Origin of the sequence: Mangrovibrevibacter kandeliae, from assembly GCF_024519155.1 — a bacterium.
In the GTDB taxonomy this organism is placed as follows: Bacteria; Pseudomonadota; Alphaproteobacteria; order Rhizobiales; family Rhizobiaceae; genus Mangrovibrevibacter; species Mangrovibrevibacter kandeliae.
In genome coordinates this window covers 167,381-279,617 of sequence record NZ_JANIFJ010000005.1, presented here as the reverse complement: position 1 = coordinate 279,617, position 112,237 = coordinate 167,381, and the positions used below count along the sequence as shown (strand labels likewise).

Below are 112,237 nucleotides of genomic sequence, written 5' to 3'. Positions count from 1 at the left end.
CGAGGTCACCTCGGTCGACTTCCACTGGTATCTCGACAACCGGCACGGCGCCGACTACTTCCGCCGCTGGCACGCCTTCACCGCCCATTCCGGCAGCCTCTTCGTGCACAAGGCGACGCACCATTTCGACCTCTTGAACTGGTACCTCGAGTCCGACCCGCGCGAGGTGAAGGCCTTCGGCGAGCTCGTCCACTACGGCCGCAACGGTCCTTTCCGGGGCGAGCGCTGCCGCACCTGCCCGCATGCCGAGGTGTGCGACTACCACCTCGACCTCGCCACCGATCCGTTCCTCGACACGCTCTACGAGGAGCCGTCCCGCGTCGACGGTTATGTCCGTGACGCCTGCGTGTTCCGCGAGACGATCGACATCCCGGACACGATGACCGCCGCGATCCGCTATGCGAGCGGCGTCCAGGTTTCCTATTCGCTCAACACCTACATGCCGATCGAGGGGCACCACATCGCCTTCAACGGCCATCGCGGCCGCATCGAGCTGCGCCAGTACGAGAAGCAGGACTGGACGGTGCCGCCCGCCGACGAGATCATCGTCATGAAGAGCTTCGGCGGCGGCGTCGAGCGCATCTGGGTGCCGCACGAGCCGGGCGGCCACTATGGCGGCGACAACCGGATGCGCGACATGATCTTCAAGCCTGGATCGAACGACCGGCTGCGCCAGCGGGCTGGCTCACGGGCGGGCGCCATGTCGGTGCTCGTCGGCGTCGCGGCGTTGAAAAGCGCGCGCGAGGGCCTGCCGGTGCTGATCGATCCGGTCTGAGCGGCAGGCAGCAGGCGTCAGGTCGCCTCGTCCGCGAAGGCCTTCACCAGATGGTGCGCGATGGCGAAGGGTTTCGGCAGCATAAGGCCGTCCGGATGCTCGCCCGCGAGCATCGCGCGCACCTCATCCCGGGCGAACCAGCGGCAGGACTCGAGCTCGGTGCCGTCGAAGGCGACGTCGAGGCTCGTCGCCTCGGCCGTGCAGCCGAGCATCAGCGATCCGGGGAAGGGCCAGGGCTGCGAGGCGAGATAGTCGACCCGCCCGACCGTGATCCCCGCCTCCTCCAGCGTCTCGCGCCGCACCGCGTCCTCCAGCGTCTCGCCGGGCTCCACGAAGCCGGCGAGGCAGGACCAGAAGTTCTCGGCAAAGCGCGGCTGACGGCCGAGGATGCAGTGGCCGGCGCCGTCGTGGACGAGCATGATGGCGACGGGGTCGGTGCGCGGGAAGTAGAGCTCGCCGCAGCGGGTGCAGCGGCGGCGATAGCCCGCCGCCTCGCTCGCCGTCGGAGCGCCGCAGCGGCCGCAGAAGCGGGAGCGGGCGTGCCAGTTGAGGAGGTGGGCGGCCTGCGCCAGCTGGCCCTCGACATTGCCGTCGAAGAGGCCCTGCATCGCCGCCGCCCGGAGGTCGAAGGCCTCGATCGCGCCGTCGAGCGACAGGGGCGCCGCCTCGAGCTGCAGCGCGAGGCGGGGCACGCCATCGGTGTCGTGGCCGAGCAGCACGGCGTCGGCGAGGCTGTCACGCAGTCCCGGAAGGTCGGCGACGCGCAGCTGCGGCTGGAGGCGTTCCGCGCCGTCGCCGTGGGCGAACCACTGCCGCTCGTGCAGGAGGTAGACGGTCGCCCGCGGATCGGCGAGCGCGGTGGCGAGCGTCTCTTCGGTGCGGTGTTCGCCGTCGCGCAGCAGTCGATTTCCGGCAAAGCCGGTGCCGGCGCTGATCTCCGGGCGGTCCTGGCGAAGTTCGGTCATGCGGGCAGCACCGCCCGGGCGATGTCTGACACGAGGGCCTGCGCGCGCGCCGCCTCGTAGGGCTCGGCCATGCCGAAGCCCCAGACCGGCCCCGGCCAGTTCGCATCGCTGGCGAATCGCGCCACGATGTGCAGATGGAACATCGACACGACATTGCCGATCGTGGCGATGTTCAGCTTGTCGGCCCCGGTCAAGGCCTTGAAGGCGCGGGCGACGAGGTCGGTCTCGAAGGTCAGCATCGTCTGGTCCAGGGGGCTGAGTTCATAAAATTCGGTGATGGCCTCGCGCTGCGGCACGAGCACCACCCAGGGCCAGCGGCTGTCGTTCATGAGCCTCAGCTCGCAGAGGCCGAGTCGCGCGACGCCGAGCGTGTCCCTGGCGAGGCGCGGGTCCAGTCGAAATGTCCGCATCGAAGTCCGTCTTTCCCGTGGCCTTGCATTTAAGGCGCCGCTCGACGATATGTAGCCGCGGGAGGTTGGTGGTGGACGAGCCACTCGCCAACCGGGTCAGGTCCGGAAGGAAGCAGCCCCAACGAGCTCCGGCACGGGTCGCCGTGCCAGCCTCCCACCTTCACCAGTCTTCGCCACGGCAGGCAAGCGCGGTCTTCGGTCCGCGGCCCGGCCGTCGCGTGGTCCGGCTTGGGCTTGCCTCGGGGCGTGGTCCCTGCGGGATTGCCTCGGGGCGGAATCCGTCTAGGGTCGCGCCATGTCCGCGCCGCTTTGGAAACTGCTGGTGACCCGCCACATGAGGGAGAGGAGATCGCGACGGCCATGAGCAGCGATGTGCCTCAGACGCCTCCCGCCGCGCCGCAGGACGCGGGCTACCGTGTCCTCGCCCGCAAGTATCGCCCCCGGAGCTTCGACGACCTGATCGGTCAGGCGCCGATGGTTCGCACCCTGACGAACGCCTTCGAGACCGGGCGCATCGCACAGGCCTGGATGCTGACCGGCGTGCGCGGTGTCGGCAAGACCACCACCGCCCGCATCCTCGCCCGCGCCCTGAACTACCAGACCGACACGATCGACCAGCCGACGGTGCATCTCGCCGAGCCGGGCATCCACTGCCAGGCGATCATGGAGGGTCGCCATGTCGATGTCGTCGAGATGGATGCGGCCTCGCACACGGGCATCGACGACATCCGCGAGATCACCGCACAGGTGCGCTATCGGCCGGTGTCGGCGCGCTACAAGGTCTACATCATCGACGAGGTGCACATGCTCTCGACGCAGGCCTTCAATGGCCTGCTGAAGACGCTGGAAGAGCCGCCCGAGCACGCCAAGTTCATCTTCGCCACCACCGAGATCCGCAAGGTCCCGATCACCGTCCTGTCGCGCTGCCAGCGCTTCGACCTCCGGCGCATCGAGACCGCGACGCTGGTCGAGCACCTGCGCAAGATCGCCGCGGCCGAGGCCGTCGCGGTGGACGACGAGTCGCTGCGGCTCGTCGCACGCGCCGCCGAGGGCTCGGTGCGCGACGCGCTGTCGCTGATGGATCAGGCGATCGCGCACGGCGCCGGACAGGTGGAGAGCGAAACGGTGCGCGCCATGCTCGGCCTCGCCGACCGCAGCCGCATCATCGACCTCTTCGAGATGCTGATGCGCGGCGATGGGCCCGCGGCGCTCGGCGAGTTTCGCGAGCAATACCGGGTCGGGGCCGACCCGGTCGTCGTCCTCAGCGATCTCGCCGACTTCACCCATGTCGTGACCACCCTGCGCTTCGTGCCGGACGCGGCCGACGAGGCGGCCCTGGCGCCAGCCGAGATCGAGCGCGGCCGCGCCTTCGCCACGTCGCTGTCGGTGCGCAGCCTCAGCCAGGTCTGGCAGATGCTGCTGAAGGCGATCGAGGAGGTGCGCAATGCCAGTGCGCCCCGCCAGGCCGCCGAGATGGCGCTGATCCGCATCGCCCATGCCGCCGACCTGCCGGCGCCGGAGGATCTCCTGCGCGCCCTGCGCGACGGCGAGGTCCCGCGGCTGCCGGCGTCCCGCGCTCCGGATCCCGCGCCGAGGAGCAATGGCGGCTCGAACGGCGCCCATGCCGACGCATCGGCCGGATCGGGTGAGCCGATGCCGGCGCCTTCGCCACCGTCGCCGGTCACCCCTCCTGCGGCGCGGATGGCCGCCATCGGTGGAGGTGGAGACGCACGCCCGCGCGCGGCGCAGCCGAGCCCGGCACCGATGGCGCACCCGGACACGGCCGAGCCGCGGCTGACGAGCCTCGACGACATCGCCGCGCTCGCCGAAGCGAAGCGCGACTCGCTGATGCAGGTGTCGGTGCGGCGCTACCTGAGGCCGGTGAAGATCGAGACGGGGCGGATCGAGATCGCTCTGACCGATCATGCGCCCCGAGCGCTGGTCGGCGATCTCGCCCGCAAGCTGCACGACTGGACCGGCCGGCGCTGGGTGGTGTCGATCGCCAGCGGGCAGGGCGGCCAGACCATCGAGGAGCGCGAGGCGGCGCACAAGACTGCGCTCGTCACCGACGCCGGCGCCGATCCGGAGGTCGCGGCCATCCTGCAGATCTTCCCCGGCGCCAGGGTCGTCGACGTGCGCCTGCGGGCCGATGGGGTCGCCGAGGAGGCGCTCGCGCCGGTGGCCGCACCTCTGGAGGACGACGCGCCTCTGGCCGATCCCGACTTGGAAGACGATATGGGCTTCCAGGACGACGGCCTTGATCCGGACGACGACGTCTGACCGCGGGGTCCTCGCGAAAGCAGAACTGAGGGAGTGATGCGATGAAAGACATGATGGGCATGATGAAGCAGGCGAAAGCCATGCAGGAGCGCATGCAGAGCCTGCAGCAGGAGATCGCCGAGGTTTCGGCGACCGGCCAGTCGGGGGGCGGGATGGTCACCATGACCCTGAACGGCAAGGGCGATATGACGACCCTTGCCATCGATCCGTCGCTGGTGAAGCCGGACGAGGCCGACATTCTGGAGGACCTGGTGATCGCCGCGCATGCCGACGCCAAGACCAAGCTCGAGGTGATCGTGCAGGAAAAGACGCAGGAGCTGACAGCCGGCCTGCAGCTGCCCGGCGGCATGAAGCTGCCCTTCTGAGGGCTTCCCGGTAGAGACATCGCTTGCGGCGGCGGCTCTGTCCGCCGCGCCGCCCGTGCCCGCAGAAGAGTCCCGTACACCTCCATGTCGAAGTCGATCGCCGGCCCCGAGATCGAGCGGCTGATCCAGCTCCTCGCCAAGCTGCCGGGCCTCGGCCCACGCTCGGCCCGCCGCGCCACCCTGCATCTCGTCAAGCGCAAGGAGCAGCTGCTCGCGCCGCTCGCGGCCGCGATGGCGACCGCGCTCGACGAGGTGAAGGTGTGCTCGACCTGCGGCAACATCGACACGCGCGACCCCTGCACGATCTGCTGCGACCACAGCCGGGATGCGAGCGTCATCGTCGTGGTCGAGGACGTCGCCGATCTCTGGGCGCTGGAGCGGGCCAAGGCGCTGAACGCCGCCTATCACGTGCTCGGCGGCGTTCTCTCGCCGCTCGAGGGGATCGGTCCCGACGACCTCACGATCCGCCAGCTGGTGGCGCGCGTGGCAGAAGGTGGCGTCGTCGAGGTGATCGTCGCGGTCAATGCGACGGTCGAGGGGCAGACGACCGCGCACTACCTCATCGACCAGCTCGCCGGCTTCGACGTGAAGATCACCCGCCTGGCGCATGGCGTGCCGGTCGGCGGCGAGCTCGATTACCTCGACGAGGGCACGCTCTCGGCGGCGATGCGCTCGCGCACCGCGCTCTGATCTCGGGGCTCGTACGCCGGGGCTTGACGCGGTGCCCCCGGCCCGTGCTCCCTGACCGCCATCATCGCAGCTTGAATCGGGGGAAGCGGCCCATGCGCATCGTCACTTCGCTCTTCGTCCTCCTCGCCCTGCTGGCGGCGCTGCCCCGCCCGGCCGGCGCCGCGCCGGACAAGGCGGCCATCGCCGCGGGCTTTCGCCCCTTCCTGGAACGGGAGATCTGGCCGGAGGCTCAGAGGGCCGGTGTGCCGCGCACCGTCTTCGACGCCGCCTTCGCCGGCGTGACGCCGGATCTCGACCTGCCCGATCTCGTGCTGCCGGGCGAGCCGGCCAAGGTGGAGGAGAACAACTTCCAGGCCGAGTTCAAGAGCCCGGCGGCCTATTTCGACGAGCGGCGGATCGAGGCGCTGGCGGTGAAAGGCCGAGCGCTCCTGTCACGCTACCGCGGCGATCTCGACCGCATCGAACGCCAGACCGGCGTGCCGCCGACGATCATCCTCGCCATCTGGGCTCGCGAGTCGGGCTACGGTGCGGCGAAAATCCCCTACAACGCCTTCCGCGTCCTCGGCACCAAGGCCTACCTGTCGCGTCGCAAGGCGATATTCCAGGACGAACTGATCGCGGCGCTGCGCATCGTGGCGAATGGTCATCTCAAAGTCGACGAGATGCGTTCCTCGTGGGCCGGCGCGCTCGGTCAGCCGCAGTTCATGCCGAGCAAGTTCGAGGCGCTCGCCGTCGACTTCGACGGCGACGGGCGCAAGGACATCTGGAACACGGTGCCGGACATCCTCGCCTCGATCGGGCACTACCTGCAGCAATCCGGCTGGGTGCGAGGGCGCGACTGGGGCTTCGAGGTCAATGCGCCGGAGAGCGTCGACTGCAGCACCGAGGGGCCGGACCGGCGCCGCCCGATCAGCGCCTTCGTCTCCGACGGCGTGGCGCGGGTGTCCGGAAAACCGTTTCCGCCCGCCGAACTGAAGGCCGACGGCAACCTCCTGATGCCGGCGGGCCGCTACGGACCGGCCTTCGTTGCGACACCGAACTTCTACGTCATCAAGGCCTACAACAACTCCGATCTCTACGCGCTCTTCATCGGACACCTGGCGGACCGGATGCTCGGCGGCGGCGCGTTCCAGGGGGGATGGGTGGAGGCCGGCGCGATGACCCGCGGCGACGTCGCCCGGCTGCAGGAGAAGCTGCAGGCGAAGGGCTACGACGTCGGCGGCGCCGACGGGCTGCCCGGGTTCAAGACGCGACGCTCCATCGGCGGCTGGCAGACCAGGGCGGGCCTGACGCGCACGTGCTGGCCGTCGCCCGATCTGGCGCATCGGCTCGGCGGCTGAAGAGGCCACTGAGCGAAATACTCCGCCGCCGAAGATTTAAGCAGGGCGTTTTACAAGGCAATCAACCCGTATGATCCGTTAAGGGCTTTGCGCTACTTCTGGTCGGACCTTGGGAGTATCGTATGCGTCCGCACACCACTACGAACGCGTTCAGTGTCCGTATCGAAGATCGTTCCGGCAGGATGCCAAGTTGCACCGTCGCGGCTGCACTGCGGCCGGAGGCAGCGGATGGCATCCATGCCTGAGCGGGTCGACGACGACATCCGGGCGCTTCTGGAGCGTGAGCGTCTGGCCCGCAGCGAGGCGGAGCGCCAGCTGGAGTCGAAGAGCCGCGAGCTCTTTGCACTGAACCAGTCGCTGGTGGAAGCCAATCTCGCGTTGGAGAAGCGTGTGCAGGAGCGCACCGGTGCCCTGGTGCGCGAGCGCGAGAGTGCGATGCAGCTTGCCCGCACCGACCAGCTCGCGGGGCTTTCCAACCGGCTCGCGTTCAAGGAGCGTCTTTACGCGCAGGTCCAGAACGCGCAGCGGTCGGGAGGGGAGGTCGGCCTGCTCCTCATCGATCTCGACCACTTCAAGGAAATCAACGATGCCCTCGGCCACCAGGCCGGCGACGACGTGATCGTCGAGGCCGCGCGGCGCCTGAGCCTTGCGGCCGGGCGTGGCGAGTTCGTCGCGCGCATCGGCGGCGACGAGTTCGCCGTCGTCGTCAGCGGCTCGGACGTGTCGGCGCGGCTGGAGGCGGTCGCCTTCGGGCTCAAGGCCCTCCTGATCCAGCGGGTGATCGCCGGCCAGAGCGCCCTGTCGATCCGCTTCTCGGGCGGCTCTGCCATTTATCCGCAGGACTGCACGACCCCTGGCGATCTCGAGCGCTTCGCCGATATCGCGCTGTACGAGGCCAAGCGGGCTGGCCGCAATGCCAGCCTCGCCTTCGCGGGCTCGATGCTCGAGTCGTTCCATACGCGCCACCAGCTCGACGCCGACCTCGGCCAGGCGATCGCCTCGGGCCAGATCGAGGTCTGGTACCAGCCAATCCTCGGCCGGCCGGGCTCCGGGCGACGTCCCTCGGTGGAGGCGCTGGCGCGCTGGCGCCATCCGACGCTGGGCATGATCCCACCCTGCCGCTTCATCGAGGTGGCCGAGACCTCGGGCCTGATCGGCCGGCTTGGCCGTCACGTCCTTCTCGAAGCCTGCGTGCAGGCGAAGGGGTGGGTCGACGCCGGTCTCATCGAGACCGTTTCGGTCAACATGTCGCCGCGCCAGATGGCGTCGCCCGACGTTCTGGCAGATGTCCGCTGGGCGCTCGAGAAATCCGGGCTGGCGCCCAACCACCTGATCCTCGAGATCACCGAGAGCATGCTGTTCGAGGACATGGATCTCGGCCAGAAGATCATGGAGGACATGGCCGCGGACGGAATCCGGTTCGCGCTCGACGATTTCGGCGCGGGCTATTCCAACTTCTTCTATCTCGCCAAGCTGCCGCTGCACCGGTTGAAGATCGACCGGAAGTACACGGCCGACATTTGCAGCGATTCGACGCGCAACATCCTTCAGGGCCTCATCACCTTCGCTCAGCGCCTCGACCTCGAGGTCGTCAGCGAGGGGGTCGAGACCGAGGAGCAGCACCAGTTCCTGCTGTCGGCCGGCATCGATCTCCTGCAAGGCTTCCTCTTCGGACGGCCGCAGCCGCCGGGCGAGTTGGCACTCGCCACCCTTGCCGGTGACGGGGCAGTGCTCTGTCCGTCCCTCGTTCCAGAGCGGCGCGCCCGGGCCATCGCCTGAGCGCGCACCGTCTGTCCGGTCCTAATGTCGACTGAATTACTTTAACGCTCAGAGGGCAGCGTTAAGTAAAAATTAGTCTTTAATTCAATCAAGTGCCGCCTTAGAGCTGTATAGACTTTTCGTCGCAGGTGTCTCGGCGTATAAAGAACGTGGCCCGGGCGCCATCTTGCGACCATGATCGTCGCACCATGGAACGACCGCCGGGACCGGCGTAGCGGCGTTTTTCGTCATGAGGATGTAAGAACGCCGCCCCACGCGCCGCCGGCATATGGCGGCCGCGCCTTGCGGCGCGATGCCACGGCCGCCTCACGCACTCGACCCGCCTTTCCGAACGAGCCCCAACCGCTCAGTTGCGCAGCCGATAGCCGGTCCGAAAGATCCAGGCGACGAGCGCGATGCACAGCGCGAAGAAGACCAGCGTCATCGTCAGGCTGACGCCGACGTCGACGTCGGCCTTGCCGTAGAAGCTCCAGCGGAAGCCGCTGACGAGGTAGACGACCGGATTGAACAGCGTCACGGCGCGCCAGAAGGGCGGCAACATGTCGATCGAGTAGAAGCTCCCGCCAAGAAAGGTGAGGGGCGTGACGATCAGCAGCGGCACGAGCTGCAGCTTCTCGAAGCCGTCCGCCCAGATTCCAATGATGAAGCCGAAGAGGCTGAAGCTCACGGCCGTCAGCACGAGGAAGCACAGCATCCAGACCGGATGCTCGACGCGCAGGGGCACGAAGAAGCCCGCGGTGAGAAGGATGATCAGGCCGAGCACGATCGACTTCGTCGCGGCCGCACCGACGTAGCCCAGCACGACCTCCACGAACGAGACCGGCGCCGACAGCACCTCGTAGATCGTGCCGGCGAAGCGGGGAAAGTAGATGCCGAAGGAGGCGTTCGAGATGCTCTGCGTGAGGAGCGACAGCATCACCAGCCCGGGCACGATGAAGGCGCCATAGCTGACGCCGTCGATCTCGCTGATGCGCGAACCGATCGCAGCCCCGAAGACGACGAAGTAGAGGGACGTCGAGATCACCGGCGAGACGATGCTCTGCAGCAGCGTGCGAATGGTGCGCGCCATCTCGAAACGATAGATGGCGCGGATGGCGTGGATGTTCATTGCTTCTGCGTGATCAGCTCGACGAAGATCTCCTCGAGCGAGCTCTGCCGGGTGCGCAGGTCGCGCAGGTCGAGGCCTGCCGCATCCACGTCGCGCAGGAGCGCCGCGATGCCGGTCGTGCCGTTCTGGGTGCTGTAGGTGTAGGTGAGGGCATCGCCGTCCGGCGACAGCTCCAGGTCGTAGTCGGCGAGGGCGGGCGGGATTGACGGGAGCCGGCTCCCGAGCTCCAGCACGAGCTGCTTGCGGCCGAGCTGGCGCATCAGCTCGGCTTTTTCCTCCACGAGGATCAGCTCGCCGCCGTTGATGACGCCGATGCGGTCCGCCATCTCCTCGGCCTCTTCGATGTAGTGGGTCGTGAGGATGATGGTGACGCCGCGCTCGCGCAGCCGGCGAACCATCGCCCACATGTCGCGGCGGAGCGCAACGTCGACCCCGGCGGACGGTTCGTCCAGGAAGAGGATCTCGGGCTCGTGCGACAGCGCCTTGGCGATCAGCACGCGCCGCTTCATGCCGCCGGACAGCGCCATCATTTTGGTGTCGCGCTTGTCCCAGAGCGACAGCTCCTTCAGGATCTCCTCGACATAGGCGTCGTTGCGCGGCTTGCCGAAGAGGCCACGGCTGAAGCTCACTGTGGCGAAGACCGTCTCGAAGGCGTCGGTGGTCAACTCCTGCGGGACGAGACCGATCCGGTCGCGCGCCTTGCGGAAGTCGGCGACGGTATCGTGTCCATCCACGAGGACACGGCCGGAGCTGGGATTCACGATGCCGCAGACAGTGCTGATCAGCGTCGTCTTTCCCGCTCCGTTGGGACCGAGAAGCGCGAAGATCTCGCCGCGACGGATATCGAGCGAAACGTTGTTCAGCGCCTTGAAGCCGGTCGCATAGACCTTCGACAGCGCCTGCACGGAGACCACTGAATTCATGGAGCGCTTATAGCCAGCGCTCGGACCGTGTCCATGACGATTCGGAGAACACGCTGTTCCTCAGGCGCAGGTCGATCAGCGTAGTCGATCAACCCCCGAGGCAAAGGATCGGAAGGACGCCGTTCTGCACCTTGGCGGTCGCGTCGGGAACGCTCTCGAACGCCGCCGAAGCATCGGCCTTGGCGTAGTCGATCGCGTTGGCGTCGAGGAACTGCGTGACGGTGTCCGGCCGGATGGCGAAGTTGATCGCCTGCGGAATGTCACCAGTGACGTCGGCGACGGCGACGGCGTTCAGCTTCGCGGTCACGACGCCGACGACACGACCGGCGAGGTCAACCAGCGGGCCGCCGGAATTGCCGGGCTGAACCGGCGCCGAGATCTGAAGGTAGCGGGGATCATTCATCAGGCCGAGGAGCGACGAGACGTTGCCACGCGTCACGTTCAGGCTGTCGGCCAGGATCGTGCGCAGCGGAAAGCCAAGTGCCAGGATGTCCTCGCCGAGGCGCGGAGCGGCAGTCGAAATCTTCAGCGGTTCGCCGAGATCGGAACCGGAGGCGACATGCAGCAAGGCGAGATCGTTGGCGCTGTCGATGATCCGGTTGTCTGCCGCGCCATGATCGCCGACGAGGATCGTATGACAGGCCTTCGCGACATGGGCGTTCGTGAGCACCCAGCCGTCCTTTGACACCAGGAAGCCGGTGCCGGAGGAGTCGAGGTTCTGGCTGGCGGCAGCCGGTGCGCCGCCCTGGGCCGAGGCCGGCTCGGCCCGCGTCGGTGATCCGCGGTCGGCATAGGCAAGCGCATAGCGATCGGCGTCGCCGCCGCGCGTCAGGCCAGCAACGAGAGCCGAACCGGCGCCGGTGGCCGGCTCGCCCGCAAAGCCGTCGAACATGTTGGACGCGACGATGACGAAAGGCTGCATCTTGGCGGCCATGTCCGGCGTGTAGGACACGGAGAAACCGCGCAACTCCGGACCGCGCGAAGCCACGCGGATGTAGTAGGTGCGACCGCCGGCTTCTGTTCCGGACACGACAAACCAAGTGCCTGCGAACTTCTTGTAGTCGACGGTGCGGTCGGCCTGCGGGGTCTGCACCAGATCATACATGTCGGCCAGCGAACGCTGACCATCGGCGAAACGGACCGTCTCCACCTCGACATTGTCCTGCGGCGAACGCCACAGGCGTCCGATCTCGGTCGGCCCGAGATCACGGACCAGCGCGCTCGGCAGGCCGATCTCCGCACCGGTCAGCTCGTCTTCAACGAAAGAAAAGCCGAGCGCCTGCTGGGCGCGGTCGCTCTCGACGACCAGGAGGCGCAGGAAAGGCTCGTCGATCACACCATTGGCCTGAAGACCATGACGCGCCTGAAAATCACGGATCGCCCGAAGCGTTCCCGGACCGATGTCGGCGTCGAACAGCCCGGCATAGTCCCCGGTCCAGGCGAGGCGCATCTGCAGGCCTTGACGGAAGTCCTTGTCGGTCTGGCTGTTATAGGCGACGGTCAGGTCATTGGCGGCAGCCGCGGGGCCGACGACGGCGAGCGGTGCGAGGGTGACGAGGAGGCTCGCCAAGAGGGCTCTGACACTGCCGCGCATGAAGGTGTCCAAAAGACCGTATGAGTTGATGATCTACTGGCCAAAGAACGTGCGGCCGACCGAAACGATCCATTCGAATTTTACCTTTTGGTCATAAACAGCATAGCCGTCGATGCGATGGGGCTGCGGAGCGCTGTCTTGCTCCGCGCTGTCCGCCCAGCCTTTCAGCTTCGGCCCCCGCTCGCCGGCTGCATGTCAAGCTGAAAAGGCTGCTTGTCCTTCGGCTTGCGGTACTTCCTCCCCCGCCGCGTCGCCCAGTTCGACCGCTTCGATCCGTTCGCTCCGCCGCAGGAGCTTGCCGGTCGAGACGAGGATCTGATCGACGTCGCGTCCGGTCTGGACGAAGTGCGACTTCAACGCGCCGACCCGTGCATCGAGCCGCGCCAGATCCTCCATCAGCAGCCGCACCTCCTGCTGGATACGGCCGGCCTCCCGCCGCATGCGGGCGTTGCGCGTCAGAGCCTGAACCACCTGGACGCAGACCATCATGAGCGTCGGCGAGACGATGACGACGCGCGCCCGGTAGGCGCGCTGCACGATGTCGGGGAAGCTGTCGTGCAGGTCCGCGACGATCGCTTCGGACGGCACGAAGAGGAAGGCGGTCTCCTGCGTCTCTCCGGCGATCAGGTACTTTTCCGAGATGGCGCGCACATGCACGTCCATGTCGCGGCGCAGGCGTTGCGCGGCGGCGGATCGCGTGGCGTCGTCCTCCGCCTGCCGGAAGCCGCTCCAGGACTCGAGCGGAAACTTGGCGTCGATGGCAAGACCCGGCGCGCCGTTCGGCATGAGGATCAGGCAATCCGGCCGCTTGCCGTTCGACAGCGTCGCCTGGAAGCTGTAGCCCCCGGGTGGCAGCCCGTCGCGGATGATCGCCTCCATGCGCGCCTGACCGAAGGCGCCGCGCGCCTGTTTGTCGGACAGGATGTCCTGCAACTGGACCATCTCGCCGGCGAGCGCCGCGATCTCGGCCTGCGCCTTGTCGATCGCCGCCAGCCGCTCCGCCAGATTGCCGAGGCTGGTGCGAGTCTCGCGCGTCGTCTCCTGGATCGAGTGCCCGACGCGGTGCGTCAGCCCGTCCAGCCGGTCCGACAGGACGCGGGTCAGATCCGCCTGCCGGGACCCGAAGATCTCGGCCATCGTCTGCATCCGGCCCGTCATCTCGGTCTGCGCCCTGAGGATCGCCTCGAGCCGGTCGGTGGCGTCTCCTGCGCCGCGTTCGGCCTCGCGGACACGGCGGCGCAGCCGGCCCTGCGCGAGGAGGCTCCAGCCGATGAGCACCAGACCGACCAGAACGAAGGCGATCGCGACGTCGACGACCCCGGCGGGCGTGACGAGAAGCGGTCGATGAAGGAAAGCGAGCACGGACGACATGGACACAGCCTACTGCAACGGCTCGATGATGACTAGATCAAACCATGAACATCGAGACGGCGCAGCAGGTCCGAGGTCCACCTTGTTTTGATTGACCGGCGCTGGCGCAGACATTACCTCACGGCCATGACCATCAAGCCGCTCATCATCCTGCCCGATCCCCTGCTGCGCCAAGTCTCGAGCCCGGTCGAGCGGGTCGACGAGACGATCCGGCGCTTCGCCGACGACATGCTGGAGACGATGTACGACGCGCCAGGCATCGGCCTCGCCGCGATCCAGGTCGGCGAGCCGCTGCGCATGCTGGTGATCGACCTCAGCAAGGAGGAGGAGCCGAAGGCGCCGCAGATCTTCCTCAATCCCGAGATCGTCGCGACCTCCGACAGCGTATCGGTCTACGAAGAGGGCTGCCTGTCGATCCCCGACTACTATGCGGAGGTCGAGCGGCCGGCGAGCGTCACGGTGCGCCATCTCGGTCTCGACGGGGCGATGCACGAGCTCGAGGCCGAGGGGCTGCTCGCCACCTGCCTGCAGCACGAGATCGACCACCTCAACGGCGTCCTCTTCATCGACCACATCTCCAAGCTGAAGCGCGACATGGTGGTGAAGAAGTTCACCAAGGCGGCGCGCCGCAGCGCATGAGGTCGGCGATGCGCCGGGCGAGGAGCGGGGAGGGCAGGCGATGACGCTGCGCGTGATCTTCATGGGCACGCCGGCCTTCTCGGTGCCGACGCTCACGGCGCTGCATCAGGCGGGACACGCGATCGCCGCGGTCTACACGCAGCCGCCGCGCGCCAGCGGCCGGCGCGGGCTGGCCCTGACGCCCTCGCCGGTTCAGGTGGAAGCGGAGCGGCTCGGTCTTCCCGTCCGCCACCCGCAGCGGCTGCGCGATCCTGTGGACCAGGCCGAGTTCGCGGGGCTCGATGCGGACGTCGCGGTGGTCGTCGCGTACGGTCTCCTCCTGCCCCGGCCGGTGCTCGACGCGCCGCGCTTCGGCTGCCTCAACGGGCATGCCTCGCTGCTGCCGCGCTGGCGCGGCGCGGCGCCGATCCAGCGGGCGGTCGAGGCAGGCGACGCGGAGACCGGCATGATGGTGATGCGGATGGAAGCCGGCCTCGACACCGGGCCGGTGGCGCTGACCGAACGGGTTTCGATCGGCGCGACCGAGACGGCCGGCGAGCTGCACGACCGTCTCGCGCCGCTCTCCGCCCGGCTGATGGCGGAGGCGCTGGCGCGGCTGGAAGCCGGCGCGCTCGCCTTCGAGGAGCAGGACGCGATCGCTGCCCACACCGGCCGCGAGGCGGTCTACGCCCGCAAGATCGACAAGAGCGAGGCGGAGATCGACTGGACGCAGTCCGCCGCTGCGGTGCGCGGCCGGATCAACGGCTTCTCACCCTTTCCCGGCGCCTGGACCACCCTCGACGGCGGCAACGGCCCGGAGCGGGTGAAGCTTCTGCGGGCCGTCGAGGATGCCGGCGGCGGTGCGCCGGGCGAGGTTCTGGACGACGGTTTGCGGATCGCCTGCGGTTCGGGCGCGGTCCGGCTCCTCGACCTGCAGCGGGCCGGCGGCAAGCCGGTGACAGCCGACGCCTTCCTGCGCGGCGCGACCGTTCCCGGGGGCGCGCGCCTCGGCCGCACGGACTGATCCGATGCCGCGTTACAAGCTGACGATCGAGTATGACGGCCGGCCCTATTGCGGCTGGCAGCGCCAGGCGAACGGCTGGTCGGTGCAGGCGGCGATCGAGGCGGCGGTGCTCGCCTTCGCCGGCGAGGAGCGCACGCTGTTCGGTGCCGGGCGGACCGACGCCGGTGTCCACGCCAGCGGCCAGGTCGCGCATCTCGACCTGACGCGCGACTGGGCGGCCGACACGGTGCGCGACGCGCTCAACGCGCATCTGCGGGAGGAGGCGACCTCGATCCTGTCGGTCGAGGCGGTGCCCGAAAGCTTCGACGCCCGCTTCACGGCCTTCCAGCGGCACTATCTCTACCGCATCCTCAACCGGCGCCCGCCCGCCGCGCTGCTGCGCGGCCAGGTCTGGTGGGTGTGGAAGCCGCTCGACGTCGCGGCGATGGACCGGGCCGCCAAGCGGCTCCTCGGCACCCACGACTTCACCACCTTCCGCTCGACCCACTGCCAGGCGAAGAACCCGGTGCGCACGCTGGAGCGCCTCGACGTCTTGGCCGCCGGCGACGAGGTGCACATCCGCGCCTCCGCGCAGTCCTTCCTGCACAACCAGATTCGCTCCTTCGCTGGCTCGCTGAAGCTGATCGGCGAGGGGCGCTGGACGGACGAGGATCTCGTGGCGGCGCTCGGTGCGCGGGATCGCAAACGCTGCGGTCCGGTGGCGCCGCCGGACGGGCTCTATCTGACGGAAGTCGAGTATCGACCGGGCGCGAAGCTCCGGCGCTTCACATCCGATGCGGGGAACGTCTCAGATGAGGGGGACGCCGGTGACGTCCATGACGAGGCCGTAGCTGACGAGTGAGGCGATCACCATCAGCGCGACGACGGCGACGGCGATGGGAAGGTCGCGGCCGATCGACAGCGAGACGAGCCGCACCGTGAGGATGATCGAGGCGATGGTGGCGAGGAGGCCGAGCAGGCTGGTCGCCGGACCGCGCCCGGCGAGGATCAGCAGCACCCAGTAGGGCGAGAAGATCCAGGCGAGCAGCGCGCCGCCCCAGTTGGAGGCGACCACAAGCGGCCCGATCTTGCGCGACATGCCCATGCGCCGGGCGAGCAGCATCAGGATGGCGACCGGCAGGATCCAGGCGATCAGGTCGGCGATGGCGTGGGCGGCATAGGCGTCCACCGGATCGGGCGAGAGGTCGGGTGAGCCCGGCGCCTCGATCCACTGGAACTCGATCCAGGACAGGATCATCGGCGGCAGCGCCACGACGATCGCGAAGAACGACGTCCAGAAGCCGTCGGCCGACAGGTCGAGGAGCTTCAGCCCCTCTTCCTTGCCGCGCATCAGGAGCGCCGCACCCTGGAACTGGCGGAGGATCTCGGCAAGGCCCGGCATCGGCTTACGCTCGCGCGCGGAACCAGCCGCGGATGAAGGTCTCGTAGATGCGGGTGAGGCTTTCGAGGTCGGCGAGGGCGACGCATTCGTCGACCATGTGCATGGTCTGGCCAACGAGGCCGAACTCCACCACCGGGCAGTGGTCCTTGATGAAGCGCGCGTCGGAGGTGCCGCCGGAGGTCGACAGCGCCGGGCGTCGGCCGGTCACGGCCTCAATGGCGTCCGAGAGGGTCTGCGTCAGCGGCGCGTCGCTGGTGAAGAAGGCGTCGGAGGCCGGCGAGCGCCAGACGAGGTCGTAGCGGACCGGCGCGTCCTTGCCCGGCCGCAGCCGCAGGTCGCGCGCGGCCTCGGCCAGCCGCCGCTCGATCTCGGCCTTCAGGCTCGCCACCGACCAGCGGTCGTTGAAGCGGATGTTGAAGCCGGCCTTCGCCTCCGCCGGGATGACGTTGGTCGACGGGTTGCCGACGTCGATGGTGGTCACTTCGAGGTTGGACGGCTGGAACCGCTCGCTGCCGGCATCCAGCGGCTCGGCCATGAGGGCGTCGAGCAAGGTCACGAGGCCGCGCACCGGGTTGTCGGCAAGATGGGGATAGGCGACGTGACCCTGCCGTCCGGCGACCGTCAGCGTGGCGGAGAGCGAACCGCGCCGGCCGACCTTGATCATGTCGCCCATCGCGTCGGGATTGGTCGGCTCTCCCACCACGCAGGCGTCGAAGCGCTCGCCGCGGGCGCGGGCCCAGTCGAGCAGCTTCACCGTGCCGTTGACCGCCGGTCCCTCCTCGTCCCCGGTGATCAGCAGGGACACCTGGCCGGGCAGGTCGCCGTCCGCGTCGACGATCCGGGCGACGGCAGCGACGAAGCAGGCGATGCCGCCCTTCATGTCCACCGCGCCGCGGCCGTAGAGCGCGCCGTCGGCAATTTCCCCGGCGAAGGGCGGGAAGCGCCAGGCGCCGGCCTCGCCGGGCGGCACGACGTCCGTATGGCCGGCAAAGACGAGGTGCGGGCCGCTCGAGCCGCGCCTTGCGAACAGGTTCTCCACGTCGGCGGCGCCGGCTTCGTGGAAGGTCGGCCGCTCGACCGTGAAGCCGAGGGGAGCCAGCGCGGCGTCGAGCGCGTCGAGCGCGCCGGCCTCGCGTGGAGTGACCGAGGGGCAGCGGATCAGGTCGATCAGGATCGACGTCGGATCGATGGGAAACCGGCTCATGAACCGTGATTAGCGAAAGGCGCGAGGGCGGCCAAGCGCAAAGCCTTGCCGGACAGTATGGCGCATGCAAGCTTAACGAATGGTGCCCGACGCAAGCTCCGCCGCAATTCGGCCGGGATCGCAGTCGAGACCGGTGGGCGGGGATCACGGGGACGTGTGCATGCGAACGGGTCTGGGAACCGCGCATCGAATGGGCGCGAAGGCGAGACGCGTGTCCAGACCTGCGATCGCGGCGGCGATCCTGCCGTTGATGCTCGGCGCCTGCGTCGCCAACGGCCCGACGGCGCTCGCCGAAAACGCCGTTCCTGTGCCGCAGACCAAGCCGCTCGACAGCACCCAGGCGCTCGCGACGACCGACGTCGCGATGGAGGCGCAGGCCGCGACGCCGACCACCATCAGCGGCGACGCCAAGATCGACCGGCTGATCGAGACCTACGCCGAAGAGAACCATCTGCCGACCGACTTCGCCTATGCGGTGGTCCGGGTCGAGAGCCACTACAATCCGAAGGCCAAGGGCGTCGGCGTCTACGGCCTGTCGCAGATCCAGCCGCGCACCGCCCGCAGCCTCGGCTTCAGCGGCCCGGTGGAGGCGCTCTATGATCCCGACACCAACCTGCGCTACGGCATGAAGTACCTCGCCGGTGCGTGGGAACGAGGCGATGGCGACGTCTGCCAGGCGGCGATGAAGTACAAGGCCGGCCACCGTTCGACCGTCATGTCGCCGGCTTCCATGGCCTATTGCGGCGCGGTCAAGCAGCACATGGCGGCGATCGAGCGGCGGCGCGTGCACATGCACGAGGAGGTGCCGCGAGGCTTCCCGCAGCCGGGCGAGACGCTGGTGGCTTCGGCCGACGGTGCGCCGCTCAGCGTCACCGTGGCCAGCGCCGCCGCGACGCCGGCCGGCAGCGCGGTTGCCGCCGTCCTGCCGCAGGCGAAGGCTCCGGCCCCCGCCAACCCCGCCCTCGTGGCGCTGACGTCGGGACCCGGCGCCGCCGGGGTGCCGGGCGCAGCGCTCGCGATCTCCCAGATGATCCTGCCGGCGAGCGGGCCGATGGTCGCCGATCGGCCGGCGTCGGTCAGCGCCGGCGCCGGTACGCCGATCGCCGACATCGTCTTCCGCCAGGCGGCGCCCGGCGAAGCGCCGGTCGGCAAGACCGCGCGCCTCTCGACGAAGTCCGGCCGGGTCGTCCCGTCGCTGGCGCTCAGCTACGCAGCAGCTCGTTGATCGAGGTCTTCGAGCGGGTGCGCTCGTCGACGCGCTTGACGATCACCGCGCAGTAGAGGCTGGGGCCGGGCTCACCCGACGGCAGCGGCTTGCCGGGCAGGGTGCCCGCCACCACCACCGAATAGGGCGGCACCTCGCCATACATCACCTCGCCGGTGGCGCGGTCGACGATCTTGGTCGACTGGCCGATGAAGACGCCCATGCCGAGCACCGAGCCTTCGCGCACGATGCAGCCCTCGACCACCTCGGAGCGGGCGCCGACGAAGCAGTTGTCCTCGATGATGACCGGGCCGGCCTGCAGCGGCTCGAGCACGCCGCCGATGCCGACGCCGCCGGAGAGGTGGACGTTTTTGCCGATCTGTGCGCAGGAGCCGACCGTCGCCCAGGTGTCGACCATCGTGTTCTCGCCGACCGAGGCGCCGAGATTGACGAAGGACGGCATCAGCACGACGCCCCGCCCGATATGGGCCGAGCGCCGCACGATCGCGCCGGGCACCGCACGGAAGCCCGCCTCGCGGAAGCGGTTCTCGCCCCAGCCCTCGAACTTCGAGGGGACCTTGTCCCACCAGTGCGCGCCGCCGGGTCCGCCGGGGATCGGCGTCATGTCGTTGAGGCGGAAGGACAGGAGCACGGCCTTCTTCAGCCATTGATTGACGGTCCAGGCCCCGTGCGCACCCTTCTCGGCGACACGCGCCTCGCCTGAATCGAGGAGCTCGAGTGCGGCCTCGACCGCTTCGCGGACGTCGCCGCCGGTCGACGTGCCGACCGTGTCGCGCGCCTCGAAGGCCTCGTCGATGATGCGTTCAAGCGCGGCGCGGTCGGTCATCTCTGGCTCCTGTTCAAACCTCTCCTCGGCTCTAGTAAAAGGCCCTTCGGGGGTCAACCGAACCGGCACCGTGCCGGATCTCAGAAGACGTGAAAGTCGACGATGACCGACAAGAAGCCGCAGCAGCCGTCCTGGGATCCGTTTCCGAGCTCGCGCACCGACCGCGACCGGGACCGACGCGACGCGAAGGTCGACACGCCGCAGAGCCGTTCGCCGACCTACCGCCTCGCCTACGACGATGCCGACTTCCTGACGGGGGACGAGACGCGCGGCGTGCGCCTGCAGCTCGAATGGATGAAGCCGGAGATGGCGCTGCTCGAGGCGGGCATCGAGTCCACGGTCGTCCTGTTCGGTGGCGCGCGCATTCCCGAGCCGGGCACGGCGGCCTGGGCGGCGCGCAACGAGGCACAGAAGCGCAGCCTTGAGGCCAATTCGCACTATTACGAGGAGGCGCGGCGCTTCGCCCGGCTGTGCTCGCAGCACTCCGCGACGACCCACGGCGGCAAGGAGTTCGTGATCGTCACCGGCGGTGGGCCAGGCGTTATGGAGGCGGGCAATCGCGGCGCCTCGGACGTCGGCGCACCGTCCATCGCGCTCAACATCACGCTCCCGCACGAGCAGGCGCCGAACCGCTACGCGACGCCCGAGCTCTGCTTCAAGTTCCACTACTTCGCCATCCGCAAGATGCACTTCCTGCTGCGGGCGAAGGCGATGGCGATCTTCCCGGGCGGCTTCGGCACGCTCGACGAGCTGTTCGAGGCACTGACCCTGATCCAGACCAAGCGCATGGCCCGCATCCCGGTGATCCTGTTCGGCGAGAGCTTTTGGCGGCGGGTCATCAACGTCGAGGCCCTGGCCGAGGAGGGGACCATCGCGCCCGACGATGTCGGTCTCATCCAGTATGCGGATACGGCCGAAGACGGCTGGGCGATGATCCGCGACTTCTACAAGTTCTGAGCCGGAACCGCGGCCACAGGCGACCGTTGCCGCAGAAGCGCGGATGCGCGCGATGCGACGCAATGGGAGCCGAACCGATGTCCGATCCGAACGCCGACATGATCCGTGCGCAGCAGGACAAGGACGTTCCGGAGACGATCACGCCGAAAACCGCGGATGCGACGGACAGCGATCCGGCGAGCGAAGCCGACCGTCGGGCGGCGGGCCGCGACGAAGCCGGCGATCCTGGAGAGCAGATGGACGAGGTGCTGAAGGCCAACCGCCGGAGCGGCACTGGGCTGACCTCCGGTGCACCGATGCCGGGCGACACCGATCCGGGTGCGTCTCTCGCTCGGCCGGATCGTTCGCGCCTCGGCGACTGAGCGTCAGGCCGGTCGCACCCGCCGCAGAAACGTGGCGAGGTCGTCGGTGATGTAGTCGATGTGCTCGCCGTCGCGACCCTCGTGTTCCCACGCATCGCCGAAGGTCGTCTCCAGATTGCGCGGGACGACAAGGACGGTGCGCATGCCGAGGCGCTTCGGCACCTCGAGGTTGCGGGCGAGGTCCTCGAACATCGCTGCCCGCGACGCGTCGATCCGGTGCAGCCCCATGAACTTGTCATAGGTTTCGGCTGCCGGCTTCGGCAGGAGGTCGGCGGCGACGATGTCGAAGATGTCCTCGAAATGGTTGAGGATGCCGAGCTGACGCGCCGCACGCTCGGCATGCCGCCGGTCGCCGTTGGTGAAGATGAACTTGCGGCCCGGCAAGGCCCGCACCTCTTCGCCCAGCGCCAGATCGGGCGCGATCCAGGTGTAGTCGATGTCGTGCACGAACTGCAGGAACGTGTCGGGGTCGACGGCGTGCTCGCGCATCAGGCCCCGCAGCGTCGTGCCGTGCTCGCGGTAGAGGCGCTTTTGCAGCGCGCGCGCCTCCTCCGCGTCGAGCTGCAGGAATTGGCTGACGAACAGCGTCATCCGCTCGTCGATCTGGGAGAACAGGTTGGAGTGGCGTGGGTAGAGCGTGTTGTCGAGATCGAAGACCCAGTCGCGCACGTGTGCGAAACCCTCGGCCGTCGCGTCGGCGGTCTGTAGGATGGAGGCGGACACGGTCATGACGGGCTGGCTCTCGCGCTGGCGCAGGAAGAAGGAAACGTTCCGCGAGGCTAGCGTGGTTCCCTTGTGAGAAGGTGACACGGCCTCCGGTCGAGGTCCACCGGCGAACGCCGCGCAAGCTGCCGCCGGCCCCGGCGCCGTCAGCCTTCGCTCCAGCCCGGGCCGGCGAGCCGCATCGCGTGATCGCGCACGTCCGCCGGCCAGCCGGCGACCCGCGCTTCGAAGCCCGGCCGATCCCCGGCATAGAGCGCCCGCGACGCCTCCTCGAATCCTGGCTCGTCGCCGGCGATCGCCGCCATGAACCAGTAAGCCGCGTCCTGCGCCGCCCGCGTTCGACCGGTGAGGGCCTCGCGATGGCGGGCTTCGTCGATCAGCCGGCGCAGAACAGCCGAGGCGCCGCCGCGCTGCTCTGCCAGCCAGTCCCAGTGGCGGGGAAGCAGCGTCACTTCGCGGGCGATCACGCCGAGCTTCGGCCGACCGCGGCCGCGGCCCTGCGCGTCGTCCCCCTCATCCGGCTCTGCCGGCGTTTCCCGAAGATCGACGTCGACCGCCCGGCCCGTACCGTCGAAAACGAGAACGCGGCCGTGATCGACCGCGACCTCGCGCAGCGCCGTCACGATCGCGCCCGCCGGACCTCGGGCGACCACGTGGCCGTCGAGGAAGGCGGTAAGGTCGCTGTCCGCCGGATTTCGCCCTTTGCCCATGTCAGCCCTCGCACCGTTCGATGCTTTTTACCCGGATGGAATTGCGTAGGCAATATCACCCGGGTATAAATGGGCGCGATCCATTGGAGCGACCTGCGGTGACCCCTGAAGAGAAACGGCTGGCCGTTGCGGCCTACAAGAGGCGCGAGGCGCCTGCTGGCGTTTACGTCGTTCGTCACACCGGATCGGACCGGTGCTGGGTGGGCGCGAGCCCCGATCTCGATGCCGTGTGGAACCGCATCGCCTTCATGCTCCGTCTGAACGGACATCCGTGCGCGTCGCTGCAGGCGGCATGGCACGCCAGCGACGGCGAGGCCACGTTCGGGCTCGAAATTCTTGAGATCTTTGCGGACGAGGATCCGGCCTACGTGCGCCGCCGCCGCCTGAAGGAGCGGCGCGCCGCCTGGCGCGACGCACTGGGCGCCGAAGAGCTCGTTTGACGGCCCTGAGGGGGCGTCAGACGCGAGGCGATCGCTTCGCGCCGCGGAGGGACGCAGCCCGCGAGCGGGCGGCCGACCGGTGCGTCCTCAGCGCACGATCAGCGTGCCGGCGCCGTGCTCGGTCAGGAGTTCGAGCAGCACCGCGTGCTCCGTCTTGCCGTTGAGGATCACGACGCCCTCGACGCCGCGCTCCAGTGCCTCGATGCAGGTTTCGACCTTCGGGATCATGCCGCCGGATATGGTGCCATCCTTGATCAGGGCGCGGGCTTCGGCGACGGACAGCTCCTTGATCAGCTGACCGGACTTGTCGAGCACGCCCGGCACGTCGGTCAGGAACAGGAGGCGCGAGGCACTGAGCGCGCCGGCGATCGCACCGGCGAAGGTGTCGGCGTTGATGTTGTAGGTGTGGCCGTCACGGCCGGGCGCCACAGGCGCGATCACCGGGATCATCTCGGAGCGGGCGAGGAGATCGAGCAGCGTGCGATCGACCTCCACCGGCTCCCCGACGAAGCCGAGATCCAGCACCTTCTCGATGTTGGAGTCCGGGTCGATCACCGTCTTCTTCGCCTTCTCGGCGAAGACCATGTTGCCGTCCTTGCCGCACAGTCCGATCGCCCACTCTCCCTCGGCATTGATCAGCGCCACGATCTCCTTGTTGATCGAGCCGGCGAGGACCATTTCGACGATCTCGACGGTGCGCTGGTCGGTGACCCTGAGGCCGCCCTCGAAGCGCGATTCGATGCCCATGCTGCTCAGCATCCGCCCGATCTGCGGGCCGCCGCCATGCACGACGATCGGGTTGATCCCGGACTGCTTGAGCAGCGCGATGTCGCGGGCGAAGGCGCGGCCGAGTTCGGGATTGCCCATGGCGTGGCCGCCATATTTGACCACCACTGTCTTGTTCTCGTAGGCCTGCATGAAGGGCAGGGCCTCGGCCAGAAGGCTCGCCTGTTGTTCGGCGGTGTTATGCTGGTCGGCCATAAGGTCCTCGATCGAACTGTCGCGCTGGGCGCTTTTAGACCAAGCCGCGGCGATGGGGAACACGAGGCGCCGAGGCACCGCCCGAGACTGAAACGGGTCCGTGCGAGGGAGGGACGACCATGCGAGGCCTGCTGATCCTGCTGCTGATCGCAGTCGCCGCCGCAGTGCTGCCAGATGCCGCCCGGGCCGACCAGGCGGGCTGGGATGCGTTGCGCGAACCGGACACGGCAGTCCTGATCCGGCACGCCGAAGCCCCCGGCACCGGCGATCCGGCTGGCTTCCGGCTCGACGACTGCGGAACGCAGCGCAACCTCAGCCGCCGGGGCCGACGGCAGGCCGAGGCGATGGGCCAGGCCCTGAGGACGAACGCGGTGACGATCGATCGGGTGCTGACCAGCCAGTGGTGCCGGACGCGTGAGACCGCCGAGCTGATGGCGGTGGCCCCCGTCGAGGAGGAGCCGGCGCTCAATTCGTTCTTCTCCGATCGCCGTGCGCGGCAGGCGCAGAGCGAGCGTCTGATCGAGCGTCTGCGTGCGCTTCCGAAGGGTGCGAAGGTGGCCCTGGTGACGCATCAGGTGAACATCACCGCGCTGACGGGGGTCTATCCGCGCTCCGGGGAGATGATCGTGGTGCGGCTGGAGCCGGACGGCCGTCTTGCCGTGCTTGGACGGATTCGCGTCTGAGATCAGAGGCAGGATGCAACCCTCAGGACGGATCGTGACGATTCCGGTTGCATCTTCCCATGCCGCGGTGTTGCATCCGGGGGCCCGTCGCAAGTGAGGTTGCGCGCGTGTCCGGCCTGTTCTGCGTCCCGTCCGCCGCGCGGCGGATATCGCCGCTTTCCGACGTCGTGCCGCCATGCGGGCGGCGAACCCTGCGGAACTGTCTCGCGGCCCTCCTGCTGACGGCGGCGGCTGCCGAGGCCGGGCCTGCGGTCGCCGGAGCATGGACCCTGCCGGTCGGCCGGGGTCAGGTCATCGTCGGCCTGCTGGCGAGCCAGGCGACGAGCGGGTTCGACGCCGCAGGCGTGGCCGAGAAGCGCGCACGCTATCGCAAGCGTGAACTTTCTGCCTATGCCGAATACGGCGTGTTCGACGGCTTCACCGCGATCGGCCGGGGCGAGTATCGCCAGGTCGACGAGGGCGATCCGGTCGCGCAGACGGCTTCAGGCCTTGGCTATACCGACTTCGGTGCCCGTGTCCGCGTCTGGCACGACGGGGCGACCGTCCTGTCGGCAGAGGTCACGGCCAGAATGACTGCGGACGATGCCGGCGGCAGCCCGGCTCTCTCCGGCAGCGCCGACGGCGAACTCGATCTGCGGGGGCTCTACGGACGCGCGTTCGCCGTCGGCGGATGGCCGGGCTTCGTCGATCTGCAACTCGCCTATCGCCTGCGCGGTGGCGCGCAGCCGGACGAGCTCCGCAGCGATCTCACCTTCGGCGTCCGTCCGCGGCCGGACCTCCTTCTCCTCGCGCAAGGCTTCGGCACCTTCGCCGTGACCGACGCGTCCGAGTCGGCCTATAGCTACGAGAAGCTGCAGGTGAGCGCCGTCTACGACCTCGACAGCCGGATCTCCCTGCAACTCGGCGGGGTCGCGACGGTCGCGGGCACCGATGCCTTGCGCGAGCGCGGCCTCGTCGCCGCGGTCTGGTACCGCTTCTGACGGTTGATCAGAGAACGAGGATGGCGCGTACGTCGTTGACGTTGGTGAGCGTCGGGCCGGTGACGACGAGGTCGCCGAGGGCCGCGAAGACGCTGTAGGCGTCGTTGGCCGCCAGCCGAGCCGCAGGATCGAGGCCGGCGGCACGGGCGCGGACGAGCGTGTCCGGGTCGATCACCGCCCCTGCATTGTCCTCCATGCCGTCGATGCCGTCGGTGTCGAGCGCGAAGGCGTGCGCACCCTCGGGGCCGAGCGCGAGCGCGAGCGCGAGGAGGAACTCGGCGTTGCGTCCGCCGCGCCCGTCGCCGCGGACCGTGACGCTGGTCTCGCCACCGGAGAGGATCAGCGCCGGCGGCGCGAGCGGGCGGGCGGCGGCACGAATGGAGCGGGCGACGCCGGCCATCACCTTGGCGACCTCGCGGGCCTCGCCCTCGATGTGGTCGCCGAGATCGAGCACCTGCAGGCCCTGTTCCCGCGCGGCCGAACCCACGGCATCGAGGACCGTGCGACCGGACGCCAGCATGTGCAGCGGCCCGGCTTTGAAACGCGGCGGCGGATTGGCCCGTATCGCCGCTTTCATCGCGTCGGTGATCGCGATGCCATAGGCGTCGAGGACGGCGAGCGCCTCGTCCGGTCCGTCGGGCGCCGGCACCGTCGGCCCCGAGCCGATGGCGACGGGATCGTCGCCGGGCACGTCCGAGATGAGAAAGGTGACGACCGGGGCCCGCGACAGGGCCGCGAGACGCCCGCCCTTGATCCCCGAGAGTGCGCGGCGAACGCAGTTCATCGCCCGGATGTCGGCACCCGAGCGCAGCAGCGCGCCGGTGAGCGCCTGCTTTTCGGCAAAGTCGATGCCGGCCGCCGGCGCTGTGAGGAGGGCCGAGGCGCCGCCGGAGATAAGGGCGACGACGAGATCCTCCGGTCCGGCCGAGCCGACGAGGTCCATGATCCGCGCTGCAGCCTGCCGCCCCGCTGCGTCCGGCACGGGATGCGCCGCCTCCACCACCTCGATCGCTCGCGTGGGACAGGCATGGCCATAGCGGGTGACGACCAGGCCTTCGACGGGCGCCTGCCATGCATCCTCGAAGGCCGCCGCCATCGAGGCCGCCGCCTTGCCCGCGCCGACGACGATGGTGCGCCCGCGTGGCGGCTTCGGGAGTCGGCCCGCGAAGCGTCCCGCAGGATGGGCGGCAGCGAGCGCGACGCGGCCGAAGTCCAGCATCAGAGCACGCGCTTCGGCGGCGGAAAGCATGGGCAAGGCGACCTCCCGTTCGACATGGTGCCGACACTGCGCACGCCCGGCGCATCGGAGCAAGTCGCGTCGTGTGGATGGGGATCGACTGAACTCATGAAGCCGGTTGCCCGACCGCGCCCGAGCCGCCATAGCTATACCGGCGAGGGGTGTGGCATGACGAGCATCGAGGACCGGCTTCAGGAGGTGCTGGCGGAGAACGCGCGTCTGCGCGATTGCCTTGAGCTGGCCGAAGCACGATTGCGCGCTCCAGCCTTGGATTCGCCTGAGCAGAGCCAGGCGCCCGCTGCGGCGGACGATTACCGCAGCGTCCTGGACAGCGCCACCGACTACGCGATCATCGCCACGGATCTCGCGGGCGACATCACGCTGTGGAGCGAAGGCGCGCGCCTGATCTTTGGGTGGGACGCAACCGAGATGCTCGGTCGCTCCGCCGACACTCTTTCGGCGCCGGAGGATCGGGCGACTGGCCAGTGCGAGCACGAGCGCCAGCGGGCGATCGTGAGTGGGCGCGCCGCGATGGACCGCTGGTTCGTGCGGCGCAACGGCACGCGCTTCTGGGCCAGCGGGTCGCAGGTCATGCAGCAGGATCGGGCGTCGAGCCGAACCGGGCTGATCATCGTCCTGCGCGACCTGACGCTGCAGCACTTCGTGGAGCAGAGCCTCGAAACGTCTTCGCAGGTGCTGGAGGAAAATGAGCAGCGCCTGCGCGCGTCGCTGCGCGCCGGGCGCATGGTCGTGTGGGAATACGACATCTTGGCCCGGCAGTTGTCGCCGTCACCCGAGCTCGCACTCCTGCTCGGCTTCCCGGCCGACCATCGTCCGGACCTGGACGAGATCCGGGCCGGCTATCTGCCGGGGGAGAGCGAGCGCCTCAGCGAGACCGTGCGGGCGGCGCTGCGACGGGGCGAGCGGTTCTTCGAGCACGAGCTGCGTTATGTCAGGCCGGACGGCGCGATCAGCGGGCTGCAGGCGCGGGGGGAGGTGTTCCTCGATGCGGACGGCCGTCCGGTGCGCGTCGTCGGCGTGCTGCAGGACGTCACCGACCGGCTGCTGACGCAGGATCGGCTGCGCCGCAACGAGGAGGAGATGCGGGCGATCACCAACGCGCTGCCGGTGTTCATCGCGCGGGTCGACGCCAATGGCATCTATGAATACGTCAACGAGAACTACGAGGTCTGGTACGGCCTCAAGGCCGAGGCCATGGTGGGACGCCACATGCGCGAGGTGATCGGCGAGGCGCTGTACGAGGCGCGGCTGGAGCATTTCGCCAAGGCCTTCGCCGGCGAGGCCGTCGTCTTCGATGCCGCCCAGACCGACCCGTGGCGCGGCCGCAAACAGGTGCTGGAGACGCATTACATCCCGCGGCGGCGTCCCGACGGGCGGGCCGAAGGCTTCTTCATCCTCGCCATCGACGTCACCGGCCGCAAGCGCGCCGAAGACGATCTGCGCCTCGTCACGCACGAGCTGCAGCACCGGGTGAAGAACACGCTCGCGATGGTGCAGGCGATCGCCTCGCAGACCTTCCGGCAGGCAAGCGACGTCGCCTCGGCGCGCACGGCCTTCGAGGCGCGCCTCGCCGCCTTGGCCGATGTCTACGACAGTCTGGTGCATCACAACTGGCGCGGTGCGCCGATCCACACCGTCGTCGAGGGCGCACTCGCGCCGCACGGTCTCGGATCCGGCCGGTTCCGGATCGACGGTCCGGAGCTGGCGCTGGGTGCCCGGCACACGCTGGCGCTGTCGCTCGCCCTGCACGAACTGGCGACCAACGCGGCCAAGTACGGCGCCCTGCGGGAGGAGAGCGGCCGCGTCGACGTGATCTGGCGGGTCGACGGCCGAAGCGAGGAGGCGCGCTTTCATTTCAAGTGGCAGGAAAGCGGCGGGCCGCCTGTCACCGCCCCATCGACGTTCGGATTCGGAACGCGGATGATCGAGCGCACGCTCGGCGGCTACTTCGATGGGCAGGCCGTCTTCAGCTACGACACGGGCGGAGTTTGCCTGAAGCTGGAGGCACCTTGGCCGGACGCTGCACGCAACGCTTGAAACCAAATGCCGGCGGTTTAGTTTCGCCATCCTAGAGCAGGAAAATGCAAAGGGTGATGATGTCGGCCTCAATCGCATGCACAGCCGTGCTGATCGTCGAGGCTGATATTCTTGTCCGCATGGAAGCGGCCGACACCGTGCGCGACGTCGGCCTGACTGCCCATGAGGCTGCCGATGCCGACGAGGCGCTCGCGACGCTGACGGCGCACCCGGAAATCGGCATCGTCCTGCTGGACAGCGAGGCGTCTGGCACGATGGATGGGCTGGCTCTCGCACGATTCGTGCGCGACCGCTGGCCCCCGGTGCGGCTGATCCTCGTCTGCGGCGGCCTGACCCGGCCGGACCAGCTGCCGGCCGACGTGATGCTGGCGCGCAAGCCTTATCAGACCCAGCAGATCAGCGCCTTGTTGCGCGACGCTTCGCTCGCACCCGCGTGAGTGGGCCGTTGCTGCCGTCGCTTTTGCAATACGGCTAACGAACGGCTACTCCTCCCAAGCGCGAGCGAACCGGCGCCATCGTCCGCCGCGCCCGCCGGAAGGAGCGCTCCGCCATGCAGACAATCCCGTTCGAGGCCGCCCTGGCAGGGGCGGGCGTCGGCCGATTCCAGCGGCGCCTGCTCGGCATTTTCGGCCTCGTCTGGGCGGCGGATGCCATGCAGGTGCTGGCGATCGGCCTCACCGCGCCCTCGATCGCCGGCAGCTTCGGGCTCACAGTGCCGCAGGCGCTGCAGACGGGCACCGCCTTCTTCCTCGGAATGTTGGTCGGCGCCGCGCTGTTCGGCCGGCTGGCGGATCGTCTCGGGCGGCGCAGGGTCCTCATCGTCACCGTCCTCATCGATGCGGTCTTCGGAGTCCTGTCGGCTTTCGCGCCGGGCTTCGAGTGGCTGCTGGCGCTGCGCCTGCTGACCGGCATCGGCGTCGGCGGCACGCTGCCGGTCGACTACGCGATGATGGCGGAGTTCCTGACGCCGGAGAAGCGCGGGCGGTGGCTGGTGATCCTCGAGGGCTTCTGGGCGGTCGGGACCGTCGCGGTGGCGCTGATCGCCTGGGCGGTGCAGTCGAACGGGGTGCCGGAGGCCTGGCGCGTCATCTTCTTTCTGACCGGCCTGCCCGCGGCGATCGGCATCGTTCTGCGGTTCTGGGTGCCCGAGTCGCCGCTCTACCTTCTGCGCAGCGGCCGCGAGCCGGAGGCGCGGGCGACGCTGGAGCGCGTTGCGGCGATGAACGGAGGGGTCAATCCGGTGGCGCCGCTGACCGCCGCCCCGGCGACGCGCACCCGGCTGTCCGAGCTCTTCGCCGGCAGCCTCATGCGGCGCAGCCTGGCGATGTTCACCGCCTGGCTGCTCGTGTCGATCTCCTATTACGGGGTCTTCGCCTGGCTGCCGGCACAGCTCGCCGGCCAGGGCTTCGGCTTCGTGCGGGGCCACCTCTTCCTCGTGGTGATCGCGCTCGCGCAGCTCCCGGGCTACGCGCTGGCTGCCTATGGCGTTGAGCGCTGGGGCCGCAAGCCGACGCTGATCGGCTTCCTTCTCGTCAGCGCGGCCAGCTGCTCGCTCTATGCGCTCGCCACGTCGGCCGTTCTGGTCGCGGGCGCGATGATCCTGATGAGCTTCGCGCTGCTCGGGACCTGGGGCGCCCTCTATGCCTTCACGCCGGAGCTGTTCCCGACCCGGCTGCGCGCCAGCGGCATGGGGTTTGCAGGCGCGATGGCGCGCCTCGGCGGCCTTGCAGCGCCGACGGTGATGGCGCCGGTGGTCGCGGCCGGCTTCGGCACGGCGCTCACCGTTTTCGCGGTGCTCCTCCTGATCGGCGCGGGCGCCGTCGCGCTGGTCGATACCGAGACGCGCGGGACTGCCCTCGCCTGACGCATCGGCGGGACTGGCGCGGCGGCCGATCGCGGCGAGGGTCGATCCCGCTGGCGGTCAGGCCCGCGCAAGCCTAAGCTCCTAAGGCTGGCGATTGGGCAGGGATCCTGCACGATCCCCTTCAGACGCATGAGCGGGAGGATGACCCATGTGCAGACATCCCGACGCCGAGGTCCCGGCCGGTGACGGTGGCGAGGCCGGCGTGCAGCAGCCGAAGACGACCATCGACCGCACGTTCGTCGAGATCGCCCGCGAAGGCGGCTTCAGCACGGACGAAATCCGGTTCATGCTCGACATGGAAGACGACGCCGCCGTCGCTTGAGGCGCTGCCCTTCGAGCCGCGCGGATCGTTCGAAGTTTAGCGACCGAATGTGGGGCGCATTGACCCTGCCACGCAATTGCTGACGGCGTTGACGCTCCGGCAAGCCCCGGCTGCGATGCTGAAGGCCTGACTGTAAGACAGGATGTTCACATGGCGAGTTTCGGCACCACGGTCGCGATCGACTGCGTCACCGCAGAGACCCTCGGCGACAATCGGCATCCCCTGAGCATCGCGCAGCAGCTCGGCATCGAATACGCCTGGGCCGAGCCGCGGCCGGTGGACGAGGCCTGCCTGCTGCACGGCTGCACGCGCGTGCCGTCACGCCTGCCGATCTACGTGCGCCCGCTCGACTGATCGAATGAGCGCCGCGGAACGGCTGACACCCCTCGGCGTTGAGGCTGCACCGGCCGGCACGGATCCGGCGGCAGTTTCAGACAGGGGTAGCGACGTGGTTGATGTCCACTATCACATCGTCCAGCACGACGGCGGCTGGGCCTACAAGGTCAACGACGTGTATTCGGAGACCTTCACCAGCCACGAGGCGGCCCTGCGGGCGGCAAAGGACGCCTCGGAGCGTCAGGCGGTTGCCGGCGAAACGGCAGCAATCCGCTACCAGGATTCGACCGGCTTCTGGCATGAGGAACTCGCCGGTGGCACCGATCGGCCACACGCGGACGTCGTCGACGACGATGAGGACGATGCCGGCCGCGCGGCCTCGGCGTAAGCCTGCTCGGAAGATCAGATGACGACGTTGAGAACGTCGATGCTCGTCCACGGCTTCGGCAGATAGCGCACGCAATGCGGCAGCGCATCTGCCGCTCTCGTGGCCGGATGACCGGAGGTGATGACCACCTGGATGTCCGGCCACCGATCCTGCACCGTGCGGGCGAGAGAAAGGCCGTCCATCGTTCCAGGCAACGACACGTCCGTGAAGACATGCGTAAAGACGTTCGGCTGCCGTTCCAGGGCGGTGAGCGCATCCTCCGCATCGCCCACCTCGTCGACCGCGTAGCCTGCCTCCTCCAGAAGCATCGCTGCGGTCATGCGCGTCAGCGCATCATCCTCCACGATCAGGATCCGCATCAGTCACCTGGTCCAGTGAGTCGAGTCTGATCAACGGCGGGTTCACAGGAAGGTTCCCCGGTGACGCGGAACCTTTCGCACAATCGCGACACGAGTACGGAGCTTCGCCCTGCGGAGGGTCGGTCCCGCTGGTTCTGCGGGATCGCACACAGAGGTCATCGGTCGTCGCAGCCCACACTCCAGCTTCAAGAACGGGTCGGGACCGCCGTCATCCGAGTGACATGCAGAGCCGGTAACGGAGGGCCGCCATCAGTCTTGGAGACCTTTCAATGCGCGGCCTTCTCGCCCTTCTCACCGCCACGACCTGTTGCGTCTCGGCGGCCTCAGCGACGACCGTCTATCCGCTCGATCGCGCCACCATCCTCGCCCGGTCTCCATTCGACATGAAGGTCGAGTTCGACGCGGTCGTGAAGCCGGACGAGGTCACCGTGACCGTCAATGGCAAGCCGGCCGAGGACGTGCTCGGCCAAGACGTCGAGTTCGTCGAGAAGGAAGAGGGCCTGAAGGACGGCGTCGAAGCCTCTGCGGTGCTGATCCGCGGCGCGAGCATCGCCACCCCGGGCTCCTACACCGTGCAGGCCAAGGCCGGCGGCGAGACCAAGAGCGTCACCTGGAACGTCTACGGCACCCCGGCGGCTCCTAAGGCGAAGAACATCATCTTCTTCCTCGGTGACGGCCTCTCCGTCGCGCACCGCACCGCCGCCCGCATCATGTCGAAGGGCATGACCGAGGGCAAGGCGAACGGCCGTCTGAACATGGACGACCTCGACCACATGGCCTTCATCGGCACCTCGTCGACGGGCGCCATCGCCACCGACAGCGCCAACACGATGTCGGCCTACATGACCGGCCACAAGTCGGCGGTGAACGCTCTCGGCGTCTATGCCGACCGCACCAAGCCGAGCCAGGACGATCCGAAGGTCGAGACCATCGGCGAGGCCCTGCGCCGCACCGGCGGCAAGTCGGTCGGTGTCGTCTCCACCGCCGAGCTCGAGGACGCAACCCCGGCGGCCGTCGTGTCCCACACCCGCCTGCGCGGCGACAAGGCCGACATCGTCGGCATGTTCTACGACGTCAAGCCGGAGATCCTGCTCGGCGGCGGCTCGGCCTACTTCCTGCCGCAGGCGACCAACGGCTCCAAGCGCAAGGACGACAAGGACTACATCCAGATGTTCAGGGACGCCGGCTACACGCTGGCGACCGACAAGAGCGAACTGGAGCAGGCCAACGGCACCAACAGCGGCAAGATCCTCGGCCTGTTCCACACTGGCAACATGGACGTGACGCTCGACCGGGACTTCCTGCACAAGGGCACGGTCGACAAGTTCCCGAACCAGCCGGGTCTGGTGCAGATGACCCAGGTCGCGCTCGACCAGCTGTCCAAGGACGAGGATGGCTTCTTCCTCATGGTCGAGGGCGCGTCGATCGACAAGATGTCCCATCCGATGGACTGGGATCGCGCGGAGTTCGAGACCATCGAGTTCGACAAGGCGGTCGGCCTCGGCATGGACTTCGCCAAGACCCATCCGGACACCTTGATCGTCGTCACCGGCGATCACACCCACGGCGTCTCGCTGATCGGCACCGTCGACGACGAGAAGCCGGGCGAGGAGATGCGCGAGAAGGTCGGCACCTATGCGGAGGCCGGCTTCCCGAACTACGAGGACAAGGACGGCGACGGCTATCCGGACCGCGTCGACGTGACCCGCCGGCTGGCGATGTTCGCCAACAACTACCCGGACTACTACGAGACCTTCCGTCCGAAGATGGATGGCCCGTTCGAGCCGGCGGTGAAGGGCGCCGACGGCACCTACGTCGCCAACGAGCAGTACAAGGACGTTCCCGGCGCGGTGCTTCGCACCGGCAACCTGCCGAAGTCGGCCGACAGCGCCGTCCACGCAGTCGACGACGTGGTGCTGCAGGCGACCGGTCCGGGCTCGGAAGAGTTCAAGGGCTACATGGAGCAGAGCGATGTCTACAAGGTGCTCGCGGATGTCTTCGCCCTGGCTCCGGCGACGAACTGATTTGAGGCTCTTTGCCTGAAATCGCGGCTCCGGGTGCTCTCTGCATCCGGGGCCGAACCGCTTGAAGAGGTCGATGACATGCTGACCAACGCCGTCTCGCGCCGCCGTCTCCTGCAAGGTGGTCTTGCTGGGCTCGTCGGCCTGACGCTGATGCCGGTGCGCCGCGCCCACGCCGAAACCTCGCTCACGTTCGACGAGCTCTACGGCAAGATCAGCGTCCTCGGCCTCACCTTCTCCGACAAGGTCAAGGGCCTCGACGGCCAGCCGGTGGCGATGAAGGGGTTCATGGCCCCGCCGCTGAAGGCCGAGTCGAACTTCTTCGTCCTCACCGAGATCCCGATGGCGCTCTGCCCGTTCTGCTCGACCGACGCAGACTGGCCGGACAACATCGTGGTCATCTATCTCGACGACGCCAGGACCTTCGAGCAGGCAAACGCCCTGATCGAGGTCGAGGGACGACTTGAGGTCGGATCCTGGCGCGATCCTGAAACCGGCTTCCTCAGCCGGTTGCGCATCGTCGACGCGTCCTTCGGCGCGGCCTGAGCATGCTCGACCTTGCGATCCGCGATCTCGAGGTCCGCTTCCCCGGCCTCGATCAGCCGGTGCTCGCCATTTCCGAGCTGGCTCTGCCGGCCGGCAGCCAGGTCGCCCTGACCGGCCCGTCAGGCTCAGGCAAGACGACCTTCATCAACGTCGTCACCGGCCTCGAACCCGCAAGCTCGGGCCATGTCGCCTGGCGGGGCACCGACCTCGAGGCCTTGTCCGAAAGCCGGCGCGACCGTTGGCGGGCGGCCAATGTCGGCCTCGTGATGCAGGACTTTCATCTGTTCCCGGGGCTGTCGGCGATCGACAACGTGCTGCTGCCGCAGCGTCTCGCCCGGCTTCGGCGGTTGCCGGCCCTGACCGAAGAGGCGCGACGGCTTCTCACCCGCGTCGGCATCCTGCGACACGGGCAGCCGGTGGAGACGATGTCGCGCGGCCAGATGCAACGGGTCGCGGTCGCTCGTGCCCTGGTCGCCCGGCCTGGCGTCATCGTTGCGGACGAACCGACGGCGAGCCTCGACGCCGAGGCCGGAACGGCGGTCGCCGACCTCCTGATCGAGCTCGTGTCGGAGGCCGGTGCGACGCTGATCGTCGCGAGCCACGACCCGCGCTTCGTCGGGCGGCTCGGGCGCGTGCTGCGGCTCGACGGCGGTCGGCTGCTGCACTGAAAGGCCCGCCATGTTCCAGTTCATCGCCGCGGATCTGAAGCGCCACTGGATCGGGGTCGCCGTGATCGTCCTCATCGTGGCGCTGGCGACGGCGCTGGGCGTCGCGGTGACGCTGCAGGAGCGCGCGCTCCGGCTCGGCAGCGCGCGGGCCGCCGAGGCCTTCGATCTCGTGGTCGGCGCGCCGGGCAGCGACACGCAGCTCGTCCTGTCCTCGGTGTTCCTGCAGGCCGCGCCGCTGCCGCTGATGCCGGGCGCGGTCTTCGCCGACCTGTCGCAGGACCCGCGCGTCGCCTGGGCGGCGCCGATTGGTTTCGGCGACTTCGTCGACGGCGACCCGATCGTAGGCACGACCGAAGCCCTCCTGAAGGGGCTCGGCGGTGTCACCGAGGGTCGCGGCTTCGCGAGCCTCGGCGAGGCGGTCGTCGGCGCGCTCGACGCGCGGCAGATCGGTGACAGCTTTCATCCCATGCACGGCACCGTGGGTAGCCAGGGCGAGGTCCACACCGGCATCACCTACAGGGTCGTCGGGCGCATGGCGCCGACCGGCACGCCTTGGGATCGCGCGGTGCTGGTGCCGATCCAGGCGGTCTGGATGGCACACCACCATCATCACGACGACGACGAGCACGAGAACGAAGCGGATGCCTCTGCGGGAGCGGACACCGGCGCGCCGGCTCTCAATGCCGCGGCAGCCGACCAGCCTGCGGAACGCGGTTTCGGCGAGGGCTCGGCTCCTCACGCGCAGGACGACGATGATCACGACGACGCGCCCGCCGACCTGCGGGCGCCGATCGACGAAGCCGCCGTGACCGATCCGCACGCGCCGGGCCTGCCGGCGATCCTGGTCAAGCCGCAGAGCTTTGCCGATGCCTACAAGCTGCGGCAGGCCTACCGTGGCGACCGCACGCTCGCCGTCTTTCCCGGCGAGGTCCTGACGCGGCTTTACGGCACGCTCGGCGACGTGCGCCGCATCCTGTCCTGGGTCGCCGCCGGGGCGCAGGGCCTTGTGGCGGCGGCAATCCTCCTGGTGGTGATGGTGCATGTGATGCAGCGGCGCCGGCAAATCGGTGCGCTGCGAGCGTTCGGAGCCCCGCGCCGGGCGGTGTTCGGCATCGTCTGGGTGGAGGCCTTCGCCATCATCGGGCTCGGCGTCGTCGTCGGCTTCGGCCTCGGCTATGCCGGCGCACGCGTCGCCTCCGGGGTCTTCACCGCCTCCAGCGGCATCAGCCTGCCCGTCACCTTCTTGGCGTCCGACGCCTCGTCGCTCGTCGTGCTCTTCGTGCTGACCGGACTCATCGCCGTGATCCCGGCAGCGCTCGCCTATCGCCAGTCGCCGGCGAGCGCCCTGCGAGGCGGGTGAAGGCCGGCTGCATCGTATGGACTGCGTACCCAGCGCCGGACCATCCGCAGGACCGCCACGGGCTCTATTGCTTCAAGGGCCCTCCGGCACGAGGTCGAGCGTGGACGTCAACGAGCCACAGACTCGATCTCATGCAGCCAGCAGTCCCGGCGTCGACGCCCGGCGCGGCTGGACGGCTGCGAGCGCGAATACGGCGTCGCGCAGCCGCTCGGTGAGGAGCTTGCGGTCGCCGATCGCCGACAGTTCCTCGAACGGGATCACGGAGCCGACGGTGAGGCGGATCGCCCGGCCGTAGAGCCTGCGGAAGGCGCCGATCAGGAGGCCGTAGCGCAGGGTCTGCGACCATTTGGAGACGAGGTGGAACAGCGGGCCGTTCTGGCCGGAGAAGTGGATCGGCAGCACCGAAGCCCTGCCGGTCTGCACCAGACGCGCGGTGAACTGCTTCCAGGGCAGGTCGTCGGCCTTCTCGAAGACCCTGGCGGCCGTGGCGACGCCGCCCGCCGGGAAGACGATGATCGTGGTGCCCTCGGCGAGCAGACGGATCGCCTCGCGCCGGGTCTCCATGTTCATCGCCAGCGCGTCCTTGGTCTCCTCGAAGGACACCGGAAGACCGTAGGCCTGCATTTCCGGGATCTTCATCAGGTCGTTGGCGATCAGGATGCGGAACGGTCGGCCCAACCGCTCGGCGAGCGCCAGGACGGCGACGCCATCGCCGATGCCGAAGGGATGGTTGGCGACCATCACCAGCCTGTCCGGCGTGTCGTCCGTCAGCGGCCAGCGACCGGTGATGTCCAGCCGGATCCGCATCAGTGTCAGCATGGCGTTGAAGACGAACCGGTCGCCGCGCGCGACGCCGGCCTTCCAGATCGCGTAGAGTGCGGCAAGCTTGCGGCGGCCGGAGAGTTGCTCCATCGAGCGGATGACCAGGCGTCGGGCCAGTCGGTCGTTCGGGCGGGCATAGGAGAGTTCGGCGTAACGCATGGCGATTCTGCTTGCGCTCGGTCAATCGTGCGCGGCGCTATAGCGGATGTCCTGTGACACCGATGTGACGCGGTGCGGCCGGCGAAGAAGGTCCGTGTACGGCCAGGGCGCTCCGAAGCAGGGTTCGATGGCCGTTCTGCCGGAGACATGGCGGTTCGAGGCGGCGATGGCAGCGGATCGCGCAGCGCAGGGATCGAAGCGGGCCGCTGCTGCGTATAGGCCGCAGAGCGGTGGACGAGGGAGGGACTGCCGGATGACAGCGCTTCTGGTGCGTGTGGTGGCGGCTCTCCTGGCCGGCACGCTGTTCAGCCAGACGGCCGAGTTCACGCAGCAGTATCTGCAGCGCCTGGGGGGCTGGACGGACGCGCTGCGGGTCGAGGTCGCACGCTTCGACGCAACTGCCGGCGCCTCGGGCCTTTCCCGCGTCGCCGCCATCGACCGGCTGCGCCGCAACCCGGATCGTTTCGTCGCGCGGCAGGGCGAGGACGCCGCCGTCACCGTCGCAGACTATGCGCACGCCGAGCGGCGCTATGAGGCGCTGATCGACAATCCGCCGCTCCTGCGGCCCTTCGTGGCTCTCGGCGATCCCGACTGGACGCTTGCCGGGCGCACGTTCGACGACTTTCGCCCGGCGTTTCCGATCGGTCTCGACGGCCTCGTGCTCACCGGCGCCGGCTTCTGCGCGGGCTGGGCGGGCGGTGCGGGCGTGCACGGTGCGGTGCGGATGCGCCGCCGCCGACGGCAGCGGGCCGCCGCAGAGCGGGCGACGCTCGACGCCTGACCGACGCCGTCGGCTCGGCCTATGCGTTTGCCGAGGCGGAGAAGTTGCCGGTCGGCGGTCCCATGGCGAGCACCTCCTCGGCGAACAAGCAGGCGGAACGGTGTGCCACGCCCACCTCGATCAGCGGTGGCGCTGTCTCGGCGCAGACCGGCTTGGCGATCGGGCAGCGGGTGCGGAAGGCGCAGCCGGAGGGCGGGTTGATCGGCGACGGGGGATCGCCGCGCAGGACCACGTGCTCGCGCCCGCGCGCTACCACCGGATCCGGGATCGGCGCCGCCGACAGGAGCGCACGGGTGTAGGGATGGGCGGGATGTGCGAACACCTCCGAACGCGGCCCGAGCTCGACGACGCGGCCGAGATAGAGGACGAGGATGCGATCCGACACCAGCCGCACCACCGACAGGTCGTGGCTGATGAAGATCAGCGTCAGCCCCATCCGCTCCTTCAGGCTCTTCAGAAGGTTGACGATCTGCGCCTGGATCGAGACGTCGAGCGCCGAGACCGGCTCGTCGCAGACGATCAGCTTCGGCTCGGTGATGATCGCCCTGGCGATGCCGATGCGCTGCGCCTGGCCGCCGGAGAACTCGTGCGGGTAGCGGCTCGCCATCTCGGGTGCGAGGCCGACCTCGTCCATCGCCTTGAGGACGCGGGCGCGCCGTGCCTTGCGGTCGAGCGACGGGTCGGCGACGCGCAGCGGCTCGGCGATGATGTCGGCGACCGTCATGCGCGGGTCGAGCGAGGCGATCGGATCCTGGAAGATGATCGACAGGTCGCGCCGCGCCTTGCGCATCTCGCTGGCGGAGAGGGCGGTGAGATCGCGGCCCTGCCACACGACGCGCCCGCCGGTCGGCTCGATCAGGCGCAGGATGGAGCGGCCGAGGGTCGACTTGCCGCAGCCGGACTCGCCGACGATGCCGAGCGTCTCGCCGGCCCTGAGGTCGAAGGACACGTCGTTCACCGCCTTCAGCGCGACCGGAGGCGCGAAGAGGCCCTTGCCGCGCAGCGCGAAGGTGGTCGACAGGTGGTCGACGGTCAGAAGCGTCTCAGACATGGGGCGCCTCCGCGGGCGTCTCGCCGGCGGTGCCCGCGGCGGCATCGATGAAGGGGAACCAGCAGGCGGCACGCCGGCCCGGCTCGACCTCGGCGAGCGGCGGGCGCTCGCGCCGGCACTTGTCCTCGGCAAAGCGGCAGCGCGGGTTGAACGGGCAGCCGGCGGGCGGGTGGATGAGGTTCGGTGGGCGGCCGGCGATTGGCTCGACGGCCTCGACCTCCCGGTCGACGCGGGGAATCGAGCGCATCAGTGCAGCCGTGTAAGGCATCGCCGGGCGCGCGAAGAGCGCGTCGACGGCGGCCTCCTCGACGATGCGGCCGGCATACATCACCGCCACGCGGTCCGCGATGCCGGCGACGACGCCGAGATCGTGGGTGATCAGCACCAGCGCGGTGCCGAAGTCGGCGGTGAGGTCGCGGAAGAGATCGAGGATCTGCGCCTGGATGGTCACGTCGAGCGCGGTGGTCGGCTCGTCGGCGACGATCAGCTTCGGCCGGCACAGGAGGGCCATCGCGATGACGACGCGCTGGCGCATGCCGCCCGAGAGCTCGTGCGGATACTGCTCGATGCGGCGCTCGGCCTCGGGGATGCCGACCTTCTTCAGCATCTCCAGCGCCTTCGCCTCGGCCTCGCGGCGCTTGACGCCATGGTGCACCTCCAGCGTCTCGGCGAGCTGGCGCTTGATCTTCATCGCCGGGTTGAGGGCGGTCATGGGGTCCTGGAAGACCATCGCCATGTCCTCGCCGCGCACCCTGTCGAGATCCTTCGGGCGCATCGACAGGAGGTCGCGCCCGTTCAGCTTGGCCGTGCCGCCGGTGGTGGCGTTGCGCGCCAGGAGCCCGAAGACGCCATTGAAGGTCTGGCTCTTGCCCGAACCGGATTCGCCGACGATCGCCACCGTCTCGCCGGCTGCGACCGTCAGGTCGAGGCCGTTGACCGCCTGCACTGTGCCGTCCGGCGTGGCGAAGGCGATGGTGTAGTTCTCGAGGGCGAGGAGGGGGCTGCCCTTCTGCATGACGTGCGTTTCATTTCGTGCGACGCTTTCGGATGCAATGCTCATGCTGCAGTCCTTGCGCAGTCGCGGGAGTTACCAGCCCATGCCTCTGTAGAGTTCATTCCAGCCCGGATTGATGCTTTCGATGAGGTCGAATTTCCATCGGCGGGGCCAGCGTTTGATGCTTTTCTCGCGGCTGATGGCGTCGCGGATGTCGAAGTGCTCCTCGTACCAGACGAGGCGGTGACAGCCGTAGCGGGACGTGAAGCCGCCAGTGAGGCCCTCCTTGTGCTCCCAGACGCGACGCGAAAGGTCGCTGGTGACGCCGACATAGAGCGTGCCGTTCTTCTGACTGGCCATGATGTAGACGTGTCCAGCCAAGGAGAGCTCCACCCGGCGCTTTTGGACCGAACGAAAGAATAGAGTTCTTCTTCTGCTGCGTCAGTCGTTTCCCGAGAGCACGCTCCCGCTTCGTCATCCCGGCCTTGAGCCGGGATCCATGCCAAATCCTCGCCCCCGCCGTACCCGTGGCGGGCCACCGCCTCGCTTGCATCGAAGCGCGCGTCATCTCGCGCTGTGGCCTCGCCGCGAGCTATCATCGGAATGCCGCCGGACTCGCCGAGGCATGGATCCCGGCTCAAGGCCGGGATGACGAGTGCAGGGGGCAAACCCCGTCCTGATGCGCTACGCGCCGCGCCGGTTCCCAGCATCACCGGTCCTTCGGGTCGAAGGCATCGCGCAGGCCGTCGCCGACGAAGGCGAAGGCGAGGAGCAGCGAGACGAGGACCGCGCCGGGAAAGAGCAGCAGCCAGGGCAGCACCTCGAGCACGTCGGTGCCCTCCGAGATCAGGGTGCCGAGCGAGGTGAGGGGCTCCTGCACGCCGAAGCCGAGATAGGACAGGAAGCTCTCGGTGATGACGATCTCCGGGATCGTCAGCGTCGCGTAGATCACCACGGGCCCGACGAGGTTCGGCACGATGTGCCGCAGGATGATCGGGAAGGTCGATACGCCCGCCGCCCGCGCGGCCTCGACGAACTCGCGCTCCTTCAGGGACAGGGTCTGGCCGCGCACGATGCGCGCCATGGTCAGCCATTCGAGGAGGCCGATCGCCGCGAAGAGGAGGAAGACGTCGCGCCCGAACATCACCATCAGCAGGATGACGAACAGGATGTAGGGAAGCGCGTACATCACGTCGACGAAGCGCATCATCGCCTGGTCGACCCGGCCGCCGACGAAGCCCGAGACCGCGCCGTAGAGGACCCCGACCACCACCGAGACGAAGGTCGCGATGGTCGCGACGGCGAGCGAGACGCGGGTGCCGTAGAGGACGCGGGCGAGAAGGTCGCGCCCGTTCTGGTCGGTGCCGAAATAGTGGCCGCTCTCGATCGAGGGCGGGGCGCGGAAGGCCGACCAGTCCGGCGTCTCGTAGTCGAAGGGGACGAGCCAGGGCCCGACCAGCGCGGCGAGCAGGATGAAGCCGAGCACGAAGAGCGAGACGACGGCCGCCTTGTTGCCGCGCAGCCGGCGCATCGCGTCGCGGGTCAGCGAGCGCGGCTTGCCGTGCGGCAGCTCGGCGTCGGCGGACAGGAACGTTTCCTCGAGCGCCTGGCGCTTGTCGACGTAGAGCGTCATCGGGCGCGCACCTTCGGATCGAGCCAGGCATAGGTGAGGTCGACGAGGAGGTTCAGCACCACGATCAGCACCATGTAGAAGATCACCGTCCCGAGCACCATGCCGTAGTCGCGGTTGAGCGCGGCGCCGACGAAGTAGCGTCCGATGCCGGGAATCCCGAAGATCTGCTCGACGACGATCGAACCGGTGAGGAGATAGCTCGCCGCCGGGCCGAGATAGGAGACGACCGGCGTCAGCGCCGGGCGCAGCGCGTGGCGCAGCACCGTGCGCCAGCGGCCGATGCCCTTGGCCTTGGCGGTCTTGATGAAGTTGGCGTTCAGCGTCTCGACCATCGAGCCGCGCATCAGGCGCGAGATGCGGGCGATGTGCGGCAGCGAGAGCACGATCACCGGCAGCGTCAGGAAGTAGGGTGAGCCGTCGCCCCAGCCGCCGACCGGCAGCCAGGCGAGCTTGACGCCGAAGACCAGCTGCAGGATCGGCGCGACCAGGAAGTTCGGTACGACGAGGCCGGTCATCGCGACGGCGGCGACGAAATAGTCGACCGAGCGGTTCTGGTAGATCGCGCCGACGATGCCGGCGACGAGCCCGCCGACGATCGCGACGAGAAACGCCGTGCCGCCGAGGACCAGCGTGTAGGGCAGGCCGATGCCGATCTGACGGGCGACCGAGAAGTCCTTGGTGACGAAGGACGGGCCGAGGTCGAACTGGGCCAGCCGGCCGAGATAGCGCAGGTACTGGACGATCAGCGGATCGTCGAGATGGTAGTAGGCTCGCAGGTTGGCGAGAACCTCAGGCGGCAGCGCACGCTCGGCGTCGAACGGGCCGCCGGGCGCGAGGCGGAGGATGAAGAAGCACGCGGTGATCGCGATCAGCAGGACCGGGATCGTCGAGAGCAGTCGTCGGAGGGCGAAACCGAACATCGGGCCTCGGGGGATGTGGCAAGGCTTCACGCATCGACGGACGCGCGGGCTTGCACTGTTGTTGGAAGCGGGTGCTTCGAGCTTTGGGCGAGGGAAGATGCATCAGGGAGGGCGGCCGGAACGCCGCCCTCGAACGGATCGAGGGCGGCCTGACGACCGCCCCTGATCCTTACTCCTCGATCGACATCCAGCGGGTGCGGTGCTTGTCGAAGACGTTGTCCTCGAAGCCCTTCACCTTCGGCGATACGATGTTCTCCGAAAGATAGTAGTAGATCGGCATCGCGGCATTGGCGTCGAGCGCCAGCTTCTCGGCCTGCTTCAGCAGGTCGCCGCGCTTTTCCATGTCGCGCGTGACGGCTGCCTCCTCGAGGATCTTGTCGTAGTCCGTGTTCGACCACTGGCCGTAATTCATCTCGACACCCGTCTTGAGGAGGTCGAGGAAGTTGGTCGGGTCGTTGTAGTCCGCGAGCCAGCCGGCGCGCGCGACCTGGAAGTCACCCTCGCGCAGATCCGCGTAGTGCACCTTCACCTCGGCGTTCGACAGCTCGACGTTCACGCCGAGCGGCTTCCACATCGCGGCAATCGCGACCGCGATGCGCTTGTGGTTGTCGTTGGTGTTGTAGCGCAGGGTGATGTTGAGCGGCTTATCCGGGCCATAGCCGGCTTCCGAGAGAAGCTTCTTGGCCTCTTCGAGACGGGTCTTGTAGTCCTCGTCGGCCCAGTCGACCTTGGCGCCCTCGTCCGGATAGTTGGCCATGCCGGGCGGCACCCAGCCATAGGCGGCCGGCTCGCCCGAGCCGAGGATCTGCGGGCCGATCACCTCGCGGTTGACCGCCATCGACAACGCCTTGCGCACGCGCATGTCGTCGAAGGGCGGCTTCTTGTTGTTCATGACGTAGTAGTAGAGGCCGGCATAGGGCACGAAATGGCCTTCGCCCGGCATGTTCTTCTGGATGTAGTCGAACTGGTCCTTCGGATAGTCCGTCATGTAGTCGATCTCGCCGGCGCGGTAGCGCTTGAAGCCGGCATTGACGTCTTCGAGCGAGAGGAAGCGCACGCCGTCGATCTTCAGCGATGCGGCATCGTGCCACTGGTCGTTCTTGGCGGTGAGGACGTGGCTGCCCGGCACCCACTCCACCGGCTTGTACGGGCCGTTGGTGACGATGTTGCCGATCTGCACCCACTGGTCGCCGACCTTGTCGATCAGGTGCTTGGGCAGCGGATAGGCGGTGTAGTGGGTGAGAGCGCCGAGGAAGAAGGGCGTCGGCCGCTCGAGCGTGATCTCCAGCGTCTTGTCGTCGATCGCCTTGACGCCGAGCTGGTCGAGATCCTCGATCTTGCCGGTGTTGATCGCCTCGGCATTCTTGATCGGATACTGCAGGTAGGCGTACTGCGCGGCCGTCTTCGGGTCCATGAGACGCTTGAAGGCGAAGACGAAGTCTTCGGCCGTCACCGGCTCGCCGTCAGACCACTTGGCGTCGTCGCGCAGATGGAAGGTGTAGGTCAGGCCGTCGTCGGACAGCTCGTAGCTCTCGGCCTCGCCCGGGATCGGCTTGGCCTTGGCGTCTTCCGTCATCAGGCCTTCGTAGATGTCGCCGGCGACGCGGTCCTCCCAGTCACCGGACATCTTCTGCGGGTCGAGCGAGGTCACGTCGCCGCCATTGTACATGATGAGGTCGCGGGCCTGAGCGCCGCTCACCGCGAGAATGGTCGAGAGCGCGAGCGCTCCCGTCAGAGTGCGAAGAGAAATCGTCATTGAACACCTCGTGTCATTGGTGGATCCGGAGGCCATCCGTTCTTTCGACGGGGTCGCCTTACATTTCACCACGGCGGTGCTCTTGTCTATAATCGATGCAAATACAAGCGCTTTGTCACATATGCACAGATGGGCACAGGGTTCGCAGTTAACGGGAACCCGACGATCGGCCTGCCGCTTCACGCGCTGTCCCGCCGCCTCCGCGATCTTCTCGAGCTCCCCGCGCCAGCGCTTGCCTTCGCCCATGGGCTGTGAAGACTAGCGCTCGAACAGCGCCAGGGAGGGCGAGCGGCATGAACGAGATCGGTCACTTCATCGACGGGGCCCGGGTCGGCGGGAGCGGCCGGACGGCGGATGTCTTCAATCCGGCAACGGGGCAAATCGCGGCGCGTCTGGCACTCGGCGGCGCTTCGGACCTCGAGCGGGCCGTCGAGGCGGCCAGGGCCGCACAGCCGGCCTGGGCTGCGACCAACCCGCAGCGCCGCGCCCGCGTCTTCATGACGTTCGTGGCGCTGCTCAACGAGAACATGCAGGCGCTCGCCGAGCTTCTCTCGTGCGAGCACGGCAAGACGGTCGAGGACTCCAAGGGCGACATCATCCGCGGGCTCGAGGTCTGCGAGTTCGTCTGCGGCATTCCCCATCTGATGAAGGGCGAGTTCAACGAGGGCGCCGGCCCGGGCATCGACATGTACTCGATCCGCCAACCGGTCGGCATCGGTGCCGGCATCACCCCGTTCAACTTTCCGGCAATGATACCGATGTGGATGTTCGCGCCGGCGATCGCCTGCGGCAACGCCTTCATCCTCAAGCCGTCGGAGCGTGACCCGTCGGTGCCGATGCGCCTCGCCGAACTCATGATCGAGGCCGGCCTGCCCAAGGGCATCCTGCAGGTCGTGAACGGCGACAAGGAGATGGTGGACGCGATCCTGGCGCACCCGGAGATCGGCGCGGTGTCCTTCGTCGGCTCGACGCCGATCGCCGCGCACGTCTATGCCGAGGCCGCGCGGCACGGCAAGCGCGCCCAGTGCTTCGGCGGCGCCAAGAACCACATGATCGTGATGCCCGACGCCGACCTCGACCAGGCGGCGGATGCCCTGATCGGCGCCGGCTACGGCTCGGCCGGCGAGCGCTGCATGGCGGTCTCGGTCGCCGTGCCGGTCGGCGAGGCGACCGCAAACGCGCTGATGGACAAGCTGATCCCGAAGGTCGAGAGCCTGAAGATCGGCCCCTACACCGATGCCGGCGCCGACTACGGCCCGGTGGTGACGAAGGCGGCGCAGGAGAAGATCCTCGGCTTGATCGACCGGGGCATCGAGGAGGGCGCGGACCTTGCGGTCGACGGTCGCGCCTTCCGGATGCAGGGCTACGAGGACGGCTTCTATGTCGGCGCCTGCCTCTTCGACCGGGTGACGCCCGAGATGGAGATCTACCGCCAGGAGATCTTCGGACCGGTGCTGTCGGTTGTGCGCGCCCGTGACTACGAGGAGGCGCTGTCCCTGCCGATGCGCCACGAGTACGGCAACGGCGTTGCGATCTTCACCCGCGACGGCGATGCGGCCCGCGACTTCGCGAGCCGCATCAACATCGGGATGGTCGGCGTCAACGTGCCGATCCCGACGCCGCTCGCCTACCACTCCTTCGGCGGCTGGAAGCGCTCGTCCTTCGGCGATCTGAACCAGCACGGCCCGGATTCGATCAAGTTCTGGACCCGGACGAAGACGATCACCGCCCGCTGGCCGTCCGGCATCAAGTCCGGGGCCGAGTTCTCGATGCCGGTGATGCGCTGAGGCGGAGCGCCGCGCCGTAGGATCGGCGCGGCACCGCAGACGCGGACGCGGTCAGCCTTCGGACCTGAAGTAATGGCCCTCCTCGAGGTCGGCGATCAGCCCCGGCTGCTCGGCCTTCCAGCCGAGCCGCTGGCGGGTCAGGTCGGCCGAGACGTCGATGTCGAAGCCGAGGAAGCCACCCATCCAGCCGAAATGCTCGCCCGCCCGGTCCGCCGGCACCGAAGCCACAGGCAGATCGAGGCCGCGCCCGATCGCAGCCGCGATTTCGCGCGTCGGAATTCCGGCGTCGCCGATCGCGTGGAAGCGCTGTCCAGGCTCGCCCTTCTCCAGCGCCAGTCGGTAAAGCCTCGCCGCGTCGAGCCGGTGGACCGCCGGCCAGCGGTTGTCGCCGTTGCCGACATAGGCTGAGACGCCCTCGTCGCGCGCAAGCTTGATGACGATCGGAACGAAGCCGTAGTCGCCCTCACCATGCGTCGAGGGCGGCAGGCGCACGACCATCGCCCGCACGCCGTCCGCGACGAGCGCCAGCGCCTGGTGTTCGCCACGCACACGGAACGCATGCGAACCCGACGGATCCCCCGCGTCCTCCTCCGTCACCGCGCGACCCGGCACGTGCAGCGCCATACCTGAGGTGACGATGAAGGGCTTGCCGCTGCCCTTCAGCGCGTCGCCCATCGCCGCGAGATTGGCCTCCTCGGTCTCGGCGGAGGACGCGAAGTTCGGGAAGTCATGGACATAGGCGGTGTGGATCACGGCATCGGCCTGCTCCGCGCCGCTTGCCAGACTGTCGGGCGCGTCGAGCGAGCCGCGATGAACGCGTGCGCCGAGTGCGGCAACCTTGGCTGCGGACGCGTCGGAGCGGGCGAGGCCGAGGACCTCGTGACCTGCCGCGATGAGATCAGCGGTGACGGCCGAGCCGACCCACCCGCTGGCGCCGGTGACGAATACACGCATGGGAGTTCTCCGTGATTGAACGGAGGGCTATGTCTGGCGGATCGACCGGTGGTAAAAGCCGTGACGGTTTACCGGTATGGAGACTGACAGGCTCGTGAGCGTCGTCGCTGCAGACAACCATCTCGGCCTCTGGCTGAAGGATCGCCGCGCGCGGCTCGATCCGTCGAGCTTCGGCTTCGCCGCAGGACGCCGGCGTACGCCCGGGCTCCGCCGCGAGGAGGTCGCCCAGCGCGCCAATGTCAGCGCCACCTGGTACACCTGGCTGGAGCAGGGACGCGGTGGCAAGCCCTCGGTGGACGTCCTCGACCGCCTGTCGCGCGCGCTCGCCCTGAACCCGGTCGAGCGTGAACACCTGTTTCTTCTCGCGCAGCACCGGCCGCCGGAGGTGCGCTATCGCGCCGCCGACGCCGTCTCGCCGCGGCTCCAGCGGGTGATCGACGGCTTCGTCGCCAGCCCGGCGCTGATCCGCACGGTGCGCTGGGACATCATCGGCTGGAACCGTGCGGCGACTCTCTGTCTCGCCGACTACTCGCGGATGCCGCCCGAGGAGCGCAACATCCTGAGGATCATCTTCCTGCGCCCGGAGGTGAAGCATCGCATGGTGCACTGGGAACAGGACGCTCGGCGGGCGGTCGCCGCCTTCCGCCATGCCGTCGCCAAGGTGGGAGCCGGCGAGGAGACGCGCGGCTTCGTCGACGAACTCTGCGCGGCGAGCCCCGACTTCGCCCGGATGTGGCGGGACAACGACGTCGAAGGCTATGGCGAGGGCACCAAGCACATCGCCCATCCGGACTTCGGCGCGATCGCGCTCGACTATTCGAGCTTTGCCGTCGATGGCGAGCCGGATCTCGGCATGGTCGTCTACACGCCCGCGAGCGGGGGCGACGCCGACCGCCTGCGCGCCTACATGGCGATGCGGGCGGAGCGGCAGGAGGTCTGAGAAGTCCGCCGCGGCGACCGCCGTCCAGCGGATGGCTCGGCGACCGGCAGGTTAATCGCGGTCGGCGTGCCGTGAACACGGTCAGCCTCCCGCGCTTGTGAAGGCTACGGCCGTCGCAACGGCTGAACCTTAATGCGTGCGGGCAACTTACGGGGCGACAAACCCCGGAGGTGTATCATGACCCAGGAAACCAGCCGCCGCACCCTCCTCAAGATGGCCGCCGCGACCGGCGCTGCCGGAGCCGCGGCTGCGGCTTCGCCGGCGCGTGCACAGGCATCCAGTGCGGCCGCCGCGCCTGTCGACCCGCAGACCAAGTACACCAGCGAGCCGTTCAAGGAGCAGCACCAGCCCTGGCCGGCCCTGCAGAAGAACATGGATCCGGTGCCCGACTGCGGCGAGAAGACCTATCGTGGCTCGGGCCGGCTCGCCGGGCGCAAGGCGCTCGTCACCGGCGGCGATTCCGGCATCGGGCGCGCCGCCGTCATCGCCTTCGCGCGCGAGGGCGCCGACGTCGCGATCAACTACCACCCCGACGAGGAGCCGGACGCGCAGGACGTGCGCCAGCTGATCGAGGCGGAGGGCCGCAAGGCGGTGCTCATCCCCGGAGACCTGACGGACCAGGCCTTCTGCGTCGATCTCGTGAAGCGCGCGGAACAGGACCTCGGCGGTCTCGACATCCTCGTCAACAACGCCGCCTACCAGCAGTCGAAGGAGTCGATCGACGAGATCAGCTTCGAGCAGTTCGACCGGACGCTGAAGACCAACCTCTACGCGATGTTCTGGATCACCAAGACGGCGATCCCGCTGATGAAACCCGGTGCGGCGATCATCAACACCGCGTCGGTCAACTCCTTCAGCCCGGAGAAGGAGCTTCTCGACTATGCCACCACCAAGGGCGGCATCGCGATCTTCACCAAGGGTCTGGCCAAACAGCTCGCCAAGAAGGGCATCCGCGTCAACGCCGTGGCGCCGGGGCCGGTCTGGACGCCGCTGCAGGTGGCCGGCGGCCAACTGCCGGGCAAGATGGGCGAGTTCGGCCAGGATACGCCCCTCGGGCGGGCCGGTCAGCCGGCCGAGCTCGGCCCGATCTACGTGGCGCTCGCCTCGGGCGAGCTGAGCTATACGGACGGCAGCGTGTTTGGCGCCAATGGCGGCACCGGCACGATCTGAGGCGCATCGCGGAACGCAGGCATTTGTCAGGAACTGGGAAAGGCCGACCGTGAGCCCGCGGCCGAACGGCTGATGACGCTGAAGCTGCCGTCGGTCTCCAGAACCACGGCCGCGACGTCTGCAAGGTCGCCGATCCCGCTCTTGCGGACGGCGGCCTTGACCTCCTCGATCGTCACCCGCTCCGCGGCGAGGGCGTGGCTGTCGACGCTGCCGTCCCGCAGGAGGAGGCGGGGCGATGACTTCACCACCTGCTCGACCCGCTCGGAGCGCTGCGACAGCCACGCGATGAGCGCCTGCAGCGCGGCGAGAAGGGCAAAGGCCAGGGCGCCTTCCAGGAGCGCGACGCTCTTCGACAGCAGCACCGTCGCCAGCGTGGATCCAAGTGCGACGGTGACCACGAAGTCGAAGGCGTTCATCTTGGCAAGTGTGCGCTTGCCGCTGACGCGCAGCACCGCAACCAGCGTCAGATAAGCCAGAACACCGACGACGAGGACGCGCACGAGGCCGAGAGTGCCATCGTAGATCATGGGTCGCCGATCGGTTGGAGTGGTCGGCGCGCTCGGCCTAGAGGGCGGCCATGTAGGTCGGCAGGTCGTCGAGGCTCTTGACCACGATCAGCTTGTTCACCCGCCCCTTGCGGAAGGCCTGCAGGAACTGCTCGTAGTGCTTGAACACCACGCAGCCGTTCGACTGCGAGCGGTCGCCGCCGCCGATATACATGTACGGGTGGGCGAGGAGACCGTCGCGGTTGAACTTCTTCTGTCCGTCGGCCGGCAGCAGGCGGATCGCCTGCGCGCCGTGGAACAGCTGCTCGCGCATGACGAGGTTGTAGACGTTCGGCGGCGTCGGACCCTTGTTCTTCTGGTCGACGTAGCGCGGGTTGTCCTGCATGTGGCCGAGGCCGGAATGGGCCTCGAGCTTGTCTTCGCCCGGCAGATACACCGCCTGGTCTTTGATGCTGTAGACGGCGACGCCGCTACCCGCTCCCGGCATCTGCGAGGACTTGCCGCGATTGAACAGCCGGTCGAAGAAGCCGCCGCCCTCGCTGGTGCCGGGCGCGCTCGGCCGGGCATAGGCGAGCGCGGTCGCCTTCTTCGGCTGCGTTCCGGGAACCGGCACGGGGGCAGCCGGCTTGGCGCTCGCCGCGGGGGCGTCCGGCTCGTCGCTGGCATCGTCCGCCGTCTCGCCGGGGCGCGGCACGGACTGCGGCTCGAGGCTGGCGAGGCGGCGATCCGGCGTGGCCGGCTTCGCCGGGCGCGCGACGGGCACGGCGACCGGCGTCGCTGCCTCGACCGCCGGCTCGGCGACCGCGGCCTCGATCTCGGCTGCGATGGAGCTGCGGAAAGACGGGACCGGCACGGCCGGTGCATAGCCGAGGGCCGCGACCGGCGGGCGCGTCTCCTCTGCCGGCACCGGAGCCGGTGCCTCCAGCGATGCGACCTCGATCGGCGCGGCCGGTTGGGGCGCCGGGACCGGCAGCGACACCGGCGTCAGCAGCGCGGCGCCGGCCGGCGGGGTGGCGGCGGCCATCGCGGTGACGGCGGCCTTCGCGCCCGACGCGGCCGTTGCCGCCGATGCGGCCGTTGCCGCCGATGCGGCGTCCTGGTCGAGCCTTGCGTACAGGTCCGCCAACCGGTCGTGGACGAGCTTGGGCGATACAGCGGCAACCCTCGGCTCGGACGAGGCGTCGGTGTGCGCCGCAACCCGGGCCGCGGCTTTCGCACGCGCCGGGGTGGTCGCGGCATGCGCCTGCAGTTGCGGTGGCTGGGCGTGATGCACCACGCGGTTCCCACGCTCTGCCAGCCCCGCGGCGCTCTCGGCGGCGGGCGCATGGAAGACGCGGCCGCCGCGCTGGGCTTCGACGAAGTCGGTGATGGAAGCAGTCGGCGGCTGCAGCGCGGCGACACGCACGGGCGCCGGCCCCGCGGACGGAGCTGCCGGTTCGACGGCCTGCGGCGCGGCGTTCACCAGCTTCAGTCGCTCGGCGACCGCTGAGGGCATCAGCGGCAGAACGGCCGTCTTCCCGGCCGGGCTGAGGTTCTCGAACGAGCCGGCGACGACCGCCGCGCCCGCGACCGTCAAGGCAACTCCGGCGAGGGCGACGCGTCCCATGGAGCCACGACGCCTGCGCACGTGCTGTCGCTTCACCCGTCGATCCCCCTCATTGGTCGTTCCGGCCAAGTGGTGTCCCCAAATCGTTCCGGCGTCTGCCCGCGCGCCCCCTCGGCGCCGACCGGCCAGCATCACCCCATACCATGCTTGGCGAACAGTCTCGCTCAACATGGTAACCAAATTATTTCCTTACCGCCCTGTCATGGAAGCTGTGATCTGTGGCAGCGATGTGGTGCGACGACAAATTTTCCACGCGATGTGGAACTTTTTTGCACTTGCCACGCCGCACCTGGCGCGCGCCTTACGATTCGGGGAGGTTGTCATGGCAGAGGACGGACTGCGGGACCTCGATCCGTCGCAAAAGATCGACGCACGAATCGCCGAGCTCGCCGATTGGCGCGGCGAGACGCTGGCGCGCATGCGTGCGCTCATCCGGGAGGCCGTGCCGGACGTCGTGGAGGAGTGGAAGTGGCGGGGCGTGCCGACCTGGTCTCAGGGCGGCATCCTGTGCACCGGGGAGACCTACAAGGCCGTGGTGAAGCTCACCTTTGCAAAGGGGGCGTCGCTGCACGACCCGGCAGGGCTGTTCAATGCCAGCCTCGACGGCAATGTCCGCCGCGCCATCGACATCCGCGAGGGCGAGATGGTCGATGCGGAGGCGTTCAAGGCGCTGATGCAGGCGGCCGCGGCGGCGAACGCCGGCAAGAAGGGGACGTCCAAGCCGGGCGCCGCTTGACCGCCCGGCGCTCAGGCGGCTGACGGCGCCTCCCGCCGCGACACGGCATCGACGAAGGACGCAGTGTCGGTGACGATGGCCTCACCGATGAAGCCGAGCGTCGCGAGCGAGCGCTCGGCGGCTGCCGCGTTGCCGAAGCCGCAGGCATCGGCGAGGACCGCGGCGACGAAGCCGTGATCCGTTGCCTGTCGGGCGGTCGGTTCGATGCCGATCTCGAGCGCGATGCCTGCAAGCGCCACGGCGCTCAATCCGCAGTCGCGCAGCGCATAGGCGAGCGGTGTCGCGTCGAAGGCCGACATCGTCAGCTTGTCGAAGACGGCATCCTCGGCCCGCGGCGCGAGTTCCGGCACGATCTGGCTTGCCGGAGCATCCCGGAGAAACCAGGCCGAGACGGCGTCGGGGTCCCTCTGCCGCTGCCATGCCATCGCGGTCCGCAACTGCGTCCGGCCCATCCAGGCCAGGGGCAGCGAAACGTGGCGCATGTAGGCCACACGCATGCCGACCGATCGGGCGGCTTCGAGCGCCGCTCCGACCTTCTCGACGATCGCGTCGGCATTCTTGATCTGCCGGACGATGCCGACCTGCATGTCGTAGACGACGAGCGCCATGCGGCGCGGGTCGCACCACTCCTCCAGCGTCGACGGAAGTTCGATACCACTGTGCGACGTGATCATGCGGCTGATGCCCCGCTGCATCCGCGCCTGGCGGCGCTGGCAAGACAGATAGGCCGTGCCCGCGAGGCTGTCGATCATGCGGCTGTCGGGAATGCTGCCCCGGCGCTCCGACCTCGCCGGGCCGGAGCATTGCCGCTCACACCGGCTTCAGCGTCGGGAACAGGATGACGTCGCGGATCGACCTGGCGTTGGTCAGGATCATGGTCAGGCGATCGATGCCGATGCCGAGGCCGCCGGCGGTCGGCATGCCGTGATCCATCGCCTCCAGAAAGTCGGTGTCGAGCTTTCGCTCGGTCTCGCCGCGGGCATGCGCCTGCTCGACCTGCTCGGTGATGCGCCGGCGCTGCTCGACGGGATCGTTCAGCTCGGAGAACGCGTTGCAGATCTCCCAGGCGTTGCAATAGGTCTCGAAGCGCTCGACGAGGCGCCGGTCCTCGGCCATCTCCTTGGCGAAGGGCGAGATGTCCTTCGGGAAATGGGTGACGTGGGTCGGCTGGATCAGCGTGCCCTCGACCGTTTCCTCGAACAGGAAGGCGAGGGTCTCGCCCCAGGTGAAGGTCGGGTCGATCTCGAAGCCCCTAGCCGTCGCGGCGGCGCGCGCGGCCTCGTCGGTATCGATCGCCAGGAAGTCGATGCCGGTCGCTTCCAGCACCGCCTGCGGCATCGGCAGCCGCCTGAACGGGCCGGTGAAGTCGATCTGCTGATCGCCGTAGGCGTGGGTGGTCGAGCCGGCGTTGAGATCCTTCACCAGCGTCCCGAACAGGCGCTCGACGAGGTCCATGACGTCCTCGTAGTCGGCATAGGCCCAGTAGGCCTCGAGCATCGTGAACTCGGGATTGTGCCGGGTGGACAGCCCCTCGTTGCGGAAGTTGCGGTTGACCTCGAACACCTTGTCGGTGAGCCCGGAGACGAGCACCCGCTTGAGATAGAGCTCCGGCGCGATGCGCAGGTACATGTCGAGGTCGAGCGCGTTGTGGTGGGTCACGAAAGGCTCGGCCGTCGCCCCGCCATAGATCGGGTGGAGCATCGGCGTCTCCACCTCCATGAAGCCGTCGGCCGCCATGAAGGTGCGGATGCCGGTCAGGATGCGGCTGCGGGCCCGCAGGCGCTCGCGGCTCTCCTCGTTGACCATCACGTCGAGATAGCGGCGACGATAGCGCTGCTCGACGTCGGCGAGGCCGTGATACTTCTCGGGCATCGGGCGCAGCGTCTTGCAGAGCATGGTGATGACGTCGGCATCGACCGTCAGCTCGCCGCGCTTGGTGCGGCGGACCTTGCCGGTGACGCCGATGATGTCGCCGATGTCGATCAGCGGCAGCAGCGCGCGAGCCGCCTCCGGCGTCGTGTCCTTGTGCGAGAAGATCTGCAGCTTCCCGCTGGCATCGTGCAGATCGATGAACATGCCGCTGTTGCGCGAGGAGTAGACGCGGCCGGCGACGGTGACCGTGTCGCCGCTGTAGGTATCGTTGGCGAGGTCCGCATAGGCCTCTGCCGCCGCCGCGTTGGTGATCGTGCGATGGAAGTGCGCCGGATAGGGATCGATCCCCATCTCGATCAGGCGATCGAGCTTCTGGCGCCGCACCTCCAGCGGATCGGAGGACAAGGTCGGGGAGGTGTCGTCGGTCGCCATGATCGTCTCGTCGGTCTCGGGCGTCGTCGCCGACGCCGTGCGGTTCGGAGAGACGGCGGACCGGAGGCGGGGTGCCGTCCGTTGCGCGCGGTCTCGTCACAGGAAAAGATTGGGCCTTGGCCGTACCGGCATATGCGGGGACGATCAAGAGCCGGCGCAGGCGCGGTCGGCGCACAGGGTGAAGATCGGGCCACTCGGGCGGACGGATCGCTCGCGGTCGGCGAGCGACGGGCGGGCGGGTTGTGCGGCGGCTCTTGCTGCAACGCGTCGTCTGGGCGATGGCAGATGATCCCGAAGCGGAGCCGCCCACCCGTGCCGAATCTCTCCCTAGATGCCGCTCAGTCCCTTGTGATCGATGCCATGCTGCGTGCCCGCACCGGACAGGCGCAGGCGGCCTCGGTCGCCCGTGCGCTCGTCGCCGCCGAAGCCTCGGGACAGGGGGGCCACGGCCTGCGCCGGGTGCCGGCCTATGCGGGCCAGGCCAAGGCCGGCAAGACCGACGGCTTTGCGGTGCCCGTCGCCGAACACGCGCGGGCCGGCGTGCTGCGGATCGATGCTCGCGATGGCTTCGCTTATCCCGCCCTCGATCTCGCCGTCGCCGAGCTTCCGGCGCTGGTTCGCGAAGCCGGAGTCGCGCTCGCCGCGATCCGCAACTCGCATCATGCCGGGGTGATGGCCCTGACGGTCGAGCGCTTCGCCGAGGCGGGGCTCGTCGCGCTGATGGTCGCCAACGCGCCGGCGGCGATGGCGCCCTGGGGCGGGCTCACGCCGATGTTCGGCACCAACCCCATCGCCTTCGCCGCCCCGGTGGGCGAGGGCGATCCCGTAGTGGTCGACCTGTCGCTGTCGAAGGTCGCGCGCGGCAAGGTGATGGCGGCGCGGCAGAAGGGCGTCGCGATCCCCGAGGGCTGGGCGCTCGACAAGGAGGGGCGACCGACCACCGACGCCGAGGCGGCGATGGCGGGCACGATGGTGCCCTCGGGCGATGCCAAGGGCGCGGCGCTGGCGATGATGGTGGAGATGCTGGCGGCGGGGTTGACCGGCGCGAACTACGCCACGCAGGCCTCCAGCCTGTTCGACGACCAGGGCCCGCCGCCCGGGCTCGGGCATCTCATCATCGCGATCGATCCGGCGGCCGTCGGCGGCGCCGGCGCGGTCGCGCGCTTCGCGGCCATGGCCGAGATGATCGCTGCCGAGCCGGGGGCGCGCGTTCCGGGTCGACGGGGGCTCGCGGCGCGGCGCCGGGCCGCCGCCGAGGGCATCGAGGTCGAGGACGAGGTGCTGGCGGCGATCGCCGCCGTCTGACGGCGGACCGGCTGCCGCTTCACTCGCCGGCGCGCGCAAGGCCGCTCACGCCGACGATTTCGGTGACGGTCACCTCCAGGCGCTCGACCGTCAGCTGCGCAGGAGGCTCGGGAGCCGGGGGCTTGTTGAAGGTGAAGACCGGCGTGACGGCATCGGACCCCCTCAGCAGGTAGCGCGACAGGGTCTCGCCGATCTGGCGCTCCTCGGCCGGTGTCTTCGGCTTCGGCCACCCCAACGCTTCGTAGAGCTGGAGTCGCCGCACGTCGAAGGCGGCGAGCACGAGATCGGCATAGTCGCGAGCGGACGCCGAGAGCGCCCAGTGACTGAGAGCCGCGCCCAGCAGCGCGACCGGGACGATCCACCAGACCCAGGGCGCCCAGACGAGACACAGGACGCACCACAGAAAGAGGCGCGCACCCTCGTCGAGCGCCGCGCGCGCCGAACCGATCAGCTCGCGGTCCTCCTTGGACATCAGCAGCCAAAGGCTTGGCCAGCACGACACCGTGTCGAGGCCGTATTTGTCGATGGGCCTGGTTTCCGCGCTGCAGAGGATGTTGCCGAGCCGGGTCGGCATCATTCGCGCCTCGATCGGGAACCGGCGGAGCTTGAAGTCGAGCCGGATCCTTTCGCGTCGCTCGCGGTCGTCGAGCGGCCTCTTCGCCTCCAGCAAACCCCACCGCATGCGATCGCGCTTGAACAGTCGCCGCTGGCGCACGGTGCAGGCCTGTCGGACGCCGAGCCATTCAGGCCAGTAGCCTTCGAGCAGCCTCAACACGGGAAGGGTCAGCGCCTGCACCAGCCAGCCGGACACGGCCATGGCGAACAGCAAGAGCGCCAGAACGACGAAGATGCGCCCGTTCTGATAGGCGCTGCCGAGCCGATCCCACGCATCGAGCAGATGATTGGCGTCCCGCAGCGATCCGGAGACGGCGAGCCAGCCGAGCACACAGAAGGCGAAGGCCGGAGACAGCAGCCGCAGCCACAGGCTCTTCCCAGCCTCGCCTGCCAAGGCTTCCGCGACCTTCAGCACCCCTCAGGCCCGGACCAGCGTCACGCCGTGGACCGGACACTCCGGAATCTCCTCCCCCATGGTCATGCGCACCCAACCGTAATGCGCGCCGTGCGGACAGACGAAGCGATCCCCGGTCGGCGGATCGGTCTCTCCCGGCAGCGTGAACGTGTCGAAGGTCTGACGCCGGAGGTCGTCGGAGTCGTGTTCCTCCGGCGACCGAGGCGTTTTGGTGATGCCCGTCATGGATGCGTCTCCAGACTGATGCTCGCCCTGAGATTAGGACAAGAACGTCCGCCGTGGAAGCGGCTTCGACAGGTGCTGGCGGTTGTCCGTGTCCGACGTCGATCGGCCGCCCCTTGGGTCGAGCGTCTCCATCGCTATCTATCGCCGCAACGTAATTTATGAGACCGAGGTCCGCACCATGCTTCCCACCCGCACGCTTGGCCGTCAGGGCCTCACAGTCTCCGCCATGGGCCTCGGCTGCATGGGCATGAGCCAGTCCTACGGCGCCGCCGACGAGGCCGAGTCGATCCGCACCCTGCACCGGGCGATCGAGCTCGGGGTGACGCTGTTCGACACGGCCGAGGTTTACGGACCGTTCCACAACGAGGAGCTGCTCGGTCGGGCCTTCGAGGATCGCCGCGACAAGGTGACGATCGCGACCAAGTTCGGTTTCGACATCCAGGACGGCAAGTCGGCCGGCACCGACAGCCGTCCGGCCCACATCCGCGACGTCGTCGAGGCCTCGCTGAAGCGGCTGCGGACCGACCACATCGATCTCCTCTACCAGCACCGGGTCGATCCGAAGGTGCCGATGGAGGACGTCGCCGGCACCGTCGGCGACCTTGTCGCCGCGGGCAAGGTGCGCTTCTTCGGCCTGTCCGAGGTCGGTGTCACCAACCTGCGGCGCGCCCACGCGGTGCATCCGGTGACGGCGGTCCAGAGCGAATACTCGCTGTGGGAGCGCAATCTCGAAGCGGACGTGATCCCGGCGCTGCGCGAGCTCGGCATCGGCCTCGTGCCGTTCAGCCCGCTGGGGCGCGGCTTCCTCACCGGAAACGTCAAGCGGGCCGAGGACCTGCCGGCGGACGACTTCCGCCACGACGACCCCCGCTTCCAGGGCGCGAACTTCGAGGCGAACATGAACGCCGCCCGTGTGGTGCACGAGGTTGCCGCCGCGCACGGCGCGAAGGCCGGGCAGGTGGCGCTGGCCTGGATCCTGGCGCGAGGGGACGACATCGTGCCGATCCCCGGCACCAAGCGGGCGGCGTATCTCGAGGAGAACGTCGCGGCTGCCGATCTCGCGCTGACGCCGGACGACCTGCGGCGGCTCGACGAGGCGCTGAAGGCCGAGGCGGTCTCCGGCCAGCGCTACAGCGACGCGCGCATGGCGACGGTCGACCGCTGAGAGCGGCACCGGGGCGCGGCGGGGTCAGCCGTCGCGGCCTCTCGGGTGCGGGAGTTCGAGCTTCGGTCGGCACTTCCGCCGCCCGCCCTCACTCGCCCGGGTGGAGCACAAGGTCGCCGCGGACCGCCTCGTCCGGCCGGTTCTCGGACCGGGATCTGCGCCCACGCAGCCGGCCGACGAGACGGCCGGTGCGGGCCCGCAGCCCCTCGATCTGCACGAAGATCACCGGCGTGATGAACAGCGTCAGCATCTGCGACACCACGAGCCCGCCGACCACGGCGACGCCGAGCGGCTGGCGCAACTCGGCGCTCGCGCCGCCGCCGATGGCGATCGGCAGGGTCCCGAGGAGCGCGCAGAAGGTCGTCATCATGATCGGCCGGAAGCGGCGCACGCAGGCATCGTGCATCGCCTCCGCCGGCGTGTGCCCCTCGTCGCGCAGGTTCGCCAGCGCGACGTCGATCATCATGATCGCGTTCTTCTTCACGATGCCGATGAGCATCAGCAGGCCGATGATGGCGATCACCGACAGGTCGAAGCCGAAGAGCTTCAGCGCGAGGAACGCCCCGAGCACCGCCGAGGGCAGGCCGGAGAGGATCGTCAGCGGGTGGATGAAGCTCTCGTAGAGGACGCCCAGCACGACATAGATCGTCAGCACCGCGGCGAGGATCAGCAGGCCTTGGCTGCCGGAGGACTGCTGGAAAACCTGCGCCGAGCCGCCATAGGAGGTGTAGACGTCGCCGGGCAGGCCGATCTGGCGCTTCAGCTGGTCGATCTCGGCGGTGGCATCGCCCAGTGCGACACCCTCCGGCAGGTTGAACGAGATCGTCGTCGACGTCAGCTGCCCCGTCTGATTCACCGTCACCGGGCCGTTGGTGCGCCGGATCTTGGCGATGGTCGAGAGCGGCACAAGCGTGCCTGCCGACGTGCGGATGTAGATGTTGTTCAGCGACTGGTCGCTCCAGGCAAGCGACGTGTCGAACTCCATGATCACGTCGTAGCTGTCGCCGGTCGACTGGATGTTGGCCGCCGTGTAGCCGCCGAAGCCCGCCTGCAGCGTCTTGCGCAGCGACTCTGCGGTGATCCCGAGCGCGCTCGCCTTGTCCCGGTCGATGACGATTTCGGCCTGCAGCGCGCTGTTCTCGGCGTCGGTGGCGACGTCGGTGAACAGCCGGTCCGAAGTCATCGCGTCCTGCAGGCGCGCCGACCATTCCGACAGCTTGGCGGTGTCGAGCGCCTGCACCACGAGCTGATACTGGCTCTGCGAGGACCGGCCGCCGAAGCGCAGGCTCTGGACGGGCGTGATGAAGCTCTTGATGCCGGCGATGCCCGACAGGCTCTTGCGCAGCTCGCCGAGCGTCGTGTCGAGCGGCGGCCGATGGTCCTTGTCCTTGAGCTGCACGAACATCGAGCCGGAATTGGTCTCGGAGCGGAAGCCGCCGCCGACGATCGGCGTGACGTGGTCCACCGCGGGGTTCTTGGCGACCGCGTCGGCCATCTCGCGCTGCAGCTTCACCATGGCGTCGAACGAAATGTCCTGCCGCGCCTGGGTCGAGATCTGCAGCTGGCCGATGTCCTCCGTCGGGAAGAAGCTCGTCGGCATGCTCGTGTACAGGACGTAGGTCGCGGCGATCGTGGCGACGAAGAGCATCATGATGATGCCCTGGTGCCGCAGGCACCAGCGCACGCTCCGGTCATAGCCCTTGAGCACCCGGACATAGCCCCACTCGAAGGCGCCGACGAGCCCGCGCGTCGAGGGTGAGGAATCCTTCGGCAGGCGCGCCGAGAGCATCGGGGTCACCGTCAGCGACACGAAGGCCGAGGCGGTGATGGCGATGGCGACGACCATGCCGAACTCGTTGAACACCTTGCCGACGACGCCGCCCATCAGCACGACCGGCAGGAACACCGCGATCAGCGAGATCGACATCGACACGATGGTGCCGGACACCTCGCGCGAGCCGAGCATCGCCGCCTCGAACGGCTTCATCCCCTTTTCCATGTGGTGGATGATGTTCTCCAGCATGACGATGGCGTCGTCGACGACGAGGCCGACCGACAGGGTGAGGCCGAGCAGCGAGATGTTGTCGATCGAATAGCCGAGCACGTACATCGCGCCGAAGGTGGCGATCAGCGACAGCGGCACCGCGAGGCCGGGAATGATCGTCGCGACGAGCCGGCCGAGGAAGAGGTAGATCACCAGGATGACGAGGCCGATCGTCAGGAGCAGCGTGAACTGCACGTCGTCGACCGCCGCGCGGATCGAGGTCGAACGGTCGTTCATGACGTCGATCCTGACCGAGCTCGGGATCTCCTCCTGGAGGGCCGGCAGGCGGGCCTTCACCGCGTCGACGGCGGCAACGGTGTTCGCGTCGGGCTGGCGCTGCACGGCAAGGACGATCGCGCGCTTGTTGTCGAACCAGCTGGCGGTCTTGGTGTTCTCGACGCTGTCCTCGACGCGGGCGATGTCCTCGAGACGCACCGGGTTGCCGCCGGGTGCCGCGACGATCAGCGAGCGGAACTGCTTGGCGTCGGTCAGCTGGGTCGGCGCGGTGATGGTCAGCGCCTGCGAGCTGTTCTGGATGGTGCCGACCGGGGCCTGGTTGTTGGCCGCCGCCAGCGCGTCGCTCACCTGGTCGACGCTGAGCCCGCGCGAGTAGAGCTTGTTCGGATCGAGCTCGACGCGCACGGCGTAGGTCTGGCTGCCATAGACCGAGACCTGGGCGACGCCGGCCACCGTGCCGAGGCTCGGCGAGATGATGTTCTCGGCGATCGAGTCCAGCTGCGACAGGGGCATGTTGTCGCTCTGCACGGCGAGCAGCAGCACCGGCGCGTCGGCCGGGTTCACCTTGCGGTAGCTCGGTGGCGTGGTCAGGTTGTCCGGCAGCTGGCGCTGCGTGCGGGTGATCGCCGACTGCACGTCGGCGGCGGCCGCGTCGATGTCGCGGTCGAGGCTGAACTGAAGGACGATCGAGGTCGAGCCGAGCGAGCTCGAGGCGCTGATCGTGTCGATGCCGGAGATGGTCTGGAACTGCTTGATCAGCGGCGTGGCCACCGCCGTCGCCATGGTCTCGGGGGAGGCGCCGGAGAGCTGCGCCGAGACGTTGATGGTCGGAAAGTCGACCTGCGGCAAGGCCGCCACGGGGAGCAGGCGGTAGCCGGCGAGGCCGGCGAGGATGATGCCGAGCGCCAGCAGCGTCGTCGCGACGGGATGGCGGATGCAGTATTGCGGGATCATGGCTGCGTCGCCCGGCTCGGCGTCGACGCGTCGGCGGTCTCCGCCGGGCCGTTGCCCGGTGCCGGCTGACCCTCCGCCGGCATCACCTTCTCCTGCACCGCCATGCCGTCCGTGAGGTTCAGCTGGCCCTCTACGACAACGTGATCGCCAGCAGCCAGGCCCTTGGTGACGCTGGTGGTTTCACCCGATGCATAAGCCACCTCGACCTTACGGATCTCGATCTTCTTCTGGTCGTTGACGACGTAGGCGATCGAGCCCTCCTGCGCCGGCTGCACCGCAACGCTGGGGACGAGGACGCCATCCGCGGTCTTGCCGAGCTCCACCTCGACCCGCACCGACTCGCCCGGCCAGAGCTGGAAGTCGTCATTGGCCATCGTCGCCTTGGTGGCGAAGGTGCCGGACGCCTGGTCGATGGCGCTGTCGATGAAGCTGAGCGTCCCCAGCGTCGGCGGATCGGTCGAGCCGCTGGGGGTGACGGAGACCGTGCCGGTCCCGTCGCGCATCTGTTGATAGACGGCGTGCAAGGTGTCTTCCGGCATGGCGAAACGCACGTCGATCGGCCGGAGCTTGGTGATCGTCACGATCGAGTTGCCCGGCTGGACGAGCGCGCCGATGGCGATCGAGAAGGCGCCGAGACGGCCGCTGAACGGCGCACGAAGCTCGGTGTAGGACACGTTGACCTCGTCCGCCGCGATCGTCGCCTTGTCGGCGTCGACCGTTGCCTGCGCGCCCTTCAGCGCAACCTGCGCGTCCTCCAGCGACTGGCGCGTGCCGGCGCCCTTGTCGACGAGGTTCTGGGTGCGCTGCAGGTCGGCCTGCGCCTGGCCGAGCGTCGCCTCGTCCTTGGCAAGCGTCGCCTGATCCTTGGCGAGCGTGGCGCGCTGCAGGCGGTCGTCGAACTTGACGAGAAGATCGCCTTCCTTGACCCGGGCGCCGTCCTTTGCGGCGAGGTCGGAGACCACCTCCTGCGAGCGGCTGGAGAGACTGGTCGTCTGCTGCGGCTGCACCCAGCCGATCGCCGTGCGGGTGATCGGCAGCTGACCGGTCGTCGCGACGACGGTGCCGACCGTCAGCGTCGAGGTGCCGCGACGGCCGCCGCCGCCGCCGGAGCGTCCGCCGCCACTGCCACCACCCGATTGGCCGCTGCCGGAGGCACCAGCGGCGCCGGCGTCGGCACCACGTCCGGCGCCTGATGTCGCGGTGTCGCCACCGCTCGAAGCCGATCCGCGGTCACGACGATGAGGGCCCGACCCGGCGCTGTCGCTGGAACCGGAGGAGGGGGCGCTCGCCCGGGGCGAAAGTGCCGCCACCTCCTGCGTCAGCGCGACGACCCGGTCGGGGAAGACGTAGACGGCACCCGCCAGAGCCGCCACGACGAGGAAGAGAGCGGCAACGACCCGCATGCGACGGCGTCTCCAAGCACAAGCCGACGCAGGATGCGCAGCATCGGTGAAACTACTCCCATTGCTGCAGTGCCAGAAGCGGCCGCCATGTTAAATTTTGTATACGGCTGCGGCGACTTGGATGGAGACCGGGGGGATCGCACGCCCTGCCTGCGGCGTCAGGTCCGCAGCGCCTGCTTGAGCTCCTGCTTCGACATTTTCGACCGGCCCTCGATGCCGCGCTTCTGTGCTTCGGCATAGAGTTCGTCCCTGGTCTTGCCGCCCGCAGGCGAGGAACCGGACGAAGCGCCGTGCTTTCGAAGCGTCCGATCCTGTGCGGCCTTGCCCTCGGCTTCGGCCTCGGCGGTCTCGCCCTTCTCCTCCTTGGCTTTCGTGCGGCGCAGCGCCTTCTGCTTCGTGTCGGAGCTCTCGCGATTGCTCGACCCGGCCTCCTCGAGAGCGATCGCCACCGCCTGCTTGCGGCTCTTCACCTTGGGACCGTTGCCGCCGATCTTGAGCTCGCCGTCCTTGAACTCGTGCATCACCCGCGCGACGGTCGCCTGCTGTTCGTCCGATTGAGCCTTCGCCATGGCTGGGACCTCCGTTGCAGTTCGCGGGATAACGCCGGGCGCTCTCGTCGGTTCGTCCGGTGCGACGTGCGGTTTCGTCCGACGCACGCCTGGCCCGGCGCGGTGAGGGCGCGCTGACGAGAGATGGCCGTGGCGCTCCGCATGATTTTCCACCGCTTCAAGGTTGCGGCGGCATTTGCGGCTGGACCGGCAGGTTATATCAAAGGTTGCGGCGGCGTTTTTGCCGATGATTCGGATATCCCGCGGGATGCGCGTTGCGGCACTCCCCTGCGGTGAGCTGGAGCAATCACGATGGCGAACGAAGAACAGATCCGGCAGCGAGCCTACGAGATCTGGATGAACGAGGGGCGTGTCGAGGGACGCGAGACCCAGCACTGGCGGCAGGCCGAACAGGAACTCGCGGGGGGCGGCGAGGACGTCGTGGCGAGCTTCGAGCCGGGCTCGATCACACCGGTCGGAGCGCCGGCGGAGCCGGCCGCGAGCGGCGTCGTCTCTGACGTCGTGATCGAGAGCGAGCCGTCGAAGGGCGAGGAGAAGGCCAAGGCACCGCGGCGTCGACGGGCGACGCGCTGAGATTTCGCCACGCGGGTGCCGCGGCGAGACGCGGCGGATCCCCGCGCCGGTGTCTGCAGAGCGTCTCGGTCAGGGTGAGGGGCGGCTGGCGGCGGCTGCGGCCGGTCCGAGCCGGCGGATCGCCTCGGCGAGCTGCGCCGCGTCATAGGGCTTCCTGAGAAGCACGGTGCCGCCATCGAGGGCCGGCACCGAGTCCTTGCCGGTGGCGAAGATCACGCCGAGTTCCGGCCTGAGGCGCCGCGCTTCGACGGCAAGCTCGAGGCCGGACTCGCCTGGCAGCGAGACGTCGGTGACGAGGATGTCGAACGGGCCGCGTGCGAGCTCGCCGCGCGCCTCTTCCGCGCTCGCGCACGCCGTGACGCGGTGTCCGGCGTCCTGCAGGAGTTCGGTGGTGCTCATGCGGATGATCGCCTCGTCCTCCACGAGAAGGATCGACGGCGGCTCCGCCGCGGCGGCGTTCGCGCTCGCGGCGCGCGCAAGCACCTGCCGGAGCTTGGTGGCGAGCGCCGCTTCCGTGTAGGGCTTCGACAGAAGCTCGACCCCGGCGTCCAGCCGTCCGTCATGGACGATGACGTCCTCGGCATAGCCGGAGGTGAAGAGCACCGCGAGCCCCGGCAGTGCCGCGCGGGCGCGCTCGGCGAGTTCGGTGCTCCTCAGATCGCCGGGCATCACCACGTCGGTGAACAGGAGGTCGATCGCGGCTCCGCCGTCGATGACCGCGAGGGCGCTTTCGGCGCTGTCCGCCGCGAGCACGTCGTAGCCCAGGTCCTTGAGCATCTCCACCACGGTCAGTCGGACCTCCGGATCGTCCTCGACCGCAAGAATGGTCTCGGCGCCGTGCACGGCGTCAGGTTGATGGTCGGTTCCGGCGACGTCCTCCGCGCACTCCGACCGCGGCAGGAACAGGGTCACCGTCGTGCCGCGGCCGATCGCGCTGTCGATCGCGACGTGGCCGCCCGACTGGCGGACGAAGCCGTAGACCATCGAGAGGCCGAGACCCGTGCCCTTGCCCTCGGCCTTCGTCGTGTAGAACGGCTCGAAGACATGCGACATCACCTCAGCATCCATGCCGCAGCCGGTATCGGTGATCGCAAGCGAGACGTAGGGACCGAGCGCCATCTCCGGATGAAGACGGCGCGCAGGCTCGTCGAGCGTCGCCACTGCCACGGAAATCGTAAGCCGGCCAGAGCCTTCCATGGCGTCGCGCGCGTTGATGGCGAGGTTCAGGACCGCGTTCTCCACCTGCACCGGGTCGGCGAAGATGGTGCAGGGCCCGTCGGCGAGGACCGTCTCGATCGAGACGGCTTCTCCCACCGAACGGCGCAGGAGATCGTCCATGCCGGTGAGCAGCCGGCCGAGATCGACGGGCTTCGGCTCGAGCGCCTGCCGCCGCCCGAAGGCAAGCAGCTGGCTGGCGAGCTTGGCGCCGCGCTCGACGCCGGCCAGCGCGTTGATGATGCGCCGCTCGGCGCGCGCGTTGCCCGCGACGTCCTTGTTGAGGAGTTGCAGGTTGCCGGAGACGACCTGGAGGAGGTTGTTGAAGTCGTGGGCGACACCGCCGGTCAACTGGCCGATCACCTCCATCTTCTGGGCTTGCTGCAGGGCACGTTCGGCCTGCTGGCGCTCGGCGATCTCCTGCGCGACACGCGCCTCGAGGTTCTCGTTCAGCTGCCGCAGCTGCTCCTCGGCGCGGCGGCGATGGCGCAGCTCGCGTTCGGCCGACTGCAGCAGCCGGGCGTTGTCGATGGCGACCGCGGCCTGACCGGCCAGGCTGACGAGGCTCGCCTCCGAGGCGTCGTCGAAGCGTCCGGCCTCTGGATGGCCGAGGAGAATGCCGCCGAGAACGTCGCCCGTGCGCGAGCGGACGGGGACGGCGAGGTAGCTGCGCACCGGCAGATGCCCGACCGGCATGCCGCTGTGCGGCAGGTTGCGGCCGTAGCGCGGATCCTGGGTGATGTCGTTGGAGCGCACGATCCCCTCGCCGCGGAACGTCGGCGCGAAGATGTCCGTGTTGCGCGGATGCGGAAACCGGGAGAAGGCATTCCGGTCGGCACCGGCGAGGGCGTAGAGCATGTAGCTCTCGCCGGCCGCGTCGACGGTGTTGTAGAAGAAGGCGCCGAACTCCGCCTCGGTCAGCTCGACGCTTGCGTCGACCGCCACCTGCACGGCGCGCTCGATGTCGAGCTCGGCCGTGATCTTCGCGCCGGCCTCGTTGACGATCGACAGCGCTTCGGTGCGAGCCTGAAGCGCGGCGGTGGCCGCCTCTTCGCGCCGCCGCGTCAGCACCGCATCGGTGACCTCCCGGGTCACGCAGAGAAGACCCTGGGCGGCGCCGGTGTCGTCGCGCAGCGGTGTGAGGGAATAGGTGAACCAGGCATCCTGCAGCCGCCCCCCGCGCAGCATCGGAATATGGTCCTCCTCGAACCGCATCGATTCGCCGGCGAGGACGCGGTTCACGACGATCCCGAAGCGGGGCCAGATGTCGGACCAGACATCGCCGAACGGACGACCGAGCGCAGTCGGATGCCGGTCCGGGAAGATCGGCACGTAGGCGTCATTGTAGATGAAGGCGAGGTCGGGCCCCCAGGCGACGTACATCGCATCGCGCGAGGCCATCGCCAGCTCGACATAGCGGCGCAGGGCCGCGGGCCACGTCGCGACGGGCCCCAGCCCAGACGCGCAAAACCCTTCGTCCTTCAGGCGTGTTTCGACCGTCTCGATTCCGCCAAGCCCGTCTATCGCCGCGTCCTCCAGCCGTCGGTCGCCCTGCGCCCCGCACTGCGGTCCCTCGTCGCAGGCGAGGCCAACTCAAGCTCTAGCCGATGCAGCGTGGCGCGAACATGGCGGCGAGGCCGCACCGGCATCATTTTCGTTCGCTTTGCGCAACGAGGACGGTTCGCGGGTCGACGCGCCGGCGCCATGACTTGTCCGCCGGCGCCGGCTCGCGCAAGCATGCATCCCGACGCGATGATTCCGCTGGCGATCAAGGAAGTGTGCGAAATGAGCGAGATCTGGTTCCGGACGGGCGAAGCGACGGTGCTCGCCGCCGAAGGACAATTCACCGATGCCATGCCGGAGGTGCTGATCGGCTCGGTGCATGGGCCGGTGGGTCAGGCCTTCGCCTCGATGATGGGGCAGGTGCAGGGGCACACCCGGATGTTCGTGGTGCGCGACCTCAATCAGCTCGTCCGCCCGTCGACGATGATGACGACCAAGGTCACCATCCACGACATGGCCTATGCCGAACTGCTCGGCGGCGTCGTCCAGGGCGCGACGGGCGATGCGATCGTCGACTGCCTCGCCGAGGGGATCATCCCGAAGGACGAGGCCGACGAACTCTGCATGATCATCATGATCTGGCTCGACCCGCGCTGCCCGACCGACGCGAACCTCGACCTGAAGGACCTCTACCGCACCAACTACGAGGCGACGAAGCTCGCCATCAGCCGGGCGATCAAGGGCGAGCCGACGGTGGACGAGCTGATCGCCAACCGCAAGACGGTGAAGCACTACGCGCTCGACGGCGTCGTCGACTACTGAGGCCGCTCAATCTCCGGCGGCCGCCGCATCGTCGGCGGCGGTCGTCGTTGTCCTGGCGCTCCCGCGCCGCCGCTTCGCCAGCACCTCGGCCAGCGTCACCGGCCGATAGTCCCAGGCGTCGACGCCGAGGTCGTACTGCCGCGGAATCGGCGTCAGCTTGCCGTGCGAGTGGCCGTGCAGGTCGACCGACTTCTTGCCGATCTTGTTCCAGGTGCGGAACGGGTAGTGGCAGATGACGAAGAGGGTGCCGTCCATCTCCATCTCGGCATAGTGCTGGGTGCTCGCCCAACCCTGCGCCGTCACGGTCGTCTCCGGGTCGTTGTTGCCGACGATCAGGTGCTTCTCGCCGTTGAGGCGCGCGAGCAGCGCCTCGACGTTCGGCCGGCCCGCCCGCGCGAAGTCGCCGAGATGCCAGATCGTGTCGGCGGGGCCGACCACCGCGTTCCATCGCTCGATCAGCGCCTCGTCGTGCGCCGCGAGCGAGGGAAACGGCCGCCGGTCGATCTTCAGGACCCGCGGATCGGCGAAATGCGTGTCGCTCGTGAAGAACAGCGCCATGCGCTGGCCTCAGAGGACGCCGGGGAAGGCGCCGCCATCGACCAGGAGGCTCTGGCCGACGATGTAGCCGGCATGCGCCGAGCACAGGAAGGCGCACGCCGCGCCGAACTCGTCCGGCACGCCGATGCGTCCTGACGGCACCTTGCCGGCCCGCTCGGCGCGGATGGTGTCGAGGTCCTTGCCGCTCTTCTCGGCGGCGGTCGTCATCAGCGAGGTCAGGCGGTCGGTGTCAAAGGCGCCCGGCAGGAGGAAGTTGATCGTCACGTTCGCATGCGCGACCTGCCGCGCCACGCCGGCGAGGAAGCCGGTGAGGCCGGCCCGCGCGCCGCTCGACAGGTCGAGGCCGGGCAGCGGCGCCTTCACCGACCCGGAGGTGATGTTGACGATCCGGCCGAAGCGGCGCTCGATCATGCCGTCGATCACCGCCTGCACGAGCGCGATCGGCACCAGCATGTTGCCCTCGACGCCCTTCAGCAGGCCCGCGTGGTCGATCTGACGGAAGTCGCGCGACGGCGGCCCGCCATTGTTGTTGACGAGGATGTCCACCTGCGGGACGGCCGCCAGCAGCTCGTCGCGGCCGGCCGGGTCGGCAAGATCGGCGGTGACGCCGACGATCTCGGCCCCGGTCTCCTCGCGCAGCGTCGCCGCGGCCGCGTCCAGCCGGGCGCCGTCCCGTCCGTTGATGACGACGGTGCAGCCGGCCTCCGCCAGATGCTTGGCGCAGGCATAGCCGAGCCCGCGGCTCGAGGCGCAGACGACGGCCGTGCGGCCCTTGATGCCGAGATCCATGGCGTTTCCCTTCGTGGTTGTCTCAGGTGGTGGTGTGCGGAACGTTGCGGTTCAGCTCGTCGATCCAGGTCCGCGCCGTACCGTCCGAAGGGGCCCGCCAGTCGCCGCGCGGCGACAGGCTGCCGCCGGGCGAGACCTTCGGACCGTTCGGCAGCGCGGACCGCTTGAACTGGCTGATCTCGAAGAAGCGGAAGAGGAATCGCTCCAGCCAGTGCCGGATCGTCGCGAGGTCGTAGGCGTGCCGGGCCGACTCCGGCAGGCCCGCCGGCCACTGGCCCTCGCCGGTGTCCCGCCAGGCATGCCAGGCGAGGAAGGCGACCTTCGACGGTGGCAGGCCGTAGCGCAGGACGTGGAACAGGAAGAAGTCGTTCAGCTCGTAGGGGCCGATCTTGGCCTCGGTGCTCTGGATCGCGCCGCTCGCGTCGGCCGGCACGAGCTCCGGCGAGATCTCCGTGGCGAGGATGGCGGTGAGGATCTCGCCGGCGGCGGCGTCGAACTGGCCGCTCGAGACGCACCAGCGGATCAGGTACTGGATCAGCGTCTTCGGCACGCCGGTGTTGACCGCGTAGTGGCTCATCTGGTCGCCGACGCCATAGGTGCACCAGCCGAGCGCCAGCTCTGACAGGTCGCCGGTGCCGACCACGAAGCCGCGCCGCTGGTTGGCGAGGCGGAACAGATAGTCGGTCCTGAGGCCCGCCTGGACGTTCTCGAAGGTGACGTCGTAGACCGGCTCGCCCTCGGCGAAGGGATGGCCCATGTCGGCGAGCAGCTGGCGGGCGGCCGGTCGGATGTCGATCTCCTCGCCGGTGACGCCGAGCGCGCGCATCAGCGCCCAGGCGTTGGCCTTCGTTTCGCTGCCGGTGGCAAAGCCCGGCATCGTGAAGCCGAGCACCGCCGAGCGCGGCACGCCAAGGCGATCGCAGGCCTTCGCGGCGACGATCAGCGCGTGGGTCGAGTCGAGCCCGCCTGACACGCCGATCACCATGTGCTCGCTCTTCGTCGCCTCGAAGCGCTTGGCGAGGCCGGCAACCTGGATGTTGAAGGCCTCGTAGCAGTCCTGATCGAGATGCTCGCGCGAATTGGGGACGAAGGGGAAGCGCCGCACCGGTCGGCGCAGGCCGACGTCCCGGCCGTGCGGCCGGTGCTCGAAGCGCACGCGCCGGAAGCGCGTCTCCGGGTGGCCGGCCAGCGCCGCGGCGTCGTTGAAGGTCGGCGTGCGCATGCGCTCCAGCCGGATGCGCTGCGTGTCGATGTCGGCGACTGCGAGCTGCGGTTCGGTCAGAAAGCGCTCCGACTGCACGAGGAGGTCGCCGATCTCGTGAATCGAGCCCTGACCGTCCCAGGCGAGGTCGGTGGTGCTCTCGCCGCTGCCGGCGGCCGAATAGACATAGGCGGCTGTGCAGCGCATCGCCTGCGAGGCCGACAGCAGCGCCCGGTCGACCGCCTTGCCGACGGTGATGTTGGAGGCCGACAGGTTGGTGAGGATCAGGGCACCGGCGAGGGCGCCGAGGGTCGAGGGCGGGGCCGGGGCCCAGTAATCCTCGCAGATCTCGACATGGAAGAGGAAGCCGTCGAGGTCGCTCGCCTCGAACAGGAGGTCGGGGCCGAAGGGCGCGGTCTGTCCGGCGAGCCGGATGTCCAGCCCGGCGAGGCCGGCGCCCGAGGCGAACCAGCGCTTCTCGTAGTATTCCCGGTAGTTCGGCAGGAAGCTCTTCGGCACGACGCCGAGGATCCGGCCCTGTGCGATCGCGACGGCACAGTTGTAGATGCGGCCCTCGCGGCGGATCGGCGCGCCGACGAGCAGGACCGGGTGCAAGGCTGCCGTCTCATCGGCGATCTGCGCGAGCGCCGCCTCCGTCGCGGCAAGGAGCGCGTCCTGCAGATGCAGGTCGTCGAGCGCATAGCCGGAGACGTTGAGCTCCGGGTAGACGAGAAGGTCGACGTCCGCCTCCGACGCCTGCCGTGCGAGCGCGATCGTCCGCTCCGCGTTGGCGGAGGGGTCGCCGACCGCCGCGACTGGCGTCGCCACCGCCGCGCGCACGAAGCCGTGGCGATGGATCGAGAAGAAGCCGCCGCCTGCGTCGTCCTTGCCCATGGTGGCTGCCGCTGTGCTCAAACCCTGTCTCCGCTGCGCCTCTGGCCGAAGGATGATCCGCCGCCCTGCGACTTCAAGCCGCGACGGCTCGGTGATGTGTCGGCGCCCCTTGTGAATCGTCTTAGAACGACTTGAAACTGGGGGCCGAACCGATACCTCCTTACGAGCGCGTCGCCAACGGCGATCCGCACCTCCTCGACGACATGGTGAGCGGCATGATCGAACTCAACGTCAACGGCAAGACGCGGGCGGTCGACGTGCCCGACGACATGCCGCTTCTCTGGGTGCTGCGCGACGTCGTCGGTCTCACCGGCACCAAGTTCGGCTGCGGCATCGCGCAATGCGGCGCCTGCACGGTGCATGTCGATGGCCAGCCCGTCCGCTCCTGCGTGATGCCCGTCGCCGCCGTCGCCGGCCGGCCGGTCACCACGGTCGAGGCGGTGGGCGAGAGCGAGGCCGGCCGGAAGGTCCAGGCCGCGTGGCTCGACCTCGAGGTGGTCCAGTGCGGCTACTGCCAGTCCGGCCAGATCATGTCGGCCGCCGCGCTCCTGGCCCGCACGCCCAAGCCGAGCGACGACGACATCGACAGCGCCATGTCCGGCAACATCTGCCGCTGTGGCACCTATCCCCGCATCCGCGCCGCCATCAAGGCGGCGGCAGAGGCTTGAGGAGCGCTCCGATGACCGACCGCAGCTCCCCCGCCTATGCCCGCCTCGATCGCGGCGGCCCGTCGCGCCGCGGCGTCCTGCGCGGCGGCCTCGTCCTCGGTTTCGCGGTCCTCGCCGGGCCGAAGCTCGCCTTCGCCGAAGGCGAGGAGCCGAGCGTTCAGGCGGCCGATGCTGCCAACAAGACCGGCGATGCCTTCAAGGGCTTTGCGCCCGGCGGCTTCATCCGCATCGCGCCGGACAATTCCATCACGCTCATCGCGCCGAACGTCGAGATGGGGCAGGGGATCTATACGACGCAGGCGATGCTGCTCGCCGAGGAGCTCGACGTCGGGCTCGATCAGGTGACCGTCATTCCGGCGCCGCCCAACGAAGACCTCTACAGCCAGCCGATCCTGAAGGGACAGGTCACCGGCGGCTCCACCTCGGTGCGTGCGACCTACGGGCCCCTGCGGCAGGCGGGTGCGGCGGCGCGTCAGATGCTGATCGCGGCGGCGGCCGGGCAGCTCCAGGTGCCGGCATCCGAGCTGCGCGCCGAGCGCGGCGCCGTCATCCACGACGGCAGCGGCCGACGGCTCGCCTACGGCGTCCTCGTCGACGATGCGCAGCGTCAGCCGGTGCCGAAGGACGTGCCGCTGAAGGACCCGAAGGACTGGGTGCTGCTTGGCACGCCGGCCAAGCGCGTCGACACGCCCCAGAAGGTCAACGGCCAGGCGATCTACGGCATCGACGTGCGGATCCCTGACATGAAGATCGCGACGGTCGCGATCTCGCCGGTCCTCGGCGGCAAGCTTTCCGCCGTCGACGACACGCGGGCGCGTCAGCTGCCGGGCGTCGTCGACGTCCTGAAGCTCGACAATGCCGTTGCCGTCGTCGGTGATCACTACTGGGCTGCGAAGACGGGCCTCGAGGCGCTGGACCTCACCTGGGCGCCCGGCGACAACGCCAAGATGTCGAGCCGCGATCTCACCGACGCGCTGGCCGAGGCCTCGAAGAACGGCAAGCCGGTGCTGGGCAAGGAAACCGGCGACGCGACGAGTGCGCTGGCCGGGGCGGCCAAGCGCGTCGAGGCGACCTATCAGCTGCCCTTCCTCGCCCATGCGGCGATGGAGCCGATGAACGCCTGCATCCACGTGTCGGACGCGGGATGCGACATCTGGATCGGCACGCAGGTGCCGGTTGCGACGCGCGACATCGCCGCCAAGGCGCTGAACCTCCCGAAGGAGAAGGTGCGGGTGCACAACCACCTGATCGGCGGCGGCTTCGGCCGGCGGCTGACCGCCGACGTGGTGATCCAGGGTGTCGCGCTTGCCCGCCAGGTGCGCTACCCGCTGAAGATCGTCTGGAGCCGCGAGACCGACATCCGGCACGATCTCTTCCGCCCCGCCTATTATGACCGCGTCTCGGCCGGTCTCGACGCGGACGGCAAGCCTGTCGCCTTCGTCGATCACGTGACCGGCGCCTCGGTGCTCGGCAGCTACCTGCCGACCGGCTATCCCGAGGGCAAGCTCGATTCGGACGCGGTCGAGGGCGCCGCGGAGACGCCCTACGCCTTCCCGAACACGCTGGTCGACTGGGTGCGCAAGGATGCGCCGCTGCCCGTGTCCTGGTGGCGGGGGGTCGGCCCCACCCACAACGTCTTCGTCGTCGAGAGCTTCATGGACGAGCTTGCCGCTGCCGCCGGGAAGGATCCGCTCGACTATCGGCTCGCGCTCCTCGACGACAATCCTCGCGCCGCCGGCGTCCTCAAGCTCGCCGCGGAGAAGTCCGGCTGGGGACGGCAGCTCCCGGCACGGCACGGACGGGGCATCTCGCTGCACGATTCCTTCGGCAGCCACGTCGCGACGGTGCTCGAGGTCGAGGTGACCGAGCCGGGCGAAGTGCGGATGAAGAAGGTGACGGTCGCGGTCGACTGCGGCATCGCGCTGAACCCCGACACGGTCGTCGCGCAGATCGAGGGCGGCATGGTCTTCGGACTGTCGGCCGCGCTCTACAACGGCATCACCTTCGCCGACGGGCAGGTGGTGGAGAGCAACTTCCACGACTACCGCCAGCTGCGGATGAACGAGGTCCCGCCGATCGAGGTGCATCTCGTCGAAAGTACCGAGCAGCCGGGCGGCATGGGCGAGTGCGCGACCGTCTCGGCGGCACCGGCGCTCGGCAACGCCATCGCCGCGGCGGTCGGCGTCCGGCTGCGCACGCTGCCCTTCGGCCGCACCGGCATCGCGCCCAAGGCGGGCGGCGCCGACGTCTCCGAAGAGCATCCCGCCGGGCCCGCCCGCTGGGATGCCGCCGATGCAAGCCGCCGCCAAGCCAGTCTGTGAGTTGAAGCATGAAACGTGTGGGTCTGGCGGTTCTCGCCGTCGTCGTCGTGGCAGCCGTCGCGGCGGCGCTGTTCTTCTTCCTGCCCGCCTCGCTGCCGGACGTGCCGGAGCGCACCGTCGCCGAGCGTCAGGACCCGGCTCTCGTTGAGCGTGGCCGCTACCTGACGCAGGCCGGCGACTGCATCGCCTGCCACCAGGCGCCGGGCGGGGAGCCCTATGCCGGCGGCCTCGCCTTCGACCTGCCCTTCGGCACCATCTATTCGAGCAACATCACGCCCGATCCCGACACCGGCATCGGCAACTGGACGGATGCCGAGTTCGTCCGGGCGATGCGGCAGGGCGTGAACAAGGCCGGCCAGAACCTCTATCCGGCCTTCCCGTACACCGCCTACGCCCAGATGAGCACCGAGGACATCCTCGCCATCAAGTCGTACCTGTTCACGCTGGCGCCGGTGAAGGCCGAGCAGGAGCCAAACAAGCTCGACTTCCCCTATGACCAGCGCTGGGCGGTGCGGGCCTGGAACCTCCTCTACCTGCCGGACGGCGCGATGAAGCCGCAGCCGCAGCAGTCGGGCGAATGGAACCGCGGCGCCTATCTGGTCGAGGCCTTCGGCCATTGCGGCGAATGCCATACACCGCGCAACAGCTTCTTTGCGCTCGACAAGGACCAGAAGTTCGCCGGCAGCGTGCAGCAGGGCTGGAAAGCCTACAACATCACCTCCGACGAGACCTCCGGCATCGGGGCCTGGTCGGTGGACGAGCTCACGGATTACCTCGCGACGGGTCACTCGGACGGCCATGGCACGGCCGCCGGCAGCATGGCCGAAGCGGTGTCGTTCAGCCTGCGGCACATGAGCCGCGAGGATCTTCATGCGATGGCGGTCTACCTGAAGTCGGTGCCGCCGCAGGCCTCGGAGGTCGACGCGAAGGTCGATCCGCACCCGCCGGGCCTCGATGGTGCGACGCGCTACTCGCCGCCGCCGGGCGAGCTCGGCGAGAACGAGGCTCTCGGCCTGCGGGTCTTCCAGGGTGCCTGCGCCAGCTGTCACGGCTGGGAGGGGAGCGGCGTGCAGTCGGTGTTCGCCGGGTTGCGCGGCGCCCAGACGGTCAATGATCCGGCCGCGATCAACCTTCTGCAGGTGATCCTCAAGGGCGGCCGGCTGGAAACCGAGCACGGGGTCGAGACGATGCCGTCCTTCGCCGCCTATTCCGACAGCGAGATTGCGGCCGTCGCGAGCTACGTGCTCGGCCATTTCGGCGGCAAGCAGGTGCAGATCTCCGCGGCGGACGTCGCCAAGGCGCGGCAGCCGGCGGTCCAGTGAACACAGCGCAGGTGGCGCGGGCGGGACGCGTCGCCTGCGCTGCGGAGTAACGCGAACGCCAGGGGTGCGGGATCGTCAGCCGAAGCGCCGGGACGCATCGATGGCAAGGCCGAGGCCGACCGAGCCGAAGGCATCCGACTGGGCGATCCGGGCATGGCCGAAGCGCCGCGTCGCGGCCGCCCGCACGGCCGGAACCTGCGCGCCACCACCGGTGAGGATCACCGTCTCTACCTCTCCGGCGTCGACGCCGGCGGCCACCAGAGCCTCGCCGACCGCCGCGTCGATGCGCCCGACAAGGTCGGCGGCAGCCGCGTCGAACTCGGCTCGGGTCACCGGCACCCTCATCGACAGGCCCGGCTCCTCCAGGCCGATGACGGTGTCCTCGATGTCGGTCAGCGCGATCTTGGCGGCCTCCGAGGCGCCGGCGAGGCGGTGGCCGGAGCGATGCGCCAGGACGTGCTCGTAGCGCATCAGCTTCTGGGGCTCGGCTGCCTCCTTGCGCAGTTCCTCCACCTCGCGCCGGACCTTCGGCGTGTAGAGGAGGTTGACCCGATGCCAGGTCGCCACGTCGTTGAAATACCAGTTCGGCATGATCCGTTTGCCGTCGGCGGTGCGGGTGCCCATGCCGAGCTCGGGCATCACGCGGGCGATGGTGAGCGCCCGGTCGAAGTCCGTGCCGCCGACATGGACGCCCGTCGAGGCGAGGATGTCGCCGAGCCGATCGGGCCGTCGCGCCCGCTCCGGCGAGAGGCGCACCACCGAGAAGTCCGACGTGCCGCCGCCGATGTCGACGACCAGCGCGAGCTGCTCGGCATCGACCTGCTGCTCGTAGTACAGCGCGGCGGCCACCGGCTCGAACTGGAACTCGATGTGGCGGAACCCCTGGGACCGCGCGGCCGCTTCGAGCTGGTCCTGCGCCGTGCGGTCCGCCGCCGCGTCATCGTCGACGAAGTGCACCGGGCGTCCGAGCGTCACTGCGTCGGCATCCTCGGGAAGCTTCTCGCGGAGGTTCTTCAGGAAGCGGCCGATCAGGTCGGTGAAGCTCATGCGCTCGCGCCCGACCAGCGTCGTCTCGCGCATCAGGCTGGTGCCGAGGATCGACTTCAGGGCACGCATGAAACGCCCTTCGGCGCCGTCGACATATTCGGCGATGGCGGCGCGGCCGAGATAGGTGTGGCCGTCCTCGAGACTGAAGAACAGCGCCGAGGGGATCGTCAGGCTCTCGCCCTCGACCGGCAGGAGGGTTGGCGTGCCACCGGGCACACAAAGGCCGAGCGTCGAGTTGGTCGTGCCGAAGTCGAGGCCAGGGAAGGGTGTCGGCATGGCGGATCCTCCAAAACGAAAGCGCCCGGCGGAGCCGGGCGCTGCTGTTCGAGAGGCTGCCTCTTACCCGATGCGGGCGACGCCGGGAAGAGATGCCGGATCGTCCCGGCGCCGACGCGCAGTCACTGGTTCGTGGTGCCCGGCACGTTCTCGCCCGGCAGGGTCGCCGGCGCGATCTGCGTTTGCGACGGCGCGGACGAGGAGCCGTCCGCCGCGGGAGCCGGCTGCTGCCCGGTCACCTGCTCGTCGAAGGATGCGGCCGGCGCGCCCGATGTGCTGCCGCCGCCCGCCGATGTGGTGGGTGCGCCACCGGCCGCCGCCGCCGTATCGCCGCCCGCGGCGGTGCCGCCGGCTGCTGCCGGTGCCGCGCTCGTCGAGAGACCGACGCGGTCGCTGCCGATCGGCTGCGGCGTCACCGAGCCGTCGGACGAAGCGACACGCCAAACCGTGTTGCCGGCATCGTCCGCGACGAGCAGCGCCCCGGTGCCATCGATGCCGACTCCGACCGGCCGGCCATGCGCCTGGTCGCCGTCGATGAAGCCGGTCACGACATCCTGTACCGTGCCCGCCGGCTGGCCGTTCTGGAACGGCACATAGGCGACCTTGTAACCGTTGAAGACGTTGCGGTTCCACGAGCCGTGTTCGCCGATGAAGGCGCCATGCGCGAAGGCGTCCGGCAGGGCCGAGCCGTCCGAGAAGGTGAGGCCGAGCGCGGCCACATGGCTGGACAGCGCATAGTCGGCCGGGATCGCCTTCTCGACCATGTCCGGGCGCTGCGGATGTACGCGTTCGTCCACGTGGTTGCCGTAGTAGCTCCACGGCCAGCCGTAAAACGCGCCGTCCTTCACCGACGTCATGTAGTCCGGCACGAGGTTCGGGCCGAGCTCGTCGCGCTCGTTGACGACCGCCCACAGCGCTCCCGACTCCGGGTTGAAGGTCAGGCCGTTCGGGTTGCGCAGGCCCGAGGCATAGACGCGTGCGGCGCCCGTCTTGCGATCGACCTGCCAGATCGCGGCACGGCCCTTCTCGGCCTCCAGCCCGTTCTCGGTGATGTTCGAGTTCGACCCGACCGAGACATACAGCGTCTGCCCGTCGGGACTGAGCGCCAGGTCCTTCGTCCAGTGATGGTCGATCGGACCGCCCGGCAGCGGGGTCAGCACCTTCGGCTGTGCGGTGATCTCGGTCTGGCCGAGCTCGTACGGGTAGGCGAGGATCGCGTCGGTCGCGGCGACATAGAGGGTGTTGTCCACCCACGCGACGCCGAAGGGCGAGTTCAGACCGGTCAGCAGGTCATGGCGCTCGTCCACCGTGCCATCGCGGTTGGTGTCGCGCAGCAGCGTCACGATGTTGCTCGGCTTCGGCGTGCCGCCACTGTTGCCGTGCGCAAGCGACATGATCCAGCCGCGGATCATGTCCTTCGGCCGCGACAGCGGCTCAGCCGCAGGTCCGCGCGACTGCACGACGAGAACGTCGCCATTGGGCAGCGTGTGGACGGTGCGCGGGTTGGCGAGATCCTTGGCGTAGGCCGTGATGGTCAGTCCATCGGGCACCTTCGGCGTCTGGCCGTCCTGCCAGCCGATCACCTCGGCGACCTTCATGTCCGGCCAGAGCGACTGGTTCGGCTCGGGCAGCGCCGGGTCGGCGCCGATCTGGGTCGAGACATCGAAGTCATCGCTGTCGCTGCAGCCGGCGAGCGCGAGGAGGACAAGCGCACTGCCGGCGAGCGCCGCGACGCGGAAGGAGTGGGTGCGGTCAGTCATCGAGGCGTCCTCCGGCGTTCGGGAAGCGATAGGTGCGGGGCGGTGCCAGGAAGACCGTGATGAGGATGGCGACGAAGGTGACGGCCGAGGTGATCAGCCCGTTCGGCACGACCGCGGTCCAGCCGTCGCCGGAGTGGACGAAGCTGTTGAGGATGCCGAGTGCCAGGACGACCAGGTAGGCGATGGTCTGGAGGAGCGGCGGGCGAACGGCAACGGCAGAGGCCCGGAACAGGTCGACGATGCCCAGCAGCACTGCGACGGCACCGACGACGAGTCCGGCGAAAAGCAGCCACTCCGAGAAGTTCTGCCACATCAGGTTTGCGGTCTGCCAGTAGGCGATGTCGGTCGCGAAGGCCAGCGTGAAGCAGACGAGGGGGAACGGTACGAAGGGCGCGCGAACGGGATGCCCGACATAGGGGACGGCGGGCGTGTAGGAAACAGATGTCATAGAATACTCGGTCGGGACTCGAGGGACGTCTCCCTTCGTAATCGCTGCCGATGGCCCTGGTTCCAGCCGCGCGGTTCCGCCGCGCCGATCCCTGTGGCCCGCTCGCCGCTCAGGCGGCTCGCGCAGGTCGTGCCGCGGCCCACTCGGCCAGATCCCCGGCCGCCGTCTCGCCCGCGATCGCGCGCGCGACGCCTTCACCGATAAGGGGCCCGAGCTTGAAGCCGTGGCCGGAGCAGGCGCTCTGGATGTAGCCGGCGCGGCCGAGCGGGCGGACGACGAAGCGCTCGTCGTCGGTGACGGTGTAGTAGCAGATCTTCCGCTCGAGGATCCGATAGGCGTCGAAGTCGCGGAAGGCGAGACGGGCGGCATCGAAGAGCTGGCCCAGGTCCTCCTCTATCGCCACCCGGTCGTCGTCCGGATCGCCGATGCGGGTGAAGAGGTGGTCGCCGATCTTCAACCGCGTGCCCGGCCGCGGCGGCAGCGCGTAGGTGCCGCTCGCCGCGCCGATGTCGAGGATCACCGGCGCATCGCGCCAGGCATCGGCGAGCGCCGGCGGCGGTGCGAGGAACAGTACGGCCTGGCGTGACGGCGTGGCGAGTGCCCGCAGCGCGGGGACCAGCCGCTCGGCCCAGGCTCCCGCCGCGACCACCACGACGTCGCCGGACCGCACGCCGCCGTCGACGCTGACGGTGCCCGCATCGAGGTCGACGGCCGTGACCTTGGTATTTGCGTGGAAGACGACGCCGAGGCTCGCCAGGTGCACCGAAAGGTCGATGAGGATGCGGATCGGGAAGAGCACCCCCGCGCCTTCGCAGACGAAGGCGGCGGAGACACCCTCGGTGCTCAGCATCGGGTAGGATTCGGCGAGGGTCTCCACCTGGACCGCCCGGTACGGAACATTCAGCGAGTCCAGGCTCGCCTGGCTCGAGGCGAACCACGCGTCGCGCTCGCGCTGCAGGACGAGCAGCGGCAGCGGGTCGAAATGCCGCGCGCCGATATCGGCAAAGAGCCGGTCCCAGAGGGCGAAGGCGTGCGGCATCAGCTCGGCATAGCCGGTCGATCCGTAGACGTGCCGGGTGATGCGGTGCTCGTCGTAGGAGGAGGCGCGCGGGTTCGGCACCGGCCCCTGCTCGAAGACCTCGACGGCATAGCCGCGGCGGGCGAGCGCCCAGGCGGTGGAGAGGCCGGCGATTCCGGCGCCGACGATCAGGACTCTGGGCATGTCCGGCATGTGGATCCTCGTCAGGAGAGGCTCGAAGGTCAGGCGACAGGCGCCGCCGATTCGGCGGCGGCATCCCGCATCAGCCAACCCTGCCGCAGCCGCCAGTCCGGGTCGAGACCGGGAAAGCGCTTCAGCGAGAGCATCGAGATCCTAGCGAAGGAGCAATCCGCGGTCGCCCGGGCACTCTCACCCCCGCGTCCGGCGCACCGCGTCGGCCCAGCCGGCGAGTTTCTGCTCGCGCGTCGCCTCGTCCATGTCAGGCGTGAAGCGGCGCTGCAGCCGCCAGGCGGCGGCAAAGCCCGCCATGTCCGGCCACACGCCCGCCTTCTGCCCGGCGATCCAAGCGGCGCCCAGCGCCGTCGTCTCCAGCACCACCGGCCGATCCACCGGCGCGTCGAGGAGGTCGGCGAGGCGCTGCATCGTCCAGTCCGAGGCCACCATGCCGCCATCGACCCGAAGCACGGTGTCGGTCGCGGCCGGCCAGTCGCGCTTCATCGCGCCGAGAAGATCGGCGGTCTGGAAGCAGACGGCTTCCAGCGCGGCGCGGGCGAACTCCTTCGGGCCGGTGCGGCGGGTGAGGCCGTAGATCGCGCCGCGTGCACCCGCGTCCCACCAGGGCGCACCGAGCCCGGTGAAGGCGGGGACCATGTAGACCGCCTGCGCCTCGTCCGCGGCGTCGGCGAGCGGCCCGGTCTCCTCGGCCCGCGACACGAGGCCGAGCCCGTCGCGCAGCCATTGCACGGCGGCGCCGGCGACGAAGATCGAGCCCTCCAGCGCATAGGTCGTCTTGCCGGCGAGCCGATAGGCGACGGTCGTGAGCAGCCGGTTCTTCGAGGCGACGCGGTCGCTGCCGGTGTTGAGCACGGCAAAGCAGCCGGTGCCGTAGGTCGACTTCAGCATGCCAGGCTCGAAGCAGGCCTGGCCGAGGGTCGCGGCGTGCTGGTCGCCGGCCATGCCGAGGATCGGGATCGCCGCGCCGAACAGCGACGGCTCGGTGCGTCCGAAGTCGGCGTCGCAGTCGCGCACCTCCGGCAGCAGCGCGGCGGGGATGTCGAGAAGGCGCAGGAGGTCTGTGTCCCACTCGTTCGTCGCGATGTCGAACATCATGGTCCGCGCCGCATTGCTGGCGTCGGTGGCGTGGACGCGGCCGCCGGTGAGACGCCAGAGCAGGAACGTGTCGATCGTGCCGAAGGCGAGCCGGCCGGTTTCGGCCTTCGCCCGCGCGCCCTCGACAGTGGCGAGCAGCCAGGCGAGCTTGGTGCCGGAGAAGTAGGGATCGATCAGCAGCCCCGTCTTCTCCGCCACCATCGCGCCGGCCCCGTCGGCCTCCAGTCGCCGGCAGAACTCCGCGCTGCGCCGGTCCTGCCAGACGATGGCGTTGTGGATCGCCTTGCCCGTCTCGCGGTCCCAGACCACCGTCGTCTCGCGCTGGTTGGTGATGCCGAGCGCGGCGATGTCGCCGGCCGAAAGCCCGGCATTGGCGAGCGCGGTGCGCACGGTCTCCATGACCGTCCGCCAGATGTCCTCCGGATCGTGCTCCACCCAGCCGGACTGCGGAAACTGCTGGCGGAACTCCTGCTGGCCGAGGCCGACGACGCGGAACCCGTCGTCGAAGACGATGGCGCGCGTCGATGTGGTTCCCTGGTCGATGGCCAAGACGTAGCCCGGCATGCCGTTCCTCCCTCGTGTCGCCGCGCGACGTGGCTTCGGCGCGCGCTTCCCGTCCGCCGCGACGTGGCATCACGGCTCCTCCAGGACGATCGCGCTAGAGACTAGGCCAGGTGTCGGACAGGTGATAGCCGCCCGGCCAGGGGTCAGCGGGGTCGAGCATCAGCTGACTGGTGCCGGTGATCCAGCCCCGGCCGGAGATCGTCGGCACGATGGCGGACCGGCCGGCGAGGGTCGTGGCAGCCTCGATCCGGCACTCGAAGTGCGAGCCGAGGATCGAGCGCCCGACAAAGCCGTCGCCGACGGCGAGTTCACCCCGCGCATGCAGCACCGCCATGCGCGCCGAACAGCCGGTGCCGGTCGGCGAGCGGTCGAGCTTGCCGGGCCGGATCGCCACCGTGTTGAGGCCGGTGAGGATGCCGTGCTCGCGCGTCACCGGCGCGGTGAACTGGCAGAAGGAGATGTGGTCCCAGTCGGGGTTCTCGGGATGGCGGAAGCCGAGCTGCTCGTTCGCGGCGCGGGTGAGCGCCATGCCCATGGCGGCGAGATCGCGCGCCTCGTCCGGCCGGATGGCGAAGCCGAGGCGCGCGGCGTCGACGAGGACGAAGCTGTCGCCGCCATAGGCGGTGTCGACGGCATGCGTGCCGACGCCTTCCACCTCTATCGTGGCACCCAGCCGGTCGGCGAAGGACGGCACGTTGCGGACGGTGATCCGCTCGGCCTTGCCGTTGCGGCAAGCGGCGCGGATTTCGACCACGCCGCCCGGCGCCTCGAGCAGGAAGCGCGTCTCCGGTTCGACCATCGGCACGAGGCCGGTGTCGAGCAGCACGGTCGCAACGCAGATCGAGTTCGAGCCGGACATCGGCGGCGTGTCGGCGGGCTCCATGATGATGAAGCCGAAGGCGGCGCTCGGGTCCTTCGGCGGAACCATGAGGTTCACGTGCCGGAAGACGCCGCCGCGGGGCTCGTTGAGGACGAAGTTCCGCAGCGTCTCGTCACGAGCGATGAAGCGCGACTGCTCCCACAGGGTGGCGCCCGGCGGCGGCGCGACCCCGCCGACGATCACGTCGCCGACCTCGCCCTCGGCATGGCAGCCGACGACGTGGATGACCTTCGCCGCGCGCATCGCCTCAGCCGCCGATCGTCAGCACGGGGCTGCCAAGGACGTCGAAGCGCGGCGTCACGCCGAGCCCCGGCGCGTCCGAGGCAGTCATGAAGCCATCGACGCGGGCGGGCGCGCCCTCGGCGATCGAGACGGTGCCGTAGCTGTTGAAGTCGGTCGCCGAGAAGCAGAACTCGGCCGGCGTCGACTGGGCGAGATGGGCGATCGCGGCAGTGACGATGTCGCCGCCCCAGGTGTCCTCGATCGTCATCGCGATGCCCGCGGACACGCAGAGGTCGCGCATCAGCCGCGCCTTGGTCAGGCCGCCGACCTTGGAGATCTTCAGGTTGACGATGTCCATCGCGTCCTCGGCGATGGCGCGTGACAGGGTGGCGACGCCGTCGATGACCTCGTCGAGCACGAAGGGGCGGGCGGTCCGCCGTCGGATCGAGACGCACTCCTCGTAGCTCGGGCAGGGCTGCTCGATGTAAACGTCGAGGTCCTCGACCGCCGCGACCACCCGAGCGGCCTCGGCCTTGGTCCAGCCGGTGTTGGCGTCGGCGACGAGGACGTCGCCGGGCGAGAGGATCGCGCGGGTGGCACGGATGCGGGCGATGTCGTCGTCGGCATCGCCGCCGACCTTCAGCTGGAACTTGGCGTAGCCCTCGGCGCGGTAGCCGGCGATGTTGTCCGCCATCTCGTCGGCGCTGCGCTGGCTGATCGCCCGGTAGAGCGCGACCCGCTCCTGCGCCCGGCCGCCGAGCAGCTTCCAGACCGGCAGGCCGGCGACCTTGCCGAGAATGTCCCAGCAGGCGATGTCGATCGGCGCCTTGACGTAGGGGTGCCCCCGCAGCGCCGCGTCCATCGCCCGGTTCAGCGTGCCGAGTTCGGTCGGATCGAGCCCGATCAGCTTCGGCCCGAGCTCGGCGAGCCCGGCGCGCACGCCCGCCGCATAGGCCGGCAGATACGCCGAGCCCAGTGGACAGCATTCGGCATAGCCGGTGATGCCGGCGTCGGTCTCGACCGCGACGACGGTCGAATCGAAGACCTCGACGAAGTTGCCGTTCGACCAGGAATAGCGGCCTTCCCGGAGCGGCAGGTCGACTTGGTAGGCGCGGATGGCGGTGATCTTCATGCTCGGCTCTCCCGTTTCTCAGCGCCCGGCCATGGCGTCGATGGCGGCCAGCATCTCGCGGCCAACGAGGATGCCCGCGCGCTCGGACGTCTCACGCGCCGCGTGGCGGCGGTCGCCCGGCAGGCGCTCCTGGCCGGCGGCGTGGACCTCGGCGATCAGCTCCTCCACCCGCTCGGCGAAGCCCGGAAGCGCGCCGCGGCCGCAGGCGGGGTCGATCAGGATGAAGGATTGGCCGGTGTGCGGCGTCGCGGCACCGGGATGGGCGGCGAGATCCACCTCGTGCGAGAACTTGCCGCCGACCAGCGCGGCGCAGAGGATTTCCACCATCATCGCCAGCGTCGCGCCCTTGTAGCCGCCGAAGGCGTTCAGCGCGCCGCCGTCGAGCAGCGCCGTCGGATCGGTCGTCGGCTCGCCGTTTCTGTCGATGCCGGTGCCGGGCGGGAGGGCGCGTCCCTCGCGCGCCGCGATCTGCACGTCGCCGTTCGCCATCACCGAGGTCGCCTGGTCGAAGACGAAGGGAAGGCCCTTCGACCGCGGGCTGGCGAAGGCGATGGGGTTGGTGCCGAACACGGCCCGCCGGCCGCCATGGGGGACGACGGCGCGCATGGAGTTGATGAAGGCGAGGGCGACGAGGCCCTCCTCGGCGAAGGGCTCGACGTCGAGCGACAGCGCGCCGAGATGGTGCGAGTTGCGGATCGCAAGGATGCAGACGCCGTTGGCACGGGTCTTCTCCACGGCCAGCGCACGGCCGGCTGCGAGCGCCGGAACGGTAAAGCCGTTCCTGCCATCGATGCGCAGGAAGCTTGGTGCCGCATCCTCCACCTTTGGCACCGCGCGGCCGTCCACCCAGCCGTCGGCGTTCAGCGTCGACACGTAGCCCTTGAGCCGGAACAGGCCGTGGCTGTGGGCGCCGTCCCGCTCGGCTGCGGCGCAGTTCTCGGCAAGGAGCCGCGCCACGCCCGGCGCGCAGCCGTTGCGCTCGAAGATCGGACGGATCCGCTCGACGAGGTCCGGGTAGGCGAGCCGCAGGCCGTCGCGCTCCATCAGATCACCTGGAAGCCGTGCGCGAACGGGTCGCGATCGTCGATGAAGATGGTGTTGTAGCCGGTCATGCGCGCCCAGCCGGCGATCGAGGGCACCACGGCCCGCCGCCCGGCGACCTCGGTCTCGCGCTCGACCCGGCCGTGGAACAGGGAGCCGATGATGCTCTCGTGCACAAAGGCGTCACCTGGCGTCAGCTTGCCCTTGGCCGCCCACTGGGCGATGCGGGCCGAGGTGCCGGTGCCGCACGGGCTCCGGTCGATCGCCTTGTCACCGTAGAACACGGCGTTGCGCGCATGGGCGCCGGCAACCGTCGGCGCCCCGGTCCACAGGATGTGGCTGAGGCCGCGGATCTCCGGCTTTTCCGGATGGATGAACTCGTAGCGCTGGTTGAGCGCGGTGCGCAGCTGCCCGGACAGGGCGACGAGCTGGCCGGCGGTGAAGTCGGCCATGTCGCGGAAGTTCTTCTGGGGGTCGACGATGGCGTAGAAGTTGCCGCCATAGGCGACGTCGACCGTCAGCGTGCCGAGCGCCGGGCACTCGACCTCCAGCCCCTCCGAATGCAGGAAGGCCGGCACGTTCACGAGCCGCACCTCCTCCACGTACTGCCCTTCCTGCCGATAGGTCGCGGTCACGAGGCCGGCCGGCGTGTCGAGCCTTAGCACCCCCGGCTCCTTCGGTGTGACCAGCCCCTGCTCCAGCGCCATCGTCACCGTGCCGATGGTGCCGTGGCCGCACATCGGCAGGCAGCCGGAGGTCTCGATGAAGAGGATGGCGACGTCGCAGTCCGGGCGCGTCGGCGGGTAGAGGATCGAGCCCGACATCATGTCGTGGCCGCGCGGCTCGAACATCAGGCCGGTGCGGATCCAGTCGAAGTCTTCGAGGAAGTGCGCGCGCTTCTCGATCATGGTCGCGCCCGACAGGTTCGGGCCGCCACCGGCGACGAGACGCACCGGATTGCCGCAGGTGTGACCGTCGATGCAGAAGAAGGAGTGGCGCGCCATCGAAGACCTCGGGAGTGGAGCAAGGACAGTAACGCGGCCCGTTGACGCGTGGGAGATCAGAAGCGTCCGGGCCGGAAGGGTTTCAGCGAAATCGTCGGCTCGCGGCCGAGGATGAGGTCGACGACGAGCCGCGCGGTCGCGGCCGACTGCGTCAGGCCGAGATGGCCGTGGCCGAAGGCGTAGATCACGCTCGGCGAGGCCGTGGCTCGGCCGATCACGGGAAGCGAGTCGGGCAGCGAGGGACGGAAGCCCATCCACTGGCGGCCGCCTTCGGTCTTGAGCCCGGGCAGGAAGCTGCTCGCCTTCCTGAGCATGGCCTCCGAGCGCCTGAAGTTCGGCTTCAGCTCGAGGCCGCCGAGCTCGACGGCACCGCCGACGCGGATGCCGGAGGTGAGCGGCGTGACGACGAAGCCGTGGCCGCCGAAGGTCAGCTGCCGCTTCAGGTCGAAGGCGCCCGGCGGCAGCGTCGTATTGTAGCCGCGCTCGGTTTCGAGCGGGATCGCGTCGCCGAGCCCGGCGGCGAGCGGGCGCGACCAGGCACCGCCGGCGAGGACGACATGCCCCGCCCGCAGTCGACCGCCACCGTCAAGCACGAGGTCCGCACCGCTCTCCGCCGGCTGGATCGCGTCCACCTTGGCCTGCCGGAATGCCCCGCCGAGCTGCTCGAATGCCGCGAAGAGGGCTTTGGCGAAGTCCCGCGGGTCCGACACCGTCTGCCAGCCCGGCACGAAGGTCGCATGGGTGAAGCGCGGCGACAGCCCCGGCTGCAGCGCCCCGATCTCCTCGCCCTTGATGTGTCGGAAGCCGATGCCCTCGCTCTGGCGCGCCTGCCAGCCGGGCAGCGAGCGTTTCCACTCCGCCTCGCTCTCGTAGAGCTCCAGCACGCCATCGGAGCGGATCATGCCGGCGACGCCCGCGGCGCTGGCAAGATCGTCCATCTCCGTGCGGGCGAGGCGCATCAGCGTCACCTGCGCCAGCATCGAATGCCAGAAGCGGCTCGGCAGGCTCGCCTGATAGAAGTGCCAGAGCCAGGGCGCGATCTTCAGCGCGTAGCCCGGACGGATCGTCAGCGGACCGAGCGGGTCGAGCAGCCACTTCGGCGCCTTGCGGATGATGCCGGGCGAGGCGAGGGGCATGACATCCGAAAAGGCGAGCGCGCCGGCATTGCCTGCGCTGGTCGCCTCGGCGACGCCGCGCTCGTCGATGAGCAATACCCGCCGGCCGGCCTGCTGCAGACGGAACGCCGCGGTGATCCCGATGATACCCGCGCCGACGACGACGATGTCGCCACGACCGGATCCCTGCACACCCTCACTCATGCGTGTCTGTCGCTTGCGTCAGGCCGCCGGGAGCCCGGACCGCGGGTCCGGCACGGGACGTGCGGCCGCTTGCGTCCCGACGGCTTCGTCGGGGATCCGGATCCTGTCCGCGTCGAACGTGGCGGCGGCGGCGGGCAGGGGTCTGATCCGCATGCGGCGGGCTCTCCAGGCTGGCGTGACTTGCGGACCGACGCGGCAAGGCGTGCCGCAGCGGACGGCCAGTCATGCACCTTCCGCCGCCGACCGTAAAGCCGGCGGAACATCGGCGAGCGCAACGCGATCTCGACGGAAAGAAAGGGCGCGGCCGAGTTGGAGGGGTGTCGAGTGGCCGCGCCCGTCGCCTGATGCGATCGAGGCCTTAGAGCATGTGCGCCTTGCTCCGGTCCGACGCAGGCACGGGTTGCGTCAGGCCGGGGCAAGGCGACGGCGTGGCTCACGCATCGTCGGAATAGCGCTGCTCGCGCCACGGGTCGCCGCGGTTGTGGTAGCCGCGGACCTCCCAGAAGCCCGGCCGGTCGTCGCCTCGGAACTCGATCGACTTCAGCCACTTCGCACTCTTCCAGAAGTACAGATGCGGCACCACGAGCCGCACCGGCCCGCCATGCTCCTGTGTCAGCGGCTTGCCGCTCCAGGCGTGCGCGAGGAGCGCGTCCGGGGCGGCGAAGTCGTCGATGGCGAGATTGGTGGTGTAGCCGTCATAGCTCGCCAGCACGACGTGAGTCGCCTCCGGCCGCGGCTCGACGAGCGCCATCAGGTCGCGCGTCGCGAGGCCCTCGAACAGGTTGTCGTAGCGCGACCAGGTGGTGACGCAGTGGATGTCGCAGACCTCCTGGGTCTGCGGCTGGGCCGACAGGTCGGCGAAGCTCCAGTGGACCGGGTGCTCGACCTTGCCGATGACGTCGAGCGTCCAGCGCTCGCGCGTCACCGTCGGCTGCATCCCGAGGTCGAGCACCGGCCAGTCCCGAACCAGATGCTGGCCCGGCGGCAGGCGGTCGGTGTCCGGGCGAGCCATGCGCCCGGTGAGGAAGCGGCCTTCCTCGGCCCAGCGACGCTTGGTGCGGGTCAACTTGGTTTCCGCCTCCGGCGGGGTATCGGCGTCGTCCGTCATGTCCGCAGGGTCCTTCGGCCGGTGGTGCTGGTGCCGGATTCTGCGCGCGCTTTCGCGGTGAATGCAACGGGTTCACGGGAGCGCGGCAGGTTGCACGGGTTCGCTTACCATCTTCGGCAAACATCGTACCAAAAGCGAAGTTGTCGCGGCGCAGGCGCTTGCGTCTCCACACGCCTTGCGCCATTGGTACGACCAATTCGGGAGACTCGCTTTGGGAGGAGCGAATGATGCAGCCGGAACGGGCAAGTGTTGGCGTGCGCGGCGATCGGCCGAACCGCACCCTCGCGCTCGCCGCCGAGCTCGGCTGCAGGATCACCGACGGCAGCCTGGCGACCGGCGCACCGCTTCCCACCGAGAAGGAGATCCAGAGCCAGTTCGGCGTGTCGCGCACCGTGGTGCGCGAGGCGGTGCGGCATCTGGCGGCCAAGGGCCTCGTCAGCGTCGGGCCGAAGGTCGGCACGCGGGTGCGGCCGGACACCGACTGGAACATGCTGGACGCCGACGTCATGAGCTGGCAGCTCCTCGCCGACGTCCGGCGCCCCTTCGTGGAAGCACTCTATGAGATGCGGCTGATCAACGAGCCGCCGGCGGCCAAGCTGGCGGCCGGCCGGATTACGCCCGAGCAGTCGGTGCGGCTCGGCGAGGCGCTGACGGGCATGGCCGACAATCCCCGCGGCTCGCCGGAGCTGATCGCCGCCGACCTCGCCTTCCATCGCATCATCCTCGAGGCGACCGGCAATCCGATCCTGCGCTCGCTCGGCGCGATGATCGAGCGCAGCCTGTCGATCTCCTTCTCGCTGAGCTGGCGGCAGAATCCGCAGGAGGAGACGGTCCGCCAGCACCGGCGCGTGCACGACGCGATCGTCGCCGGTGACGGCGAGGCGGCCTCGCTGTTCATGCGTCGCCTGATCGAGAGCGCCTTTCACGACGTGATCGGCGCGCTCTACTCGGGCGGCGATGCCGCGGCACCGGTTGGGAAGGACCGGCCGCCGCAACACCAACCCCAGCGCGTCGCGTCGATGCGCTGAGCGGTCTTCCACCACGGCGCCGGGAGGCGCCTCAACCTTGGTCTTGGGAGGGTTAGAGTATGAGATTGATGAACACGCTGATGGCGGGCCTGGCGGTGACGCTGCTCGCCGCCGCGCCGGCGATGGCGCAGGACAAGGGCACGGTCGGCATCGCGATGCCGACGAAGTCCTCGGCCCGCTGGATCGACGACGGCAACAACATGGTCAAGCAGTTCCAGGCGGAGGGCTTCCAGGCCGATCTGCAGTACGCCGAGGACGACATTCCGAACCAGCTCTCGCAGGTCGAGAACATGGTGACGAAGGGCGTCAACGCGCTGGTGATCGCCTCGATCGACGGCACCACGCTGTCGAACGTGCTCGCCAACGCCGCGGCGGCCGAGATCCCGGTGATCGCCTATGACCGCCTGATCCGCGACACGCCGAACGTCGACTACTACGCGACCTTCGACAACTTCCAGGTCGGCGTCCTCCAGGCGCAGTCGCTGGTGGACGGCATGAAGCAGCGCTTCCCCGACGCCAAGCCGTTCAACGTCGAGCTGTTCGGCGGCTCGCCGGACGACAACAACGCGTACTTCTTCTACAACGGCGCGATGAGCGTCCTGCAGCCGATGATCGACTCCGGCGACATCAAGATCGTGTCCGGCCAGATGGGCATGGACAAGGTCGGCACGCTGCGCTGGGACGGCTCGGTGGCGCAGGCCCGCATGGACAACCTCCTGTCGGCCAACTACACCGGCGACCAGAAGGTCAACGGCGTGCTGTCGCCCTATGACGGCCTGTCGATCGGCATCATCTCCTCGCTGAAGGGTGTCGGCTACGGCTCGGGCGACCTCCAGATGCCGATCATCACCGGTCAGGACTCCGAGGTCCCCTCGGTCAAGGCGATCCTGCGCGGCGACCAGTACTCCACCATCTTCAAGGACACCCGCGAACTCGCCAAGGTGACCGTCGGGATGGTCGAGGCGGTGCTGAACGGCAAGAAGCCGGAAGTCAACGACACCACGACCTACAACAACGGCGTGAAGGTCGTGCCGTCCTACCTCCTGAAGCCGGTGCTGGTGACCAAGGACAACTGGAAGCAGGTCCTGGTCGACAGCGGCTACTACAAGGAAGACCAGATCCAGTAAGGGCTGGCAGCACCGGCGCTCCGGCGCCGCCTTTCCAACAGCCGGCGCGGCCGCGGTCCTCGAGGGACGGCGGCCGCGCTCGGACGACCCCATCGTGAGACGAGTACGGCCGAGCGCGTGTCTCCGGCCGCGGCAGGGCGCAATGACGACCATTCTGGAAATGCGCAACATCACCAAGACCTTCCCGGGCGTGAAAGCCCTCGACAACGTGTCGATGAAGGTCGAGGCGGGCGAGATTCACGCGCTCGTCGGCGAGAACGGCGCCGGCAAGTCGACGCTGATGAAGGTGCTGTCGGGCGTCTACCCGCACGGCAGCTACGACGGCGAGATCCGCTTCGAGGGCGACGAGTGCAAGTTCGCCGGCATCTCGGATTCCGAAAAGCGCGGCATCATCATCATTCACCAGGAGCTGGCGCTGGTGCCGCTCCTGTCGATCGCCGAGAACATCTTCCTCGGCAACGAGCGCGCGTCGGGCGGGGTCATCGACTGGGGCGAGACCTTCGGGCGCACACGCGAGCTCCTCGCCAAGGTCGGCCTGAAGGAGGCGCCGCAGACGCGCATCACCGATCTCGGCCTCGGCAAGCAGCAGCTGGTGGAGATCGCCAAGGCGCTGTCGAAGGAGGTCAAGCTCCTGATCCTCGACGAGCCGACCTCGAGCCTCAACGAGACCGACAGCCAGGCGCTGCTCGACCTGCTGCTCGAGTTCAAGGCGCGGGGCATCTCCTCGATCCTGATCTCGCACAAGCTGAACGAGATCGGCCGCGTCGCCGACGCCATCACCGTGCTGCGCGACGGCTCCTCGGTCTCCACCCTCGACTGCCGCGCCAACACGATCGAGGAAGGCGACATCATTCGCGACATGGTCGGCCGCTCGATGACCGATCGATTCCCGCCGCGCGATCCGAAGATCGGCGAGGTGATGTTCGAGGTGCGGAACTGGACGGCGCACCACCCGCTGCATTCGGACCGCAAGGTCGTCGACAATGTCAGCTTCAACGTGCGCAAGGGCGAGGTCGTCGGCATCGCAGGGTTGATGGGCGCAGGACGCACCGAGCTCGCCATGAGCGTGTTCGGCCGGTCCTACGGCGTCGGCATCTCCGGCGAAGTGCTCGTCAACGGCCAGCCGGTTGACGTGTCGACCGTCGGGCGGGCGATCGACAACGGCATCTGCTACGTCACCGAAGATCGCAAGACCTACGGCCTGGTGCTCGACGAGACGATCCGGCGCAACATCCCGCTCGCCAATCTCGACGGCATCTCCAACGGCATCGTGGTCGACGACCACCGCGAGCTCGCGGTTGCGCGGGACTACCGCGACCGGCTGCGGATCAAGAGCTCGAGCGTCGCGCAGGAGGCGGTCAACCTGTCGGGCGGCAACCAGCAGAAGGTGGTGCTGGCCAAGTGGCTGTTCGCCGAGCCGGACGTCTTGATCCTCGACGAGCCGACGCGCGGCATCGACGTCGGCGCCAAGTACGAGATCTACGCCATCATCGCCGAGCTCGCGGCGAGCGGCCGTGCGGTTGTCGTCATCTCCTCCGAGATGCCCGAGCTCCTCGGCGTCTCCGATCGCATCTACGTCATGAACGAGGGCCGGTTCGTGGGCGAATTGCCCGCCGCGGACGCGTCGCAGGAAAAGATCATGTCGATGATCATCCGCTCGGGCCACAGGAACTGAGGTTGAACCAATGACACAAGAAGCCGCACACAGCTTCCAGCCCGCCGCGAGCGGCAGCAGCGCCCGATCCTCCTCGATCGGCTTCATCCGCCGTCACATGCGCGAATACGGCATCCTGCTCGCGCTGATCGTGATCATGGTCTTCTTCCAGTTCATGACCGGCGGCATCCTCCTGAAGCCGATCAACCTCACCAATCTCGTCCTGCAGAACAGCTACATCATCATCATGGCGCTCGGCATGCTGCTGGTGATCGTGGCGGGTCACATCGACCTGTCGGTCGGCTCGGTGCTCGGCTTCGTCGGCGCGCTGGCGGCGGTGATGATCGTCCAGTGGCAGATGAACTACGTCCTGGCCGCGGTGCTGTGCCTCGGCGTCGGCGGCGTGATCGGCGCCGCGCAGGGCTACTGGGTCGCCTACTGGCGCATCCCGTCCTTCATCGTGACGCTGGCCGGCATGCTGGTCTTCAAGGGTCTCAGCCTGTGGCTACTGGCGGGTCAGTCGGTCGGGCCGTTCCCGGGCAGCTTCCAGCTCCTCAGCTCCGGCTTCGTTCCCGACATCTTCGGCGTCGGCAAGCCGAACGCCTTCGCGCTCCTGCTCGGTGTTCTCGTCGCGGCGGCGATCCTGTTCTTCGCGTTCCGCTCCCGCATGCGCAACCGCGCCGGCGGTCACGACGACGAGCCGGCGGCGTTTTTCTACGCCAAGAACCTCGTCTTCGCGGGGGCCATCCTCTATCTGGCCTATCTGCTGGCGACGTTCCGCGGGCTGCCCAACGTCCTGATCGTCATGGCGCTCCTGATCGGCATCTACTCGTTCGTCACCTCCAAGACGACGGTCGGCCGGCGCATCTACGCCATGGGCGGCAACGAGAAGGCCACCAAGCTGTCGGGCATCAACACCGAGCGCCTGACCTTCCTGACCTTCGTCAACATGGGCGTGCTCGCCGCGCTCGCCGGCCTCGTCTTCGCCGCGCGGCTGAACACCGCGACGCCGAAGGCCGGCCTCGGGTTCGAGCTCGACGTCATCGCGGCCGTCTTCATCGGCGGCGCCTCGATGTCGGGCGGCGTCGGCACCATCGTCGGCGCGGTCATCGGCGCCTTCATCATGGGCGTCATGAACAACGGGATGTCGATCCTGGGCATCGGCATCGACTACCAGCAGGTCATCAAGGGCCTGGTTCTCCTCGTGGCCGTCATCTTCGACGTCTACAACAAGAACAAGGGCTGACGCCCTTGCCGCCGCCGCCGGGCCTCGTCCGGCGGCAGGACGAACAGACAAGAAAGAGCATCAACGTGGACATCACCGGCGAAATCCTCATCGGAAACGCGAGCGTCAGCGCGGGGGAGACCTTCCGCGCCGTCAATCCGGCGACCGGCGCGACCATCGAACCCGACTTCTCCTCTGCCGGCCCGAGCGAGGTCGAAAAGGCCTGCGCGCTCGCCGCCGACGCCTTCGACGCCTACAGCGAGACCGACACCGAGACCCGTGCGACGTTCCTCGAGACGATCGCCGCGAACATCGAGGCGCTGGGCGACGCGCTGGTCGAGCGCGCGTCGGCCGAGAGCGGCCTGCCGCTGGCGCGCCTGACGGGCGAGCGCGGCCGCACCGCCGGCCAGTTGCGCCTCTTCGCGTCGGTCGTGCGGGCCGGTGATTTCCTGGAACTGCGGGTCGATCCGGCCCAGCCGGAGCGCAAGCCGGCGCCGCGCCCCGACATCCGCCAGCGGCATGTCGCGCTCGGCCCCGTCGCCGTGTTCGGCGCGTCCAACTTCCCGCTCGCCTTCTCGGTCGCGGGCGGCGACACCGCTTCGGCGCTCGCCGCCGGTTGCCCGGTGGTGGTCAAGGGCCATCCCGCCCATCCCGGCACCTCCGAGATGGTCGGCCGCGCGATCCGTGATGCGGTGAAGAGCTGCGGCCTTCCGGAGGGCGTCTTCTCGCTCCTCACCGGCCCGTCGAAGGAGCTCGGCGGCGCGCTCGTGTCGGATCCGCGCATCAAGGCGGTCGGCTTCACCGGCTCGCGGGCCGGCGGCCTCGCGCTCGTCGACATCGCCGGCAAGCGGCGCGAGCCGATCCCGGTCTATGCCGAGATGAGCAGCGTCAATCCGGTCTTCCTGATGCCGGCCGCGCTCGAAGCGCGGGGCGAGGCGCTCGGCAAGGCCTTCATCGGCTCGCTGGTGATGGGCGCCGGCCAGTTCTGCACCAATCCCGGCCTCGTCTTCGCCCTCGAGGGGCCGGCGCTGGACCGATTCACCGCTGCCGCCGCGACAGCCCTGAAGGACAGCACCGCCGCGACGATGCTGACGCCCGGCATCAACGCCGCCTACAAGGCCGGCGTCGACGCGCTGACCGGCAACGAGAAGGTGTCGCTCGTCGAGCGCGGCCAGGGCGGCGCGACTGAGAACGCCTGCCAGGCCGCGCTGTTCGTCACCGACATCGACGCCTTCCTCGCCGACGAACGGCTGCAGGACGAGATCTTCGGCGCGTCCTCGCTGATCGTGCGCTGCCGCTCGATCGACGACATGCGCCGCGCGGCGCAGCATCTGGAGGGCCAGCTCACGGCGACGCTGCAGCTCGACGAGGCCGATGTGGAGGCCGTGCGGCCGCTGCTTCCGGTGCTGGAGAAGCGCGCCGGGCGCATCCTCGCCAATGGCTGGCCGACGGGCGTCGAGGTCAACCACGCGATGGTGCATGGCGGACCCTATCCGGCGACCTCAGACAGCCGCACGACCTCCGTCGGCTCGCTGGCGATCCGGCGCTTCCTGCGCCCGGTCTGCTATCAGGATCTGCCGGATGCGCTGCTGCCGAAGGCGCTGCGCGAGAGCGAGGCGGGCGCGCTGCCCCGCCGCGTCGACGGCATCCTCCAGACGCGCTGAAACGACGAGACCAGGCGGCGCGGATCGGTCCGTGCCGCCGCGATGAAAAGAGACCGGAGTTGGATGAATGGCCTTGCGGCTGGTGCAGGTGAAGGACGAGGGCGGCGCGCGCCGCGTGGCGCAGGTCGCGGACGACGGGTCGGCGCAGCTGGTGACGGGCGTCGCCAGCACGTATGATCTGGTGCAGCGCGCGCTCGATGCGGGCCAAGGGCTCGAGGCGGCGCTGCGCGACCTCGGCACCGATGGCGCCATCGACCTCGGCGCGGCGCTGGCCGCCGGCCGCGTGCTCGCTCCGATCGACCATCCGGACGCCGCCCACCTTCACCTCACAGGCACGGGCCTCACCCATCTTGGCTCGGCCGAAGGCCGGGACAAGATGCACAAGGCGGCGGCCGCGGCGGAGAAGCCGACCGATTCAATGCGCATGTTCCAGATGGGCGTCGAGGGCGGCAAGCCGGCCGATGGCGGCGTCGGCGTGCAGCCGGAGTGGTTCTACAAGGGCGACGGTACGGCGCTCGTCGCGCCGGGTGCGCCGCTGACGAGCCCGGGCTTCGCCGAGGACGGCGGCGAGGAGCCGGAGATCGCCGGCATCTACGTCATCGATGCGGACGGCAATCCGGTGCGCCTCGGCTTCGCGCTCGCCAACGAGTTCTCCGACCACGTGACGGAGAAGCAGAACTACCTGTGGCTCGCCCATTCCAAGCTGCGGCCCGCGGCGGTCGGTCCCGAACTCCTCGTCGGCCCGTTGCCGGCCGACGTGCGCGGCGCCTCGCGGATCAAGCGCGGCGGTGACACCGTCTGGGAGAAGCCGTTTCTCTCCGGCGAGGCGAACATGTCCCACCACGTCGCCAACCTCGAGCACCATCACTTCAAGTACCCGCAGTTCCGCCGGCCGGGCGACGTCCACGTCCACTTCTTCGGCACGGCGACGCTGTCCTTCTCGGACGGCTTCAGGACCGAGCCGGGCGACGTCTTCGAGATCGAGGCGGCGCCCTTCACGCTCAAGCTGTCCAACCCGCTGGCGCAGGCGGACGACGCCGGCCCGGCGCGCGTGCGCGCGCTCTGATTGGCGGGACGGACATGGCTCCCATCCGCCTCGGCCTCGTCGGCGTCGGCAAGATCGCCCGCGACCAGCACTTTCCCTCGATCGCCAAGACCGACGGCATCGAACTCGTCGCGGCGGCGAGCCGATCGGCCAGCGTCGACGGCATTGAGAACTTCACGACGCTCACCGAGATGCTCGCCGGCGTCGAGCTGGATGCGGTTGCGCTCTGCACCCCGCCGCAGGTCCGCCATGCGCTGGCCCATGCGGCGCTTGCCGCCGGCAAGCACGTGCTTCTCGAAAAGCCGCCGGGCGCGACCGTCAGCGAACTCGCCGACCTCGTCTCGCTTGCGGCGCAGAAGCGACTGACGCTGTTCGCCACCTGGCACTCGCGCTTTGCCGCGGGCGTCGAGCCGGCGCGCCGCTGGCTCGCCGACCGTACGGTGCGTGCGGTCCGGGTCGAGTGGAAGGAGGACGTCCGCCACTGGCATCCCGGCCAGGCCTGGATCTGGGAGCCGGGCGGCCTCGGGGTCTTCGATCCCGGCATCAACGCGCTGTCGATCGTCACGCGCATCCTGCCGCTGCCGTTCTTCCTGACCGAGGGATCGCTCGAGTTTCCCGAAAACCAGCAGGCGCCGATCGCCGCGGACCTTGCCTTCACCGACGCCAATGGCGCGCGCATCGAAGCCGTGTTCGACTGGCGCCAGACCGGGCCGCAGACCTGGGACATCCACGTCGACACCGAGGACGGGCGGTTGACGCTGTCGAAGGGCGGCAGCGAGATGGTCGTCGACGGCAAGCCGGTGATGTCGGAGGCCGACAGCGAGTATGCCGGCATCTACCGGCGCTTCGTCGAGCTCGTCGGCGAAGGCCGCTCGGACGTCGACGTGGCGCCCCTCCAGCACGTCGCCGACGCCTTCCTGCTCGGAGCGCGCCGGATCGTCGAGGCGTTCCACGACGAACCGAACGGAGCCGCCTGATGTCGATCGCCGCCACCCGCAGGCCGTTCGGCACGCTCTCGGACGGCGGTGCCGTCGAGGCCGTCGAGCTGATCGGCGAAGGGATCTCCGTCCGGCTGATCGGCTTCGGTGCGGCGATCCAGTCGCTCTACGTCCCGGACCGGGACGGGCGGATGGCGGACGTGGTTCTCGGCTATCCCGATCTCGGCCTGTACGAGACGCGCCCGCTCTATCTCGGCGCGACCATCGGGCGCTATGCCAACCGCATCGCCCATGGCCGCTTCGAGATCGACGGGCGCCTCGTGCAGCTGGCCTGCAACAACGGCGCCAACAGCCTGCATGGCGGGCCCGGCGGGTTTCATCACCGCAACTGGACGATCGCTGCGCTGGGGGACGATCCGGTGCCGTCGGTCACGTTCGAACGGGTGAGTCCGGACGGCGAGGAGGGATTTCCCGGCACGGTGACCGCGAGCGTGCGCTACGCATTGACCGCGCCGGGCGAGCTGACGATCGCCTTCGAGGCGGAGACGGACGCGCCGACCATCGTCAACCTCACCAATCACAGCTTCTTCAACCTCGCCGGCACCGAGCGCCTCCAGGCCATCCTCGACCATCGCCTGACGGTCGATGCCGACGCCTACCTGCCAATCGACGCCGGCTCCATTCCGACCGGCGAAGTCCGTTCGGTCGAGGGCACCGCCTTCGACTTTCGGTCCGGGCGTGCCTTCGGCGAGCACATCCATGACGGTGCCGATCCGCAGATCGCGGCGGCCCGCGGCTACGACCACAACTACGTCCTCAATGCCGGCGGGTCGATCGAGCCGGTCTTCGCGGCGCGGGTGGAGGATCCGGCGAGCGGCCGCGTCATGGAGCTCCACACGACAGAGCCCGGCCTGCAGGTTTATTCCGGCAACTTCCTCGATGCGAGCACGGTCGGCAAGTACGGTCAGGTGCAGCGTCAGTCGGACGCCTTCTGCCTCGAGCCACAGCATTTCCCGGATTCGCCGAACCGGCCGGAGTTTCCGTCGGTGCGTCTGGAGCCGGGTGCCCGGTACCGTCACACCAGCATCTACAGGTTCACGACCTAGTTCACGACAGGGCGGTCCCGCCGAGGGGCGCCCGGCCTACCGAAAGAAGACCACGTCATGCTGAAGAAGAACGACAAGGCCCCGCAGAAGCTGCGCTCGCGCGCCTGGTTCGACAACCCGGACAACCCGGACATGACCGCGCTCTATCTCGAGCGCTACCTGAATTTCGGCATCACGCTCGAGCAGCTGCAGTCGGGCAAGCCGATCATCGGCATCGCCCAGACCGGCTCGGACATCTCGCCCTGCAACCGGCACCACATCGAGCTGGCCAAGCGCGTCAGGGACGGCATCTACGAGGCCGGCGGCGTCCCGCTGGAATTCCCGGTGCACCCGATCCAGGAGACCGGCAAGCGCCCGACCGCCGGGCTCGACCGGAACCTCGCCTATCTCAGCCTCGTCGAAATCCTCTACGGCTATCCGCTCGACGGCGTCGTGCTGACGATCGGCTGCGACAAGACCACGCCGGCCTGCCTGATGGCCGCGGCGACCGTGAACATTCCGGCGATCGCGCTGTCGGTCGGTCCGATGCTCAACGGCTGGTTCCGCGGCGAGCGCACGGGCTCGGGCACCATCGTCTGGAAGGCCCGCGAGCTGATGGCCAAGGGCGAGATCGACTATCAGGGCTTCATCAAGCTCGTCGCGTCCTCGGCCCCGTCGACCGGCTACTGCAACACGATGGGCACGGCGACGACGATGAACTCGCTCGCCGAGGCGCTCGGCATGCAGCTGCCGGGTTCGGCCGCCATCCCGGCGCCGTATCGCGATCGGCAGGAGGTGTCCTACCTCACCGGCATGCGCATCGTGGAGATGGTCGAGGAGGACCTGAAGCCCTCCGACATCATGACCCGCGAGGCCTTCGTCAACGCCATCCGCGTCAACTCGGCGATCGGCGGCTCGACCAACGCGCCGATCCACCTCAACGGCCTCGCGCGCCATCTCGGCGTCGAGCTGTCGATCGACGACTGGCAGACCTATGGCGAGGAGGTGCCGCTGCTCGTCAACCTGCAGCCGGCCGGCGAATATCTCGGCGAAGACTATTATCGCGCCGGCGGCGTGCCGGCGGTGGTCAACCAGCTGATGGGGGAGGGGCTGATCCACGAGGATGCCCTCACCGTCAACGGCAAGTCGATCGGCGACAACTGCCGCGGCGTCGAGATCCTCGACGAGAAGGTGATCCGTCGCTTCGCCGACCCGATCAAGCCGCATGCCGGCTTCCGCGTCCTGAAGGGCAACCTGTTCGATTCGGCGATCATGAAGAAGAGCGTGATCTCGCCGGAATTCCGCGATCGCTATCTGTCCAATCCGGACGATCCGGAAGCCTTCGAGGGCCGCGCGGTCGTCTTCGACGGCCCGGAGGACTACCACCACCGCATCGACGACCCGGAACTCGCCATCGACGAGCACACCGTGCTGTTCATGCGCGGCGCCGGCCCGGTCGGCTATCCCGGCGCGGCCGAGGTCGTGAACATGCGCGCGCCCGCCTACCTCATCAAGCGCGGCGTCCACGCGCTGCCCTGCATCGGCGACGGCCGCCAGTCCGGCACCTCGGGCTCGCCCTCGATCCTCAATGCCTCCCCGGAGGCGGCCGCCGGCGGCAATCTCGGGATCCTGAGGACCGGCGACCGGGTGCGCATCGACATCGGCCGCGGCACCGCCAACATCCTGATCTCCGACGAGGAGATCGCGTCCCGCCGCGCCGAGCTCGAGGCGCAGGGCGGTTATCCGTATCCGGCGCACCAGACGCCGTGGCAGGAGATCCAGCGCGCCATCGTCGGCCAGATGTCGACCGGCGCGGTGCTCGAGCCGGCGGTCGCCTATCAGCGCATCGCCCAGACCCGGGGCCTGCCACGTGACAACCACTGAGGCGAGCCTCGACCTCGGCTTCGGCGGCGAACCGTTCGTCGCCGCAGTCGACTGGGGCACGTCGAGCTTCCGGCTCTGGCTGATCGACCGGGCGGGCCGCGTCCTGTCCGGCCGGCGCAGCGGGCAGGGGATGCTGGAGGCCGCCGAAACCGGCTTTTCGGCCGTGCTCGAGGCGCACCTTCACGCCCTCGGCGCGCCGCTGCACCTGCCGGTCGTGATCTGCGGCATGGCTGGCGCGCGGCAAGGCTGGGTGGAGGCGCCCTATGCCGACACGCCCGCCGATCTCGCCGCGGTTGCCGGCGCCGCGGTGCCTGTGCCGCAGGCCGGGCGCGACGTGCGCATCCTGCCGGGCGTGGCCCAGCGCGATCGGCTTCGGCCGGACGTGATGCGCGGCGAGGAGACCCAGCTCCTCGGCCTGACGCTGCTCGGCCACGCGAACGGCCTCGTCTGCCTGCCCGGCACGCACTCGAAATGGGTGCGGCTGGACGGCGGGTGCATCGTCGAGTTCGCGACGTTCATGACCGGTGAACTCTATGCGGTGCTCGCGAAGCACTCGATCCTGCGCCACAGCCTCGCCGCCGACGGCTCGGCGCCGGAGCGGCGGGAGGCCTTCGCCGGCGGCATCGCGGACGCGCTCGATGCGCCGGCGCTGACGACGAACCGCCTGTTCGCGCTGCGCGCCGGCGGTCTCCTCCACGACCGCGACCCGCAGGACGCGGCCGCACGGCTGTCAGGCCTTCTGATCGGCCTCGAACTCGCCGGGGTGCGACAGTTCGGCGACGCTGCGGGCGAAGTGATCCTCGCCGTCTCCGGCCCCCTGCAGGCGCTCTACGGCGAGGCGCTCGCCATCGCCGGCTTCGCCGCGCGCACGGTCGATGCCGAGGACGCGGTGCATCGAGGGCTCTACGCGGCGGCGCGGTACACGTTTCTGGAGGAAGTGACTGCATGAGCGAGCGTGTCCGCTGGCCTGACCTCGGCTGCAATCTCGTCGCCATCCTGCGTGGCCTGCAGCCGTCGGAAGTCGAGGCGGTCGTCGGCGGCCTCATCGAGGTCGGCTTCGAGGCGATCGAGATTCCGTTGAACTCGCCGGAGCCCTTCCGTTCAATCGAGACTGCGGCGAAGATGGCGCCCTCCGGCGTCTATATCGGCGCGGGCACGGTGCTCGAGGTCGAGGATGTCGACCGACTGAAGGAGGCCGGTGGCCGGCTGCTGGTCAGCCCGAACGTCGAACCGCAGGTGATCCTGCGCGCTGGCGCGCACGGCATGGTGACGATGCCCGGCGTCTTCACCGCCACCGAAGCCTTCACTGCGCTGAAGGCTGGTGCTTCGGGCCTGAAGTTCTTCCCGGCCAGTGTGCTCGGTCCGACGGGGATCGGCGCGCTCATGGCCGTCCTGCCGAAGGGCACGGTGGTGGGCGCCGTCGGCGGCGTTTCGGAGGAGAACTTCCAGGCGTTCGGCAAGGCCGGCGTCACCGCCTTCGGCCTCGGGTCGAGCCTGTTCAAGCCCGGCATGAGCGCGGCGGAGGTGATCGAGCGTGGCCGCCGGGCGGTCGCCGCCTATCATCGCGTCTTCGCACAGGGAGACACGGCATGACGGATGGGACAGCGGACACGGTCGGAACGCGGATCGTCTACGAGGAGGCCTGCCGGCTCGGCGAGGGCTGCACCTATGATCCGGCCAGCGATACCGCCTGGTGGTTCGACATCAAGGGCAAGGCGCTGTTCGAGCACAATGTCCGGCTTGGCCAGACGCGCAAGCACCCTCTGCCCTTCATGGCGAGCGCGCTCGCCATCGTCACCGACGACACGCAACTCGTCTTCGCCGAAGATGGCCTCTATCTGCGCGACGCCACGAGCGGCAACCTCTCGCTGCATCTGGCGGTCGAGGCGGACGATGCGGTGACGCGCTCGAACGACGCACGGGTTCACCAGTCCGGCGCCTTCTGGCTCGGCACCATGGGCCGCAAGGGCGAAGCGGGTGCCGGCGCGATCTACTGGTACCGCGGCGGCGAGCTGCGCCGGCTCTATGCCAACGTTTCGATCCCGAACGCGATCTGCTTTTCGCCCGACGGCGGCACGGCCTACTTCACCGACACCAAGACCAACCGGATCAACCGCGTCGCCATCGACCCGGCCACCGGCCTGCCGACGGGCGATCCCTCCGTGCTCCACGATCTCGGCGACGAGACGGGCGGTCCGGACGGCGCGGTCTGCGACGCCGACGGCCTGATCTGGAACGCGCACTGGGGCGGCGGCCGGATCGACGTCTACAGCCCCTCCGGCGAGCGCCTTCGCTCGATTGCGGTGCCGGTGAAGCAGCCGAGCTGCCCGGCCTTCATCGGACCGGCGCTCGACCGACTGCTCGTGACGAGCGCCTATGACGACATGGACGACGAGACGCGCGCGAACGACCCGGATGCCGGGAAAACGCTGGTCCTCGACCTTCCGGTCAAGGGGCGCATCGAGCCACGCATCCGTCTCTGAGTGCAGCGCACAACCGATTTTTGCGCTGCCGCAACCTTTTCGCGCGGCGCGGTCTGGACCGAAAAGTATTACGATAGTATAAGTGCGCGGTCGGCTGGGAGGCCGACGGACCCGGCGGGGAGGCCGGGGATCTCTGGGAGGAAATTCATGACGAAGCTCAAGCTCCTTTGCGGAGCAGCGATGGCTGCTGCGCTGATGACATCGGCTGCCTTCGCGGCAGATATGACCGTCGGCTTCTCGCAGATCGGCTCGGAGTCCGGCTGGCGCGCGGCTGAGACCAGCGTGACCAAGCAGGAGGCCGAGAAGCGCGGCGTCGACCTGAAGTTCGCCGATGCGCAGCAGAAGCAGGAGAACCAGATCAAGGCGATCCGCTCCTTCATCGCGCAGGGCGTCGACGCGATCCTGCTCGCACCGGTCGTCGCGACCGGCTGGGATGCGGTGCTGGAGGAGGCGCAGGACGCCGAGATCCCGGTCGTGCTGCTTGACCGCCAGATCGATGCGCCGGACTCGCTCTACCTGACCGCCGTCACCTCCGACCAGGTGCACGAGGGCAAGGTCGCCGGCGACTGGCTGGTGAAGCAGGTGGGCGACAAGCCCTGCAACGTCGTCGAGCTGCAGGGCACCACCGGCTCCTCGCCGGCGATCAACCGCAAGAAGGGTTTCGAGCAGGCGATCGCCGGCCACGACAACATCAAGATCACCCGCTCGCAGACCGGTGACTTCACCCGCACCAAGGGCAAGGAAGTCATGGAGAGCTTCATCAAGGCCGAGGGTGGCGGCAAGGGCATCTGCGCGCTCTACGCCCACAACGACGACATGGCCGTCGGCGCGATCCAGGCGATCAAGGAAGCCGGGCTGAAGCCGGGCAGCGACATCCTGGTGGTGTCGATCGACGCGGTGCCGGACATCTTCCAGGCGATGGCGAACGGCGAGGCCAACGCCACCGTCGAGCTGACGCCGAACATGGCGGGTCCGGCCTTCGACGCGCTCGAGAAGTACAAGGCCGACGGCACCAAGCCGGAGAAGTGGATCCAGACCGAATCGAAGCTCTACACCCAGAGCGACGACCCGATGAAGGTCTACGACGAGAAGAAGGGCCTCGGTTACTGAGAGCCGGCCGCGGCGGGCCGCCGCCCGCCGCCTCTGCTCCGCGGCCCGCCGGCCGCGGTGCCTCCGGTGTACGGGTCTTCGACATGGCAAGTGATGTGGTGCGGCTGCGCGTCCAGGGCGCGAGCAAGAGCTTCCTCGGCATCAGGGCACTCGACCGGGTGGACTTCTCGCTGCGGGCCGGCGAGGTGCATGCCCTGCTCGGCGAGAACGGCGCCGGCAAGTCGACGCTGATCAAGGTGATCACCGGCGCCTATCGGCGCGACGGCGGCGAAATCCTGCTCGATGGCGCGGCGATCGACCCGCAGGGCGTGACCGACGCGCAGGCGCTCGGCATCGGCACCGTCTACCAGGAGGTCAACCTCCTGCCGAACCTGTCGGTCGCCGAGAACCTCTTCATCGGCCGCGAGCCGACCCGTTTCGGCCTCACGCGCACCGGCGAGATGCGCCGGCGGGCGCGGGCGCTGCTCGGCCAGTACGGCCTGGCGATCGATGTCGGCGCGCCGCTGTCGAGCTTCTCCGTCGCCGTGCAGCAGATCGTCGCGATTGCCCGCGCGGTCGACCTCTCCGGCAAGGTGCTGATCCTCGACGAGCCGACCGCCAGCCTCGACGCGCACGAGGTCGACACGCTGTTCGAGGTGGTGCTGCAGCTGAAGGCGAGGGGCCTCGGCATCGTCTTCATCACCCACTTCCTCGATCAGGTCTTCCGCATCGCCGACAGTGTCACCGTGCTGCGCAACGGCCGGCTGGTCGGCAGCCGGCCCGTCGCAGGCCTCGAGCGCATCGAACTCGTCTCGATGATGCTCGGCCGCGAACTGCAGGACGAGGAGCGGGCCCGCTCGGGCGGGGCCACGCCCGAGGGCGCGGCGGCGATCCGCTTCACCGGCTATGGCAAGCGCGGCAGCGTCGCACCCTTCGATCTGTCGGTGCGCAGGGGCGAGGTCGTCGGCATGGCGGGTCTCTTGGGGTCCGGCCGCACCGAGACGGCGCGGCTCATCTTCGGGATCGACACTTCGGACGGCGGGCAGGCCGAGATCGACGGCACACCGGTGACGCTCGGCTCCCCGGCGCAGGCGATCGCGCATGGCTTCGGCTTCTGCCCTGAGGACCGCAAGGTCGACGGCATCGTCGGCGACCTGTCGGTGCGCGAGAACATCGTGCTTGCGCTGCAGGCCCGTCGCGGCTGGGCACGGCCGCTGCCGCGCCGGGCGCAGGACGAACTGGCCGCCCGCTACATCGAGGCGTTGGACATCCGCACGTCGGACGCCGAGAAGCCGATCAAGTTCCTGTCCGGCGGCAACCAGCAGAAGGCGCTGCTCGCCCGCTGGCTCGCCACCGATCCGCGCTTCCTGATCCTCGACGAGCCGACGCGCGGCATCGACGTCGGTGCCCATGCCGAGATCATCCGGCTGATCGAGCGGCTCTGCGCCGACGGCATGTCGCTCCTGGTGATCTCGTCGGAGCTGGAGGAACTGGTGGTCTATGCCTCGCGCGTCGTCGTCCTCAGCGACCGGGCGCACGTCGCCGAACTGACCGGCGAGGCGGTGACGCCGAGCGGCATCATGCAGGCGATCGCCGCGCACGAGAAGGCGGCTGCGGCATGAGCGTCGCCTTGAAGGGGCTCCGGCGGCTCGCGCCGCAGCTCGTGACCCTGGCGGTGGTGCTCGCCCTGATCGGCTTCGCCTTTCCCGGCTTCTTCCAGCTGAACTGGCAGAACGGGCGGCTCTACGGCAGCCTCGTCGACGTCCTCAACCGCGGTGCGCCCGTGGCGCTTCTCGCGATCGGCATGACGCTGGTGATCGCGACCAAAGGCATCGATCTTTCGGTCGGCGCGGTGATGGCGATCACCGGCGCGGTGGCCGCGAGCCTCATCACCAGCGACATGCCGCTCGCCGTCACGCTCGCACTGACGCTTCTCGTCGGCCTCGCCTGCGGCCTGTGGAACGGCGCGCTCGTCGCCTTCCTTGACATCCAGCCGATCATCGCGACGCTGATCCTGATGGTCGCCGGACGGGGCATCGCGCAGCTGATCACCGAGGGCGTGATCCTCACCTTCAACGATGCCGGGCTGATCTTCTTCGGCAGCGGCTCCGTCCTCGGCCTGCCGATGCCGGTGGTGCTGTGGCTTCTGTTCGGCGTCCTCGTCGCGCTCCTGGTGCGGCGGACCGCGCTGGGGCTGCTGATCGAGGCGATCGGCGTCAACCGTCGAGCAAGCATGCTGTCGGGCGTGCGCACCCGCTTCCTGCTCCTCACCGTCTACGCCACCTCCGGGCTCTGCGCTGCGGTCGCCGGCACGGTGGCTGCCGCCGACATTCGCGGCGCCGACGCCAACAACGCCGGCCTCTGGCTGGAACTCGATGCGATCCTCGCCGTCGTCCTCGGCGGCACGTCGCTCCTCGGCGGGCGGTTCTCGATCGCCGGCTCGCTGATCGGCGCGATGATCATCCAGGCGATCAACACCGGCATCCTGCTCTCGGGCTTCCCGCCGGAGTTCAACCTGATCATCAAGGCCGCGATCATCGTCGTCATCCTGGTGGTGCAGTCGCCGGCGAGCCAGAGCCTCTTCGTCTATCTTCGCCCTGAACGCCGCGACGCGACACCGGTGACGCGCGAAAGGCCGGCACGATGATCCGCGCGAAATACCTGCCGCTGATGACGACGCTGGTCGTCTTCGTCCTCGCCTATGCGATCTGCATCGCACAGTTCCCGGCGATGTGGTCGACGCGTGTCGTGGCCAACCTCCTGACCGACAATGCCTTTCTCGGGATCGCGGCGGTCGGCATGACCTTCGTCATCCTGTCCGGTGGCATCGACCTGTCGATCGGCTCGGTGATCGGTTTCACCGGTGTGTTCCTCGCCGTCGTCATCGAGCGCGCCGGCATCCATCCGGCCGTCGCCTTCGTCCTGGCGCTGGTGATCGCCACCGGTTTCGGCGGGGTGATGGGCGCGATCATCCACTATCTGAAGATGCCGGCCTTCATCGTGACGCTCGCCGGCATGTTCTTCGCCCGCGGCATGGCCTTCGTGCTGTCGACCGACTCGGTGCCGATCAGCCATCCCTTCTATGGCGAGCTGCAGTCGCTCTATTTCAAGCTTCCCGGCGGCGGTCGCCTGCGCCTCATCGGGCTCGTGATGCTGCTGGTGGTGCTCATCGGCACGATCGTCGCGCAGCGCACGCGCTTCGGCACCAATGTCTATGCCCTCGGCGGCAACCTCCAGTCGGCCGAGCTCATGGGCGTGCCCGTCGCCCGCACGACGATCGGCATCTACGCCCTGTCCGGCTTCCTCGCCGGCCTCGCCGGCATCGTCTTCTCGCTCTACACCTCCGCCGGCTACTCGCTCGCGGCCGTCGGCGTCGAACTTGACGCGATCGCCGCCGTGGTGATCGGCGGAACGCTCCTGACCGGCGGCGCCGGCTTCGTCGCCGGCACGCTGATCGGCGTCCTGATCCAGGGCCTGATCCAGACCTACATCGTCTTCGACGGCAGCCTCTCGAGCTGGTGGACCAAGATCGTCATCGGCCTCCTGCTCTTTGCCTTCATCGCCCTGCAGCGCGCCATCCTCTGGCTGTCCGAGCACCGGGCGGGGGCGCTGCGCACCCGGCCCGCCTGATGGGCCTCCTCCAGGCCGCGATCGCCGGCTCGGCGGCACGCAGCAGCCACGCTCATGTCGTCGGCGCGCTGGGTAGCGCCATCGTCGGCGGCGAGATCGCCGAAGGGGCCCTGCTGCCGAGCGACGACGCACTGACCGGACGTTTCAGCGTCTCGCGCACGGTGCTGCGGGAAGCGATGAAGACGCTGGCGGCCAAGGGGCTGGTGCGGGCGAAGGCGAAGGTCGGCACGCGCGTCCTCGACCGGGCTCACTGGAACATGTTCGACGCCGACATCCTGCACTGGCGGGTGGAGGCCGGGCTCGACGAGAACTTCCTCCTCGACCTCGCCACCACGCGCGCGGCCATCGAGCCGGCGGCGGCCGCTCTCGCCGCCCGCCGTGCGACGCCCGCCGACATCGCCCGGCTCTACGCCATCGCCGACCGGCTCGGCGATCTGAATCACGACCGGGTCAGCATCGCCAATGTCGATCTCGAGTTTCACCTCGCGATCGCGGCGATGTCGAAGAACCCCTTCATGCAGTCGATCAGCAGCCTGATCGAGGCGGCGCTGGCGATCTCGTTCAAGCTCAGCTCGCCGGCCGACGACGCGGAGAAGATCCGCGAGTGCGCGGTGAACCATCGACGCATCGTCGAGGCGATCGAGCGCGGCGACGAGGCGGCCACGCGCCAGGCGATGCTCGAGGTCATCGAAGTCGGCGTCGAGCGCACCCGCCGCGCCCTCCGCCAGGAGACACCCTGGCCCGAGCCGACGATGCAGCGGCGCTGAAGCCTGACTCATCGGCGGTGTACGTCGCGAGGCGGCCACGCAATTAGCGGGCGGCAGTGGCGCTCGCCGCAGCTAGAACTGCGCCAGCGATTCGCGCCGGGGCGAGCCGGGGTCGTCGCCGTGCGTCACGGGTGAGACTTCCGCCCGTTCTCGCCGGTTCTCCGCCACGCCGCTGCCGGCATCGAGCGGCCGGTGCGGTATCGCTTCGTGAGGCTGAGCCGAATGATCTTCCATCCTTCGCGCCGCTTTGGAGCGGTGCTGGCGACAATACCGATGACTTTCAAGGCGTTGGCGCCGTCGTAAGGGCAGATCATCGCGCCGAGCACGTCTCTCGGCCGTTCGAATGGAAAGCTGCCTGCAAGCTTCGTGCGGTTAATTCCGTCTTAACACTCTCCGATTCAGAGACCGCGCCGGACACCGAACGTTAACCGTCATGACCGAATCGTTAAAATCCCCGACACCCATCCGACTGCGCGGTCGCTCCTTCCTTGCGATCGTCCTGTCCCCCGAGCTGCCCTTCTCGAACTGGCTCGCCGGGCTCGACGATCTTGCGCGCCGCTCGACCGGTTTCTTCCTCGGCCGTCCGATCGTCCTCGACGTCGCGGGGCTCGACCTCTCGCGCGAGGCGCTTGAAGGGCTGATCGAAGAGCTGCAGGCGCGCAATGTGCGGATCATGGGCATCGAGGGCGCGCGCGCCTCGCTGCTCGGTCCGGGCATGCCGCCGGAGATGCGCGGCGGCCGGCCGGCCGGCGACATCGAGCCGGCGGAGGATCAGGCTCCCACCGAGGCCGCGGCGAAACCACCTGCGGCCGCGCCTGCCGCCGTTGCGGCCGCGTCGCCAGCGTCGGTGCCGCAGGTTACGACCGTGGTGCCGCCATCCCCGGCCTCGCTCCTGATCGAAACGCCGGTCCGCTCCGGTCAGTCGATCGTATTTCCCGAAGGCGACGTCACCGTGCTCGGTTCGGTCGCCTCGGGTGCCGAGATCATCGCCGGCGGCTCGATCCACATCTACGGCGCGCTGCGCGGCCGGGTGATGGCGGGCTCGGTCGGCAATCCCGACGCGCGAATCTTCTGCCGCAAGCTCGAAGCCGAGCTTCTGGCGATCGACGGCCTCTACAAGATGGCCGACGACATGGACCCGCAGCTGCGGGGCCAGCCCGTGCAGGTCTGGCTCGACGGCGACGCGATCAAGGCAACCACCCTCAATTAAAAGCCATACGGAGAGGTATTTCGAGCATGTCTAAGGTCGTCGTGGTGACATCGGGCAAAGGCGGCGTCGGCAAGACGACGTCGACGGCCGCGCTCGGTGCCGCATTGGCCCAGACCGGGCAGAACGTCGTGGTCGTCGATTTCGACGTCGGCCTGCGCAACCTCGACCTCGTGATGGGCGCCGAGCGGCGCGTCGTCTACGACCTGATCAACGTCGTCCAGGGCGATGCCAAGCTTGCCCAGGCGCTGATCCGCGACAAGCGCCTCGAGACGCTGTCGCTGCTGCCCGCCTCGCAGACGCGGGACAAGGACAACCTGACCGCCGAGGGCGTGGCGAAGGTGATGGGCGAACTGCGCAAGAAGTTCGACTGGATCATCTGCGACAGCCCGGCCGGTATCGAGCGCGGCGCGACGCTTGCCATGCGCCACGCCGACGTCGCGGTCGTGGTGACCAATCCCGAGGTCTCCTCGGTGCGCGATTCGGACCGCATCATCGGCCTTCTCGATTCCAAGACCGAGATCGCCGAGCGCGGCGGCACGATGGAGAAGCACCTGCTCCTGACCCGCTACGACCCCAACCGCGCCGACCGCGGCGACATGCTGAAGGTCGACGACGTGCTCGAGATCCTGTCGATCCCGCTGATCGGCATCATCCCGGAGAGCATGGAGGTGCTGCGGGCTTCCAACCTCGGCACGCCGGTCACCCTGTCGGACGCCTCCTGTGCGCCGGCCAAGGCCTATAGCGACGCCGCCCGCCGTCTGATGGGCGAGACCATTCCGATGGCCGTTCCGACCGACCGGAAGGGCCTGTTCGGCAAGCTGTTCGGCCGGAGGGCTGCGTAACGATGTTCGGCTTCTTCCAGAAAACGGCTTCCGCGCCCGCCGCGCGCGAGCGTCTGCAGGTGCTTCTCGCGCACGAGCGCGCCACGATGGGGCAGGGTGATCTCGTCGCCCTCCTGCGCGAGGAGATCCTCGAGGTGATCGCCAAGCACGTGCCGGTCGAGCGCGACAAGGTGCGGGTCAAGATGGACCGGAGCGCGTCCATGTCGACGCTCGAAGTCGACATCGAGCTGCGCGGCATCGCGATCGCCGGCCGCGCCTGACGGCCGACTAAAGACCAACTTCGACGAGCCGCCGGGGCCTCCCGGCGGCTCGTTTCGTTTCGGCCCGCCCGCCGGCTATAGTGCGGCGATGAGTGCCCTGATCCTGCCATCGGCCATCGTCCCGGCTGACTATCCGCAGCTGTCAAAGCTCGTCTGGAGTCGCGATCCGGCGCGTCCGATCACGTCGGAAGAGGCGTTCCGGCTTTATGAGGCGAACTGGCGGCACGTGGACGACGGGCAACTGACGCCAGCCGAATCTGCGCTGATCCACGCGTTGGCGAAGGCTCACGGCAACGGCCGGCTGCTGGTTTGACGTCCGAGCTGGCCGTTCGGCCCGACCTCACCCCGTGACCCGCATCCAGTCGAAGCCGTAGGCGCCGAGGCGCATCACGCAGCGTGCGCCGTCCTCGGCGAAATCGGTCTCCTGGCCGATCAGGTGGCGCACCTTGTCCGGCTCGACGACGCCGGTGAGATCGACCGTCGCCGGGTGCTCCGACAGGTTGTGCAGCGTCACAACCTCGCCGCCGCGCCAGCGGCAGCGCAGGCCGACGACGCTCGGCGCCTCGAGGTCGAGCACCTCGTAGTCGCCCCAGCCGATCTCGCGGCAGGCGCGGCGGATGCGGATGAGGTGCTCGACGGTGGTCAGCAATGCGCCGTCGACCATGCGCTGGCTTTCGGCATTGACGTGCAGCGGCGCATAGGGGCCGTTCGCCGGCGGCAGGCGCACGAGGTCGGTCCGGGCGGCGCTCGAAAAACCCCCGCTCTCGCCCGCCGTCCACTGCATCGGGGTGCGCACGGCGTCCCGCTCCTTCAGCTCGAGATTGTCGCCCATGCCGATCTCGTCGCCGGACCAGATCACCGGCGTGCCCGGCAGCGCCAGCATCAGGGCAAAGGCGTTGGCGAGCCGGTTCCGGTCGCCGCCGAGCATCGGCGCCAGCCGCCGACGGATGCCGCGATCGTAGAGCTGCATCGATTTTTCAGGACCGAACGCGGCGAACACCTCCTGCCGCTCCTCGTCGTTCAGCCGGCCGAGATCGATCTCGTCGTGATTGCGCAGGAAGGTCGCCCATTGCCCGACATGGGCGATGTCTGGCAGGCTCTTCAGCATGCTTTTGACCGGTTCGGCCTCCCGCCGCGCCAGCGACAGGAACAGCCGCTGGTTCAGGGGGAAGTTGAAGATGAGGTTCATCCGGTCGCCGCTGCCGAAATAGTCGTCGGCCTCGTCCATCGGGATGTTCGCCTCGGCGAGCAGGATCGCCTCCGCCTTCCGCCAAGCGAGGAACTGGCGCATCTCCGAGAGGTAGCGATGCGGATCGCGCGAGCCATCCGCCTCGGTGAGGCCCTCGATCAGGAACGGCACGGCGTCGATCCGGAAGCCGGAGACCC

General features: G+C 68.9%; 105 protein-coding genes and 1 other RNA gene (2 of these 106 cut by a window edge). 59 read left to right on the top strand and 47 right to left on the bottom strand.

What is annotated here, in order from left to right:
- On the top strand, positions 1-775 hold the 3' portion of the coding sequence (locus NPA30_RS14910; RefSeq protein WP_256803525.1) for a Gfo/Idh/MocA family protein. Its footprint begins 440 nt before the window's first position; only the last 775 of its 1,215 coding nucleotides appear in the window; the start codon falls outside the window, past its left edge; its stop codon occupies positions 773-775.
- Positions 776-792: 17 nt separating this feature from the next.
- Here the strand turns inward: NPA30_RS14910 and nudC are convergent, their stop codons facing one another.
- Together nudC and NPA30_RS14900 are read right to left on the bottom strand one after the other, a co-directional pair.
- Entirely contained in the window at positions 793-1,740 is a 948-nt protein-coding gene (nudC, locus tag NPA30_RS14905; protein ID WP_256803524.1) for an NAD(+) diphosphatase, read from the bottom strand.
- Positions 1,737-2,150: an HIT domain-containing protein gene (locus tag NPA30_RS14900; protein WP_256803523.1), complete on the bottom strand. Its 414-nt coding sequence runs from the start codon at positions 2,148-2,150 to the stop codon at positions 1,737-1,739. Before NPA30_RS14900 ends, nudC begins: the two co-directional genes overlap by 4 nt.
- Before the next feature lie 60 nt (positions 2,151-2,210).
- Here NPA30_RS14900 and ffs point away from each other — a divergent pair.
- The 6 genes from ffs (at position 2,211) to NPA30_RS14870 (ending at position 8,604) form a co-directional block, all read left to right on the top strand.
- Positions 2,211-2,308, top strand: an RNA gene (gene ffs / locus NPA30_RS14895) — signal recognition particle sRNA small type.
- Positions 2,309-2,510: 202 nt separating this feature from the next.
- Positions 2,511-4,430 (top strand): DNA polymerase III subunit gamma/tau, encoded by a 1,920-nt coding sequence (locus NPA30_RS14890; RefSeq protein WP_256803522.1) that lies wholly within the window; start codon positions 2,511-2,513, stop codon positions 4,428-4,430.
- A gap of 41 nt (positions 4,431-4,471) precedes the next feature.
- Positions 4,472-4,795 (top strand): YbaB/EbfC family nucleoid-associated protein, encoded by a 324-nt coding sequence (locus tag NPA30_RS14885; RefSeq protein WP_256803521.1) that lies wholly within the window; start codon positions 4,472-4,474, stop codon positions 4,793-4,795.
- A gap of 84 nt (positions 4,796-4,879) precedes the next feature.
- Positions 4,880-5,485, top strand: a complete 606-nt coding sequence (gene recR / locus NPA30_RS14880; protein ID WP_256803520.1) for a recombination mediator RecR — start codon at positions 4,880-4,882, stop codon at positions 5,483-5,485.
- 92 nt (positions 5,486-5,577) lie between these two features.
- The gene (locus NPA30_RS14875; RefSeq protein ID WP_256803519.1) at positions 5,578-6,825 is read left to right on the top strand and encodes a lytic murein transglycosylase; all 1,248 of its coding nucleotides are present in this window, start codon (positions 5,578-5,580) and stop codon (positions 6,823-6,825) included.
- Between the two features lie 228 nt (positions 6,826-7,053).
- Positions 7,054-8,604: a putative bifunctional diguanylate cyclase/phosphodiesterase gene (locus NPA30_RS14870; RefSeq protein WP_256803518.1), complete on the top strand. Its 1,551-nt coding sequence runs from the start codon at positions 7,054-7,056 to the stop codon at positions 8,602-8,604.
- Between the two features lie 346 nt (positions 8,605-8,950).
- On the opposite strand, the gene NPA30_RS14865 is transcribed toward NPA30_RS14870, so the two are convergent.
- From NPA30_RS14865 to NPA30_RS14850, 4 genes are all read right to left on the bottom strand, one after another.
- Positions 8,951-9,712, bottom strand: a complete 762-nt coding sequence (locus tag NPA30_RS14865; RefSeq protein WP_256803517.1) for an ABC transporter permease — start codon at positions 9,710-9,712, stop codon at positions 8,951-8,953.
- Positions 9,709-10,635: an ABC transporter ATP-binding protein gene (locus tag NPA30_RS14860; protein ID WP_256803516.1), complete on the bottom strand. Its 927-nt coding sequence runs from the start codon at positions 10,633-10,635 to the stop codon at positions 9,709-9,711. The genes NPA30_RS14865 and NPA30_RS14860 overlap by 4 nt, the downstream gene beginning before the upstream one ends.
- An 88-nt stretch (positions 10,636-10,723) precedes the next feature.
- Positions 10,724-12,229, bottom strand: coding sequence for a serine protease (locus NPA30_RS14855; protein ID WP_256803515.1), 1,506 nt, complete (start codon positions 12,227-12,229; stop codon positions 10,724-10,726).
- A 195-nt stretch (positions 12,230-12,424) separates the two neighbouring features.
- Positions 12,425-13,600, bottom strand: coding sequence for a DNA recombination protein RmuC (locus NPA30_RS14850; protein WP_256803514.1), 1,176 nt, complete (start codon positions 13,598-13,600; stop codon positions 12,425-12,427).
- A 126-nt stretch (positions 13,601-13,726) separates the two neighbouring features.
- Between NPA30_RS14850 and def the strand changes: the two genes are divergently transcribed.
- The 3 genes from def to truA are packed head-to-tail and all read left to right on the top strand — an operon-like array spanning position 13,727 to position 16,083.
- Positions 13,727-14,239: a peptide deformylase gene (def, locus tag NPA30_RS14845; RefSeq protein ID WP_256803513.1), complete on the top strand. Its 513-nt coding sequence runs from the start codon at positions 13,727-13,729 to the stop codon at positions 14,237-14,239.
- A 40-nt stretch (positions 14,240-14,279) separates the two neighbouring features.
- A complete protein-coding gene (gene fmt / locus NPA30_RS14840) occupies positions 14,280-15,242 on the top strand; it encodes a methionyl-tRNA formyltransferase (RefSeq protein ID WP_256803512.1) in 963 nt (320 codons plus the stop codon).
- A gap of 4 nt (positions 15,243-15,246) precedes the next feature.
- Positions 15,247-16,083 (top strand): tRNA pseudouridine(38-40) synthase TruA, encoded by an 837-nt coding sequence (gene truA, locus NPA30_RS14835; RefSeq protein ID WP_256803511.1) that lies wholly within the window; start codon positions 15,247-15,249, stop codon positions 16,081-16,083.
- Here truA and NPA30_RS14830 read toward each other — a convergent pair.
- Positions 16,030-16,623 carry a hypothetical protein gene (locus tag NPA30_RS14830; protein WP_256803510.1) on the bottom strand — a complete coding sequence of 198 codons (594 nt, stop codon included), beginning with the start codon at positions 16,621-16,623 and terminating at the stop codon, positions 16,030-16,032. The two genes, truA and NPA30_RS14830, sit on opposite strands and share 54 nt — an antisense overlap.
- A gap of 4 nt (positions 16,624-16,627) precedes the next feature.
- Positions 16,628-17,827, bottom strand: coding sequence for a succinyl-diaminopimelate desuccinylase (gene dapE / locus NPA30_RS14825; RefSeq protein WP_256803509.1), 1,200 nt, complete (start codon positions 17,825-17,827; stop codon positions 16,628-16,630).
- Between the two features lie 211 nt (positions 17,828-18,038).
- On the opposite strand from dapE, the gene NPA30_RS14820 reads away from it, so the two are divergent.
- On the top strand, positions 18,039-19,052 hold the full coding sequence (locus NPA30_RS14820; protein WP_256803508.1) for a lytic transglycosylase domain-containing protein: 1,014 nt from the start codon (positions 18,039-18,041) through the stop codon (positions 19,050-19,052).
- Here NPA30_RS14820 and dapD read toward each other — a convergent pair.
- The gene (dapD, locus tag NPA30_RS14815; RefSeq protein WP_256803507.1) at positions 19,030-19,878 is read right to left on the bottom strand and encodes a 2,3,4,5-tetrahydropyridine-2,6-dicarboxylate N-succinyltransferase; all 849 of its coding nucleotides are present in this window, start codon (positions 19,876-19,878) and stop codon (positions 19,030-19,032) included. The two genes, NPA30_RS14820 and dapD, sit on opposite strands and share 23 nt — an antisense overlap.
- 102 nt (positions 19,879-19,980) lie before the next feature.
- Between dapD and NPA30_RS14810 the strand changes: the two genes are divergently transcribed.
- Positions 19,981-20,835 (top strand): LOG family protein, encoded by an 855-nt coding sequence (locus tag NPA30_RS14810; protein WP_256803506.1) that lies wholly within the window; start codon positions 19,981-19,983, stop codon positions 20,833-20,835.
- A 77-nt stretch (positions 20,836-20,912) separates the two neighbouring features.
- Complete coding sequence (locus NPA30_RS14805; protein ID WP_256803505.1) at positions 20,913-21,197, top strand: hypothetical protein; 285 nt, start codon at positions 20,913-20,915, stop codon at positions 21,195-21,197.
- 3 nt (positions 21,198-21,200) lie between these two features.
- On the opposite strand, the gene NPA30_RS14800 is transcribed toward NPA30_RS14805, so the two are convergent.
- Together NPA30_RS14800 and NPA30_RS14795 are read right to left on the bottom strand one after the other, a co-directional pair.
- The gene (locus NPA30_RS14800) at positions 21,201-21,926 is read right to left on the bottom strand and encodes a pyrimidine 5'-nucleotidase (RefSeq protein ID WP_256803504.1); all 726 of its coding nucleotides are present in this window, start codon (positions 21,924-21,926) and stop codon (positions 21,201-21,203) included.
- A gap of 140 nt (positions 21,927-22,066) precedes the next feature.
- Entirely contained in the window at positions 22,067-22,630 is a 564-nt protein-coding gene (locus tag NPA30_RS14795) for a DUF2239 family protein (RefSeq protein ID WP_256803503.1), read from the bottom strand.
- Positions 22,631-22,728: 98 nt separating this feature from the next.
- Here NPA30_RS14795 and NPA30_RS14790 point away from each other — a divergent pair, with 98 nt between their 5' ends.
- Positions 22,729-23,070, top strand: coding sequence for a GIY-YIG nuclease family protein (locus NPA30_RS14790; RefSeq protein ID WP_256803502.1), 342 nt, complete (start codon positions 22,729-22,731; stop codon positions 23,068-23,070).
- 87 nt (positions 23,071-23,157) lie between these two features.
- Here the strand turns inward: NPA30_RS14790 and argB are convergent, their stop codons facing one another.
- Positions 23,158-24,051 carry an acetylglutamate kinase gene (gene argB, locus NPA30_RS14785; RefSeq protein WP_256803501.1) on the bottom strand — a complete coding sequence of 298 codons (894 nt, stop codon included), beginning with the start codon at positions 24,049-24,051 and terminating at the stop codon, positions 23,158-23,160.
- Between the two features lie 119 nt (positions 24,052-24,170).
- On the opposite strand from argB, the gene NPA30_RS14780 reads away from it, so the two are divergent.
- Together NPA30_RS14780 and NPA30_RS14775 are read left to right on the top strand one after the other, a co-directional pair.
- Positions 24,171-24,734 carry a histidine phosphatase family protein gene (locus NPA30_RS14780; RefSeq protein WP_256803500.1) on the top strand — a complete coding sequence of 188 codons (564 nt, stop codon included), beginning with the start codon at positions 24,171-24,173 and terminating at the stop codon, positions 24,732-24,734.
- Between the two features lie 107 nt (positions 24,735-24,841).
- The gene (locus NPA30_RS14775; protein ID WP_256803499.1) at positions 24,842-25,714 is read left to right on the top strand and encodes a hypothetical protein; all 873 of its coding nucleotides are present in this window, start codon (positions 24,842-24,844) and stop codon (positions 25,712-25,714) included.
- Between the two features lie 7 nt (positions 25,715-25,721).
- Here NPA30_RS14775 and NPA30_RS14770 read toward each other — a convergent pair whose 3' ends face one another.
- Complete coding sequence (locus NPA30_RS14770) at positions 25,722-26,963, bottom strand: glycerate kinase type-2 family protein (RefSeq protein WP_256803616.1); 1,242 nt, start codon at positions 26,961-26,963, stop codon at positions 25,722-25,724.
- 156 nt (positions 26,964-27,119) lie between these two features.
- On the opposite strand from NPA30_RS14770, the gene NPA30_RS14765 reads away from it, so the two are divergent.
- From NPA30_RS14765 to NPA30_RS14740, 6 genes are all read left to right on the top strand, one after another.
- Positions 27,120-29,009 carry a PAS domain S-box protein gene (locus NPA30_RS14765; RefSeq protein ID WP_256803498.1) on the top strand — a complete coding sequence of 630 codons (1,890 nt, stop codon included), beginning with the start codon at positions 27,120-27,122 and terminating at the stop codon, positions 29,007-29,009.
- An 86-nt stretch (positions 29,010-29,095) separates the two neighbouring features.
- Entirely contained in the window at positions 29,096-29,446 is a 351-nt protein-coding gene (locus NPA30_RS14760) for a response regulator (protein WP_256803497.1), read from the top strand.
- A gap of 113 nt (positions 29,447-29,559) precedes the next feature.
- Positions 29,560-30,873, top strand: coding sequence for an MFS transporter (locus tag NPA30_RS14755; RefSeq protein WP_256803496.1), 1,314 nt, complete (start codon positions 29,560-29,562; stop codon positions 30,871-30,873).
- 148 nt (positions 30,874-31,021) lie between these two features.
- Positions 31,022-31,195 carry a hypothetical protein gene (locus tag NPA30_RS14750; protein ID WP_256803495.1) on the top strand — a complete coding sequence of 58 codons (174 nt, stop codon included), beginning with the start codon at positions 31,022-31,024 and terminating at the stop codon, positions 31,193-31,195.
- Positions 31,196-31,345: 150 nt separating this feature from the next.
- Positions 31,346-31,549, top strand: a complete 204-nt coding sequence (locus tag NPA30_RS14745; RefSeq protein WP_256803494.1) for a hypothetical protein — start codon at positions 31,346-31,348, stop codon at positions 31,547-31,549.
- 4 nt (positions 31,550-31,553) lie between these two features.
- Complete coding sequence (locus NPA30_RS14740; RefSeq protein WP_256803493.1) at positions 31,554-31,919, top strand: DUF2188 domain-containing protein; 366 nt, start codon at positions 31,554-31,556, stop codon at positions 31,917-31,919.
- A gap of 14 nt (positions 31,920-31,933) precedes the next feature.
- Here NPA30_RS14740 and NPA30_RS14735 read toward each other — a convergent pair whose 3' ends face one another.
- Positions 31,934-32,278, bottom strand: a complete 345-nt coding sequence (locus NPA30_RS14735; RefSeq protein WP_256803492.1) for a response regulator — start codon at positions 32,276-32,278, stop codon at positions 31,934-31,936.
- Between the two features lie 269 nt (positions 32,279-32,547).
- Here NPA30_RS14735 and NPA30_RS14730 point away from each other — a divergent pair, with 269 nt between their 5' ends.
- From NPA30_RS14730 to NPA30_RS14715, 4 genes are all read left to right on the top strand, one after another.
- Complete coding sequence (locus tag NPA30_RS14730; protein WP_256803491.1) at positions 32,548-34,302, top strand: alkaline phosphatase; 1,755 nt, start codon at positions 32,548-32,550, stop codon at positions 34,300-34,302.
- A 78-nt stretch (positions 34,303-34,380) separates the two neighbouring features.
- Positions 34,381-34,845 (top strand): hypothetical protein, encoded by a 465-nt coding sequence (locus NPA30_RS14725; RefSeq protein WP_372338818.1) that lies wholly within the window; start codon positions 34,381-34,383, stop codon positions 34,843-34,845.
- Positions 34,846-34,847: 2 nt separating this feature from the next.
- On the top strand, positions 34,848-35,513 hold the full coding sequence (locus tag NPA30_RS14720) for an ABC transporter ATP-binding protein (RefSeq protein ID WP_256803490.1): 666 nt from the start codon (positions 34,848-34,850) through the stop codon (positions 35,511-35,513).
- Positions 35,514-35,523: 10 nt separating this feature from the next.
- A complete protein-coding gene (locus NPA30_RS14715) occupies positions 35,524-36,873 on the top strand; it encodes an ABC transporter permease (RefSeq protein WP_256803489.1) in 1,350 nt (449 codons plus the stop codon).
- A gap of 129 nt (positions 36,874-37,002) precedes the next feature.
- Here the strand turns inward: NPA30_RS14715 and NPA30_RS14710 are convergent, their stop codons facing one another.
- Positions 37,003-37,854, bottom strand: coding sequence for a lysophospholipid acyltransferase family protein (locus NPA30_RS14710; RefSeq protein WP_256803488.1), 852 nt, complete (start codon positions 37,852-37,854; stop codon positions 37,003-37,005).
- Positions 37,855-38,107: 253 nt separating this feature from the next.
- Between NPA30_RS14710 and NPA30_RS14705 the strand changes: the two genes are divergently transcribed.
- A complete protein-coding gene (locus NPA30_RS14705) occupies positions 38,108-38,635 on the top strand; it encodes a DUF2937 family protein (RefSeq protein ID WP_256803487.1) in 528 nt (175 codons plus the stop codon).
- Positions 38,636-38,654: 19 nt separating this feature from the next.
- On the opposite strand, the gene NPA30_RS14700 is transcribed toward NPA30_RS14705, so the two are convergent.
- The 6 genes from NPA30_RS14700 to NPA30_RS14675 all read right to left on the bottom strand — a co-directional run bounded on the left by NPA30_RS14700 (position 38,655) and on the right by NPA30_RS14675 (position 44,989).
- On the bottom strand, positions 38,655-39,686 hold the full coding sequence (locus tag NPA30_RS14700; protein WP_256803486.1) for an ABC transporter ATP-binding protein: 1,032 nt from the start codon (positions 39,684-39,686) through the stop codon (positions 38,655-38,657).
- Positions 39,679-40,701, bottom strand: a complete 1,023-nt coding sequence (locus NPA30_RS14695; protein WP_256803614.1) for an ABC transporter ATP-binding protein — start codon at positions 40,699-40,701, stop codon at positions 39,679-39,681. The genes NPA30_RS14700 and NPA30_RS14695 overlap by 8 nt, the downstream gene beginning before the upstream one ends.
- Before the next feature lie 72 nt (positions 40,702-40,773).
- Positions 40,774-41,061 carry a GIY-YIG nuclease family protein gene (locus tag NPA30_RS14690; RefSeq protein WP_256803485.1) on the bottom strand — a complete coding sequence of 96 codons (288 nt, stop codon included), beginning with the start codon at positions 41,059-41,061 and terminating at the stop codon, positions 40,774-40,776.
- A 328-nt stretch (positions 41,062-41,389) separates the two neighbouring features.
- Positions 41,390-42,313 (bottom strand): ABC transporter permease, encoded by a 924-nt coding sequence (locus NPA30_RS14685; RefSeq protein ID WP_256803484.1) that lies wholly within the window; start codon positions 42,311-42,313, stop codon positions 41,390-41,392.
- The gene (locus NPA30_RS14680; RefSeq protein WP_256803483.1) at positions 42,310-43,233 is read right to left on the bottom strand and encodes an ABC transporter permease subunit; all 924 of its coding nucleotides are present in this window, start codon (positions 43,231-43,233) and stop codon (positions 42,310-42,312) included. The genes NPA30_RS14685 and NPA30_RS14680 overlap by 4 nt, the downstream gene beginning before the upstream one ends.
- A gap of 169 nt (positions 43,234-43,402) precedes the next feature.
- Complete coding sequence (locus tag NPA30_RS14675) at positions 43,403-44,989, bottom strand: peptide ABC transporter substrate-binding protein (protein ID WP_256803482.1); 1,587 nt, start codon at positions 44,987-44,989, stop codon at positions 43,403-43,405.
- Between the two features lie 293 nt (positions 44,990-45,282).
- On the opposite strand from NPA30_RS14675, the gene NPA30_RS14670 reads away from it, so the two are divergent.
- Complete coding sequence (locus NPA30_RS14670) at positions 45,283-46,776, top strand: CoA-acylating methylmalonate-semialdehyde dehydrogenase (protein ID WP_256803481.1); 1,494 nt, start codon at positions 45,283-45,285, stop codon at positions 46,774-46,776.
- A gap of 51 nt (positions 46,777-46,827) precedes the next feature.
- Here NPA30_RS14670 and NPA30_RS14665 read toward each other — a convergent pair whose 3' ends face one another.
- Positions 46,828-47,730, bottom strand: coding sequence for an SDR family oxidoreductase (locus NPA30_RS14665; protein WP_256803480.1), 903 nt, complete (start codon positions 47,728-47,730; stop codon positions 46,828-46,830).
- A gap of 94 nt (positions 47,731-47,824) precedes the next feature.
- On the opposite strand from NPA30_RS14665, the gene NPA30_RS14660 reads away from it, so the two are divergent.
- Both NPA30_RS14660 and NPA30_RS14655 read left to right on the top strand, forming a co-directional pair.
- Complete coding sequence (locus NPA30_RS14660) at positions 47,825-48,670, top strand: helix-turn-helix transcriptional regulator (RefSeq protein ID WP_372338817.1); 846 nt, start codon at positions 47,825-47,827, stop codon at positions 48,668-48,670.
- Positions 48,671-48,847: 177 nt separating this feature from the next.
- Entirely contained in the window at positions 48,848-49,840 is a 993-nt protein-coding gene (locus NPA30_RS14655; protein ID WP_256803478.1) for an SDR family oxidoreductase, read from the top strand.
- A gap of 26 nt (positions 49,841-49,866) precedes the next feature.
- On the opposite strand, the gene NPA30_RS14650 is transcribed toward NPA30_RS14655, so the two are convergent.
- Both NPA30_RS14650 and NPA30_RS14645 read right to left on the bottom strand, forming a co-directional pair.
- Positions 49,867-50,367 (bottom strand): DUF421 domain-containing protein, encoded by a 501-nt coding sequence (locus tag NPA30_RS14650; protein WP_256803477.1) that lies wholly within the window; start codon positions 50,365-50,367, stop codon positions 49,867-49,869.
- Between the two features lie 37 nt (positions 50,368-50,404).
- Positions 50,405-51,922, bottom strand: a complete 1,518-nt coding sequence (locus NPA30_RS14645) for a DUF2778 domain-containing protein (protein ID WP_256803476.1) — start codon at positions 51,920-51,922, stop codon at positions 50,405-50,407.
- A gap of 352 nt (positions 51,923-52,274) precedes the next feature.
- On the opposite strand from NPA30_RS14645, the gene NPA30_RS14640 reads away from it, so the two are divergent.
- The gene (locus NPA30_RS14640; RefSeq protein ID WP_256803613.1) at positions 52,275-52,688 is read left to right on the top strand and encodes a DUF1801 domain-containing protein; all 414 of its coding nucleotides are present in this window, start codon (positions 52,275-52,277) and stop codon (positions 52,686-52,688) included.
- A gap of 11 nt (positions 52,689-52,699) precedes the next feature.
- On the opposite strand, the gene NPA30_RS14635 is transcribed toward NPA30_RS14640, so the two are convergent.
- On the bottom strand, positions 52,700-53,440 hold the full coding sequence (locus NPA30_RS14635) for a cysteine hydrolase family protein (RefSeq protein WP_256803475.1): 741 nt from the start codon (positions 53,438-53,440) through the stop codon (positions 52,700-52,702).
- A 58-nt stretch (positions 53,441-53,498) separates the two neighbouring features.
- Positions 53,499-54,992, bottom strand: a complete 1,494-nt coding sequence (lysS, locus tag NPA30_RS14630) for a lysine--tRNA ligase (RefSeq protein WP_256803474.1) — start codon at positions 54,990-54,992, stop codon at positions 53,499-53,501.
- Between the two features lie 360 nt (positions 54,993-55,352).
- Here lysS and NPA30_RS14625 point away from each other — a divergent pair, with 360 nt between their 5' ends.
- Entirely contained in the window at positions 55,353-56,297 is a 945-nt protein-coding gene (locus NPA30_RS14625; RefSeq protein WP_372338816.1) for an Ldh family oxidoreductase, read from the top strand.
- A gap of 19 nt (positions 56,298-56,316) precedes the next feature.
- Here NPA30_RS14625 and NPA30_RS14620 read toward each other — a convergent pair whose 3' ends face one another.
- Both NPA30_RS14620 and NPA30_RS14615 read right to left on the bottom strand, forming a co-directional pair.
- Positions 56,317-57,306 (bottom strand): hypothetical protein, encoded by a 990-nt coding sequence (locus tag NPA30_RS14620; protein WP_256803472.1) that lies wholly within the window; start codon positions 57,304-57,306, stop codon positions 56,317-56,319.
- A gap of 24 nt (positions 57,307-57,330) precedes the next feature.
- On the bottom strand, positions 57,331-57,552 hold the full coding sequence (locus NPA30_RS14615) for a hypothetical protein (RefSeq protein WP_256803471.1): 222 nt from the start codon (positions 57,550-57,552) through the stop codon (positions 57,331-57,333).
- Between the two features lie 178 nt (positions 57,553-57,730).
- Between NPA30_RS14615 and NPA30_RS14610 the strand changes: the two genes are divergently transcribed.
- Positions 57,731-58,717, top strand: a complete 987-nt coding sequence (locus NPA30_RS14610; RefSeq protein ID WP_256803470.1) for an aldo/keto reductase — start codon at positions 57,731-57,733, stop codon at positions 58,715-58,717.
- Between the two features lie 88 nt (positions 58,718-58,805).
- On the opposite strand, the gene NPA30_RS14605 is transcribed toward NPA30_RS14610, so the two are convergent.
- From NPA30_RS14605 to NPA30_RS14595, 3 genes are all read right to left on the bottom strand, one after another.
- Positions 58,806-61,952: an efflux RND transporter permease subunit gene (locus NPA30_RS14605; protein ID WP_256803469.1), complete on the bottom strand. Its 3,147-nt coding sequence runs from the start codon at positions 61,950-61,952 to the stop codon at positions 58,806-58,808.
- On the bottom strand, positions 61,949-63,355 hold the full coding sequence (locus tag NPA30_RS14600) for an efflux RND transporter periplasmic adaptor subunit (RefSeq protein ID WP_256803468.1): 1,407 nt from the start codon (positions 63,353-63,355) through the stop codon (positions 61,949-61,951). Before NPA30_RS14600 ends, NPA30_RS14605 begins: the two co-directional genes overlap by 4 nt.
- Before the next feature lie 158 nt (positions 63,356-63,513).
- The gene (locus NPA30_RS14595; protein WP_256803467.1) at positions 63,514-63,924 is read right to left on the bottom strand and encodes a DUF6496 domain-containing protein; all 411 of its coding nucleotides are present in this window, start codon (positions 63,922-63,924) and stop codon (positions 63,514-63,516) included.
- A gap of 291 nt (positions 63,925-64,215) precedes the next feature.
- On the opposite strand from NPA30_RS14595, the gene NPA30_RS14590 reads away from it, so the two are divergent.
- Positions 64,216-64,497, top strand: a complete 282-nt coding sequence (locus tag NPA30_RS14590; protein ID WP_256803466.1) for a DUF2934 domain-containing protein — start codon at positions 64,216-64,218, stop codon at positions 64,495-64,497.
- Positions 64,498-64,566: 69 nt separating this feature from the next.
- Here the strand turns inward: NPA30_RS14590 and NPA30_RS14585 are convergent, their stop codons facing one another.
- A complete protein-coding gene (locus NPA30_RS14585; protein ID WP_372338815.1) occupies positions 64,567-67,113 on the bottom strand; it encodes a response regulator in 2,547 nt (848 codons plus the stop codon).
- A 384-nt stretch (positions 67,114-67,497) separates the two neighbouring features.
- Between NPA30_RS14585 and fae the strand changes: the two genes are divergently transcribed.
- Positions 67,498-68,037, top strand: a complete 540-nt coding sequence (gene fae / locus NPA30_RS14580) for a formaldehyde-activating enzyme (protein ID WP_256803465.1) — start codon at positions 67,498-67,500, stop codon at positions 68,035-68,037.
- Positions 68,038-68,043: 6 nt separating this feature from the next.
- On the opposite strand, the gene NPA30_RS14575 is transcribed toward fae, so the two are convergent.
- The 3 genes from NPA30_RS14575 to NPA30_RS14565 are packed head-to-tail and all read right to left on the bottom strand — an operon-like array spanning position 68,044 to position 71,479.
- Positions 68,044-68,595: a metallophosphoesterase family protein gene (locus NPA30_RS14575; RefSeq protein ID WP_256803464.1), complete on the bottom strand. Its 552-nt coding sequence runs from the start codon at positions 68,593-68,595 to the stop codon at positions 68,044-68,046.
- 9 nt (positions 68,596-68,604) lie between these two features.
- Positions 68,605-69,384: an SDR family oxidoreductase gene (locus tag NPA30_RS14570; protein WP_256803463.1), complete on the bottom strand. Its 780-nt coding sequence runs from the start codon at positions 69,382-69,384 to the stop codon at positions 68,605-68,607.
- A 22-nt stretch (positions 69,385-69,406) separates the two neighbouring features.
- The gene (locus NPA30_RS14565; protein ID WP_256803611.1) at positions 69,407-71,479 is read right to left on the bottom strand and encodes an NAD(+) synthase; all 2,073 of its coding nucleotides are present in this window, start codon (positions 71,477-71,479) and stop codon (positions 69,407-69,409) included.
- A 215-nt stretch (positions 71,480-71,694) separates the two neighbouring features.
- Between NPA30_RS14565 and NPA30_RS14560 the strand changes: the two genes are divergently transcribed.
- The 3 genes from NPA30_RS14560 to NPA30_RS14550 are packed head-to-tail and all read left to right on the top strand — an operon-like array spanning position 71,695 to position 75,790.
- Complete coding sequence (locus NPA30_RS14560) at positions 71,695-72,147, top strand: (2Fe-2S)-binding protein (RefSeq protein ID WP_256803610.1); 453 nt, start codon at positions 71,695-71,697, stop codon at positions 72,145-72,147.
- Between the two features lie 11 nt (positions 72,148-72,158).
- The gene (locus NPA30_RS14555) at positions 72,159-74,468 is read left to right on the top strand and encodes a xanthine dehydrogenase family protein molybdopterin-binding subunit (protein ID WP_256803462.1); all 2,310 of its coding nucleotides are present in this window, start codon (positions 72,159-72,161) and stop codon (positions 74,466-74,468) included.
- 8 nt (positions 74,469-74,476) lie between these two features.
- Positions 74,477-75,790: a c-type cytochrome gene (locus NPA30_RS14550; protein ID WP_256803461.1), complete on the top strand. Its 1,314-nt coding sequence runs from the start codon at positions 74,477-74,479 to the stop codon at positions 75,788-75,790.
- Positions 75,791-75,865: 75 nt separating this feature from the next.
- On the opposite strand, the gene NPA30_RS14545 is transcribed toward NPA30_RS14550, so the two are convergent.
- From NPA30_RS14545 to NPA30_RS14495, 11 genes are all read right to left on the bottom strand, one after another.
- Entirely contained in the window at positions 75,866-77,113 is a 1,248-nt protein-coding gene (locus NPA30_RS14545; RefSeq protein WP_256803460.1) for an Hsp70 family protein, read from the bottom strand.
- A 122-nt stretch (positions 77,114-77,235) separates the two neighbouring features.
- A complete protein-coding gene (locus NPA30_RS14540) occupies positions 77,236-78,873 on the bottom strand; it encodes a PQQ-dependent sugar dehydrogenase (RefSeq protein WP_256803459.1) in 1,638 nt (545 codons plus the stop codon).
- On the bottom strand, positions 78,866-79,321 hold the full coding sequence (locus NPA30_RS14535) for a DUF2231 domain-containing protein (RefSeq protein WP_256803458.1): 456 nt from the start codon (positions 79,319-79,321) through the stop codon (positions 78,866-78,868). Before NPA30_RS14535 ends, NPA30_RS14540 begins: the two co-directional genes overlap by 8 nt.
- 109 nt (positions 79,322-79,430) lie before the next feature.
- Positions 79,431-80,543, bottom strand: a complete 1,113-nt coding sequence (locus tag NPA30_RS14530; protein WP_256803457.1) for an NAD(P)/FAD-dependent oxidoreductase — start codon at positions 80,541-80,543, stop codon at positions 79,431-79,433.
- A gap of 186 nt (positions 80,544-80,729) precedes the next feature.
- Positions 80,730-82,214 (bottom strand): glycerol kinase GlpK, encoded by a 1,485-nt coding sequence (glpK, locus tag NPA30_RS14525; RefSeq protein WP_256803456.1) that lies wholly within the window; start codon positions 82,212-82,214, stop codon positions 80,730-80,732.
- Between the two features lie 94 nt (positions 82,215-82,308).
- Complete coding sequence (locus NPA30_RS14520; protein WP_256803455.1) at positions 82,309-83,337, bottom strand: trans-3-hydroxy-L-proline dehydratase; 1,029 nt, start codon at positions 83,335-83,337, stop codon at positions 82,309-82,311.
- A 4-nt stretch (positions 83,338-83,341) separates the two neighbouring features.
- Positions 83,342-84,448, bottom strand: coding sequence for a cis-3-hydroxy-L-proline dehydratase (locus NPA30_RS14515; protein WP_256803454.1), 1,107 nt, complete (start codon positions 84,446-84,448; stop codon positions 83,342-83,344).
- An 18-nt stretch (positions 84,449-84,466) separates the two neighbouring features.
- On the bottom strand, positions 84,467-85,492 hold the full coding sequence (locus NPA30_RS14510) for an Ldh family oxidoreductase (RefSeq protein ID WP_256803453.1): 1,026 nt from the start codon (positions 85,490-85,492) through the stop codon (positions 84,467-84,469).
- On the bottom strand, positions 85,492-86,493 hold the full coding sequence (locus NPA30_RS14505; protein ID WP_256803452.1) for a 4-hydroxyproline epimerase: 1,002 nt from the start codon (positions 86,491-86,493) through the stop codon (positions 85,492-85,494). Before NPA30_RS14505 ends, NPA30_RS14510 begins: the two co-directional genes overlap by 1 nt.
- Positions 86,494-86,549: 56 nt before the next feature.
- Positions 86,550-87,812, bottom strand: coding sequence for an NAD(P)/FAD-dependent oxidoreductase (locus NPA30_RS14500; RefSeq protein WP_256803451.1), 1,263 nt, complete (start codon positions 87,810-87,812; stop codon positions 86,550-86,552).
- A 433-nt stretch (positions 87,813-88,245) separates the two neighbouring features.
- On the bottom strand, positions 88,246-88,920 hold the full coding sequence (locus NPA30_RS14495) for a sulfite oxidase-like oxidoreductase (protein ID WP_256803450.1): 675 nt from the start codon (positions 88,918-88,920) through the stop codon (positions 88,246-88,248).
- Positions 88,921-89,147: 227 nt separating this feature from the next.
- Here NPA30_RS14495 and NPA30_RS14490 point away from each other — a divergent pair, with 227 nt between their 5' ends.
- From NPA30_RS14490 to NPA30_RS14390, 21 genes are all read left to right on the top strand, one after another.
- Positions 89,148-89,948 (top strand): FadR/GntR family transcriptional regulator, encoded by an 801-nt coding sequence (locus NPA30_RS14490; RefSeq protein WP_256803449.1) that lies wholly within the window; start codon positions 89,148-89,150, stop codon positions 89,946-89,948.
- Between the two features lie 68 nt (positions 89,949-90,016).
- Entirely contained in the window at positions 90,017-91,075 is a 1,059-nt protein-coding gene (chvE, locus tag NPA30_RS14485; protein ID WP_372338826.1) for a multiple monosaccharide ABC transporter substrate-binding protein, read from the top strand.
- 142 nt (positions 91,076-91,217) lie between these two features.
- A complete protein-coding gene (gene mmsA / locus NPA30_RS14480) occupies positions 91,218-92,750 on the top strand; it encodes a multiple monosaccharide ABC transporter ATP-binding protein (protein WP_256803447.1) in 1,533 nt (510 codons plus the stop codon).
- Between the two features lie 97 nt (positions 92,751-92,847).
- Positions 92,848-93,975: a multiple monosaccharide ABC transporter permease gene (gene mmsB / locus NPA30_RS14475; protein ID WP_372338825.1), complete on the top strand. Its 1,128-nt coding sequence runs from the start codon at positions 92,848-92,850 to the stop codon at positions 93,973-93,975.
- Between the two features lie 65 nt (positions 93,976-94,040).
- Positions 94,041-95,618 (top strand): aldehyde dehydrogenase (NADP(+)), encoded by a 1,578-nt coding sequence (locus tag NPA30_RS14470; protein WP_256803445.1) that lies wholly within the window; start codon positions 94,041-94,043, stop codon positions 95,616-95,618.
- A 67-nt stretch (positions 95,619-95,685) separates the two neighbouring features.
- A complete protein-coding gene (gene araD1, locus NPA30_RS14465) occupies positions 95,686-96,684 on the top strand; it encodes an AraD1 family protein (RefSeq protein WP_256803444.1) in 999 nt (332 codons plus the stop codon).
- Between the two features lie 14 nt (positions 96,685-96,698).
- Positions 96,699-97,640: a Gfo/Idh/MocA family protein gene (locus tag NPA30_RS14460; RefSeq protein ID WP_256803443.1), complete on the top strand. Its 942-nt coding sequence runs from the start codon at positions 96,699-96,701 to the stop codon at positions 97,638-97,640.
- Positions 97,640-98,707: an aldose epimerase family protein gene (locus NPA30_RS14455; RefSeq protein WP_256803442.1), complete on the top strand. Its 1,068-nt coding sequence runs from the start codon at positions 97,640-97,642 to the stop codon at positions 98,705-98,707. Before NPA30_RS14460 ends, NPA30_RS14455 begins: the two co-directional genes overlap by 1 nt.
- Positions 98,708-98,764: 57 nt before the next feature.
- Positions 98,765-100,570 (top strand): IlvD/Edd family dehydratase, encoded by a 1,806-nt coding sequence (locus NPA30_RS14450; RefSeq protein WP_256803441.1) that lies wholly within the window; start codon positions 98,765-98,767, stop codon positions 100,568-100,570.
- Complete coding sequence (locus NPA30_RS14445) at positions 100,557-101,519, top strand: 2-dehydro-3-deoxygalactonokinase (RefSeq protein WP_256803440.1); 963 nt, start codon at positions 100,557-100,559, stop codon at positions 101,517-101,519. Before NPA30_RS14450 ends, NPA30_RS14445 begins: the two co-directional genes overlap by 14 nt.
- Positions 101,516-102,163 (top strand): 2-dehydro-3-deoxy-6-phosphogalactonate aldolase, encoded by a 648-nt coding sequence (locus NPA30_RS14440; RefSeq protein WP_256803439.1) that lies wholly within the window; start codon positions 101,516-101,518, stop codon positions 102,161-102,163. Before NPA30_RS14445 ends, NPA30_RS14440 begins: the two co-directional genes overlap by 4 nt.
- Complete coding sequence (locus NPA30_RS14435; RefSeq protein ID WP_256803438.1) at positions 102,160-103,053, top strand: SMP-30/gluconolactonase/LRE family protein; 894 nt, start codon at positions 102,160-102,162, stop codon at positions 103,051-103,053. Before NPA30_RS14440 ends, NPA30_RS14435 begins: the two co-directional genes overlap by 4 nt.
- Positions 103,054-103,200: 147 nt before the next feature.
- Complete coding sequence (gene ytfQ / locus NPA30_RS14430) at positions 103,201-104,163, top strand: galactofuranose ABC transporter, galactofuranose-binding protein YtfQ (RefSeq protein ID WP_256803437.1); 963 nt, start codon at positions 103,201-103,203, stop codon at positions 104,161-104,163.
- Between the two features lie 83 nt (positions 104,164-104,246).
- A complete protein-coding gene (gene ytfR, locus NPA30_RS14425; protein WP_256803436.1) occupies positions 104,247-105,764 on the top strand; it encodes a galactofuranose ABC transporter, ATP-binding protein YtfR in 1,518 nt (505 codons plus the stop codon).
- A complete protein-coding gene (locus NPA30_RS14420) occupies positions 105,761-106,789 on the top strand; it encodes an ABC transporter permease (RefSeq protein WP_256803435.1) in 1,029 nt (342 codons plus the stop codon). The genes ytfR and NPA30_RS14420 overlap by 4 nt, the downstream gene beginning before the upstream one ends.
- Positions 106,789-107,772, top strand: coding sequence for a galactofuranose ABC transporter, permease protein YjfF (gene yjfF, locus NPA30_RS14415; protein ID WP_256803609.1), 984 nt, complete (start codon positions 106,789-106,791; stop codon positions 107,770-107,772). The genes NPA30_RS14420 and yjfF overlap by 1 nt, the downstream gene beginning before the upstream one ends.
- Positions 107,772-108,539, top strand: a complete 768-nt coding sequence (locus NPA30_RS14410) for a FadR/GntR family transcriptional regulator (RefSeq protein ID WP_256803434.1) — start codon at positions 107,772-107,774, stop codon at positions 108,537-108,539. Before yjfF ends, NPA30_RS14410 begins: the two co-directional genes overlap by 1 nt.
- Positions 108,540-108,972: 433 nt before the next feature.
- Positions 108,973-109,749 (top strand): septum site-determining protein MinC, encoded by a 777-nt coding sequence (gene minC, locus NPA30_RS14405; protein ID WP_256803433.1) that lies wholly within the window; start codon positions 108,973-108,975, stop codon positions 109,747-109,749.
- A 26-nt stretch (positions 109,750-109,775) separates the two neighbouring features.
- Positions 109,776-110,591 carry a septum site-determining protein MinD gene (gene minD, locus NPA30_RS14400; protein ID WP_256803432.1) on the top strand — a complete coding sequence of 272 codons (816 nt, stop codon included), beginning with the start codon at positions 109,776-109,778 and terminating at the stop codon, positions 110,589-110,591.
- A 2-nt stretch (positions 110,592-110,593) separates the two neighbouring features.
- Complete coding sequence (gene minE / locus NPA30_RS14395) at positions 110,594-110,851, top strand: cell division topological specificity factor MinE (protein WP_256803431.1); 258 nt, start codon at positions 110,594-110,596, stop codon at positions 110,849-110,851.
- A gap of 88 nt (positions 110,852-110,939) precedes the next feature.
- Positions 110,940-111,164, top strand: coding sequence for a hypothetical protein (locus NPA30_RS14390; protein ID WP_256803430.1), 225 nt, complete (start codon positions 110,940-110,942; stop codon positions 111,162-111,164).
- Positions 111,165-111,191: 27 nt separating this feature from the next.
- Here the strand turns inward: NPA30_RS14390 and NPA30_RS14385 are convergent, their stop codons facing one another.
- A protein-coding gene (locus NPA30_RS14385; protein ID WP_256803429.1) for an alpha-amylase family protein crosses the window boundary here: on the bottom strand, positions 111,192-112,237 show its 3' portion. 574 nt of this gene lie beyond the right edge of the window; the window shows 1,046 of its 1,620 coding nt (coding positions 575-1,620); its start codon lies beyond the right edge, outside the window; its stop codon occupies positions 111,192-111,194.

Excerpts from the sequence above, each read along its gene's own strand:
- nudC (WP_256803524.1), bottom strand. The coding sequence starts at position 1,740 with ATGACCGAACTTCGCCAGGACCGCCCGGAGATCAGCGCCGGCACCGGC.
- NPA30_RS14900 (WP_256803523.1), bottom strand. The coding sequence starts at position 2,150 with ATGCGGACATTTCGACTGGACCCGCGCCTCGCCAGGGACACGCTCGGC.
- NPA30_RS14890 (WP_256803522.1), top strand. The coding sequence starts at position 2,511 with ATGAGCAGCGATGTGCCTCAGACGCCTCCCGCCGCGCCGCAGGACGCG.
- NPA30_RS14885 (WP_256803521.1), top strand. The coding sequence starts at position 4,472 with ATGAAAGACATGATGGGCATGATGAAGCAGGCGAAAGCCATGCAGGAG.
- recR (WP_256803520.1), top strand. The coding sequence starts at position 4,880 with ATGTCGAAGTCGATCGCCGGCCCCGAGATCGAGCGGCTGATCCAGCTC.
- NPA30_RS14875 (WP_256803519.1), top strand. The coding sequence starts at position 5,578 with ATGCGCATCGTCACTTCGCTCTTCGTCCTCCTCGCCCTGCTGGCGGCG.
- NPA30_RS14870 (WP_256803518.1), top strand. The coding sequence starts at position 7,054 with ATGGCATCCATGCCTGAGCGGGTCGACGACGACATCCGGGCGCTTCTG.
- NPA30_RS14865 (WP_256803517.1), bottom strand. The coding sequence starts at position 9,712 with ATGAACATCCACGCCATCCGCGCCATCTATCGTTTCGAGATGGCGCGC.
- NPA30_RS14860 (WP_256803516.1), bottom strand. The coding sequence starts at position 10,635 with ATGAATTCAGTGGTCTCCGTGCAGGCGCTGTCGAAGGTCTATGCGACC.
- NPA30_RS14855 (WP_256803515.1), bottom strand. The coding sequence starts at position 12,229 with ATGCGCGGCAGTGTCAGAGCCCTCTTGGCGAGCCTCCTCGTCACCCTC.
- NPA30_RS14850 (WP_256803514.1), bottom strand. The coding sequence starts at position 13,600 with ATGTCGTCCGTGCTCGCTTTCCTTCATCGACCGCTTCTCGTCACGCCC.
- def (WP_256803513.1), top strand. The coding sequence starts at position 13,727 with ATGACCATCAAGCCGCTCATCATCCTGCCCGATCCCCTGCTGCGCCAA.
- fmt (WP_256803512.1), top strand. The coding sequence starts at position 14,280 with ATGACGCTGCGCGTGATCTTCATGGGCACGCCGGCCTTCTCGGTGCCG.
- truA (WP_256803511.1), top strand. The coding sequence starts at position 15,247 with ATGCCGCGTTACAAGCTGACGATCGAGTATGACGGCCGGCCCTATTGC.
- NPA30_RS14830 (WP_256803510.1), bottom strand. The coding sequence starts at position 16,623 with ATGCCGGGCCTTGCCGAGATCCTCCGCCAGTTCCAGGGTGCGGCGCTC.
- dapE (WP_256803509.1), bottom strand. The coding sequence starts at position 17,827 with ATGAGCCGGTTTCCCATCGATCCGACGTCGATCCTGATCGACCTGATC.
- dapD (WP_256803507.1), bottom strand. The coding sequence starts at position 19,878 with ATGACCGACCGCGCCGCGCTTGAACGCATCATCGACGAGGCCTTCGAG.
- NPA30_RS14810 (WP_256803506.1), top strand. The coding sequence starts at position 19,981 with ATGACCGACAAGAAGCCGCAGCAGCCGTCCTGGGATCCGTTTCCGAGC.
- NPA30_RS14805 (WP_256803505.1), top strand. The coding sequence starts at position 20,913 with ATGTCCGATCCGAACGCCGACATGATCCGTGCGCAGCAGGACAAGGAC.
- NPA30_RS14800 (WP_256803504.1), bottom strand. The coding sequence starts at position 21,926 with ATGACCGTGTCCGCCTCCATCCTACAGACCGCCGACGCGACGGCCGAG.
- NPA30_RS14795 (WP_256803503.1), bottom strand. The coding sequence starts at position 22,630 with ATGGGCAAAGGGCGAAATCCGGCGGACAGCGACCTTACCGCCTTCCTC.
- argB (WP_256803501.1), bottom strand. The coding sequence starts at position 24,051 with ATGGCCGACCAGCATAACACCGCCGAACAACAGGCGAGCCTTCTGGCC.
- NPA30_RS14780 (WP_256803500.1), top strand. The coding sequence starts at position 24,171 with ATGCGAGGCCTGCTGATCCTGCTGCTGATCGCAGTCGCCGCCGCAGTG.
- NPA30_RS14770 (WP_256803616.1), bottom strand. The coding sequence starts at position 26,963 with ATGCTTTCCGCCGCCGAAGCGCGTGCTCTGATGCTGGACTTCGGCCGC.
- NPA30_RS14765 (WP_256803498.1), top strand. The coding sequence starts at position 27,120 with ATGACGAGCATCGAGGACCGGCTTCAGGAGGTGCTGGCGGAGAACGCG.
- NPA30_RS14755 (WP_256803496.1), top strand. The coding sequence starts at position 29,560 with ATGCAGACAATCCCGTTCGAGGCCGCCCTGGCAGGGGCGGGCGTCGGC.
- NPA30_RS14750 (WP_256803495.1), top strand. The coding sequence starts at position 31,022 with ATGTGCAGACATCCCGACGCCGAGGTCCCGGCCGGTGACGGTGGCGAG.
- NPA30_RS14745 (WP_256803494.1), top strand. The coding sequence starts at position 31,346 with ATGGCGAGTTTCGGCACCACGGTCGCGATCGACTGCGTCACCGCAGAG.
- NPA30_RS14740 (WP_256803493.1), top strand. The coding sequence starts at position 31,554 with ATGAGCGCCGCGGAACGGCTGACACCCCTCGGCGTTGAGGCTGCACCG.
- NPA30_RS14735 (WP_256803492.1), bottom strand. The coding sequence starts at position 32,278 with ATGCGGATCCTGATCGTGGAGGATGATGCGCTGACGCGCATGACCGCA.
- NPA30_RS14730 (WP_256803491.1), top strand. The coding sequence starts at position 32,548 with ATGCGCGGCCTTCTCGCCCTTCTCACCGCCACGACCTGTTGCGTCTCG.
- NPA30_RS14725 (WP_372338818.1), top strand. The coding sequence starts at position 34,381 with ATGCTGACCAACGCCGTCTCGCGCCGCCGTCTCCTGCAAGGTGGTCTT.
- NPA30_RS14720 (WP_256803490.1), top strand. The coding sequence starts at position 34,848 with ATGCTCGACCTTGCGATCCGCGATCTCGAGGTCCGCTTCCCCGGCCTC.
- NPA30_RS14715 (WP_256803489.1), top strand. The coding sequence starts at position 35,524 with ATGTTCCAGTTCATCGCCGCGGATCTGAAGCGCCACTGGATCGGGGTC.
- NPA30_RS14710 (WP_256803488.1), bottom strand. The coding sequence starts at position 37,854 with ATGCGTTACGCCGAACTCTCCTATGCCCGCCCGAACGACCGACTGGCC.
- NPA30_RS14705 (WP_256803487.1), top strand. The coding sequence starts at position 38,108 with ATGACAGCGCTTCTGGTGCGTGTGGTGGCGGCTCTCCTGGCCGGCACG.
- NPA30_RS14700 (WP_256803486.1), bottom strand. The coding sequence starts at position 39,686 with ATGTCTGAGACGCTTCTGACCGTCGACCACCTGTCGACCACCTTCGCG.
- NPA30_RS14695 (WP_256803614.1), bottom strand. The coding sequence starts at position 40,701 with ATGCAGAAGGGCAGCCCCCTCCTCGCCCTCGAGAACTACACCATCGCC.
- NPA30_RS14685 (WP_256803484.1), bottom strand. The coding sequence starts at position 42,313 with ATGACGCTCTACGTCGACAAGCGCCAGGCGCTCGAGGAAACGTTCCTG.
- NPA30_RS14680 (WP_256803483.1), bottom strand. The coding sequence starts at position 43,233 with ATGTTCGGTTTCGCCCTCCGACGACTGCTCTCGACGATCCCGGTCCTG.
- NPA30_RS14675 (WP_256803482.1), bottom strand. The coding sequence starts at position 44,989 with ATGACGATTTCTCTTCGCACTCTGACGGGAGCGCTCGCGCTCTCGACC.
- NPA30_RS14670 (WP_256803481.1), top strand. The coding sequence starts at position 45,283 with ATGAACGAGATCGGTCACTTCATCGACGGGGCCCGGGTCGGCGGGAGC.
- NPA30_RS14665 (WP_256803480.1), bottom strand. The coding sequence starts at position 47,730 with ATGCGTGTATTCGTCACCGGCGCCAGCGGGTGGGTCGGCTCGGCCGTC.
- NPA30_RS14655 (WP_256803478.1), top strand. The coding sequence starts at position 48,848 with ATGACCCAGGAAACCAGCCGCCGCACCCTCCTCAAGATGGCCGCCGCG.
- NPA30_RS14650 (WP_256803477.1), bottom strand. The coding sequence starts at position 50,367 with ATGATCTACGATGGCACTCTCGGCCTCGTGCGCGTCCTCGTCGTCGGT.
- NPA30_RS14640 (WP_256803613.1), top strand. The coding sequence starts at position 52,275 with ATGGCAGAGGACGGACTGCGGGACCTCGATCCGTCGCAAAAGATCGAC.
- NPA30_RS14635 (WP_256803475.1), bottom strand. The coding sequence starts at position 53,440 with ATGATCGACAGCCTCGCGGGCACGGCCTATCTGTCTTGCCAGCGCCGC.
- lysS (WP_256803474.1), bottom strand. The coding sequence starts at position 54,992 with ATGGCGACCGACGACACCTCCCCGACCTTGTCCTCCGATCCGCTGGAG.
- NPA30_RS14625 (WP_372338816.1), top strand. The coding sequence starts at position 55,353 with ATGCTGCGTGCCCGCACCGGACAGGCGCAGGCGGCCTCGGTCGCCCGT.
- NPA30_RS14615 (WP_256803471.1), bottom strand. The coding sequence starts at position 57,552 with ATGACGGGCATCACCAAAACGCCTCGGTCGCCGGAGGAACACGACTCC.
- NPA30_RS14610 (WP_256803470.1), top strand. The coding sequence starts at position 57,731 with ATGCTTCCCACCCGCACGCTTGGCCGTCAGGGCCTCACAGTCTCCGCC.
- NPA30_RS14605 (WP_256803469.1), bottom strand. The coding sequence starts at position 61,952 with ATGATCCCGCAATACTGCATCCGCCATCCCGTCGCGACGACGCTGCTG.
- NPA30_RS14600 (WP_256803468.1), bottom strand. The coding sequence starts at position 63,355 with ATGCGGGTCGTTGCCGCTCTCTTCCTCGTCGTGGCGGCTCTGGCGGGT.
- NPA30_RS14595 (WP_256803467.1), bottom strand. The coding sequence starts at position 63,924 with ATGGCGAAGGCTCAATCGGACGAACAGCAGGCGACCGTCGCGCGGGTG.
- NPA30_RS14590 (WP_256803466.1), top strand. The coding sequence starts at position 64,216 with ATGGCGAACGAAGAACAGATCCGGCAGCGAGCCTACGAGATCTGGATG.
- NPA30_RS14585 (WP_372338815.1), bottom strand. The coding sequence starts at position 67,113 with ATGGCCTCGCGCGATGCGATGTACGTCGCCTGGGGGCCCGACCTCGCC.
- fae (WP_256803465.1), top strand. The coding sequence starts at position 67,498 with ATGAGCGAGATCTGGTTCCGGACGGGCGAAGCGACGGTGCTCGCCGCC.
- NPA30_RS14575 (WP_256803464.1), bottom strand. The coding sequence starts at position 68,595 with ATGGCGCTGTTCTTCACGAGCGACACGCATTTCGCCGATCCGCGGGTC.
- NPA30_RS14570 (WP_256803463.1), bottom strand. The coding sequence starts at position 69,384 with ATGGATCTCGGCATCAAGGGCCGCACGGCCGTCGTCTGCGCCTCGAGC.
- NPA30_RS14565 (WP_256803611.1), bottom strand. The coding sequence starts at position 71,479 with ATGGGCAAGGACGACGCAGGCGGCGGCTTCTTCTCGATCCATCGCCAC.
- NPA30_RS14560 (WP_256803610.1), top strand. The coding sequence starts at position 71,695 with ATGATCGAACTCAACGTCAACGGCAAGACGCGGGCGGTCGACGTGCCC.
- NPA30_RS14555 (WP_256803462.1), top strand. The coding sequence starts at position 72,159 with ATGACCGACCGCAGCTCCCCCGCCTATGCCCGCCTCGATCGCGGCGGC.
- NPA30_RS14550 (WP_256803461.1), top strand. The coding sequence starts at position 74,477 with ATGAAACGTGTGGGTCTGGCGGTTCTCGCCGTCGTCGTCGTGGCAGCC.
- NPA30_RS14545 (WP_256803460.1), bottom strand. The coding sequence starts at position 77,113 with ATGCCGACACCCTTCCCTGGCCTCGACTTCGGCACGACCAACTCGACG.
- NPA30_RS14540 (WP_256803459.1), bottom strand. The coding sequence starts at position 78,873 with ATGACTGACCGCACCCACTCCTTCCGCGTCGCGGCGCTCGCCGGCAGT.
- NPA30_RS14535 (WP_256803458.1), bottom strand. The coding sequence starts at position 79,321 with ATGACATCTGTTTCCTACACGCCCGCCGTCCCCTATGTCGGGCATCCC.
- NPA30_RS14530 (WP_256803457.1), bottom strand. The coding sequence starts at position 80,543 with ATGCCCAGAGTCCTGATCGTCGGCGCCGGAATCGCCGGCCTCTCCACC.
- glpK (WP_256803456.1), bottom strand. The coding sequence starts at position 82,214 with ATGCCGGGCTACGTCTTGGCCATCGACCAGGGAACCACATCGACGCGC.
- NPA30_RS14520 (WP_256803455.1), bottom strand. The coding sequence starts at position 83,337 with ATGCGCGCGGCGAAGGTCATCCACGTCGTCGGCTGCCATGCCGAGGGC.
- NPA30_RS14515 (WP_256803454.1), bottom strand. The coding sequence starts at position 84,448 with ATGAAGATCACCGCCATCCGCGCCTACCAAGTCGACCTGCCGCTCCGG.
- NPA30_RS14510 (WP_256803453.1), bottom strand. The coding sequence starts at position 85,492 with ATGGAGCGCGACGGCCTGCGGCTCGCCTACCCGGACCTCGTCGAGCGG.
- NPA30_RS14505 (WP_256803452.1), bottom strand. The coding sequence starts at position 86,493 with ATGGCGCGCCACTCCTTCTTCTGCATCGACGGTCACACCTGCGGCAAT.
- NPA30_RS14500 (WP_256803451.1), bottom strand. The coding sequence starts at position 87,812 with ATGAGTGAGGGTGTGCAGGGATCCGGTCGTGGCGACATCGTCGTCGTC.
- NPA30_RS14495 (WP_256803450.1), bottom strand. The coding sequence starts at position 88,920 with ATGACGGACGACGCCGATACCCCGCCGGAGGCGGAAACCAAGTTGACC.
- NPA30_RS14490 (WP_256803449.1), top strand. The coding sequence starts at position 89,148 with ATGCAGCCGGAACGGGCAAGTGTTGGCGTGCGCGGCGATCGGCCGAAC.
- chvE (WP_372338826.1), top strand. The coding sequence starts at position 90,017 with ATGAACACGCTGATGGCGGGCCTGGCGGTGACGCTGCTCGCCGCCGCG.
- mmsA (WP_256803447.1), top strand. The coding sequence starts at position 91,218 with ATGACGACCATTCTGGAAATGCGCAACATCACCAAGACCTTCCCGGGC.
- mmsB (WP_372338825.1), top strand. The coding sequence starts at position 92,848 with ATGCGCGAATACGGCATCCTGCTCGCGCTGATCGTGATCATGGTCTTC.
- araD1 (WP_256803444.1), top strand. The coding sequence starts at position 95,686 with ATGGCCTTGCGGCTGGTGCAGGTGAAGGACGAGGGCGGCGCGCGCCGC.
- NPA30_RS14460 (WP_256803443.1), top strand. The coding sequence starts at position 96,699 with ATGGCTCCCATCCGCCTCGGCCTCGTCGGCGTCGGCAAGATCGCCCGC.
- NPA30_RS14455 (WP_256803442.1), top strand. The coding sequence starts at position 97,640 with ATGTCGATCGCCGCCACCCGCAGGCCGTTCGGCACGCTCTCGGACGGC.
- NPA30_RS14450 (WP_256803441.1), top strand. The coding sequence starts at position 98,765 with ATGCTGAAGAAGAACGACAAGGCCCCGCAGAAGCTGCGCTCGCGCGCC.
- NPA30_RS14440 (WP_256803439.1), top strand. The coding sequence starts at position 101,516 with ATGAGCGAGCGTGTCCGCTGGCCTGACCTCGGCTGCAATCTCGTCGCC.
- NPA30_RS14435 (WP_256803438.1), top strand. The coding sequence starts at position 102,160 with ATGACGGATGGGACAGCGGACACGGTCGGAACGCGGATCGTCTACGAG.
- ytfQ (WP_256803437.1), top strand. The coding sequence starts at position 103,201 with ATGACGAAGCTCAAGCTCCTTTGCGGAGCAGCGATGGCTGCTGCGCTG.
- ytfR (WP_256803436.1), top strand. The coding sequence starts at position 104,247 with ATGGCAAGTGATGTGGTGCGGCTGCGCGTCCAGGGCGCGAGCAAGAGC.
- NPA30_RS14420 (WP_256803435.1), top strand. The coding sequence starts at position 105,761 with ATGAGCGTCGCCTTGAAGGGGCTCCGGCGGCTCGCGCCGCAGCTCGTG.
- NPA30_RS14410 (WP_256803434.1), top strand. The coding sequence starts at position 107,772 with ATGGGCCTCCTCCAGGCCGCGATCGCCGGCTCGGCGGCACGCAGCAGC.
- minC (WP_256803433.1), top strand. The coding sequence starts at position 108,973 with ATGACCGAATCGTTAAAATCCCCGACACCCATCCGACTGCGCGGTCGC.
- minD (WP_256803432.1), top strand. The coding sequence starts at position 109,776 with ATGTCTAAGGTCGTCGTGGTGACATCGGGCAAAGGCGGCGTCGGCAAG.
- minE (WP_256803431.1), top strand. The coding sequence starts at position 110,594 with ATGTTCGGCTTCTTCCAGAAAACGGCTTCCGCGCCCGCCGCGCGCGAG.
- NPA30_RS14390 (WP_256803430.1), top strand. The coding sequence starts at position 110,940 with ATGAGTGCCCTGATCCTGCCATCGGCCATCGTCCCGGCTGACTATCCG.